Origin of the sequence: Parafannyhessea umbonata, assembly GCF_900111255.1 — a bacterium.
Lineage (GTDB): Bacteria > Actinomycetota > Coriobacteriia > Coriobacteriales > Atopobiaceae > Olsenella_J > Olsenella_J umbonata_A.
The window spans coordinates 155,372-270,714 of record NZ_FOGP01000001.1 but is presented as its reverse complement, the minus strand read 5'-3'; the positions used below and the strand labels follow the sequence as shown (position 1 = coordinate 270,714).

Below are 115,343 nucleotides of genomic sequence, written 5' to 3'. Positions count from 1 at the left end.
CCCGAGTTCATCCAGACGCCGGACGTCAACCCGTTCTTCCAGATGGTCCCCGAGAACCTGAGGGCCATGGCAGTCATCCTCTCCACCCTCGCGGCCATCATCGCCTCCCAGGCCCTGATCACCGGGTCCTTCTCGCTCGTTTCCGAGGCGACGCGCCTGAACCTCATGCCCCACCTGCAGGTGCGCTACCCCTCCGAGACCAAGGGGCAGCTCTACATCCCCATCGTCAACACCATCATGTGGATCGGCTGCGTCGTGGTCGTCCTGCTGTTCCAGACCTCCAGCCACATGGAGGCCGCCTACGGTCTGGCCATCACCGTCACCATGCTCATGACGACGGTGCTTCTGACCACCTACATCTCGCGCGTCCTCAAGGGCAAGGCGCTCGCAGTGCCCTTCGCGCTGTTCTTCCTCGCGCTCGAGTCGACGTTCTTCTTCTCGAGCCTCACGAAGTTCCTGCACGGCGGCTACTTCACCGTCTGCCTCGCGGCTGCGATCTTCTTCGTCATGTACGTCTGGCGCCGCGGCACGGCAATCGAGCACACCCAGTCGGTCTACCTTGACGTCAAGAGCTACATCGATCAGCTCTCTAAGCTCCGCGACGACGAGCGCTACCCCATTATGGCCGACAACCTGGTGTTCCTCACCAATGACTCGTCGCTGGACAAGCTCGACCGCGACATCCTGTACTCGATTCTGGACAAGGGCCCCAAGCGCGCCCATGCGTACTACTTCCTGAACGTCCAGGTGACCGACGAGCCCAACACGCACTCGTTCATGGTCAACGACTTCGGCACCGACTTCATCTTCAAGGTGCAGCTGCGCCTGGGCTTCAGGGTGAACCAGCGTGTCAACCAGTACCTCTACCAGATCGTCAGCAACCTGGTCGAGCAGAGGCGCCTTGCCGCACAGCCGCGCGACTACTCCATCTATCGCAAGAAGAGCCCCGTCGGCACCTTCCGCTTCTGCCTGATCCGCAAGGTCGTCACGCCCGAGACCGAGATCTCGGTCGCAGACTCCAACATCTTGGGCATCAAGTACGTCATCCGCCGCTTCTGCGGCTCGGCGGCGCGCTGGTACGGCCTCGAGAACTCGAAGATCATCTACGAGAGCGTCCCCCTGTTCGCCAACACCAAGCGCGAGCACAAGCTTGACTACATCGAGACCCCAGGCGACACCGGCTCGTTCCATCGTCCCGCCATCAGCTCCCACGCGCACAACGCAGTGGCCGGCCGCAAGCCCATGCGCCACGAGGCGGCCGTAACCTCGACGCTTCAGGTCACCGAGTCCGAGCAGGCCAGCACGCCCGTCCGTCTGCCCCAGGACGTCGTGCGCGAGGAAGAGGTCGACGTCTTCTCCGCACGTCTGGCAGACAAGCGCGAGGCCACGGTGGAGAAGGTCGAGAAGTCCGTCATCGGCGGGGACACCGCGAGCTTCGCGGCCATCACGATCGAGGCCGAGGAGGAGGACGCCGACCAGGAAGAGTCCATCGCGGCCGACGCGGCTCACGACTCCGCGAGCAAGGGTCCGAAGGAGTAGCGCCAAGGCCGATGCCCCAGCCAATCGCACGAGCATACACAGCGAACCCCGGTCGCACCGAGCGCGGCCGGGGTTCGCTTTTTCATGTGTCGCGACTGGAGGGGGGTGCGTCAGGACAGGGCGCCCGCGCGCCTCGCGCGAGGCCAAAGCGGCCAGAGCAGCTAGAGAAGTCCCCTCAGGTGGCGAGCGACGCCTGCGTGGTCGTTGTCGTACGCCGTGACGCGATCGGCGACTGCCTTGGCCTCGTCGTAGGCGTTCAGCATGGCTATGCCGCTGCCTGCGGCCCTGAGCATCGAGAGGTCGTTGGGAGAGTCGCCAAACGCTATTGCCTGTGCAGGGTCGATTCCCAGGTGCGCGCAGAGCCACTCGAGCCCCGCGCCCTTTGACGTGCGCACGTCCATCACCTCGAGGTTCCGGGCGCTCGAGTGCGTGTGGTGGAGGGTCTCGTCCGCATCGACGGCAGACAGGATGTCCGGGGTGAGCGCATCGTTGCCCCAGTACAGGCTCACGCGCTCGACGCCTCCCAGATGCTCCACGAGCTCGGGAACGAAGGCGTCAACGGGTGTGCGGTGGCGCAGAATGGCGCGCTTCTCGTCGGGACGGATGTCAAAGGTGGATATCAGGTCGTAGCGCCATCGCTCGACGAAGACGCGACCGCCCCAGAAGACGTCGAAGGTGCAGGGCACGCCCTCCAGGCGGTCATAGAGCGCGAGCGTGCGCTCCTTCCCCATCGCGCGCAAGCAGAGGCGTCGCGCCAGTACGGCGCTTCGGTCTTGCCCCACGCACTCGAGCTCGACGTCAACCTCGCCCGCCGCGTCGGGAGACGCGGCCTGCACGGCCACGTCTCTAAGCAGCTCCATCACCACGGCGCCATCGGACGTGACGGCATAGCGCGTCGCGGGATGCAGCAGCACCTCGGCCGGAAGGGCACGCCAGGTGCGCCCCGTGCAGGGCACAAACGGCACGCCCTTCTCGGCAAGCCTATCCAAGAGCTCGAGGTTCTCCCGGCACACCGTCTTGTCTGTCGAGAGGAACGTGTCGTCCATGTCTGCGAAGACGATGCGGGGCGCGGCCATGGCTAGCTCCTCTGGTCTATGGGAACGTACTCCCTATGCTCCATGTAGGAGTTGTACGCGGGGCGGATGATGCGAGCGGGACCGTAGAGCTCCTCCATGCGGTGGGCCGCCCAGCCCGACATGCGCGCGATGGCGAAGATCGGGGTGAAGAGGTCCTTGGGAATGCCCAGCATGCCATAGACAAAGCCGGTGTAGAGGTCGATGTTCGCGGAGATAGGCTTGGTGATGCCACGCTCTCGGCGCATGACCTCGGGGGCCAGGCGCTCGATGCGACTGATGAGTTCGAACTTCTGCGCGACGCGCTCCCCGCGACTCTGGGCAAGCTTCCGCGCGTAGCCCTTCACGACCTGGGCGCGCGGGTCGCTCTTGGTGTAGACGGCGTGGCCCATGCCGTAGATGAGCCCCTTGTGGTCGAAGGCGTCGCCAGACAGCACCCTGGCAAGGTAGTCGGCAATCTGGTCGTCGGAGGTCCAGTCATCGATGTGCTCGCAGGCGTCGTCCACCATCTGACCAGCCTTGGCGTTCGCGCCGCCGTGCTTCGGCCCCTTAAGGGAACCCAGCGCCGCCGCGTAGGCGGAATAGGCGTCCGTCCCCGAGGACGAGATGGTCCTGCAGGTGAAGGTCGAGTTGTTGCCGCCGCCGTGCTCGGCGTGGAGCATGAGCATGACGTCGAGCAGCATGGCCTCGTCGTGGCTGAAGCCCTGGTCGCCGCGGAGCACGTCCAGCACGGTCTCGGCCATGGTGAAGTCCTCCTGCGCAGGGGGGACCAGCAGGCGCTCGCCCGTCTGGGCCGCCATGAAGGCCTGGTGCGCGACGCTGGCCACGCGCGGCCAGCGGCCCAGCATCGAGAGGGCCACGTCGACCTCGTGCACCGGCGCGGTATCGTCGGGCTTCTCGTCGAACGCGTACAGGAGGAGCGTCGCGCGCTGCAGGACGTTCATGATGGAGGGGCTGTACGTGGCGCGCGGGAAGATGCTCAGGTAACCCTCGGGCAGCTGCCTGCGGCTGCCGATGCGCGCCTGGAAGTCCGAGAGCTGCTCTGAGGTGGGAAGGGTACCGGTCAGGAGCAGGTAGGAGACCTCCTCGTAGCCAAAGCGATCCTCCGCCTGAGCAGCACGAACCAGGTCCGCGACGTGGTAGCCACGGTAGGTCAGGTCCCCCTCGTCGGGAACGATGGCACCGTCCTCCTTCTTGTAGCCGTGCACGTTCGAGATGGTCGTGAGGCCCACCAGGACGCCGGAGCCGTCTGCGTTGCGCAGACCGCGCTTGACGTCGTACTTCTTGTACAGCTCGGGCGGGACGACGTCAACGTTGCGGCCGCCCTCGTAGAGAAGTGCCGAGGTTTCGGTAAGCCCCAGGCCCACCGAGGGCATGGGGTACTCGTCCGAGGCATGTACCAGAGCCGATGAGTTGGCTCGGGTGATAAAACTCTTGGGGCGCGCGATGCGCGTCCTTCTCGCGTCAGCCATATGTAACTCCCAAATCTGCCGCCCGGGTCGGACGGCGAAGCGACGAGCGCCTTAGAGGCGATACATGAAGTTGAAGACCTCTTCGCGCTGCATGGTGATCTGAACGCCCAGCTTGTCGGAGATCTCCTGGAGCTGGTCCTGAATCTGCGCAAAGTCCACGTCGCTGTCGGCCAGGTCGACGAGCATGGTCATCGTGAACGTGCCTTGCAGAATCGTCTGCGAGATGTCGAGGATGTTGGCATCGTGGTCCGCAAGCGCGCCCGTGACCGCGGCGACGATACCCGGACGGTCGCCACCTAGGACAGAGATGATTGCGCGTGCCTTGGATTCGTCGTTTGCGGTAGCCATGTGTCTCCTGTCTGTTTCAATAGCGAACCATTTCGAATCATTGTAGCCAACGCGCGGCTCATATATAGCCACCCTGTTACCATTGAGCCCGTATTGAAACGTATGGCGCGCGCAGGCGCGACAGACACAGAGGGAGCCATCATGAACGATTTCGAATGGACCTCGCCAACGCAGTTCGTCTTCGGGCACTCGGCAGAGGAGAAGGTCGGCCCCTGGGCCTCCAAGCAGGGACTTCGCAAGGCCATCGTCATCTACGGACAGGGCCACGTGATACGCAGCGGCCTGCTCGAGCGCATCTGCTCCAGCCTCGACGCGGCGGGCATCGCACGCGTCGAGCTCGGCGGCGTGCGCCCCAACCCCGAGATCGAGAAGGTCCGCGAGGGCATCGAGCTCGCAAAAGCCGAAGGCGTGGACCTGGTCGTGCCCGTGGGCGGAGGCTCGACCATCGACACCGGCAAGGCCATCGCGGCCGGCTCCCTCTACGACGGCGACGCCTGGGACTTCTTCCGCAGGCCCGACCCCGTGACGCCCACGGCAGCACTCCCCATCGCGGCCGTCCCCACGCTGCCCGCGGCAGGCTCCGAGTCTTCCGACTCCGTCGTCATCCAGAACGACCAGACGCGTACGAAGTCGTCCTTCCACGGCGACTTCGTACGCCCGCGCGTGGCCTTTATGAACCCCGAGCTCACGCTGAGCCTTCCCGCATGGCAGACGTTCTCGGGCATCACCGACATGTGCGCGCACATTTTCGAGCGCTTCTTCTCGGCAACGAAGGACGTACCGGTAAGCGACGGCATTGCCCTGAGCCTCCTGCGTTCCATCCGCTCCGAGGCAAACAAGCTTCTTGCCAACCCTGCCGACTACGATGCCCGCGCATCCATCATGTGGGCCTCCACGCTCGCACACAACGGCATCTGCGCAATCGGACGCAGCGAGGACTGGGCCTCCCACGGCCTCGAGCACGAGCTCTCCGCCGCCAAGCCGACGGTCACCCACGGCGCCGGTCTGGCCGTGATCTTCCCCGCGTGGATGCGCTACGTCCGCAAGCAGAACCCAGCGCGCTTCGCGCTCCTGGGCCGGGAGGTCTTCGGCCTCGCGCCCACTGGCGACGCTGACTCCGACGCCCTGGCCGCCATCGACCAGGTCCAGCTCTTCTTCACCTCGCTGGGCATGCCTCGCTACCTCGACGAGTTCGGCTTCACGAGGGAGGATGTCGACGGTCTGGTGGAGTCCGTCGCCAAGACCAAGGGCCGGCGCTTCGGCGACTTCCAGAAGATCACGCCCGAAGACGCCCGCGCCATCTACCTTTCGGCCTTCGCGCCCCAAGACTAGGGCGGTGCCGCGAGCCCTACCGCAACGCACTTCTCCTCTGCCCTTGCGCCCTGAATGTAAGGCAACTGCCCCCATCGCCGCTCGAATTGGTGATGGGGGTAGCACTGTTGCGGTCCAGGTGCGTCGACAGGGCGGCACCGGCGCCCAACACGTGCCGGCTAGTCCTCGAACGACTCTCCGTACTTTTGCTCGAACAGTGCCTGGACGTCGTCGGTCGTGGAGTTGAGCGCCACTGCGAGCTCCTGGAGGGAGCGCTCGCGGGCGAGCTTGAGGATGCGGTCGTACACCACGGGTGGCTTCTTGTTGGTCGCGCGGACCTCGGCGATACGCTTGCGGAAGGTCTTCACGATGCGAACCGAGTCGCGGCAGGTGCCGCGGCGAATCTCGTTCCTGAAGCGCTCCTCCTCGAGGGCGTTGCTCTTGGCCGAGACCTCCTCGACGTCCAGGTTGGGGTAGTCTTGAATCAGGTCCTTGGCCTGCTGCTCCGTAAGGACGGGACGCAGCCTGTCCTCGCTTGCGACGGGGAAGCTGATCTTCATGGGATGACGGCCGCCAATGGGGAGCAGCATGTACGTCGCGGCCGGCGCGTCGACAATCTCTTCTACCCTGCAGACGCCCTGGCCGGGGTGAACAATATACTCGCCAACTTCGTACATACAAAAGCTCCCTTCGTACCGTTTGCATTGCATCTTAGCACGAAGGGAGAAAAGCTTTTCAATTTTTACTGATTCTCTATTGCATAGCGACAGTCGCTTGTGTATCGTTTAAAAATTTGACTTGTTCCAAACAAATAGTACCAGAGCTCATAGTGCGACATACGGGCAGGTAGACGCGCCAGCGCGTGACCAGAGAATCGCCTCGACAGGAAGCGAGCCGCCTCCCTACTCGCCAGACTCCTCCGGAGCGGGGCAGCACGAGACGACCCACGACACGAAATTCGATTGGGCGTCGCCCTCGCGCTCGGCAAGCTCGTAGCCCTTGCCCCAGACCTCGTTGAAGTCGACGTCCTGGACGCCGTCGTAGTGCCGGAGCGCCAGGGCCAGGTTCGCCTCGGCCGTTAGGGGCGTCGTCGCCTGGAACAGGCCCGAGTTTATGCGCCAGTGCGGAGCGACCGTCGCCGTACCAAAGCCCGCGTAGTGTCCGCTCAGGTGATACAGGGGATTCATCGCATTGACGCGCGTGGACATGTCCTGATCAAGGTCGTCCTTCTTGGTGATGTCCTCCGCCCACTCGGTCACGTACTTGGCATCCCAGCCGGCAGCCGTCGCATATCTGTCCTGGTTTGCCGAGACCAGACTCGAGACCGTCGCGTCGAAGTGAAGCGTCGACTCGTCGCCGATGCCGAACAGCTGGTTTGACGTGGACGAGCGGTCGACCGCGTCATACGCGCTCACCGCCCTGTTGGCAGGCCTGCAGTGGACCACGAAGTCCCAAAGGCTGCTCACGCGCGCGGCCTTGCGGCCCGAGCTGTAGGTGACCCAGCGGTAGTCGCCGTTGAGCGCCGCAAGATAGCTGCCCAGCGAGTCGTACACGGTCGCCTGGACCTGTGCCACGCCACTCGTGGAGTCGGGCTGGACGGTCTCCGTCGTCGTCGAACTGCCCGTCACCTCGTCCAGGGCGTCGGCACCCGAGGCGGAGAGGTTCGGGTCGCCGGGGAACGCCGGGTCGACCATGCGGGACTTGGCCTCGGTGTACGGGAACTGCGTCCTGCCGAAGAAGTCCGCCGCCGCGCTCTGAACGAGCCCGAGGATGTACTCGTAGTAGCTGCCGTCCAGATATGCGCCGTCCTCGACGGCGTCAAGGGTCAGCTGCTTGTCCTTAGCGTCGCGCAGGTCCATCTGGTTCACGTAGTCGCCGTACGACAGCGCGAGGTCGTTCGAGAGCATCTTGGTCCAGGTGCCGTCGGCACGCGTGCCGTCGGACGAGAACTGCCCCATCATCCACTCGTAGGCCGCATCGGCGCTGTCGTAGGACATCATCGGGCACCACGAGGCCGATCCGCAGATCGCATCCGAGAGGCTGTTGCCCTTGGCATCGTGCGTTGCCGCACCGATGGACTCGAGGTACTTGGTGAAGAGCGCGCTGTCTCCCGAGGCGCCCAGGATCGCCGACGCGCCGCCGCCGTCACCATAGCCGAACGCAAAGATGCGGTCAGCCGAGAAGGGCAAGGCCTCCGCGTTGTAGCGAAGGTACCTGATGGCGGCCTTGAGGTCGACCACGGGCCAGGGCGCACCGCCGGGGAACATCTTGGTCGTGCCGCTGTCATAGCCGGCGGAGCGTCCGCGGAATCCCGCGTAGACGTACACGAGCCCCTGCGACAGGTAGGTACCGAGTCCCCCATAGTCATATGCCGTGGGGCAGCCTTGGGCCGAGAGGCGCGCCGAGTTGATGGGCATGACGACAGGCGCGGTCTTGGGCGTGAAGCTTCCGACGGTCGCGCTCTCGTTGATCGTGCACTTGTACTTGTCCCCGCTCTTCTCGGCGTTGAAGTATTTGCCGGGGACGAAGATCGCCAGCGACTCGTAGGCCTTGCTCGCGGGCTTGAGGCAGTACGCGAGGCCCAGCTGGTAGTAGCAGTCGTTCTTCGAGTCGTAGTTCCATGCGGACATGTCGAGGTCCAGGTCCGCGAACTCCTTGAGGTCGACCTGAGGCCTGTTGCCGTCGTCATCGCCGCTGCCGTCGGTCTTCTGCTTGCCGCAGGCGGCAAGGCCAAGGGCCGAGCCCAGACCCGCAAACTTCAGGAAGTTCCTTCTGGTTACGTTCATCATTCCTCCTTGGGCGACCGACGGCCGCCTCGTCACTCATTCACATGCATGGGCCACATGATCCCACGGCTCGTTCGCCGCGCCATCCTAGGCCTGGCGTACTCCCCTGACCTTGCTCGCAAGGGCGTTCTTCTTGTCGCGCCGATCGTCTCCCCAGAAGCAGCACGAGAGCATGCCGGGACCCACGTGCGAGCCGATGGTAGGACCGATGGTGGAGGGCAGAAGGCGAATCGTGTCGTCGACGTCGCACAGCATCGAGCCAAGGCGGAGGCCGTCATGCTCGCAGTCCGCGTTGCCGACGGCGGCGACGGCCGGATACTCGCTGTTGGAGTGCTTCTTGGCGTAGTAGTCGACCATCTTGCGCATGGCCTTCTTGCGGCCACGGGTCACGCCCAGGAAGGCCAGGGACCCGTCGACGTTGAAGGTAAGCAGCGGCTTGGCGTCAAGCGCGCCGGAAACCAGCGCGACCGACTTCGGCACGCGTCCGCCATGGCGAAGCGTGTCCAGGCTGTCGACCATAAAGATGACGTGAACGTGAAAGCGCGCGCCCTCGACCCACTTGACGAAGTCCTCGGCCGAGATGCCCTTGTCCCTCTGGCGGGCGGCCTCCTCAATCAGCAGGTACTGGGCGGTCGATCCCAGCAGCGAATCGACGATGTAAATCGGAAGCTCGCGGCCAAGCTCTTCCTGGACGCGGTGGAGCGCCGTCACGGCGCCGTTGTAGGCACCCGAGATGCCGCTCGAGAGGGTGACCAGCACCGTGGGCTTGTCGAGCTCCGCCGCCTTGCGGAACGCCTCTTCGTAGACCATCTGAGACGGCTGCGAGGTAAGCGGCGCGGCGCCCCAGCGAATCTGGTCGTAGAAGTCATGCGCACTGCGGCTCTGGAACAGGTCGTCCACGCCCGAAAGGCCACCGTCGGGCTTGTCAGCCTCGGTATAGGTGAAGGGCAGGTAGCTGATGTTTGCGCTCTCGATATCCTGGGCCGAAAAGTCGCAACACGAGTCGGTCATCAAGTTGAATTTCGCTGACATGCAAGGCTCCGCTCAAGCTTTCGCTCTGGGTCTACTCATATATAGGTGCTATTGTACGGCTCAGGCAAGTGCATTGCAGCAGCCAGGAGGCGCCATGAGTCCATTTGGCAGGAAATGCGCAGACGAGCAAGAGATGCGCAGGCTCCGAATCATCTTTAGAGGAGAAGTGCAAGGCGTCGGGTTCCGATGGACCTCCCGCAGGGTCGCCCTCGAGGCTGGCTGCACGGGCTGGGTCAGAAACGAGTCAGACGGCAGCGTGACCCTCGAGCTTCAGGGAACCGACGAGCAGATCGCGAACTACTTTGGCGCCTTTGGGCGCGCCTATGCGGGCTACCCCATCGACTACGTGATGGACCAGAAGGACGAAATCGAGCCCAACCCAGACGACACGTCCTTCTCGGTCAAGTTCTAGAGCAAGGCGCGCGAGGACACGTGCCCTCGTTCCTTACGCGCCCCGTCTTGTCTGCCCGTCTTTTGTCGGGCGCGGTAGCGCACTGAAAAGCAATCGGCCCACCGTGCAGCAGACGGGTTGGCCGCTCCAAGTTAACGAAAGTGGTCGCTTCGCCACGTTACGGAGTGGCCATTTCCCTAAGCTTAAGACAACCATGAACCCGCATAAGAAAGCAGGCCAGAGACGTAGCCTCTGACCTGCTGTTTTTTATGGTGGCGGGGAAGGGAATCGAACCCCTGACACGGGGATTTTCAGTCCCCTGCTCTACCAACTGAGCTACCCAGCCGAAATGCTCTCTTCGAGCTCGTTTAATATAGCAAAGATTGGAGCCAGGTCAACGAACTTCTTCGACATTAATGAAAATAGTTTGGAGAGGATTGTAAAATCGCAGGTACAAGACACGACAAGAGAGACGCGCCATTGTCTTAGAAGGCGCCACCGCCTCCACCGCCGCCGAATCCTCCTCCGCCACCACCGGAGAAGCCGCCGCCGAACCCTCCGCCGGAACTCGACGAGGACGACGCCAAGGCCGCACTCGAGACGTGATGGGCAGACGCGGCCAGACTGTCAAAGGAGTGCATGGGAGAGCCAAGCACGCTGTGCGCGTAGTACCAGCCGTAGACGGGCATGATGTCGGGATCCTCAAGGACCTGCGGAGCCGCCATCCTCAGCTGCTCGATGACCTCCTCGGATACGCCCAGAACCACGGCCATGACCAGAAGTTTGTTCCAGAGGACGACGTCGTTGGGAACAGCCTCCTCGAGGCGTGTGAAGTCCTCGAGCCACCTCTTAAGAGCCTCAAGCTTCGCCTTGACCTCAATGGCCTCACGGGAGAGGTCATCCATCGACCCGATGGTCCAGCATCCAATAACGAAGCTGACGATGTTCCCGGCAAGGACAGGCACGGCGACGGACCAGTTGACGAGCTCGAAGACGAGCCCAAAGACGCATGCGATCGCGCCGAGAATGTTGAGGGTGAGCATGGCGCCAAGGGCACCCTTGCCCGTGGGCGTCTCGTCCACGAAGAAGCCACGCCCCTCCGCGACGCCCTCGACCGTCCCCTTCCAGCTGTCATAGCCATTCGAATACGTGCTGGGATGCTTCTTGGCGATGCTTTCAAGCTCGGAGAAGTACAGCGCGCTCTTCACCCCATCGTCGGACTTTCGTTTGCCCAGCGGAGCGAGACTCCCAAAGATGAAGTGGAGCGTCCGGTCGTCAATCTCATACGAGCCGTCATGCTCTCTGTCGTTCGACAGGTCCTTCTGCTTTACGACGCGATAGTCCTCGTCGACCTTGTCGGTGCCCAGGAAGCCCTTTCGGCGGCTCTTGATGAGGTCGAGCCTAATCACGCCAAGGTCCGTCAAGCGCATGAGCGATGCCGTCAGGTCCGACTCCTTGGCAGAGCCGTCGTTGTAGAGGACGCCCAGAACGGCAGGGTGGTCGTTCGTCGGGACGTCGCGGAAGTACTTGTCATCAAAGAGCGGCCTGTGACTCGCCTTGTAGGCGCGGCGCTTCACGACGCACAGGATAATGGTGAGGACGCAGACAGCCGCACCGATGCCCGCAAAGACGTTCTGGATGAGTCTTGCCCTCTCGCGGCGCGCGTTGGCCTCGTCGGCCCACTTCTGCTCTTCGCTAAGGATAGTGTCGAGCCTGTTTGAGCTGTACTCGGGCGTCAGCGAGAGCCACTCGGACGGAAACACGATCCTGCACTCAGCAAACTCATCCGTCCCAACGCCAGGAACGTTATAGACGATGTCGTTGCCGTCAAAGTTGACCGTCGCGTCAAGGGGACCGTGGCCCCAAGCACGCACGTTGTCACCCGGATTCACCGTCTCCCCCGCGGGAACCGGCAGGTGGACCGTACACGTCACGTTTTCGGAGGGACGGTCCCAACCGTCAGAGACGAACTTCCAGTAGAGCTCGGAGGTGTCCGCATACCTGGTCGCGAGGTAGCTGTAGGAGTAGTTGATGGCGAAGCGAACCGACTCGTCGGAGTGCGCGGAGTAGATCTTGACCTTCACGTAGTTGGGATACTCGGTGATCGTGTAGGTGCCGTCCTGCCCCGAGTCACTCTCGGAGAAGCTCTGGAAGTTGCCGTTGCGGTCGAAAGCCCCCACCTCATCGACAAGCGCAGAGACCTCGTTTCCGTTGAGCTCCCCCGTCGGAATCTTCCAATACACGCCATGGAAGTCTCCGTCGAAGTCGTACTCGCGCATCTCCTTGACGGAAACCGTTCCGGTATTGTCGACGGTCGCGTCAATGTCAACGCGATCAATGGAGTAGTCGTCACTAGCGCGAGCCGCCCGAGGGGCCGCTGCAAGGACGAGCGTCGCAAGAAGGGTGGTCGCCGCAAGCAGCCAGGCAAGGAGTCGTCTGGTTGGCATCGCTTTTCCTGTGGTCATCATTCCTCTTCTCAGCAATGGCCTATATTTGCAGGTTACACAGCAATATAGCAGAGCTGGAGAAGTCGGTTTTCGCACTCAGCTAAGTGCGGGCATCAGCCCAGAAAGGTCAGCAAGACGCCGCAGACGCTCACGGTATCGCCCCTTTTCATGATGATCGAGTCCCGAATTGGCCTTCCCTCGAACAATGCTGGGTTGGTGCTCCCGAGGTCGTCTACGCGAAGGCCCGACGAAACCTTTGCCAGAACAAGGTGCCTGCGAGAGACGGCGTTGGAGTGGAGCACCAGGTCGCAGCTCTCATCTCTCCCGACAAAGAGCGGGGTCTCTCCAACGGAAAGGATGACGTCCATCTCGGAACCCCGCACCCAGATACCCAGAGTGTCCCAACGCGAACTGGGGAGTTTCGCCCCGGCAAGGGACCTCGTCGACTCCAGCTCTGTCTCACAGGTAAGGCCGTCAGGCTCCTCGAGGTCCGCAAAGGTGTCGCCCAGCAATGACGCCCGCGGATCACGCCCGAAGTCATAGAGACACCCGTAGCAGACGTCCATGTCGTCGAACAGCACCTCCCCGCAGCGCGGGCACGTTTTCGTTCCCGGCCTGCCCGAGGTCGCATCCCACACCTCGCCCATTGCCTCCTCGCTCATCACTTGCATTCTGGACCACCCACCTTCACTCGCTCCGTTACTATCCGCTCGTCCGGCGATGGCCACGGAAGCACGCTCGCCGGACGCTCGAGCACATACGCCGTCCCGCGACGCCCCAGGACGCGCCATGCCGGAAGCGCACGGGCGACCCTGACGACGAGTCCATCGGCGCGCACCAGCGCCACGTCAATGGGAAACGCCATGCCAAACGTATGAATGGAACGGCACCTGGCCAGTAGGACCGGCCGTGCACCCTCGAATGGCCCCAGGAGCCCCCGAAGCCTTGGCCACCAGCCTTCCAGCACCTGGAACGACCCATACACCAGTCCTTCTCGCTCGGAACAGACGCGCACCTCACCCATCAGGCGACCACCCCCGGTCTGAACCTGTCGACGACGATCGTTCGCTCGTGGACCAAAAAAGGCGGCGGAGAGAACAAGACGCCCGCAAGGGAGAAGGACGAGGGCCACGGCCGAAAGCGCAGCTTGCAGTGGTAGGTCGTCAAAAGAGGAGAGACGGGAAACGTGACACCCTCCCCTCGCGCGCCTTCCGAGGAGCGCTCGGCCGTGACCTCTATCTCGCACTGTCTGGAGTCAACCGCCGCCTCGATGGCGGAGCGCACGGCATCGACGGAAGTCGACGTGGCCTGGTCCCCCGACGGCGCCACCCCCTGCGACAGGACGGCATCCTTCGAGACGCGGTCGAAGACGGCGCACATCTCGCAGAATTTCGTGAGATTGAACACGACGAGCGCCACGACAATCACGACGGGCATGAGAACGGCGAACTCGACGGTCATCTGGCCACGGTTCTCCCGACTCATGCCACCGCCCCCATCAGGTCCCCCAAGTTGATCGTCAAGGGAATGCTCGTGCCTTCCAGGCCGGGGACGGGAATCTCCGCAACCGTGACGTCGACCTCGCCCAGCTCCTCCCCCAGCTTCGAGAGGCACGCGTCGACCACCTCTCCCGGATCATCGGGAAGTGTCGAAATGAATGCCCTGACCTCGGCAATCTTCGAGCCTCCGTTTTTGTCGAGGATATACTGGCTGTTTGTGAGAACTGGCTTCCTAAGGCGCATGTCAGCGGGCTCGATACCGGCCGCCGAGATGGTTCCCAGAATCTTGTCGCGCAGCCACTGGCCCGTCTTCTCGCCGAGCACGTTTTCCGCCCCGTCGATGAAGTTGCCCATGGATTCCTTGACGTTCCCGTAAGCCGACCCATAGCCAACGAGGAGATCGCCCCACAGTCCGCAGATGCCGTCGAGGGCACCCGGCAGAAGCTCCCCCGTCTCGCTTGAGATTCCGTCGAAGACGCTCGAGAGGACGTTGTGGCTGTCTGTCGCGTCGTCGGGTGCGAGGGTCGCGGCCGAGACGGCCGCGCCGGCAGGTATCTCCCCCGACTCCAGGAACGAGCCCACAAGCGACGAGGGTGGGGCACTCGGGTTCGCGCGCATGACGAATGCTATACATCCATGCGCGCCCGGGGGGCACAGTTTGGGCCTGGGCGCCGAAAGGTAGGCCATGACCCGTTCGAAGGCACTTCCGCTCTTCTCGGCCGCCTCCCTCATTCGCTCCTCGGCCTGTGCCTCCTCGGCCTTCGCCTGCTGGTAGTCGCGAGACGCCTCGACGACGATGCGCCAGTAGTGCTCGAAGCCGTTGTCGATGTTCGTGGATGCGTTCGCAACGTTGCCCATGGCAAGCGCGTCCATCTGGCAGACGTCGCAGCGCTCGGCCCCGCCGTGGTCTACGTCGGAAAGCGAGGCGTAGGCAGATGACGCACCCGTCGCGCCCGGACACGACGAGGAGCAGTGGAGGACCCTCCTGCTCCCCTCGATAGTGCAAGGCCAGATTCGCTCGGTATAGAGCTCGGTCGCACGAACCGTATCCCTGCTATGGGGAAGCTCGGGAAGGTCAATGGATACGACGTCGGCCTCGATGCACGTCGCCGCACAGATTTTCTGGTACGCATACGAATAGAATCTCGCCCTCGCGCAGGAGCGCGTGAGCTCCGCCGCCGAACCGGTGACAGGAGCCTCCTCCCTCATGCGCGTCAGGTAGTAGTTGCACGCCCTGATGCGCGCGTAGTCGAAGCGCCAGGACTCCGGCGTGGCGTAATAGGGGTTGAGGCCCGCGGTGAGCCCCGCCAGCGTCTGGGCGCGGCTCCTCATGCAGAGCGGGTCATCGATGTTGTCCGCGCGCCAGGCGCGATCTCGCGCTGCACGCGCCCGCTCGGCTGCCTCGCGCTTCTCCTCGCTTGCCTGCCTCAGCTCCTCGGCGGCCTGCTCCATCTCGGCAGGATCGAGGTCATCGGCCAGGCTCGAGAAGTCCGACTGGCTCTCCGTGGGAAACGCCACCGCGAGGCCGGAGTACGAGACCCCAAGCCGCGCGTTGGCCGCGACCGTCGAGGCGGAGTTCGCCGACACGATCGCCGGGAGGGCGGCCTCAAGGCGCCGAAGTCCCTCGGCCGCGCTCTTGGCGAAGTCGCGACGGGCGGCCAGAATCTTCTTTCCCGCATCGATCACGGGCGGAGAGGCGCCCGCAAGCAGGGGGACAGCCGCCATGATGAGCCCGACCGCAAACACGACGACGCCCAGCAGGCCCATGCTGAGCACGCAGGCGTCCAGCACCTGCGCGATGGTCGAGTAGGCGGCGACAACGTTCGACCCCGACAAGGCTGCAGCATCAGCGACCGTCTGGACGTCCGCGGCCCTGGCGACGCTCCACCCTATCGTCGCTGTCGCGAAGACCAGCACGAGGCTCATGAGTAGAGCGACCGCGACGGCGACGGTCGTGTAGCCTCCGTCCTCTCGAACGAACGTCCCGATTCCTATTGGAGCGCACGCCTCCTCGCATGGGCCCTCACCCCCATATCTGCTGCCATGACTCATATGAACCACCCAGCCAATCCGGTCTGACCTTCTCGCTTACCTCGACCCTAAGCACGACGCCTTCCCCGTCGGACTCTCCAAGCGCAGAGGCGACGACGCCCATCAGGGGAAGTGGCCTCGCATGGCCCCTGATCGCCACCTTGACCTCGTGCTCGCCTCGTTCGATGTCGACCTGCCAGTCGGCCTTTCCTCCCACGTGAAAGAGTGGGACCTCGGGCACCGCCGCCAGGCGCCGGAGGGCAAAGCCCTTGCAATCGTCCAGGTCACCGTCGTAGTCCGTTGCCGCGACCCGTGCCGTCTCGCACGCCGTGGCCCGCATGATGGTCCGCGTGTACGAGAGGCACGCAGGCTCGAGCAGAATCGCAAAGAGCAGCATGACCGAGGGGAGAAGGACTGCCGCCTCTATCGTCGCCTGCCCCCGACACCGCCAAGGTCCGTCAGTACAGCAAGACGTCTTGGAGCGCAGGGGCAAGCCCTTCTCCGACAAGATGCGACGACGCGCGGATCGAGTAGCCAAGCAGAGACCCCTCGCTCCCCGCCCTCCAAACCGACGCAAGTGCGACGGCAAGCGCAATGAAGGCAACGAAGACCAGCAGGTATTCAATTGTGGACTGTCCCCTCGAGAATCGTCCTTGTTCATGGCGCACCAGCTCCCACATCTTCAGAGCCCCTCTCCCATTCGTTGCGGTCCAGATGCGTCACCTTGACCTCGGACCCCTCGCCGACGGAGCGCACCACGCAGATGTCGACCCAGCCGTCCCCCTGCACGATGCAGGACCACACGTTCCCCAAAAGGTCGAGGTATCCCGCCTCGGCCAGGGCACAGTCGCCTCGGCCCCTGTAGGAGGTAAGGACGTCGGCGGCCTCCTCCTGCAGGCTGCGGCCGCTCTGCCTGGTTTCCCCCTTGGCTCCCGCATCCACGCGGCCTCCCTCGCCCTGTGAGGGAGCGAAGCCATGCGGGGCCTCTTCCGTCGGCCCTTTCGAAGCGCCGCCGGGAGAGGAGAGCACCGTTCCCAACGAGAGGAATCCACCGAGGAAGGCGGCCAGAAGAGCGATCGAGACGAGCAAGCACCCCCTGCGCCTGCCGCGTGGCCCCCTCACAGGGACCCGATGCCGGAGGAGATTGCCTCCCACAGCTCCTGAACCTTTCCCCTGAAGCTCACGATGGCGAGGATCGCGATGACCACGAGGACGCCAACGAGAATCGCGTACTCGGTCGTCCCCTGGCCAGATTCGTCCCTCAACAGCGCAATGAACTTTGTCTTCTCGCTTAGCTGCATGTCCATCAGTCCCTTCCTCAAAAGCTGCCAGCAGTTTTCCTTCCTCACCCGACGGCGAGCGACGAGCCGACCAGAGGCCCCAAAATCGAGAGCAGCATCGCGGGCACGATGAGGGTTCCCAAGGGAACGAGCATCTTGACGGGGACCTTCTCGATCGCCTCCTCCACCTGCGAGCGCCGCTCGTCGCGAATCTCCTGCGACTGCCTCTCCAGCGCCTCGGCAAGAGGCGAGCCGAACTCGAGCGCCTGCGTGACGGTCGTAGCGAACGAGCGGACCGCAGACACCCCCGTCTCGTCGGCAAGCGACCACAACGCTTCCTGCCTCGATGCCATACCAAGCCGCCAAGAAACGAGAGCCGCACGAAACGCATGCGAGAGCTCGTTGTCGTAGCGATCGCAGTAAAGCTCGAGGGAGGCGTCGAAGGAGAGCCCCGAGCTCAGGCCCAGTCCCAACACGTCGAGAAGGGCGGGCATCTGCCTCAGGCAGGCCGCCCTCTGCTCCGAAAGGCGCTCGTGCCTTTCGAGCTTGCTCACCAGGGGGAGCCGACGCGCCAGGCTGACGAGGAGCCCAAGGCCCGCACCTGCGACGGGCTGCGGCCTCCCGATGACTCCTCCCAACCTCCCTCTGCCGCCTAGCGTCACGAACAATAAGGTGAAGGTGACAAGAGACAGAGACGCTTCGACGACAACAAAGACGGCATCCATCACAGCACCCCCTTCATGAGTCGCCTGATGATCACGAGTGCCGTGGCGTCCATCACGGCAGCCACCACCACGCACGCAATGCCAATGGGTGTCGCGAGTCCCTGGCGAAAGTCAGGCGATATGAGCGAGAGCGTGACCAGCATCACCACGGGCAGAGAGCTCACCATACGCACGGACATCCTCACCTGAGCCGTCTTGACGGCAAGCAGCCTCTCAAGTTCGCCCTGCCGTTCCACCAGAGTCGCCGCCCGCCCGAGCATCTCCTTCAGGGGACTGCCCGTACGTTGGGCAATGGTCAGGACCGTCGCAAGAAGCCCCACCCCAGGCGCGTCGAGGTCGTCGGGCAGGTCTCCCAGCGCCTCACCCGCAGACTGGCCGCACCTCAGGCGAAGCGACGCCCGGCAGAAGGCCTTCCCCACAGCACCGCCCTGATGAGAGCCCACGTACGCAATTGCCTGGGACAGCGTCTCCCCAGAACCCATCGCAACCGCAAGGGTGCGAAACGCCTGGGGCATGGCGCGGGTCAGCTCCGCGCGCCGCCTCCTTTCGCAACCCGCGTCGAACGCAGGCACGAGGGCAAACGCTGCCAGCGGCACGAGCGCAAGCCCCAAGGGCGACTGGGCAAGCAGCGACAGGAGAAGCCCGGCCGCAAGGGACAGCACGACAACGAGTGCAATGCCCTTCTCGGCTGAAGCGACCTCCTCCCCGGCACGTTCTGACACGGAAAGGCCGACACGTGACCAAGAGGCGAGCCTCGACAGCCATCTGACGAGCACTGTCCTACCAACCAAAGCGAGCAGCCTTCGGAGCAGCCGCATGGTCTCCGATCGGTGGAGGACGGCCGGGCGAGCCCTCCTCCTCAGCTCGAGCAGGCACCAGACACCCGCAATCAGGCCGACTGCACAGGCACCAAGCGTCTCCACTGCTCGACCTCCTTTCGCGGCAGGGCTCCAGACTTCAGCGACTCCTCTACGAAGCGCGGCTCCTCCACGAACCGCCAGGTGCGCGTCCCCTTGTCGAACGCGACACATTCCGTCAGACCGACGCCTCCTCCCGGCGCGTGCGAGACCTCGCTGAGCGTCGTGATGCGCCTCTCACCGTCCGGGAACCTGTTCGACATCACCAGGACGTCCAACGCCGTCGCGATCTGCTCCTCGATGATGTCGGTGGGCAGGTCCATGCCAAAGCGGGCCATGAGCACCAGCCTCATGATGGCCTCGTCCGGCGTCCCCGCATGAAGCGTCGTGAGAGAGCCGTCATGTCCGGTGTTCATCGCGGTCAGCATGTCGATGGCCTCGGACGAGCGGACCTCTCCGACCACGATGCGGTCGGGTCGCATGCGCAGCGCGTTCTTGACGAGGTCGCGGATGGTTATCTCGCCCGTACCCTCGATCGACGCGTCTCGGGCCTCGAGTCTCACCACGTCAGGATGGGTATTGAAGCGCAGCTCGGCGGAGTCCTCTATCGTCACGATGCGCTCGTCCAGGCCGATCTCGCAGGAGAGCGCGTTGAGCAGCGTCGTCTTGCCCGATCCGGTGCCGCCCGCGACCGCCACGTCCCTTCGGGTCCTGACCGCCCACGTCAGGAGCTGCGCATACCATTGCGGCAGGGCGCCGAGTCGCACGAGCTCCGAGAGCGACGTAATCCTGTTCGAGAACTTCCTTATGGTCACGGCTGGACCGCCTATCGCGATGGGGTCAGCAACTGCGTTGACGCGGTCACCGTTCGCAAGACGCGCGTTGACGATGGGGCTCGCGCGGTCGAGCCTTCGACCGAGTGGCGCCAAGATCCTGTCGATGATCGTCAAGACCTGCTCGGAGGACTCGAACGAGGCCTCCGACTGGCAGAGCCTGCCACCGCGCTCGTAGAAGATGCGTTCGGGCCCGTTCACGATGACTTCGCTCACGTCGTCGTCATCCAGAAGGGACTGGATTGGGCCGAGCCCGCAGACGTCGTCGAGGACCTCGCGGACGATCTGATCTCGCTCGGATTCCAAGAGGTTGTCATACGCCTCGTCGTTCAGCAGCGAACGACACGTTACCGCAAGCTCGTCTCGAACCCTCCTGCCGCCGTCACCGTCGACCATACCGGCTATCACCTCTAAGCCGAGGCAGTCCACGAGCTGCTCGCGCAGCTTCTTGCCGAGCTCCCTCGACTTCCTCCTGGTAGACGAGACCTCCTGGGAGCCCTCACGTTGGACGACGCGTTCGAGGACACTCATCAGTTGGCCGCCTTCCTCAACGAGAAGAGCGAGAACCGGGGTTTGTGGCCGCTGGGCTCGAGTGCGAAGCGTGCGGACTCGGGAAGCGCGCCCAAATCGTTGAGCAGCGTCGCCAGGAGGAGTGAGACGGAGTCGACGAACTCGCCGGGCTCGGACGCAAGCTCTACGGCATGGCCTGACGAAAGGCACTCACTCACCTCTCCTCCTCCATCCATAACGCGAAAGAGCCGCGCGCCCTCTAGCCCCACCTCGGCACGTCCGAGGTTTGGCTCGCCCCTGCTCCTTGGGTCGGCGAAGTTCTCGACGCGAACGATGCGCGTGCGCGCCACGCCCAGTCTCACGGCCAGGCCGCTCGCGCGGGAGACGGGCCCTATCGCGCCGACCGCGCCATCGTGCACGAGCACGAGGCGGTCGGCCGCCTGCACCGCCTGGGCCACGGCATCGGTAAAGGTCGTCGAGGTGTCGACCAGAACGAGGTCGAAGCGCTCGCGCAGGTATCCCAGCAGCCGCGTGACATGCGGCATCACGAGCTCCGCCATCTCGGGCCGCTCGCAAGGTCCCCAAAGGTAGACGTTGTCGCGGCAGCGGGCGCAGCTCCTCCCCAACAGCTCGTTGCTCGGCGAGCCGTCTCCCGAGATGCGCGTGATATCAACGGGCTGGCGGATTCCAAAGCACGCAAAGAGATTTCCACACGAGAGGTCAAGGTCCACCAGGGCCACCCTCATCCCCCATGACCCAGCCAATGCGGCGCAGACGGCAACGAGCGCCGTCTTGCCGACCCCACCACGTCCCGATGCGAACGCGAGGACGGGGGCAGACCCGTCCCCTGCCGAGATGTCGCTTGGCGCCGCGACGGCAGCTTCCCGCTCCCCCTCCGCTCGCGAGGGCGCCTCCCCAGGGCGACCCCCATCGCTCTCGGATACTGGAGCGCCCTGGCTTGCGGAGGGAGAGCTAGTTGCCTGAGGTGCGGCAAAGCGCGCGGGAGCACGCCCCGACTCGTCTTTCTGATTGTCCAGCCTGTCGAGGTCGACCACAAGGCTGACGCCTGCCTGGCGGGCACGTGAGCGGAACGAGCCGGATGCGGAGGAGGTGACCAGGACAACCCTCGCCGCCCTGCCGTCATGGGCAATCGCGGCCGCCAGGTTGAGGTCGGAGACGCCCTCGTCGCTCAGGCCCACTATCGCCCCGACATCACCCGGAACCTCATCGGCGAAGCGGTTCCTCATTCCCATCGCATCGTGAACGACGACCAGCGTCGAGGAAGGTTCGACCGAGCGCAGCGCCCGAGCAAGGTCACGCCCCCTGCCCCTTCCGCAGCAGCCGATCCACATCTCCGTCATCAGCCCTCACCTCCAAATAGACAATTCTTCGAAACGTGAAAAGCGCCTTGGCCCCAACGCCGTGGAGAGCCGCTACGGCTCGGGCTCCGCAGCCTTGGCCTTCTCCTCTTCCATCGGCCTCAGCTCCTCGGGAGCCGCGGCGGAGCCCTTCGGGACCTCCCGGGCGTCGTCAGCCGGCAAGACGAGGCGCAGGTCACCCGAGGCCGCAGCAGACAGCAGTGCGGGAACGTCTTCGGGGGCGGCCGCAAGCGAGACCTGCCCGGCAGAGCCGATGCCCTGCGCGGCGGACGGCGTGGACAACACCGTTGCCTCCGAGGCAATGAGTCGGGCGCCCTCCTGGCCGACCTGGTAGGCGGAGACGACCGCGCCCTGTCGGACGCCGCGAGGCAGGCCAAGCTTGTCGCTGACCGCCAGGCTCACGGCAACCTTTCCCGACGGCACCTCGGCAACCTCTGACGAGTCTCGGAAGGCAAGTTCGGTTATGGGGGCATTGCCCGAAACGGGCACGGTCACCTCGCGTCCCACGGCGCCGTCGACGCTCGTTATGGAACCCTCTGGCACGAGGTCGGCAATCCAGTCGCGCGTTTGGACATCAGACGGAGAGACGACGTCGCCGGGCTCGAGGGAACGCGTGGCCACCACCAGGCTCACAACCTCGCCCCCATAGCGCGCTATTGCATCGCTGCGCACCTGCTCCGCCTCTGCCCTCACGTGGTTGCCATAGGCAAGAAAGACCAGGGCGACAAGTACGGCGCACGCTGCCGAGAAGGCTATGCGGAACCTGAGTGACATGGGACCTCCCGCAATCGAGACGAGCCTCGTTCGAGGCGTGTGATAATTCTCGATTCGCAAGAGAGGGATGGCGCGCTCAAAGAAAACTGAGCTGGCTTCCCACTGACCCACTTGACAGTGAAAGCTGCCGGCATAAGCGTCGAGGATAAGAAGGAGCGTGACCAAGCTGGTGCCAAACTGCACCGTCCGGTCACGCCCAAGCAATAGTTAATGTCTTGGCCTGCGCTACAAAACCACGTCCGGGTCGAGCGAGCCCGCGCTCTCACGCATCTCTGACGCAAGGTCCACGTAGGCCTTCACGCGCACGGAGTCGAAGTCCTTCGCGGCAAGCCGGGCGAGGACCTCGCACCCCGGCTCGTGCGTATGCGTACAGTCGCGGAACCGACAGCTCGCCGCCGCGGCAGCAATCTCGGGGAACACCTTGGCAAGGCCGCGCTCGTGCCCAACTATGGGCAGGCTCCTTAGGCCAGGCTCGTCTACTATGACGCCCGCGCCAGGAAGGCTGACCATGCGCCGGGCGACCGTGGTGTGTCGACCGGCGTCATCTGAGCCGCGAACCGCGCCAGTTTCGAGGGCCTCGTGTCCCAGGAGCGCGTTGAGCAGCGTGGACTTGCCCGCACCAGACTCGCCGAGGACGATGGCCTTGACTCCCCCGGGAACCAGGGAGCGAACGCCCTCGACGCCCCAGAGCGCACCGCAGTCCCTCGCCATTCGCTCGAGCCTCTCAACCTGCGTGGGATACGTCGACGCCTCCTTGCCGACGACGGTCACCACGACCTTGACCTCGTCGCCCACGACGTCGCGCACAAGCGAAAGGTCCCTTCGGAGGACCTCCGGATCCGTGCGGTCAACCTTGGTGAGCACGACCGCGACGTCAGTCCCGCAGTCACGGGCGATGACCGCAGAGCGCACGATGCGCTCGCAGTCGAGCGTCTGACGGCCGAGCGGCTGCACGACCAGGACGACGTCGACGTTGGCTGCAAGCGTCTGCTTCTCGCCACGCGCCCTGCCCTTCCAGCGCGCGACGTCGCTCTCACGCTCGAGTATCTTGCACAGCAGGCCCATGTCGTGTCCCTCGGGCAGGCGTGCGACGACCCAGTCGCCCACCGCGACACTCGAGTTGCCACGCCCCTTGGTGAGCGCGGCGGAGAACTCGCAGCGCTCGAGCCCGCGGTCGCTCATGACCGCGGGGAAGCCGCGGTCGAGTCTCACGACGCACCCCAGGTGAAGCTCCTGGGGGTCAATCTCCATCTCGCGCGAGATGCGATCGCGCTCGGACGAGAACTGGGAGCGCTGCCGCTCGCTCGGCACGAGCTCTTCCATTCTCGGCACGTCTACCAAAGAAGAGAGCGCCGGCAGGACCGGAGAGGCCCCGCCGACGCCCGTGCGCTTGTCCAGTCGACGACGTGCTGACTTGTTCGCGCGTTTTGCCATATGGCCTACTTGTTCTTCTCGATGGTTCGCATGATTGCCTTGTAGACCTCGACAATCGGGATGATCAGGAAGGCGAGGCCCATGGCGATAGCGTACTCCTGAAGCCCAATCTCGGCAAAGTCAAACGCCTGAGCAAGCGGCGTCTCGATGACAACGAAGGTCAGGATGAGCGACGCCGCGAGCGAGAGCCAGAGCCAGACGTTCTGGGTGGGCAGCTTGAAGACGGACTGACGGCGCGAGCGCATGTTGAACGAGTGGAACATCTCGACCATAGAGAGCGTGAGGAACGCCATGGTCATGCCGTCGAGACCCTTGTTCGCCCCGGAGAGGACGTCGGCGAGGGCAACGCCCTCGTAGCTGAGCCCGACGAAGTACGAGACGAGCGTCAGGACGCCGATGAAGACGCCCTGGACGAGACAGTCGACCCCCATGCCACCGGCGAAGATGCCGTCCGTGGCCTCTCGGGGCCTGCGGCGCATGATACCGGGCTCCGCCTCCTCCATGGCCATGGCCAGCGCGGGGAAGCAGTCGGTGATGAGGTTGAGCCACAGCAGGTGCGTGGGCTCGAGAATGGTGAAGCCGATGAGAGACGCGACGAAGACGGAGATGACCTCGGCGAGATTCGAGGACAGCAGGAACGCGATGGCCTTCCTGATGTTGTCGTAGATGCGACGGCCCTCCTCGCAGGCGTTGATGATCGTCGCGAAGTTGTCGTCGGCCAGGACCATGTCGGCGACGCCCTTGGTGACGTCGGTGCCCGTGATGCCCATGCCCACGCCGATGTCGGCGCGCTTGATGGACGGCGCATCGTTCACGCCGTCGCCGGTCATGGCGACGATCTTGTTCTTGCGCTTCCAGGTGTCGACGATACGCGTCTTGTGCTCGGGCTGGACGCGCGCGTAGACGTGGTATCTCTCGACCGCACTGGCAAAGTCCTCGTCGGAGATCTTGTCGAGCTCGGCCCCGGTGATGGCCTCTTCGGCGCCCTGAACGACGCCCAGCTCCTTGCCGATCGCAACGGCCGTGTCGATATGATCGCCCGTAATCATGACGACATCGATGCCCGCGCTGTGCGCCTCGGCGACGGCGTCCGCAACCTCGGGACGAACCGGATCGATCATGCCGCAGAGACCGAGGAAGGTCATGTCCTTCTCGAGAGCCTCGGCGGAGTAGTCCGAAGGGGCCGTCTTGCCATAGTTGACGCGAGCCGCCGCGAGGACGCGGAGGGCGCCATCAGCCATCTCCTTGTTGGCGTCCTGGATGCGCCTGCGCCACCCGTCGGTCATGGGGACGTCGCCATGCTCTGTCCTGACCTTGGTACAGCGGTCAAGTACAACGTCCGGACCGCCCTTGGTGTGCTGGATGTAGTTGCCGTCGGGCGAGACGTTGACGACCGACATCATCTTGCGGCCGGAGTCGAACGGCGCCTCGCCGGCACGGGGGTTGGCCGCGTCAAGGTCGGCGGTGGTGAACCCCAGGCGTGCGGCGTCGGCGACGAGCGCGGCCTCGGTAGGCTCGCCCACGGCCTCCCCCTTGGTCGCATCCCACTTGGCGTCGGAGCAGAGAGCCATGCAGCGCACCAGGCGACCCTGGTCCTCGCTGAAATGGCGGACGACCGTCATCTTGTTCTGCGTCAGGGTACCGGTCTTGTCCGAGCAGATGATCTGAGTGCAACCCAGCGTCTCGACCGCGGAGAGCTTGCGGATGATGGCGTTGTGCCTTGCCATCTTCGTCACGCCAATGGAGAGGACGATGGTGACGACGGCCGCAAGGCCCTCGGGAATCGCAGCAACCGCCAGCGCTACGGCGACCATGAAGGTCTTGAGCACGAGCGTCATGTCATCGAAGAACCCCATGCCGTGCTTGAACCACGTCGCCAGGAAGACCACGACGCAGATGGCAATGCAGACGATGGAGAGCACCTTGGAGAGCTCGTCGAGCTTCTTCTGGAGCGGCGTCTCCTCGTCGGCGGACTGGGAGAGGGCGTCGGCAATCTTGCCCATCTCGGTGCCCATGCCCGTCGCGACGACGACTGCGCGACCACGGCCGTAGACCACGGTCGAGCCCATGTAGCACATGTTCTTGCGGTCACCCAGGGGAACGTCGTCGACGCCTTCGGCGAGCTCGAGCGTCTCGCTGACCTTGTCGGTGGGAACCGACTCGCCGGTGAGGGCGGCCTCCTCTATCTTCATGGAGGCGCTCTCGAGAATGCGGCAGTCGGCCGGGACGGCGTCTCCAGCCTCAAGCAGTATGACGTCGCCCCTGACGAGCTCGTGCGAGGGCACGCCGACCAGCTTGCCGTCACGGACAACCTTGCTCTGGGACGCGGACATCTCCTGCAGCGCCGCAAGGGCCTCCTCGGCCTTGGACTCCTGCACGACGCCCAGGACGGCGTTGACGATGACGACGAAGCTGATGATGACGACGTCCGCGAAGTCGGCCTCGCCCTGTGCGATGCTCGTGAGCGCCGAGATGAGCGCGGCGACGATCAGCATGACAATCATGGGGTCGGCCATCTGCTGGAAGAAGCGGATCCAAAGCGGGGTCTTTTTGGCTTCCTTCAGCTTGTTGAGGCCGTCGCGCTCGAGGCGACTTGCGGCCTCGACGTTCGTGATGCCCGCAGTCCCATCCGACGCAAGGTCGGCGAGGACTTGCGCGGAATTGGACAGGTATTCCCTCATATATCCCTCCTGGAATGTAATACGTCCGGCAGATTGATGCCCGATCGTAATTCCCCAGGAGGGGCAAGGGCTCACCAAGGCTGCCATGCCGGACAACCGGAAATAACAGCTTCAATACTACCAAACGCCACCGGGCCATACACCATTTCCAGCAGTTGCGCACGTTCTTCTCGCCCGTTGCGCGATTGTGCCCTGAAGCGTGTGCAACCTATAGGGTCGCCAGACGCGAAATCACGACAGGAGGAAGCCCGAAAAACGGAAAAGCGCTAGTCGTCGGCGGGCGGGAGCCTGAACGCGATCGGGAAGTTGACCCCCCTCGCATATACAAGCTCTACGAGGCCGCCACAGATGCAAATACACAGCTCATTGCCATATTGGCTGCGTTACTATTTTTATTTGGAACCATTAGTAACACTGCTGCAAGCGCGGCGGAGAACTCGTCGAAAGGACATGGAATGAAGGTTCTCTTCTACGGCACCAAGAGCTACGATCGTCAATCCTTCGAGAAGGAGCTTGTCGACTATCCCGACGTCCAAGTTGAGTTCATCGATTCCAACCTCACCCCGGTCACCGCAGCGCTCGCTCAGGGCTACGACGCCGTCTGCGCGTTCGTCAACGCTGACATCTCGCCGATGACCCTCGAGATCCTCCGTGGTCTCGGCGTCGGGCTCGTCCTCATGCGCTGTGCCGGCTTCGACGCGGTCAACGTCGACTACGCCAAGCAGGTCGGCATGAAGGTCACCCGCGTTCCCGCCTACTCCCCCGAGGCAATCGCCGAGCACGCCATGGCACTCGCCCTGGCCGCCAACCGTCGCATCTGCAAGGGCTACAACCGCGTTCGCGACAACAACTTCGACCTCACTGGCCTGGTTGGCTCCACGCTCCACGGCAAAACCGCCGGCATCATCGGCACCGGCCGCATCGGCGCTGCCCTCTGCCGCATCTGCAAGGGCTTCGGCATGAAGGTCCTCGGCGCTGACCTCTACCCCAACCAGTCCCTCGTTGACCAGGGCATCGTCGACGAGTACGTGGACTACGACACCATCTACGCCAAGTCCGACATGATCTCGCTGCACGCCTTCCTCAACGAGGAGAGCCACCACATGATCAACGACGAGTCCATCGCCAAGATGAAGGACGGCATGATCTTCATCAACACCGGCCGTGGCGGCCTCGTTGACACCCAGGCCCTCATCCGCGGTATCATCTCCGGCAAGATCGGTGCCGCCGGCCTCGACGTCTACGAGGAGGAGAACGCGAACGTCTACCAGAACCGCGAGGGCGAGGTCATCGACTCCGTCACCGCGCGCCTCTGCTCCTTCCCCAACGTCGTCATGACCAGCCACCAGGCCTTCTTCACCCACGAGGCCCTCGGCCAGATCGCCCGCGTCACCCTGGACAACGCCCAGGCCTTCGCAACCGGCACCGACTTCGTCGAGCGCAGCGTCGTCTGCTAACAATTCTGCGCGCCACGGCGCGCTGGAATACCTATCGCGCCAAGCCCCAAGCGGGGGCGAGGCAACCCGAAGAGAGGAAAAAGAGAAATGACCGAGAAAAGGACGAAGATCGTCTGCACCATGGGTCCGGCGACCGAGAGCGATGAGGTCCTGCGAGAGCTCATCAAGGCCGGCATGAACGTCGCCCGCTTCAACTTCAGCCACGGCTCCCACGCATATCACCGCAACAACATCGACCGCGTTCGCCGCATCTCCGAGGAGCTCGGCAAGCCCGTCGCCATCCTTCTTGACACCAAGGGCCCCGAGATCCGCACCGGCGAGCTCGAGAACCACCAGAAGGTGACCCTCGAGACCGGCAAGCAGGTTGTCGTTACCACCGACGACGGCGTCATCGGCACCTCCGAGCGCTTCTCGCTCGACTACAAGCAGCTCCCCAAGGAGGTCGAGAAGGGCTCCACCATCCTCATCGACGATGGCCTGATCGAGCTCACCGTTGACCACGTCGAGGGCAACGACATGTTCTGCATGGTCGACAACGGCGGCGAGCTCGGCGAGCGCAAGGGCGTCAACGTCCCCAACGTCGAGGTTGGCCTGCCTTCCGTCACCGAGCAGGACAAGGCCGACATCATGTTCGGCTGCGAGCTCGGCATCGACGCCATCGCCGCTTCCTTCATCCGCAACGGCGCTGCCGTCGAGGAGATCCGTCAGATCTGCGCTGATAACGGCATGCGCAACGTCTACATCTTCCCGAAGATCGAGAGCGCCCAGGGCGTCAAGAACTTCGACGAGATCCTCTCCGTCTCCGACGGCATCATGGTTGCCCGTGGCGACCTCGGCGTCGAGATCCCGCCCGCAGAGGTTCCCCACATCCAGAAGGAGATCATCAAGAAGTGCGGCGACGCTTACAAGCCCGTCATCACCGCCACCCAGATGCTCGACTCGATGATCCGCAACCCGCGTCCGACCCGTGCAGAGGTCAACGACGTCGCCAACGCCGTCTACGATGGCACCGACTGCGTCATGCTCTCCGGTGAGACCGCTGCCGGCTCCTATCCCGTCGAAGCCGTCAAGATGATGGCTTCCATCTGCCGTGAGACCGAGGCTCACCTCGCCGAGCGTCACGCCTTCCACGACCGTGGTGGCCTGCGCAACGTCAACGCCGCCATCGGCCTTGCCGCCGTCGAGGTCGCCGACCGCTCCGATGCCAAGTGCATCATCTGCCCGACGCACTCCGGCCGCACCGCTCGCCTGATCTCCAACTTCCGTCCTCACCTGCCGATCTACGCCATGTCGCCTTCCAACCACGCCATGCGCAAGACCTGCTTCTTCTGGGGCGTCGAGGCTTTCAAGACCTCTGAGCAGGCTTCTCTCTCCGCGACCTGCTACAACGCGCTGACCGTCGCCAAGGAGAAGGAGGTCGTCAAGACCGGCGACCTCGTCGTCATCACCGCCGGCGACCCGCAGACCTCGCCTTCCCAGGGTGACTACATCACCTCTACGAACATGACGATGGTCTCCCAGATCCAGTAAACCTGGCTGCATATTCTCATGGGCCCCGCCTCGCATCTTGCGAAGCGGGGCTTTTTTCATGGGCTGCAAGATCATCCCAAACGGCACCGTACCTGTAGCCAACGCGATTTGAACAACAAATTTCACGATGCGGGCAACGCGGTCCCGCCCTGTGCCCATGGCCTATGATGGGCCTGCGAAACATACGAGACACTTCGAAGCGAGGTCATTACGAACACCTTCTCCACCTGGATCTGCGCATGGGCGCAGGAAACGAACGCATCACTTGCCGGCGCACGGGTCTACATCTCACCCGACTCACTGGCGAAGGCGGACCCGACGCTGCCGCTGCGCATGGCCGAATGGGGCCTGGTGCCCACTGACAAGAGAGAGGCCGCTGACTTCTTGTACCCCGAGCTTCCCGCGCACGAGAACCTCACGGGCGCCCAAATGCTCGCACGTGCCGAGAAGGGCATGTCTGTCTCGGCCGCACTCGCCAACCAGATTGCCAAGTCAGGCAAGCTCAGGGGCATGAGCATCGCCCTCAGCCTCATCGTCGAGCCAAAGACTGCCGTCCTGGTGGAGCGTCTGGCGGCTGCCGGCGCAAACGTCGGAGTCTACTGCCACGCTCACGAGTGCGACCAGCGCGTAGCCGACGAGCTCGCCGCACGCGGCCACATCATCGAGGCCAACAGCACGTGGACCCCTGCGCAGGAGCACGAGGGGGCGCTTCGCCTCATGGACAGGCTCAAGCCCGACCTGATAATCGACGATGGTGCGAACTTCGCGCGACTCCTGGTGATGGAGCGGCCCGAGCTCGTCGCCAACGTCAGGGGCATCGCCGAGGAGACGACCTCCGGGGTGCGCGCATTTCAGGCCATGGCCGATGAGGGCGAGCTCCCCTTCCCCGTCATAGCGGTGAACGACTCTGCACTCAAGACCTGCTTCGACAACCGCCACGGCACGGGAGAGACCTGCGTCAGCACGACGATGGAGCTCCTGGGCCCCGACGCCCTCAGCTCACCAGACGTGAGCGTGTGCGTCATCGGCTACGGCCCCGTGGGCGAGGGCTTCGCGCGGCGCGTCCGCACGCTGGGTGCGCGCGTCGCCATTGTCGAGACGGACCCCGTCAAGGCGCTCGAGGCGCGCTTCGCGGGCTTCGAGGTGGCCACCCAGTCTGACGTCCTGCACGACGCAGACGTGGTCGTGTCCGCGACAGGAGTGCGCCACACGCTCGCCCTCGACGCGCTTCAGACCCTTCGAGAGGGCGCGGCCGTCGTCGTCATAGGCGGCATCCAGAACGAGATCGCCCTCGACGAGGTCATCCAGACGGGCGGGTCCCTACGTCCGGAGAAGGACAAGAGGATCTTCTCGCTCGCCCTTCCCAACGGGCGCCGCCTTCGACTGCTCGCGGCCGGCGACGGTGTGAACTACGCAGCCGGACCCGGCAACCCCATCCAGATCATGGACCTCAGCTTCGCGGTCCAGCTGTGCGCGGTCGACCGCATCGTCAGCGGCGATAAGCTGCCGGTCGGCGTGCACCGCCTGGGACCCGATACCGACAGGCGCATCGCGAGCCTGGCGCTTGCCGCGCGCGGCATCTCGATCGACGTCGAGCAGCAGGAGAAGCCCCTCGTCCCCGACTGGCGCGTAACGCACTACTCGGACGCCATCACGCAGGAGTAGCGCCTCCCGCATCCCAATACGCAACACCGCCCTCGCGGCACCTTGGAGCAAGCAATGAACGACAAAGCAACGGTAACCCTGTACACTGCGCCCCTCGTCATTCCCGTAACCGGGCCCGTCATCTGCGACGGAGCCGTGGCGGTGCGTGACGGTCGCGTTCTCCACGTGGGAACGCGCGACTGGGTCGAGCAGAAGCTGCGCGACGACCGTAAGGACGCGGGTGACGTCGAGACCAGGAACTGGCACGGCCTTGTCACTCCAGGCCTCGTCAACGCGCACACGCACCTCCAGTACACCGGCATGGCCTCGGTCGGCCAATCGACCTACCCGAGCTTCCGCGACTGGGAGCTGGCCTTCAACAAGATATACGACAGCCCCGAGCGCAAGCCCTGGCGCGAGTGGGCACACGAGGGCGCGCGCATGATGGTCGAGGCCGGCACCACGGCGGCGGCAGACATCGCCTCTGACCTCGAGGCAGCCGACGCCCTGACCTCCCAGGGCATGCATGGCATCACGTATTGGGAGGTAATGGACTGGAACAACGAGGACTGGCAGCGCAAGGGCGTCCAGGACCTGCTGGCCCAGATCGAGGTCATCAGGTCCATGGGGGTCACCGAGATCGGCATCAGCCCCCATGCCCCCTACTCGCTCGGATCTGGTCCGCTGCTCGACCTGCCCGACATCGCACGTCGACTGGGCATGAGGCTCCACGTCCACCTTGGCGAGACTCCTGCCGAGGCGGGAAAGCTCCCCTCCAAGCTGACCAACCAGACATCCTGGGCGTGGAACCGCACGGAGTGGAGCGGCTTCAACGACCTCAAGCGCGCGGGCGCCGGCGCAAGCGCCATCCAGTTCCTGGACCAGCTTGCGGTACTCGGGCCCGACGTGCACATAGCCCATGGCGTCCACGCGTCACGCGAGGACCGCAGGATCCTGCGCCAGCGCGGCGTCTCCGTCGCCCTGTGCCCGCGCTCGAACAGAATCACCTGCACCCAGAAGAACGCGCCCATCGCACGCTACCTCGAGGAGGGCAACCCCCTCTCCGTCGGCACCGACTCCCTCTCGTCGTGTCCGAGCCTCGACGTGCTGGACGACGTCTCCGTCCTGTATGACCTCGCCATCGCGCAGGGCTACGAGGGAGCGGACCTCTCGCACAGGCTCATCCGCATGATGACCCTGGGCGGCGCCGAATCGATGGGACTCAACTGCGGCCCCAAGCGCATCGGCCAGATCAACGTGGGCGCCTCCGCGGACCTGGCGTTCTTCGACATCCCGGTGAACGTCTCTTCTCCGCAGGCGCTCGAGGACACGCTCGAGGAGTTCGTGCGCCATGGGTCCGGCAGCTGCAAGGCAACAATCATCGAGGGAAGTGTCGTGTATGACCGCATCTGGAATTAGCCCGTACGCCCAGCACCTGGTCGACTCGCTGGGACTCGCGAAGCACCCGGAGGGAGGATGGTACCGCCGAACCTGGCAGTCAAGCGCCGCCGCGACGGGCGATGCCACCAACATGGGAGAGGACTCCACCGAGGGGCGTCCCCTGGCGTCTCTCATCTACTTCCTCCTGCCCGCAGGCGACGCGAGCGCCTGGCACGTCGTGGACGCCGACGAGGCCTGGCTCTGGCACGGACCCGGCGCCGTCACACTCGAGATCGCCGGCTCGGGAAGCGAGCCCGACGAGAGCCAGGTTGAGCGGATTGTCCTTTCCCTGGACGAGAAGGGCGCACGGACTCAGTTCGTGGTGCCTGCCGGCGTCTGGCAGCGCACCGTGCCCGCAGACGAGGACGCGCTGGTCTCGTGCATGGTGAGCCCCGGCTTCATGTACGCGGGCTTTACCCTTGCCTCTGGGCAGGCATCCTGCGAATAACGCCCAGAGCCACCTGGGCCGCGAGGCGTGCCGTCGTGGCAAGGTCATCGTCACGTCCGTCGAGCTCCTCATAGGCCTCTCCGCACACATTGCTGATGGAGCGCACGGCCAGGAAGGGGATGCCCGCTCGGGCGGCGACCTGCGCCGCGGCGACGCCCTCCATCTCCTCGCAGTCCGCCGCGTAGCGGCTACGGACCTTGCGAAGCACGTCAGGCTCGGTCGAAAACAGGTCGCTCGTCGCTATGGCGCCCGTCACGAAGCGCGGCTCGTGCTGCTCGAGCGTGCCATACGCCGCATCAAGCACCTCCCCACCCATCTGCTCGACCGACGGCACGCGCTCGAAGCCACGCGACTCGAGCTCGGCCTGGGCCAGGCTCACGAGTCCCTCGTCTGAGGGGAAGCTTGTCAGGTTGGGCTCGGACTCCGCGATGATCTGCATGTCGGAGTCGAGGCACTCCAGGCGCGCGCCCACGACCACGTCGCCTTGGCCGATGCGGGGATTGAGGCTTCCGGCGATTCCGCAGAACAGGAGGGCATCCGGACCGAAGCGGTCAATGAGGAACTGGGCTGACGCCGCGCTGTTTATGGTCCCCATGCCCCCGTTCGCGGCGACCACCCTGACGCCCGAAACATCGCGCTCCGCATACTCCACGCCGCAATGGCGCAAGCTCTTCTCGCCCGGAAGCTCGAAGAAGGCCAGCGACTCCTTTTGCAGGGCACTCAGAACCGCAACGGTATGCATCATGTGTCTCCCCTCCGTAATTTTGCTCCTGCCAGTATAGACAAGACCCGGGCGAGACGCGGGAGAGCTCGCCTCGCAACATGTCTGAGCTGGGCTATCGAAGCGCGAGATAACTAGTTGTAACTATCACCTAACAATCGCGAGGCAGCGCCTCTGCTATGCTCACGACAGTGCGAAAATAGCAGGTCGCACACATACACCCACCACAGCAAGCACCCGTCCGCCAAGGCGAGCGCGAAAGGGAGAAACCATGCACTTCTCGACCAACCCCAACCTCAACAGGCGCCAGGCCATCGCCGTCTGCGCCTCTACACTCGCCACGCTCGGCCTTGCGGCCTGCGGTGGTTCGTCGAGCGACAGCAGCGCTGCAGCAGACTCGAAAGACCCCAAGCAGCTGACCTTCGAGCAGGGCAAGCTCACCATCGCGACGGGCGACCCCGCATGGGAGCCCTGGGTCATCGGCGACGACCCCAACTCCGGCAAGGGATTCGAGGCCGCGCTCGCATATGCGCTGGCCGACAAGATGGGCTTCTCCAAGGACGAGGTCGTGTGGACCCGCACGTCCTTCGACGAGGCCTGTGCCCCCGGCGACCACAACTGGGACCTCAACATCCAGCAGGTCTCCATCAGCGACGATCGCAAGAAGGCCGTCGACTTCTCGCCCGCGTACTTCCGCGCGACCCAGTCCGTCGTCGTGCCCAAGGACGGAAAGTATGCAGGCGCGAAGTCGTGCAAGGACCTCGCCTCTGCAAACATCGCCGTCATGGTGGGCTCGACCGCCGGCGACTACGTCAAGGACGCGATCAAGGACGGGAGCGACGAGGGCATCAGCATCTTCGACGACAACTCCATCGCGGCTCAGGCCGTAACGTCCGGCCAGTGCGACGCGCTCGTCACCGACACGCCCGAGGCCGTCTACATGGTCGAGTCCGGCCAGGTAGATAACGCCATCGTCGTTGGTCAGATCCCTGGCACCGAGGATCCTGAGGGCACCGGCGTCACCCTGAAAAAGGACTCTCCCCTCACCCCATTCGTCACCGACGCGATGAACGCGCTGATCGACGACGGCACCGTCAAGAAGCTCCAGGACGAGTGGCTGGCGGACTACACCTCGAACGTCCCGATGCTTGAAAAATAAGTGTTTCCAATTCACTTAGGGGGCCGGGGCATACGCTCCGGCCTTTTATTGTGTATGCGCACGGTTTTACACGCTCACGAGAAAGAGTCTTCCCACATGAATGACTGCACCACCGTCACCACGAGTGACATCGAGCTAGAGCGGCAGGCATACCGCAAGAAGCAGAGCATACGCTCTGTCCTGACGAGCATCGCCTCGTCGCTCATCTTCGTAGGGCTCGTCGCCTTCGGACTCTCCAACTCCCCTGGCTGGCCCAGGGTCCAGGAGTCGTTCTTCTCGGCTGAGTACTTTGCCCAGGCCTGGCCTCAGGTCCTCGACGGCCTCATGCTCAACCTCCGCGTGCTCGTGGTCGCAGTGATTGGCGTCGCTGTTCTGGGCGGCGCGCTCGCGCTCATCCGCATCACCACCTCGGCGGTCATGTTCCCGCTGCGCGTCGTCGCGAGGTTCTACACCACGGTCATGCGCGGCATCCCCATGCTGGTCGTGCTCTACCTCATCGGATTCGGCATACCCGGCCTCGGCCTCTTTGGCCGCGTCGACCCGGCAATCCTGGGCACGGTGGCCGTCGTGATGTCCTACTCCGCCTACATCGCCGAGGTTCTGCGCGCGGGATTCCAGGACGTGCACCCCTCGCAGCGCGCCTCCGCAAGGTCGCTCGGCCTGACCTCAGGCCAGACCATGCGCCTGGTCATCATCCCGCAGGCGCTCCGCAAGATCGCACCTGCCCTGATGAACGACTTCATCTCGATGCAGAAGGACGTTGGCCTGATTTCGACCCTGGGTGCCGTGGACGCGGTTCGCGCAGCCCAGATTGCCGTCGCCAAGACCTACAACTTCACGCCCTACGTCGTGGCGAGCATCCTGTTTATCCTGCTCAGCGTCCCCTTCATCCTTCTTAACGACTGGTACACCGCAAAGCTTCGCTCTCGAGAGCGTACGGGAGGTCTTGTCTAATGTCCGAGTCCGCATCCGCCGAAACCGTCCTGCGCCTGGATGGCGTCTGCAAGCGCTTCGGCAGCAACACCGTTTTGGACCATGTGTCCTTCGACATCAAGCAGCACGAGGTCGTCGCGCTGCTTGGTCCCTCGGGCTCCGGCAAGTCCACGCTCATGAAGTGCGTCAACCTCCTGGAGCAGGTCGACGACGGCCAGATCTGGCTGAGCGACACCGACATCACCGACCCTCGCATCAACATGGACAGGGCCCGCGCACGCATCGGCGTCGTGTTCCAGCAGTTCAACCTGTTCCCCCACATGACCGTCCTGAACAACGTCACCCTCGCGGCACGCAAGGTATTCAAGTGGGACCGCGCCCAGGCGGAGAAGAAGGCCATGAGCCTGCTCAAACGCATCGGCATGGACCACAAGGCCAACGAGTACCCGGACCGCCTGTCTGGCGGCCAGCAGCAGCGCGTCGCCATCTGCCGCGCCCTCATGACCGAGCCGGAGCTGCTCCTGCTAGACGAGATCACCTCCGCCCTCGACCCGCTGCTCGTCGGCGAGGTCCTCGACATGGTTGCCGAGCTGAAGGACCAGGGTGCCACAATTCTCATGGCGACCCACGAGATGAGTTTCGCCCACAAGGCGGCCGACCGCATCGTGCTGCTGCGCCACGGCACGATTGCCGAGAACGGCACGCCCGAGGACGTCATGGACAACAGTTCCGACCCCGAGACGCAGGCCTTCTTCCGCAGCTACCACTCGTAGCCGTCAGGGCCCAGCAACTCGCCCGCAGCCTCACCCGATAACGCAAGCGCCCGACACGACCATCAGGCTCGTGCCGGGCGCCTTCTTTGGTGCCGTGTCCTTCTCCCCTATGTCCTTCGTTCTGCGCTAGCGCTCGCAGAGCCAATAGTGGCAGGAGAAGGGCTCGACCTCGGAGCCGCCGCCGAAGTCGTGCTCGGAGCCGTCAATGACGTCGACCGCTCTGCCGCAGCCGGCGTCGAAGTGGAATACGTAGGGTTCATTGGCCATGTTGATGGCCACCAGAAGGCGCTCGTGCTGGCTCTTGCGCTGGAACAGGAGCTGACGCGGCTGCACCTCGATCTGAGCATAGTCGCCCCAGCAGAGAGCCTCTGAGCCTGCAGCCCCGCTCGCACGCCTCGCCGAGAGCGCCGCGATCCAATCGGTCAGCTCGTTCCATTCGGGAGCGTCGAGCGCGGGACGTATCTCGTGGTCGCCAAAGCTCTGCTCGCCCTCGATTCCCCACTCGCTACCGTAGTAGACGTTGGGCACGCCAACCATGCCGAACAGCAGGCCATAGAGAGGGCGCAGGTGTCGGACATCGTCGAGCTTCGTCGCGATGCGCGGCACGTCGTGGTTGTCGAGGAAGTTCAGGAGGTGCTTTCCCGTGTAGAGGTCCCAGGGGTCGCTGCCGCTCTGTCGCGCGAGCGCATAGGCGATCTCGTGCATGTTCGCGGAGTTGGCCGACGACCACAGTCCCTTGTACGCCTCGTAGTTGGTCACCGAGTCGCAGGCGCGGTCTCCCATCCACTGGTTGTAGTCGCCGAACATGGTCTCGCCCACGAGCACGAACTTGCCGTCGCGCTCGCCAAGGCGCTCGCTGCGCATTTCGGTCAGCTCGTTGGCGATGTCACGCAAGTATCCCAGGAAGCCCGCATCTAGGCAGTACGCCACGTCCAGCCTGATGCCATCGACGTCGAACTCGCTCTCCCACCCGCGGATGACGTCGGCGAGGTAGGCGTTGAGCTCGTGGTTGTTGTGGTTGAGCTTCGCAAGGTACGGCACGCCCTCCCAGCATTCGTAGGAGAGGCCGTCGTTCCACTGGTTGTTTCCGCCCCAGTCGATGTTGAACCAACCGGCGTAGGGGCTCCCCTCACGATGCTCAAGAACGTCCCTGAAGGCCCAGAAGCCTCGGCCGACATGGTTGAACACGCCGTCAAGCAGCACCTTGATGCCCGCCTCGTGACAGGCGTCGACCACGTCACGCAAGTCCTGGTTGGTGCCAAGGCGCCGGTCGACCACCTTATAGTCGCTTGTGTCGTAGCCGTGCGAGAGGCTCTCGAACACGGGGTTCAGCAGCAGGCACGTCGCCCCAAGCTTGGCCATGTGCTCGATCCAACCGTTGTCTACGAGCTGGCCGAGCCGAGAAACGGGCTCGGACGATCCATCGTTCTCATACGGAGCCCCCGTCAGGCCCAGGGGGTAGATTTGGTAGACGACCGCTTCCTCGTACCAGCTCATACGCGCTCCTCTGATTGGGTTTTACGCAATTGTAGTTCAGTCAACATATGCGGCCGCAACGCTTTCGACCACCGTAACCCGCGCGTTATGCGCTTTTGCGGTAGCCGACAGGAATTGGCGACGGATTCTTGAAGGGTGGTTGATTGCAAGCGGCATTTGACAAGAGTAGCGGCGCGCGTGCCCCTTCTGCGCAGGGCCCACCAAGGAATCTCGCGGCCTTGCGAAAGGAGAGCTTCGCGCGGCACATCGAACGGTTGCCCTCTTCGGTCACCCAAATCGGCTCGCGGAAGCTCTTTGGGCTTGGTTTTGCTGGGCAAACGTGGAGGAGAGAGCTTCCTCCGGGCGATTTTGGTGACCGAGAGCTTCCTGCGGCCGATTGTAGTGAGCGCCCACACCGCTCGGAGGGAATTACACGACGGTGTGGGCGGAATAGGTTCGGCTAAAGGCCGATGTGGCTATGCGCGACGAGTCTCGTTGGAGATGACGCAGCGGTTGGCGGGAAGCCAGACGCTACCCCACTCGAACGGCGTTCCGTCGTCGAGTCTCACCAACTGGTCAAGCTCAAGGACGGGAGCATGCTCGTCGCACTCGAGGTAGCCGCCGCGGACCTTGCCCGCGGTGCGGGCGGTGTAGACCATCTCGGAGCGACCGATCTTGTGGCGGCTTGTGCGCTCGACGGCGGCGAAGAGCGACTCGTGCTCGAAGTCGACTTTCTCGAGCCCGGGACATGCGAGCAGGTTGAGGTGGCTCTCGATGAACATGACGGCACGACGGCGCACGTAGCGCACGCGGCACAGATACAGAAAGAGACTGCCAAGCTCAATCTGGAGGTTCTCGGAGCACAGGGGCTCAGAGGGCCTGACCTCGCACTTGACGACCTTCGTGGTGTACTTGACGCCCTGCTTGCTCATGGACTCGCCAAACGAGAGTAGGTTGTTCGAGGTAGGCCGGGCCATCACGGGCTGAACGACAAAGGTGCCACGACCACGCTGCTGAACCAGCAAGCCCTCGTCCACCAGCTGGCGGATGCCCTTCTGGACGGTTCCACGCGAGAGTTGGAGCATTTCCATCAGCTCGTGCTCGGAGGGAATAGGCTCGTCGACGCCCCAATCCTTGGAGTAGATCTTCTCGCGCACAAAGTCGGAGACCTGCACGTATAGGAGCTCGCCATCAGACTTGTCGAACTTAGGAGGCATGTGGTGATCCTTCTTCTTGTCCTATTTAGGTCTGTCGAATATCGCTTATGTCTATCTAATCAGGTTAGCATTTCACCATTGGCATATTTCATTAGGTATGAAAGTACCAGAGCATTTACTTCATCAAAGGTCTGTAAGAAAAACGCGGGCGTGAGCATGTCGTAGCCCGGCTCCCACCCGATATGCCCCTCGATGTTGGCGTCTACGATGCGAGAGGCAGCCTCGACGGCACGTCCGACATCCTCCTTCTCGATGCTGTACTGGGAAAACGTCGAGCACTGCACCAGAAGCTCGCTCGTGACGGCCGGTTTGAGCGATATGTCGAGGGTCTTGCCGAACAGGTCGAAGTCTCCCTGTTTGCGAATGCGCGTGCGCTCGCCCGTCTCGATGCCCGCACGGCGGATGAACTCGTTCGTGTGATCGTTGTACACGCAGTCCGCGATGAGGTGGCAGAACGCACCCAGACAGACGTCGCTCACGCGACCCTCGGCCTCATAGTCGCTCTGGCAGTAGCGCTTCCAGAAGAGTCGGTAGTCCGGCAGGGGTATGAAGTCGGCGTCCGCAAGGTGCGTGAAGTTGTAGGACAGAACCTTGCTGATGGGGCTGACCATATAGCCCACGTAGACGTCAGGGGCAAGGTTGCCGAACAAGAACGCATTGGGGTCGAGAATGCCCAGGTGCGAGGGCTTTCCAAGTCCCAAGACGTATTCGACGTGCGCGGTGTGTATGTTCCAACTCGGCATAGCGCTTCCATCCAAGAAAAGCGGGGCGCGACCGCGCCCCGCAAGGGTAATCGAGCAAATTAGCTGCGAACTTCTCCGCCCGTGGACTTCATGACCTTCGTCACGAGCTTGTTATGGGCCTTGTCGACCTCCTCGGAGGTGAGGGTGTGGTCGGCGGCTCGATAGGTGAGCGAGAAGGCCATGGACTTCTTGCCCTTGCCCACACGAACCGGGTCGCGATAGACGTCGAAGAGCTGGACGTCAGAGAGGAGCTTGCCGCCTGCGCTCTTGATGCGCTGCGTGACCTGCTCAAACGACATGTCCTCGCCGACGACGAGCGCGAGGTCGATCGAGACACCCGGCAGCGTCGGAACGTCCTCGTAGGGAAGCTCGCGCTTGGCCAGGCGCAGGAGCGCCTTGACGGAGAGCTCGAAGGCGATGACGGGAACGTCGATGTCGAAGTTCTTGAGGCTCATCGGGTGGATGTTGCCGACCCATCCCAACAGCTCGCCCTGGGCGATGACCTCGGCGGCACGGCCAGGCTGCAGCCAACCGTACTTCCCAGGATCAGCCACCTTGAAGCGGACCTTAGTAATGCGCAGCGCCTCGAGCAGGTTCTCGACGATGCCCTTGGCATCAAAGAAGTCCAGATTGGGGTACTTCCTGTTCCACTGGTCGTCGTTCCACGCACCGCACATGACGCCGGCGACGAAGCTGGGCTCCTCGGGCTGGCTCTTATGCTCGGAGCCAAAGAAGACGCGGCCGATCTCGTAGAGGTGAACGTTGCTCACACCATGGTCCAGGTTGTAGGCGACCGAGCGGAGAAGGCCGGGAATCATGTCGCGGCGCATCTCGGACTGGTCGGCAACAAGCGGGCGCATGATCTTGACGGGGACGCCACGCCCCTCCTCGCTCATGCCAAGCATCTCGAGGTCGCGCGGGTCGGCGAAGTTGTACGTCGAGGTCTCGGAGAGGCCGCTGGAGCGAAGGACGCGACCGATCTTGCGCAGGCGCTGCTGCTCGACGGTGAGGCCGCCGGCGTGGTTGCGGGCAGCGGGAAGCGTGGGCTCAACGTCACCCTCGCCCCAAAGGCGCAGGACCTCCTCGACCAGGTCGATCTCGCGCGTGAGGTCGGGACGGTTGGTGGGAGCGACGACCTGCATCGCAGAATGCTCATCCGCGCCGCGCATGACCGTGCAGCCGAGGCGCTCGAGGCGACGTGCCATGAACCCGGTCTCGATGGGCGCGCCGCAGAGCGTGCGGACGCGATCAGGACGCAGCTCAATCTGGGGCGCGGCGACGGGAGCGGGATACTCGTCGACCATGCCCTCACAGACCTGGGCACCGCAGCACTGCTCGAAGAGGGCGGCAGCGATGTCCGAGACGAGCGCGCACTTCTCGCCGTCAACCTGGCGCTCGAAGCGAATAGAGGCCTCGCTCATGAGGTCGAGGTTGCGGCTCGCGCGCGAGACGTGGCCGCTGTCGAAGACGGCGCTCTCCAGGAGAACGTCAACGGTGTCCTCGTCGATGTCGGAGTTCAGGCCGCCCATGACGCCGGCGAGCGCCACGGGGGCGTTGCCGTCGTCGGTGATGACGACCATGTCGGACGTGAGCTCGCGCTCCTGCTCGTCCAGGGTGGTGAGCCTTTCGCCGTCCTTGGCCGCGCGAACGACGATGTGGCGCTTGCCGTCGCGCTCGGCAAGCTTGCCCAGGTCAAAGGCGTGCAGCGGCTGGCCGGTCAGGAACATGACGTAGTTGGTCACGTCCACGACGTTGTTGATGGGACGTGCACCGGCGGCGATCACACGACGGGCGAGCCACTCGGGGCTGGGACCGATCTTGACGTTGCGGACGACGCGTGCGGTGTAGCGCCCGCAGAGCTCGGGGTCGTCGATCTTGACATCCACGAGGTCGGCCGTGCGACCGAAGTCAGCGCTCTCGTTCTGGATGGAGGGCAGGTCCATGTGGGTGTCCTCGTCGAGCATAGCCGAGACCTCGACCGCCATGCCGCACATCGAGAGGCAGTCTGGGCGGTTGGGCGTGATCTCGCAGTCGATGACCGTGTCGCTCATGCCCTTCCACTCGATGAAGTCCAGGCCGACGGGCGTGTCGGCGGGGAGAATCATGATGCCGGAGTGGTCGGAGTCCATGCCCAGCTCGCGGGAGGAGCAGTTCATGCCATAGGACTCGACGCCGCGGAGCTTGCCCTTCTTGATCTTGACATCACCGGGCAGCGTGGCACCGACCAGGGCCGTGACCGTCTTGTCGCCCTTCTCGAAGTTCTGGGCGCCACAGACGACCTGCACGGGGACAGGGTTGCCGTTCTCGTCCACGTTACGCATGCCCACGTCCATTTTGCAGACGAACATGTGGTCGGAGTCGGGATGGGGGACCTTCTCGACGACCTGGGAGGTAACGACGTTGGTGATGTCTGCGCCCACGCGCTCGACAGCCTCGACCTCGGTGCCGGTGCGGACGAACTCTCTCACGAGGTCCTGGGGATCCTCGGGCACGTCGACCATGGACTTGAGCCATTCATAGGAGACTCGCATTGTTCTTGCCTTTCTCGGCGGACGCCCCTCTGGGCGAGAAGTGCCGCGCTCTCGTTGGTGGATTCGCCTGGGACGCGCCTTAGAACTGCTTGAGGAAGCGCATGTCGCCCGTCATGAGCATGCGGAGGTCGGGCAGGTCGTAGCGGAGTGCCGCGACGCGCTCGACGCCGATGCCAAAGGCGAAGCCGGAGTACTTCTCGGGATCGATGCCCACGTACTTGAAGACGTTGGGGTCGACCATGCCGCAGCCCAGGATCTCGAGCCAGCCGGTGTTCTTGCAGAAGCGGCAGCCCTTGCCGTGGCAGACGCCGCATGAGACGTCGACTTCGCAGGAGGGCTCGGTAAACGGGAAGAAGTGCGGGCGGTATCGCGTCGCACGGTCCTTGCCGAAGATCTCGCGGCAGAAGTAGTCGAGGGTGCCCTTCAGGTCGCCGAAGGTGATGCCCTCGTCGACGACGAGGCCCTCGACCTGCGTGAACTGGGGAAGGTGGTTGGCGTCGGCCGTGTCGGGACGGAACACGGTGCCCGGGCAGATCATGTAGATGGGGGGCTTCTTCTCCTCCATCACGTGAACCTGGACGCCGGAGGTCTGCGTGCGCAGCAGGACGTCGGACTCGCCCAGGACGTGGCTCTCCTTACCCTCGGGCGCGTTGTCGACGACGTAGAAGGTGTCCTTGGCAGAGCGGCTGGGGTGATCCTCAGGAGCGTTAAGCGCCGTGAAGTTGTAGTAGGTGGTCTCGACGTAGGGACCGTCCTCGACGGTGTAGCCCATGCCGGCGAAGATGTCCTCGATCTCCTCGCGGATGGAGTTGATCAGGTGCTCGGTGCCCGGGGTCAGGCGGCGGCCCGGCAGGGTGATGTCCGCGGCCTCCGCGGAGATGCGCGCGTCCATGGCCTTCTTCGCAAGCTCGACCTTGGCCTTCTTGATGGCACTGTCCACGTTGGCGCGGACCGTGTTGGCCAGCTGGCCCATGGCGGGGCGCTCCTCGGGGGGAACCTTGCCCATCATGTGCATGATCGCGGTGAGCGAGCCCTTCTTGCCCAGCGCGGCGACGCGGATCTTCTCCAGGTCGTCAAGAGAGTGCGCATCGGCCAGGGCCTTCTGCACCTGTTCCTGAATGGCATTCAGGTCATCGGACATTGCCATTGATAAACCCCTTTCAAAAACAAAAAACGCCCTCGAGCACATTGCCCAAGGACGGATTATCCGCGGTACCACCTTGCTTGGTGTTCACGTTGTCTCTCGCGAGCACCCACTCGTTAATCCCCGTTCCGTGGGGCATACGGCTTCCCTACTGGCCCCGAGGGACGTTAAGGTCGCGGCTGCTGGAGTGAACTCTGGCCGTCAGCCTTCGCAGGAGCCTCTCAGCCGGTGGGCTCCCTCTCTGTTCAAAGGCGACGCGACGTCCAGACCTCTCCGTCATTGCCTGGTTGCAAAGGATAGCACAGCCCACTTTCGCAGGCGAGAAGAACGTGCGCGCGCACGCCGAGCCCATAACCAGAAGCGCAAGACCCTCTCGCCCAGGCACTACTCGTTGAAGGGCCACTCTTCCCTGGCAAGCGCCTCGATCGCGTCCGCGACGCTGTCCTCCTCGCAGGGCCCGATGTGCCAGCGAGCCGCACGGGCCGCCTCCGGGGTCGCGTTGGCCACCGCAACGGAGTTCTCGACGAGCTCGAACATGCTCAGGTCGTTGCCCGCGTCGCCGAAGACCACCACCTCGTCGAGGCCGATGCCCAGCTCCCGGGCGAGCAGCTCGACGCCCGAGGCCTTGTTCCAGCCGGCGGGCATCACGTTCAGGAAACCCGGCTGCGGGACGTCGAAGTCGAGGCCAGGCACCTCGCGGCCAAGGCGCTCAGCCAGCGCGGAGGTGTCCTCCAAGGGCGCTGGGGCCAGCGCCCCGTCCTTTCCCTCACAGGCCAGAAAGACGTTCGCCTTGCCCACGAGCCGGTCCAAAAGGCCAAGGGCACCTCCGTCGCCCGCACGCTCGCAGACCGCGGCATAGGCCGGATACGAAGCCGTCAGGTCCTCGATGCACCCCTCGGCCAGCACGGGCGTCGAGCCCTCGAAGCGCAGAAGGCCAGCATGCGCACAGCCGCGCACGACGTCGACAACGGGGGCAAGAAGCGCCGACATATCGGCTTGCCTCAGCTTGCGCCCATCAAGAAACACCTGGTTGCCGTTGGTGGCGACGCAGGTCCTGATACAGACCTCGTCACCCGCGAAGAAAGGCGGAATCCACTCGACTCCGCGACCAGAGGCCACGCCGCAGGCGATGCCGGCCTCCTGAGCCAGGTGAAACGCGCGAACCGTGCGCTCGGACACGCGCTTGTCGCCCCAGGGTAGGATCGTCCTGTCAATGTCGCTCAGGATGAGCCTCACGCCCATTGCCCCACTCCCCTTTCGGTCCAGCGCTAGCGAACGAGCCTGCCATCCAGGTAGGTCTCCTGGACGCTCAGGTCCTGCGTCAACACGTTAAAGTCGGCGGCACGGCCGGGCAGCATCTGTCCGCACACGTCGTCGATGCCGGCGGAGCGTGCGGGCACCTCGGTAGCCATGCGGATGGCCTGCTCCGGGGTCACGATGCCCCACTCGACCAGGTTGCGAACCTCCTGCGCGAGGGTCGCCGAGGAACCGGCGATGTTGCCCAGCGAGCCGTCCTTCTGCACCAGGCGCGCAATGCCGCCCTGCAGGCGCACGGGAAAGTCGCCCAGCGTGTAGTCGCCGTCGGGCATGCCGCCGCACCTGAGGCAGTCGGAGATGACGCACACGTGCTCCCAGCCCTTGGCGCGAACGAGCGCGTCGATGGCGGCCGGCGTCACGTGCATGCCGTCGCAGATGAGCTCGGCGTAGGTCCCCCTGCTGATCATCGCGGCGGTCACCAGACCGGGCTCGCGATGGTGGTGTCCGCTCATGCCGTTGTAGACGTGGACGAACAGAGAGGCGCCCGCGGCGACGGCCGCGAGACCCTCTTCACAGGTGGCGGAGGAATGGCCCAGGGCGACCGCGACGCCCATGGCCTTGAGCGAGGCGCAGTAGCGCTCGGAGCCCGCGCGCTCGGGGGCGATGGCGCTCTTGCAGATCAGACCGTGCGCCGCCTCCTGCCAGGAGCAAAGCAGTTCGACCGAGGGGTCGCACATGTTGTCGGGGTTCTGTGCGCCGGCATGCTCGGCGGTAAAGAACGGCCCCTCGAGGTAGATGCCCTCGATGCGAGCGCCCGGAAAGTCCTCCCCGCGGCGCTCGGCGGCCTCAGACACGCTCGCGCAAGCGGACTCGATCTGCCCCGCCGGCTGCGTGAGCGTAGTGGGAACCCAGGACGTGGTGCCCTTCTTCGCGAGCGCGAGCGACGCCTCGTCGATGCCGTCGGGGTCGCAGTCCATCACGTCGCGGTCAACGAAGCCGTGGATGTGCGTGTCCACGTAGCCGGGTGCGACCCACGAGCCCGTGCGGTCGACGATCTCGTAGCCAGCCGGCGCCTCGGCCGTCCAGGCACCAAAGGTCCCGTCGTGAACGCTAAGGTAGCCGGCGCCGCGCAGCACGCCGGGAAGAACGAACCTGTCCGCCTTGATGGCAAAGTCTGACATGAGAGCCCCTTTCGCTTTTTTCTCCAGTGTAGGCCAAGGGCAGGGCGCGACCGCGTGCAGGCACGCATCGGGCGACCACGCGGCCAAAAAAGGAGCCTGGCACCAAACTGGCGCCAGGCTCCACGAGCACGTCATATGACGCTCGACTACTTCTCGAAGCCAGCGTTGATGACATCGGCGATGGTCGCCTCGTCGGAAGCATCGAGAACGGAGCTGCGGAAGCCCTCGTCCATCAGCATGACTGCGACCTTGGAGAGCAGCTGCAGGTGCGTAGCTGCGCCCTCGGCGTTGGGGACGAGGAGCGCGATGGCGACCTTGATGGGCTTCTTGTCCATGGTCTCCCACTCGACGTCGCCGGCGAACTTGACGACCATGACGGCAACCTTGCTGAAGTTGTCGAGCTTGGCGTGAGGAATGGCGAAGCCCTCCATCATGCCCGTGGTGCCCTCGTTCTCACGAGCCTTGAGTGCGTCGAGCACTGCCTGCGCGTCACTGGCAAAGCCCAGCTCGACGGCCTTCTGGGAGATGAACTCCAGGGCCTCGTCGACGGTCTTTGCGGGGTTGTCCAGATAAACGTGGGATGCCTCGAGAATCTCGCTCATTCGCACTCCTTGATTGAATTGCACTACCAAACGCCCTCTATTTTATCGAGGTCACCAACTGCGGCAATACGAGATAGAAAAACAACAACGCTTGAAACACTGATGTGCACGCATCAGTGGTCATTTGCATGCGAGAAGTGCATTCCCCCGCGAGCCGGCGACAGCGCCGTGGTCCCTTGCGCTACTCGGTCGCCTCCTGAAGGGCGGCGTAGGCCACGCCGTACATGCCAGCCTCGTTGCCCAGCTTGCAGGCCACAATAGGAGTCTGGGCACACGGGGCGATGCAGTACTTCTTGTATGCCTCGTGAAGGTCATCGCAGAACAGGTCGAAGCCTCCGGCCACGCCACCGCCAATCAGGTAGCAGGAGGGGTCGACGATGCTGCTGATCTGGGCGAGGGCAAAGCCCAGCCTGTCGCTCATGGTCTTGATCGCGGCCGCAGCGGCCTCGTCTCCCTCGCGGCATGCCTTGAACACGGTAAGCGTGTCCGTCGCGTGCTCGACCTTGGCGCCCTCGACGCCGCGGGCCGCACACTCCCTCTGGTACAGCCTGACGATGCCCGTCGCGGAGGCATACTGCTCCAGGCAGCCGCGGCGACCGCAGCCGCAGACGAGCTCCTCGTCCTCGCAGACGGTGATGTGGCCGATCTCGCCACCGGCTCCGACCGAGCCAGACACGAGCTTTCCACCCGCAACGACGCCGCCGCCCACGCCCGTGCCGAGCGTGACCATGACGAAGCTGTCCTTCCCCATCGCCGAGCCTCGCCAAAGCTCGCCCAAGGCCGCGGCGTTCGCGTCGTTCACGAAGGCGAGCGCGGCGTTGGTGAAGGTGGACCTGATTGCGTCCTGAAGCCCGTCGGCGTCGAGCGAGATGTTGACCAGCATGCCGACCTTGCCTTGGTCGTCCACGGGACCGGGCACGTCAAGGCCCACGGCGATGACGTCCTCGCAGGCAAAGCCGCGAGACTGGATGAGTTCCGTAAGCCCGTCGTTCACCCGGGCAAACGTCTTGGGGTCCGCAAGGTCGCCCGTCGGAATCTTCTTGACGTCTAGCAGCTCTCCCTCAGTCGTGAACACGCCAGCCTTGATGCTCGTGCCGCCAACGTCGATGCCCAACACGCAACCCATGAGATCCCCTTCCATCCAAAACGACTGTAACGCTCAAGCCGTTACAGTATCGCTCAATCGTCAGGGTTGCGGGACACGCTTATCGCAATTGGTCGGACTTGAAACAAAGTCGGTCATCCCCGTGGCCAGGCGTCACAAGCGAGCGGTTCCAGCAAGAAGTGCCAACGGCGGCCAATTGTGCCGTACGTCTGGATGCCCGCGCGCCTGGGGGCCAAGCGTGCGATGGTCGGCTCAAACACCGCTAGACTAGGTCGTGAATGATAACCCGCGACACAACGAGGAGTCTTACATGGCCGAAGACAACGTCACCCCCGAGGGCACGACGGGCGCCGCAGGCGCCGTCCCCTCTTTTCTTGCCCAGGCAGCTGGTCAGCAGCAGCTTCCCGGCACGCCTTCTCGTCCCGCGCCCGCTGCGCTCGGCAATCCCAGACAGGACATCGCAGCCCTCGACAACCTGGAGCGCCACCTGTTCGCCCACCGCTACGCCGAGATCGGCCTCTCGTGCTACGGTCCCTCGATCGACCCCGAGGCGGCGACCCCCGACCGCGGAGAGGCCATGGCGATCCTCGAGGAGGAGGACAAGGCGCTTCTCTGCTCCGAGGAGACCGGCAACCTGCTCGAGCGTCTCTCGACGATGGACGACCTCCTGACGGACACACAAATCGCCCAGGTCAAGATCCTCAAGCGCGACCGCTCGCAGCTGGTCGACGTGCCTGCCGAGATGACGAGCGAGTTCACGCGCCTCACCACCGAGTCCGACGCCGTCTGGCGCAAGGCCAAGGCCGATAACGACTGGAAGAGCTTCGAGCCCTACCTCGACCGCATCGTCAGCCAGATGACCAAGATCGCCAACTTCAGGAACCCGCACGCAGACCCCTACGACGTGTGGCTCGACGACTTCGAGCACGGCACCGATCGCGCGTTCTACAACAACTTCTTCAATCAGGTTAAGGACACCGTCGTCCCCCTGCTCGCCAAGATCCAGCAGAAGGGCTGGCAGCCCGACCACTCCGTCGTCGAGGGCCGCTTCGACGTCGCCCGCCAGTGGGAGCTCGCCCATGACCTGATGGACCTCGAGGGGCTCGACCGCAAGACCATGTTCCTCACCAGCACCGAGCACCCCTACTCCGACGCCCTCACCACCAACTACGCCATCATCGCGGCCCATGTGTTCGAGGACGACGTGACCTCAAACGTGTTCACCATGCTCCACGAGGGCGGCCATGCCCTCTACGAGCTCGGCGTCGACCCCAGCTTCAACTACACCTCGCTCAAGGGTGGCACCTCCTCGGGCATGCACGAGGCGCAGTCGCGCTTCTTCGAGAACTACGTCGGCCGCAGTCGCGCATTCGCCCCGCACCTGCTGGGCGCCATGGCCAACCACTTCCGCGGTCAGCTCGGTCGCGTCACCGCCAACCAGTTCTACCAGGCCATCAACCGCGTCGAGGGGTCGCTCGTCCGCGTCGACGCCGACGAGCTCACCTACCCGCTGCACATCCTCATCCGCTACGAGATCGAGCAGATGCTCTTCTCGGGTCAGTGCAAGGCGGCCGACGTTCCCCAGATCTGGAACGAGAAGTACGAGTCCTACCTGGGCGTGAAGGTTCCCGACGACGCGCACGGCGCCCTGCAGGACACCCACTGGGCAGACGGCCTGTTCGGCTACTTCCCCACCTACGCGCTCGGCGGCGCCTTCGGCGCGCAGCTCAGGCACCAGATGATCGCCGAGGGCATGGACTGGGACGCAACGCTGGCCTCCGGCGACCTCTCCCCCATCCGCGAGTGGCTGCGCAGCCGCATCTGGCACTACGGTCGCTCCCTTGACGCGCCCGAGCTGATGGAGAAGGCCTGCGGCGAGCCCTTCTCGCCCTCCTACTACACCGAGTACCTGACGCAGAAGTTCTCTGCACTCTACAACCTGTAGGAGGCAGGTCCATGCGAGCCTGCATACAGCGCGTGTCAGACGCGAAGGTGACCATAGGCGGCAAAGTCGCAGGCAGCTGCGGCCAAGGCTTCGTCGTGCTTCTGGGGGTCGGCCCGCAGGACACGTCCGAACTCGCTCAGCTCCTGTGGAGCAAGATCTTCGGCCTACGCGTCTTCGACGACGGTGAGGGCAAGATGAACCTCTCGCTCGGTCAGGTCGACGGAGAGGTGCTGGTCATCAGCCAGTTCACGCTCTACGCAGACTGTCGCCGCGGACGTCGCCCCTCCTTCGTGGATGCCGCGGGACCCGAGCTTGGCAACGAGCTCTACGAGCGGTTCTGCAGCCTCGCCGAGAAGGACGTGCGCCACGTGGGTCGTGGCCGCTTCGGTGCAGACATGCAGGTCTCTCTCACGAACGACGGCCCCGTCACCATCTGGCTCGATACCGACGAACTCACGAGGCCCCGCCACCAGAGCTCCTAGTCACCGGCACCGGGCCCAAGATAGCACGCATACCGCCCCGTCGCTGACGATTGTCATACGTCGTCAGCGACGGGGCGTCGTTTTGCGATAGCATCACGGTGTGCCAAGTGCGTCTGAAGGGAGCCTGCCTTGAAAAAGTTCGCATCTGAGTTCAAAGAGTTCGTCCTGCGCGGCAACGTGATGGACATGGCCGTCGGCGTCATCATCGGCGGTGCCTTCACAGCCATAGTCACCTCGCTGACCGACAACATCATCAACCCGTTCATCACCCTGATCACGGGCGGCGGCACCGAGGTCTCGGGTCTGGTCGTTCCGGGAACCTCCATCGACTTCGGTGCCTTCATCAGCGCGATCATTAACTTCCTGATTGTCGCCCTCATCGTGTTCATGCTGGTCAAGAGCGTCAACAAACTTGAGGAGACCACGGCGAAGCTGACCGGCCACCAGCAGGAGGAGGCTGCTCCCGTGCCCATCTGCCCGCACTGCCTTGAGGTCGTGAAGGAGGGCGCTACCCGTTGCCCCCACTGCGGCGGCGAGATTCCCGGAGGCGCAAAGGGCTCCAAGTAGAGGCCCGTCGCGGGGTCGCGCATGCGACCGTGACGCAAGAAGATGCGGGCGGCCCGAGACCACGGTCTCGGGCCGCCCGCTCATGTTATCTGCCGCGCAAGGTCGGACGTGGGGGGGCAAGGCGAACCCCGCCGGCGCGAGAGGCTATAGCATCCCCCAGCGCTTCTTGCGACCGGGTTCGTCCACGGTCCCCTGGGTCGGCCTCAGGAAGCGTTTGCAGATGTTGTCGGTCCTCAGGTACTCGGCCCCGTACGGATCGACCACCGGGACGAGCTTGGAGGGGTGGTCGGCAAAGCGCCTTTCGGGATCCTTGGTCAAGTGCGGGTCGGCAAGCGTGTAGCCTCGGCTGCAGGACCCCTGGTACTTGCCATACTCCTCGTTGAACGAGAACGAACCGTACAGGCAATCGGTGCAGTGAAGTCCCATATCGCGTCCTCTCCGTGGCAGCGCCACTGTACTCGGCAGGCAACGTCCGGGGCCCATTCTAGGGCCGCGCAAGGCGCGGGGCGATCGGGCCCCGCGCGTCCATATTCGCACGCAGGGGCGGCCCACGGCCGCACAATGCCGCAGGAAGCTTGCCTTTTTTCGCGAGCGGGGCGCAGGCCGGGGCCCTTAAGCACAGGACGCCACGCGCACGAGCGGGCCGACGCCCCGGCGTTCGGATACGATAGTCCCACGTACGAAAGAAGGAGAGAAGGACATGCCCATCGCGCTCGAGTGGCTCTTTTCGTGGCTACGCCGCTGCGAATCCCCCAAGAGCGAGGTGCTCTGCGAGCGCCCCGCGTTGTTCGGGACCGTCCGCGTGCTGGCGACGCAGGACCCCGACGGGCTGCCCCTGCGCGTCCTGGACGTCGACGGAACCTGGCAGAGCGCGACCTATCTCGACGAGGGATGGAGCGAACTGGCCTTCCCCTACCACCGCGCCTACGAATGCGCCTTCATGCAGAGGCCACAGGCGTCCAGGATCCTGGTACTGGGCGGCGGGGGCTATGCCTACCCCAAGCACCTCCTCACGCACCACGGCGGCCTTTCGGTCGACGTGGTGGAGATCGATCCCAGGATGACCGAACTCGCGCGCGAGTGGTTCTTCCTCGACCGAGCCGAGCGCCTGGCCGCCCAGGACCCCGATGCGTCCCTTCGCATCCATCACCTGGACGCGCGGGCATTTCTCGACAGCCCCAAGAAAAAAGATCGCTACGACCTCATCTTCAACGACTGCTTCGCTCACGAGAAGCCGCTCATGACCCTCACCACGGTCGAGGGCGCGCGGGAGCTGCGGGCGAACCTGACCGACGACGGCATCTACCTGACGAACGTCGTCTCGGCCCTCAGCGGCTCGCACTCCCAGCTCATTCGGGACGTCTGCGCCGCGCTCCGGACCCAGTTCGAGAACGTGCTCGTGCTCCCCATGGCCCCGGACGAGCCGCACGCCATCGACAACAACGTGGTAATCGCCTCGGACGGCCCGCTTTCGGCTGAGGGGGCCACGCCCCTCTCGCCCACCCCAAGAGGAAGGGCCCTCACGGACGTGCAGGTCCTCTAGGCGGGCGTGGCGTAGCTTGGCGGGCGTGTCATAGGCGAACCACCGATGCAGGCAAACACCGTCGCGGGTGAGCAGGGCGCACAAGGCCTCGCCGTACGGCGAATCATAGGAGCGGCTCGCCAAATGCGCCGCGGGCACGGGTTCGCGACCGCATATACTACGTAAACTGTAGCAACCTCACGCGACGAAACGCACCCCAAATGCAGGAGGATCTTGCCATGCCCCAGGACAACTACGGCGAACCGCAGCGCTTCGGCCTGAAGTACGACTCGGCAGACGGAAGCTCCACCATCCGAGGGTCCATTTGGTGGACGGAGGACCCCCTCAAGACCACGGTGGCCCCAAGGGCCGTGGTCCAGCTGGTGCACGGCATGTGCGAGCACATAGAGCGCTACGACGACTTCGCACGATTCCTGGTGGGTAGAGGCTTTCTCGTCTGCGGCCACAACCACATCGGCCACGGCTCGAGTGTCGCACGCGAGCGCAGGGGCTGCATCCCTCCCTACGGTCGTCAGGCCATCGTCGAGGACGTCGAGCGCCTGCGCCGGCTCGTCACGCCGCATGTCCAGAACGGCACGCCCTACTTTGTGTTCGGCCACTCCATGGGAAGCTACGTCGTTCGCAACTACATCGCCGACTACGGCAGGGGCCTCGCGGGAGCGATCCTGTGTGGCACGGGATTCGTGCCCGTGGCCACCTCCGCCGCCGGCCGCACCCTCGCGCGCGCCATCTGCCGCACCCGCGGCGCAGACCACAAGAGCGCGCTGCTGCATGGTCTTGTCGACGGGGCGTTCTCGAAGGCGGTCAAGGACGCTAAGACCCCCTACGACTGGATCTCGTACAACCGCGAGAACATCGAGCGCTACCTTGCCGACGAGGACTGCGGGTTCATGTTTTCCGCGGGCGGCTACGCCATGATGCTCGACCTCACGGCGACCACCTGCTCGCCCGCCTGCGCCCAGCGTGTCCCGCACGAGCTGCCCCTGCTGTTCGTCTCGGGTGCCGAGGACCCCGTAGGCGACAACGGAGACGGCGTGACGGCCGCCGCCGACCTCGCAAAGAGCGCCGGGTCGACAGACGTCAGCTGCAAGCTCTACCCCGGCATGCGACACGAGATTCTGAACGAGAAGAGCAACGACGTGGTCTACGAGGACATCCTCGAGTGGGTCGAGTCCCGCATCGGAAAGGACTAGCATGGCCGAGCGCTACGTCATCGCCCTCGACCAGGGAACCACCTCGTCGAGGGCGGTCCTCATCGACAGGACGGGCGCCATGGTCGACTGCGTCCAGAGGACGTTCGAGCAAATCTATCCTCAGCCGGGATGGGTCGAGCACAACCCGCACGAGATCCTGCTCTCCCAGCTGGGCGCGTTGACCGAGCTCATTAACAGGCACGGTCTCTCTCGAGAGAACGTGGCCGCCATCGGAATCGACAACCAGCGCGAGACGACCATCGTGTGGGACCCCGCCACCGGAGAGCCTATCGCAAACGCCATCGTGTGGCAGTGCCGCCGAACGGCCCAGATGGTCGACGAGCTCTGCGGCTCCGAGGACGTCAGACGCATGGTCCGGCAGAAGACCGGGCTCCTGCCTGACGCGTACTTCTCGGCTAGCAAAATAAAGTGGCTGCTGGACAACGTCGAGGGCGCCCGCGAGCGCGCCGAGGCGGGAGAGCTGCTCTTTGGCACCGTCGACACCTGGCTGGTATGGGTGCTCACAGGCGGACTTGTCCACGCGACCGACCGCACCAACGCTAGTCGCACGATGCTCTACGACATCCATGAGTGCCGCTGGGACCCGGAGCTTCTGGAGCTCTTCGGCGTGCCGACGGAGATGCTGCCCGAGGTACGGCCCTCGGCTTCGCCCTTTGGCGAGACGAGCTACCCCGGCATTCCCGCAGGCATTCCCATCTGCGGCGTGGCCGGAGACCAGCAGGCCGCCCTCTTCGGGCAGTGCTGCTTCGAGGCCGGCCAGGCCAAGAGCACCTACGGCACGGGCTGCTTCCTGCTCATGCACACGGGGGCGACCGCCGCCACCTCGCGCAACAACCTCGTGACCACGATCGTCGCCTCCCCACCCTCGGTGAGTGAGGTAGAGTACGCCTTCGAGGGGAGCGTCTTCGTCGCGGGCGCCCTCATACAGTGGCTGCGCGACGAGCTCCACCTAATTCGCAGCGTCCAGGAGACGGAGTTTCTGGCGAAGAGCGTGCCGGACACGGGTGGCGTCTACATCGTCCCCGCGTTCACCGGGCTGGGCGCGCCCTGGTGGCAGCCGGACGCGCGCGGGCTCATCTGCGGTCTCACGCGCGGCACCACCCCCGCCCACATAGCGCGCGCTGCGCTCGAAGCGCTCGCCTACCAGACCTGCGACTTGGCGCGCGCCATGGAGTACGACGCCGGGGTTGCCCTGAAGACGCTCAACGTGGACGGCGGCGCATCGCAGAACGACTTCCTCATGCAGTTCCAGGCAGACGTCCTCCAAACGCGCATACGGCGCCCGCAGAACATCGAGACGACGTCGCTGGGCGCGGCCTACCTGGCGGGACTCGCGAGCGGGTTCTGGTCCGGAACGGACGAGCTTCGCTCTCTGCGGTCGACAGACGACGTGTTCGGGCCGAACATGGACCAGGCACGAGCCGACGAGCTCCTGGCGGGCTGGAGGACGGCGGTCGGGCGCGCCCTCTAGCCGCACTCTCCGCGAGGTCACAGACATGCCGGTCGGCAAACGAGTAGGCTGTCTGTGGGCAATCTCGTGGAGGGAAACATGGACAGCACGATAACAGAGACAATACGAACGTACGCACGCGCCGCACAGCAGGGCGAGAAGGACCTCCTTCGCACGCTCGCGACCATTCCGGCGCCATCGGGACACGAGCAGGAAAGGGCGAGCCTCGTCGCAAGCTGGCTTCGCGAGGAGGGAGCGCGCGAGGTCGAGATAGACCATGCGAGCAACGTGATCTGCCACCTCGCGCCCAAGGGCGCGACGCCGGACCTACGACCGCTCGTGGTGTTTGCCGCCCACATGGACGTAGTCTTTCCCGACGTCGACGCGCTGCCCGTGCGCGAGGAAGGCGGACGCATGTACGCCCCGGGCGTCGGCGACGACACCGCCAACCTTGCGGGACTTCTTATGGCGACCAAGCTGCTGCTTCAGGACGAGGCAGCCCTCGAGCGCGCCACCAAGGGTCACGACCTCCTGATAGTCGCGAACTCCTGCGAGGAGGGCCTCGGGAACCTCGCCGGGACGCGCGCGCTCTTCGAGCGCTACGCCGAACGCATCGAGCGCTTCTACTCCTTCGACCTGTACCTTCCGCAGTGCATCAGCGAGGCGGTGGGTTCGGAGCGCTACGAGGTCGAGGCCCACTGCCAGGGCGGCCACTCCTACCACGACTTCGGCCGACCCAACGCCATCGTCGAGCTCAGCGGACTCGTTCAGGAGCTCTACGAGACCATGCCGCGCGAGGGCTCCGACGGCACCCCCATCACGATCAACGCGGGAACCATCGAGGGCGGGACGAGCGTGAACTCCATCGCCTCAAGGGCACGGTTGCGCTTCGAGTTCCGCTCGACGTCAGCCCTCGCCCTCAAGGAGGCGCGCTCCCACTTCGCAGGCGTGGTGTCGCGCAGAGGCGAGGCCCTGTCCCACGCAGACGACGCCCCCGAGGCGGGGCTGCGCGTAAGCACCCTGGGCATCCGCCCCGGCACCGGCGATGTCGACCAGGAGGAGCTCGGTCGCATGAGCGAGGCGACCGAGCGCATCATCCGCGAGGTCACCGGCGAGGAGCCCGACCCCTCGCCCGCCTCGACCGACGCGAACATCCCACTGTCCCTGGGTATCCCCGCAAACACCGTCGGCACGGTTCGCGGAGCCCTTCTACATACGCGCGACGAATGGGTGGACCTGGCCAGCCTCGAGGATGGGCTGCGGGTCATCCTGGGCCTTATGCTGCAATAACGGAAGCGAATTAGGCTTTTATCGACAGTTAGCGTATTATTCTGCGTTGTTGTGCAATATGCGCGCGAATCTGCAGGACGAGGAAAGGACGCATCCGTGGCGAACGATCGCGAGAGGAGGGGCCTAGAGAACCTTCCGGAGGTCATCTCTCCGCAACACGACGTACCCGCGTCCGACTCCCCTCTTTCTGACGATGCCACCTTCGCGACCCCTGCCACCCCCACGGACTCCACCGCGCCCGCGGCCAGCGCCACGCCACGCGCCGACGCCGTGCCTGACCCCCTTGCAAGCACCCTTCCTGACCCGCAGGTCAATGCCGAGCCCGAGGACCCCGCTGAACCGTCGGACGACGACTCGACCGGAGCGGTCCTCGCAGCGGACTTCGAGACGCCCTACGTTCCCCAGACGGACTACAAGCTGCCTCCGAAGACCCCCTCGAAGACCACCAAGGCAGGCCTCCCGCACTGGGCCGTGGCCCTGTTGGGGGCACTTCTCGCCGGAATCCTCATTGCCTCCGCCATCATCACGGGCGGCTTTGGCCTGCTCACGCGCAAGCAGGTTCCTAACGTCGTGGGCTATGCCGAGCAGGACGCGCGCGACCTGCTCGAGGCAGAGGGCCTCAAGGTGAGCGTGCAGGAGCAGGACACCCAGAGCATCAACGACAACGGGAGGGTCCTCGCCACCACGCCGTCTTCCGGCGAGGAGACGATGGGGACCGTGACGATCATGGTGGGCAAGGTCTCCAGCGAGACCCAGCGCGTCCCCATGCTCGTCGGCCTGAGCGAGCAGGACGCGCTCGACCAGATCACGGCCACGTCGTTCTTCGTGAAGGACGACATCACGTACGCGTACTCCGACACAATCGCCAAGGGCGTCGTCATCAGCCAGGGTCCCATCGCGGGCAGCCAGAAGACCAAGGGCACCAAGATCGACCTGGTCATCTCGGCGGGTCCCGAGCCCGCCGGCAGCAGCTCGTCGAGGCCCTCGGGCGACGCGGCGACCATAACGATCCCCGACCTGCAGGGCATGGCGTTCGAGGACGCCAAGACGCTCCTGACCGGCATGGGCCTCGTGGTCGAGCGAGGAAACGACGTGACGAGTTCCGATAACCCCGTCGGGACCGTCGACTCGGTCGAGCCGGCCATGGGCACAACCGCCTCGGTGGGAAGCACCGTCGTGGTCCACGTGGTCGCGGCGCCCGAGGAGTAGCGCAGGCGCGCGGGACGGCACCGAACATGCAACGTCCCAAGGGCAAAATTGCACGTCCACGCAGTGTCAACTGCAAGAAGGCGACTTTTTGCCGTATAGTGTGCTTGCTTGCAAACGATACACAAAGCTATAAGCAACCTCATCGGAGAGCATATGTCACTCAAGTATTGCCCCCAGTGCGGCGCCCCCCTGAAGGAGGGCCAAGTCTTCTGCGTAGAGTGCGGCGCACGCCTTGAGGCGTGGCTTGAAGATGACCCGACCGCCTCGACGAAGGCCCCTGGCGAGGTCACGCAAATCATGGACCGCATCAACCAGGCCGTCGACGCAGACGACGAGCATGCGAAGGGCGACGCGGAAGGCCCAAATGGCGACAACCACGATTCCGGCGAGTTCGAGGGCGAGAAGGACCCAACCCTCGCGAACGAAGCAGCCAAGGACGACGAGGTCGGCAGGCTCGTAGACGCCGCGACCGTGATCGACGCCGGAGAGGACCCCAGCGCCCCCACAATCATCTCTCCTCTGGCCATCGACCCCCACAAGGGCAAGCACTACCAGGTCGAGGAGGAGTGGGACGGTGACGGGCACCGCTACCTCAAGATCTTCGGCGCCGTCACCCTCGCGATCCTGGTGGTCGTGTTCATCCTGATTCACTCGTGCACTTCTCAGAACACCGACTCGCAGAAGGGCAACCTCAGCAACATCGTCAACGGCCAGACGCAGAGCAAGGACGAATCCAACGCCTCGGACCAGAATGACCAGAATGACCAGAGCGACCAAAAGAATGGCGAAGCCGAGACCAAGGAGGAAAGCGAGTCCGACAAGGAGGCCGACGAGGCCGAGGGCAAGGGCGGGGACTACAAGACGGTCAAGGGCTACTACGATACGCTGACCAACGACGCGAAGAGGGTCAACGAGGCCGTCGAGACCTACCGAGGCACCCACGAGGACGACAGGAGCTTGCGCGAGAAGAACGCGGCGGATGCCGTGGCGCTCACCCAGGAGCTGACGGCCGCGCAGGAGGCGGTCAACTCCACCGAACTACCTGTCGACTCCAAGTACCATGCGGACTGGCAGAACATCAGCAGCTGCTACACGAGCCTGCTCGAGGCCATGGACAAGGTCAACTACTACTGGCGCTATGACCTGGGCTACAACTACCCCAGCTACTATCCGCAGCTGCTGACCGACCCGTTCGAGAACGACTGTGCCGAAGGCGGCGCGATCAGCAACGCACTCGACGACTACAAGACCTCCTACGACAAGATTAGGCTCTAGGTTCCAGCGCCGCTTTCCAGTAGCGCTCGCGCTCCGCCTCGCCCAGCGAGACGTAGTCCTCCCCTGCCGCATCGGGATTCTCAACGAGCGCCAGCTTCTGCGCACGCCGGGCGCGGTGCAGGCGGTACTCGAGCTTTGACGCCAAGGACCGGCCGCTCGTACGCCACAGGGCGACGAGCGCGACGGGCCTGTGCGCCCTGGTGTACTTGGCGCCCGGCGCCTCCTGCGAGAGATGCTCGGCCATGCGACGCTCGACGTCCACCGTTATGCCCGAGTACAGGGACCCGTCCTCGCATTCAAGCACATAGACGTAGTAGTCGGGAAGGCCACCGGCACGCCCGGCGCCGTCAACCTCCCTAGTCGTCACAATTGCTCCTTGAACACGGAAAGGTCAAACCCCTGGGGAAGCTGGGGGTCCTCGGAGCCCGACGCCGAATCCCCCTGGTCCCCGATGCGACGCTCGACGAGCTCGTCCCAGGAGCAGCTGGCGTGAGGGCCATCGTCGTCGCACCAGCAAACGGGAATCCCCAGGGTCCCAAGGGTCGCGATCAGACGCTCGAGCGACGCGGGCCAGCCGTTGTGCCCGAAGCCCGAGCACCCCATCCCCGCGCCGATGACCTGCATAGACCAGCCCCAGCCGTCGAGCGCGGGGGCGAGCCCGCCACCGTCGCGCCATGCAGGCAGGTCAAAGGAGGAGAGCGCCCCCTCCAGAGCAACGCGCTCCACCTCGCCCCAACGGGCGATGAGGACTGGGGTCTTGGGGCCGATCGACATCATCACGTCCAGGTCGGCGTCCTCGCGCCTACCCACATACAGATGGAGGCTGCGGTCGAATTCAAAGCCGTGGTTGATGCGCAGGTGGAGAAGGACAAGCTCCCGTGCGACGCGGCCCATGTCCTCAAGGCCGGCGTCTTCGACCGCGACGAGCGTGCTTGCGGGAACCGTGAGCGAGTAGTCATCAGCCCTGGGGTCGATAAGGCCGACCTCGCACAGGCCCTCGTCCGTCTGCTCGAAGACGCTGGCGTAGCAACCTGCCGCGCTCACATATACAAGGTCGTCCGTCTTCATGCAAAACCTCCACCATCTGCACGCCCAGGCGCCCAAGGCTTCCATACGGCCAGCTTCGGCACCACGAGCCACAAGACCAATCGCGTCGTAGAGCCAAATTCTATCGCGGGACTTCGACGTCGGACAAGCAAGTGCGAAATCGGAATCGAGAGCAAATGCCGAGCCGCATCGTCAGGGCGTCCGGCGCACACGAAACAGGATGAAACAACGTGCCGCAATAGCCCCTTCGATTGGTACCAATTTGCATTTCCGTCAACAATTTGCGTCCCTATGCCCAACTAGCTGCTAGAATCATGCAAGGCCATTCTTGACAGTTCGGCCTAGCTTGTCAGCACGAGATCTAGGGGATTGGTTCACATGAAGCGCGAACAGTACCAGAATCACAGCACCGTTCTCAACCAAGACATGTCTATGATCGCCTACGGCGAGGGCGGGATCCCCGTCATCGCATTCCAGACGGAGGGCGCATCCTGCAACGAATTCGAGAGCGTCGGCATGGTCGACGCCCTCGCTGACCTTATCGAAGGCGGCCAAATCCAGCTCTTCTGCGTCGACGGCGTCGACACCCAGTCCTGGTCGGCATACGACATCGACCCCGAGGCCCGCGCGCAGCGCCAGGAGGAGTACTTCTCCTACGTGACCAGCGAGCTGCTCGAGGAGGTGCAGAAGGTCAACGGGAGCACGAGGCGCCCCCTGACCATCGGCTGCTCCCTGGGCGCGAACCAGGCGGCCCTCGCCGTCCTGCGTCGTCCGGACCTGTTCCAGGGCTGCATCGCCCTTTCAGGACTCTACCGCGCAAGCCGGTTCTTCGGAAGCTGGATGAGCCCCACGCTCTACGACAACGACATCACTACCTTCCTGCCGAACATGCCCGAGGACCACGAGTACGTCGACCTCTACAGCAAGCGTCAGCTGGTCTTCTGCGTCGGCCAGGGCGAGCACGAGGACGTCGTCGACGACCTTCGCCAAATCGACTCCCAACTGAGCCGACTCTGCGCGAGCCACTGGTGCGACTTCTGGGGCTTCGACGTCACCCATGACTGGTACTGGTGGAAGAAGCAGATCGCCTACTTCATGCCCCAGGTCATCGATGAGGTGACGAAGGTCACCACAGCCGAGAAGAGCGCGGCGCCCGCGTCCGCGGCAATGCCCGCAACGGCCAAGGCGACGAAGAAGGACGCCCCCAAGAAGGCCGCGGCAAAGACTGCCACCAAGAAGGTCGAGCTCAAGCCCGCGTCTAAGGCAAAGGCCACCACGGCCACCAAGCCCGCGTCGAAGGCAAAGGCCACCACGGCCGCCAAGCCTGCCGCCAAGCCCGAAGCCAAGCCCGCGTCTAAGGCAAAGGCCACCACGGCCGCCAAGCCTGCCGCCGCCGCAAAGCCTGCCGCCGCTGCCACAAAGCCCGCCGCCGCAAAGCCTGCTGCCAAGCATGCGGCGAAGGCTGCCGCACCGGCTGCAAAGCCCGCCACCACGGCCGCCAAGCCCGCCGCCGCAAAGCCTGCCGCCGCTGCCACAAAGCCCGCCGCCGCAAAGCCTGCTGCCAAGCATGCGGCGAAGGCTGCCGCACCGGCTGCAAAGGCTGCCGCACCGGCTGCAAAGCCCGCCGCAAAGCCCGCTGCCGCCGCAAAGCCTGCTGCCAAGCACGCGGCAAAGGCTGCCGCACCGGCTGCAAAGCCCGCTGCGAAGCCTACAGCGGCATCCAAGCCGACGTCCGTCAAGTCCGCCAAGAAGGGCGGCTCCAAAAAGCGCAAGTAACGCGAGAACGTCAGGCAAGAAGGCGCGAAATAAGGGCTAATCTGGTCGGTGGTGCGATTGGTTCGCACCACCGACTTTTTTGAAAGGACGCAGTCATGGACATCCGACGCGCACGCAAGAGCGACATCCCGCAGATCGAAGAACTTCTCCTCCAGGTGCTAAACGTACACGCTCAGGGCCGTCCGGACCTCTTCGTCCCGAACACGCGCAAATACACCTCGGCTGAGCTCGAGGAGATAATCGGCGACGAGAGACGCCCCGTCTTCGTCGCTGTCGAGGGAGAGCTGGTGGTAGGCTATGCGTTCTGCGTCTACCAGCAGCACGTGAACAGCAACAACATGACGGACGTCAGGACCCTCTACATAGACGACCTCTGCGTCAGGGAGGGCTACCGCGGCAAGCACATAGGCTCGACGCTCTACAACTACGTGATCGACTTCGCGCGCGGGCAGGGCTTCTACAACGTCACGCTCAACGTATGGAGCTGCAACCCGAGCGCCCAAAGCTTCTACGAGAAGATGGGCCTCGTGCCCTATAAGGTCGGAATGGAGAAGATTCTCTAGTTCGGCCTTCGCTTATCGCCTGCTTCGATAAACTAAAGGCTCGTGTAGGTTAATCATCCGAGGCATCGGAGCAAGCATGCAGCTACAACAGTTGAGATACGTTATCGCCATCGCCGAAAACGGGTCCATGAACTCGGTCGCCAAGACCCTCTTCGTCTCGCAGTCGAGCCTTTCGGTCTCGGTGCGCGAGCTCGAAAAGGAGCTGGGCATCAGGATCTTCAACCGCTCCAGCCGCGGCATCACGCTCACCAGCGAGGGCGTCGAGTTCCTAGGCTACGCGCGTCAGGTGGTCGAGCAGGCCGACCTGCTCGAGCGACACTACTCCAAGGCGGGACAGGTCGAGCACCAGCGCCTCTCCGTCTCGTCCCAGCACTACGCCTTTGCCGTGAGAGCCTTCATCAGCTTCGTGAGCGGAAGGCAGGATGACTCTTGCGAGTTCTCGCTCAGAGAGACGCGCACGAGGGACGTCATCGAGGACGTGAGCTCGTTCAGGAGCGACATCGGCATCATCTACCTCTGCAACTACAACGAGCACGTGCTCAAGCGCCAACTTGACGACGCTGACCTCTCGTTCTCCTCGCTCTTCCGGGCAAGGCCGCACGTCTTCGTCCGCAAGGGACATCCCCTCGCCAAGCTCGACCTGGTGAGGCTCGACGACCTGGCGCAGTGGCCGCGCTGCACATTCGAGCAGGGCCCCAAGAGCTCGCTCTACCTGTCCGAGGAGCCCCTCAGCAACCTGCCGCACACGCGCAGGATAGTTGCAAGCGACCGCGGGACCATGACCAGCCTGCTCACCAACTACGACGGCTTCCTCATCTCGACCGGCGTGAGGTCGGACGAGATGTTCCAGGGAATCGTCTCGATACCACTAGAGACCGACGAGGTGATGAACGTGGGCTACATCACGCATGCGCTCAGGCGTCTGAGCCCCCTAGCATGCGAGTACCTCAACGAGCTAAAGAAGACGATCGTTGGGTTCAACGAGCCCAGCGTGCTGTCGCCCAGCCGCTCCGTTCTGCGAGACGCCGGAGGGGCCGAATAGTGTATCCACACGTCCACACTCCCCTCTCGCTCGGCAAGATCACACTCAGGAACCGCATTGTCATGGCGCCCATGGCCTCAGCCAAGTCGGAGCGCGACGGCAGCGTCACCCAGGCCCTGTGTGACCACTACGCCGAGCGCGCGCAGGGCGGCCTCCTCGGCCTGGTGGAGACCGAGCACCACTATGTGAGCAACGAGGGCCGCGCGGCGGCAAGACAGGCCTCAATCAGCCGCGACTCCGATGTCGACGGACTTGCACGCGAGGCGGAAGCCGTTCACGCCTGCGAGACCCCCGTGTTCGTGCAGATAAGCCATGCGGGATCGGCCGCGCCGCAAAGCGTGATACGCCAGGTGGCCGTGGCACCCTCGCCCGTGACCTGCCCTGGAGCCAAGGTGGGCCATCCCCTCCCGCGCGAGCTCACACGCGACGAAATCCGTCGAATCGTCGAGTGCTTCGCACGCGCGGCCGCACGCGCGCGGCTCGCGGGATTTGACGGCGTAGAGGTCCATGCCGCCCACGGCTATCTGCTCGACCAGTTCTTCTCGCCCATGACCAACAGGAGGGACGACGAGTACGGTGGCCCCCTGCGAAACAGGATGCGCATCATCCTGCAGGTCGTCGATGCAATCCGCTCCGAGGTCGGGCACGACCTAGCCCTGAGCGTACGTCTGGGCGGCTGCGACTACCGAGAGGGCGGCTCTACGATTGAGGACGCGACCAAGGCGGCGGTCCTTCTCCAGGGCGCGGGCGTCGACCTGATCAGCCTCTCGGGCGGAATGAACTACTACTCGCGCCTGCACACGCTGGAACCCGGATGGTTCAAGGACATGTCACGGCCCGTCAGAGACGCGCTTGTGGGCGACGCCGACGAACGCGGCGCGCAGCCGACCCCTGTGCTCCTCACCGGCGGCATCAAGCTGCCGTCCCAGGCCGACGCGCTGCTCGCAGAGGGCTCGTGCGACCTGGCGGGCGTCGGCCGAGCCATCCTCAACAACGAGCGCTGGGCCAGAAAGCTCTAACGCGGCACGGTGCAAGGTCCGACCCGCACGCGGCGCGTATCATGTATTCCCGCGCCATCGGCGCAGACACTTCGAAGTCAAAGGCAGTTCATGGTAGACAACACACAAAGCAGCAGCGCCGTCGAGCGCGAGGAAGTTGACGAGGGAGCCAACGGCGAGGCCTCGCTGGGCAGGCTCATCCCCTGGCCGGACGACGACAGCTATGCGGACATCCCCGCTGACGAGGCGCTTGACCTGTTCCTGGAATGGTGCGAGTCAAGGGGAATCGAGCTCTGGGACCACCAGGAGGAGGCGCTCCTGGACCTCGCGTCGGGAAGCCACGTGATCCTGGGCACCCCCACGGGCTCGGGCAAGTCGCTCGTCGCGCTGGGCCTGTGCTTCATTTCGGTCTGCACCAATCGCCGCGCCTACTACACGGCCCCCATCAAGGCGCTCGTGAGCGAGAAGTTCTTCGACCTGGTAAGGCTGCTTGGCCGCGATAACGTTGGTATGATCACGGGAGACGTGACCGTCAACTCGGGCGCGCCCATCATCTGCTGCACCGCAGAGATCCTCGCCAACGACGCCCTGCGCGGTGGCGAGGATGCCGACATCGGCTGCGTCGCCATGGACGAGTTCCACTACTTCGGCGACCATGGCCGCGGCTGGGCCTGGCAGGTCCCGCTGCTGACGCTTCCGCACACGCAATTCCTGCTGATGAGCGCAACCCTGGGAGACACGAGCGGCATTGCCTCGTCGCTCGAGGCACACAGCGACCGCAGCGTCGAGCTCGTGGCCGGCGCCGAGCGACCGGTGCCCCTGAGCTACCGCTACGTCGACACGCCCCTCGAGGCCACCGTCGAGCTCGCGCTCAAGTCGGGCGAGGCGCCCCTGTACATTGTGCACTTCTCGCAGGAGGCGGCCGTCAAGAGCGCGACGTCGCTCTCGAGCTATGGCGTCTCGACCAAGGAGCAGAGGGAGAAGATCAAAGAGGCGATCGCAGGCACCCGCTTCACCACGACCTTCGGCAAGACCCTGAGGCGCCTGCTCATCACCGGCGTGGGCGTGCACCATGCGGGCATGCTGCCGCGCTACCGACTTCTTGTGGAGCGTCTGGCGCAGCAGGGCCTACTCCCCGTCATCTGCGGAACCGACACCCTGGGCGTGGGCATCAACGTGCCCATCCACACCGTCTTGCTGACCGCGCTCAGCAAGTTCGACGGCAGACGCATGCGCCACCTGAATGCGCGAGAGTTCCACCAGATCGCCGGCAGGGCAGGTCGTTCGGGCTTCGACACCGAGGGCCTCGTCATCGCAGAGGCGACCGAGTACGACATCGAGAACGCCCGAGCGCTCGCGAAGGCCGGCGGTGACCCCAAAAAGGCCCGCAAGATCAAGACAAAACAGCCTCCCAAGGGCTTCGTCGGCTGGAAGGAGGCGACCTTCGACAAGCTCATCGCATCCGAGCCGGAGGCCCTCAAGCCGCACATGCGAATCTCGCACTCGCTCGTCCTTTCCGAGGTCGAGCAGGGCGGCGACGCCTATGCGCGAACCCATAAGCTCATAGACGACTCCGCACAGGGCGCAGAGGAGAAGGACAGGCTTCACACCCGAGCCGATGAGATCTTCGCCACCCTCATCGACGCCGGCGTCGTGAGAAAGGAAGAGGAGGGCGGCCAGGCGAGCTACGTCCTGACCGTGGACCTCCCCGACAACTTTGCGCTTGACCAGCCACTCTCGCCCTTCCTGCTCGCCTCCCTCGAGCTGCTTGACCCCGAGAACGACGACTATGACATGGACCTCATCTCCATGGTCGAAGCCACGCTCGAGGACCCTCCCCAGATTCTTCGCGCCCTTCAGAGGCGGGCGCGCAACAAGGCCATGGACGAGATGAAGGCCGACGGAGTCGACTACAACGAGCGCATGGCGCTCATTCAGGACGTCACCTACCCCAAGCCCCTCGAGGATCTGCTGGACGCAGCATTCGAGCGCTACAGCGAGGAGGTCCCCTGGGCAGGCGACTACGAGCTCAGCCCGAAGTCCGTCCTGCGAGACATGATCGAAACCGCCTCGGACTTCAAGGGATACGTCCAGCGCTGTGGAATCGCCCGCTCCGAGGGCACGCTGCTGCGCTACCTCTCGGACGCGTACCACGTCCTGGACAGAACCGTCCCCCAAGACAAGATGACCGACCGCCTGTACGACATCGTGGCATGGCTTCGCCTGGTCGTCCGCTCTGTCGACTCCAGCCTCATAGACGAGTGGGAGCAGGGTGGCTCCAGCATCGACGAGGCGGGAACCGCGCCGCAGGACCCCGACGAGGTCGTACGCGATCGGCGAGCTCTCACGCTGCTGGTCAGGAACGCCCTCTTCGCGCGCGTTCGCGACGCCGCCTTCGGAAACACCGACCGCCTGGGCGACATGGACGGCGACTGGGGTTGGCGCAGTCCACGCTGGTCCAAGGCGCTCCACGACTACCACGAGGCGCACGAGGAGATCCTGCTCACGGCAGACGCCCACTCGAGCGAGCTCCTTCTCGTCGACGAGTCGCTGGAGCACGGTGACGCCGAGGGCAGGCATGTCTGGCGCGTTCGCCAGATGTTCCTGGACGAGGACGGTGAACGGGACTTCGGCATCTCGGGAGACGTCGACCTCGATGCCACCCAGGAGGAGGGCGAGGCCATCTTCAGTCGCTTCCAGGTCGGCTTCATCGAAGACCTCCTCGAGAGCGAGGGCAAGTAGAGCAAGAGGGTTCGCTCACACGGAGCGAACCCTCTTCTTTAGCCATATGCAACCCGCCGGGAGCACCCTGGCTGGGCTCACCAGAAACCCTACAGCGCGCGCTGGGCACCCTTGTAGACAAGAAATCCACCAATGAGCAGCACGGTGAGGGGCCAGGCAACAAAGCCGAAGACGAGGAGCACCGGGACGCAGAGGGCGGCAAGAAGGAATCCCACCAGGCGCAGGCCGAAGCCCACGAGCTTGATGCAGAGCCAGGCGATGCCGACAAGAATGAGAGCGGTCAGAATCGTGACCATGTTCCCCACCTCAACGTAAGACGAGGGCGGCCGGACGCCGCCCCATTGCCACAGTTTTACCCAACCGTAGGTCAGCTGGGCGCAACCTCAAGAACAAGCCACCTGCGCTCCACACTTCCTTGATAATGGCGCCCCAAAGTGAGCCCCGCGGGAGGCACGCGCCCACTCCGCCGCCGCAATCCACTAGCATTGGTTGCGACAGAACGCACGAGGCACGAGGAGGTCCACCATGGATCAAAGCGACGAGCGGCTCATCAACCAGCTCAAGGACGATCTTCGCAAGCAGGGCTATGCAACGGCATTCGACGCCGAGAAGGACGCGGGCTCCCAGACGGACGCCGCTCCCGCAGCTGACGACGAGAGCGGGGAGTTGGACTTCATGAAGGCCGTGAACGCCTTCAGGGCAGCCAAGCGCTGCGGCGACCCCTCCAAGGTCGCCGCAGCCGAGCGTGCCCTCCAGGACTTCGTGCGCAACGAGATGCGCGCTAACGAGGGCTGCGAGTCATAGGCGCAAGCCACGTCGCAGGGTATATCTATCGCAGGTCGCGATAGTGGAACTGCCTTCTGCCCTCTGCAAAGTCGGCAACGATGTCTCCGTGGCCGACGATGCGGTACTTGTAGGTCACAAGACCCTCAAGTCCGACGGGGCCACGTGCGTGGAGCTTGCCCGTGCTGATGCCGACCTCGGCACCGAAGCCATAGCGGAACCCGTCGGCAAAGCGCGTCGAGCAATTGCGGTAGACGCCCGCCGAGTCGACCATCTGCATGAAGTAATCCGCCGCCGCATCGCTCGCGGTGACGATCGCATCGGTGTGGTGCGAACCGTAACGATTGATGTGGTCCACCGCCTCACACACGTCCTCGACGACCTTGCAGCTCATGACGTAGTCTCCGTACTCGGTGCTGAACTCGTCGTCGCCCATGAGCTCGACCTCGGGGGCCTCCCCCGCTTCCCAGGCGGGACGGCACAGGTCGACGGCCTCCTGGGTGCCGCGGAGGCGCGCGCCCTTCTCGGCCAGCGCACGCGAGGCTTTGGGCAGGAACTCGGCCGCTATGGCACGGTCGACCAGCAGGGTCTCGGCCGCATTGCACACGGCGGGATACTGCGTCTTGGCATCCACCAGGACGCGCAGGGCCATGTCCTGGTCAGCATCGCGGTCCACGAAAACGTGGCAGACACCGGAGGAGTGGCCCATGACGGGAATGCGCGTATGGTCCATGATGTAGCGCACGAACTTGTTGGATCCGCGGGGAATGAGGAGGTCGACGTCCTCATCGCACTCGAGGAGCTCGTCAATCTCGCTGTGCAGCTCCGCCTGGAGGAGCGCGCCCTCGGGCAGACCCGCCCTCGTCGCCGCATCGTGGATGATGCCGAAGAGCACGCGGTTGGTGTTCGCGGTCTCCTTTCCACCCTTCAGGACGGCGCAGTTGCCGCTCTTGATGCACAGGGAGGAAATCTGGACCAGCGCGTCGGGCCTTGCCTCGAAGATGACGCCGATGACGCCAATTGGGCAGGTCACGCGCTTCATCAGCAGACCCTCGTCCAGCTCGCGCTCCAGAAGGACCTTCCCCACGGGATCGTCGAGACCTGCCAGCTGCCTCAGTCCCTCGATTCCGTCGCGGAGCTTGCCCTCGTCGTAGCGGAGGCGCTTCTGAACGGTCGCGGGGACGCCCGAGGCGACGGCGGTTTCCATGTCCTTGCGGTTGGCCGCAAAGATCTCGTCCTGTCCCTCCTCAAGTGCGCGGGCAATGAGGCCGAGGGCGGCGTTGCGCACCTCGATGTCACTCGCGGCCATCAGGGGTGCGTCGAGCTTCATCTGATGGATCTGCTGGCGGATGTCCATGTTCGTCCCCCTCGTCGTCGTTTGCTGAAATGGAGTGTACCCCGTTTGCGGCAAATGCGCCGACGTTGGCCTCAGGTACAATCGGGAATTGTAATGTCCCCCTCACTGCCAGGAGGTCCGATGGCCAAGCTCAAATACGAGACCGCTCGCTTCGAATCTTCCTATGGAACCATCGAGCAGCTCCCGGAGCCCACCACGCCTGAGGTCTCGTTCGTGGGTCGCTCTAACGTGGGAAAGTCTTCGCTTCTCAACAAGCTCATCGGCCGCAAGTCCCTGGCAAAGGTATCAAGCCAGCCCGGAAAGACAGCCAACATCAACTTCTTCGACGTGGACGGCGTCCGCTTCGTCGACCTTCCCGGCTATGGCTTCGCGAAGGTCTCCCGCGCCGAGAAGCAGCGCTGGGCCGACCTCATCGGCGGCTACTTCGACAGCAAGAGGAGCTTCAACCTGGTCGTCTCGCTCGTGGACATCCGCCACGACGCGCAGCAGCTCGACCGTGACATGCTCGGCTTTCTAGTCGAGAGCGAGCTTCCCTTCGTGGTCGCGCTCACCAAGGCCGACAAGCTCAGCCGCAGCAAGCAGAACCAGCAGAGGGCATCACTCGCCAGACAGTTTGGGCTCGACCCCCAGCAGATGCTCGTCACCTCGTCCGAAACCGGACAAGGCATCGCAGAGCTGCGCAGCCTAATCGAGGATGCTTGCCTCTAGGACACGCTTCGCCACAAGGAAGACATCCCGGGACCTCGCCATGCGGGGTCCCTTCTTTGAGGACAAAGCCATCCCCTATGCAGATGGGGCTCGACCGCAGCAGGCGGCCGGGCCCCATCTAGTACCACATGTGATGCATGCACGTGCTGATGGACATGCTCCGCAGGCGCGACGTAGCGTGGCACGGCATCCGCCGTGCCAGCCACAGGGCCCACTCCAACACCCGCCAGCGCAATTTAGACTGCATCCCTATTCACCAGTTCCCCCGGGTCAGGCGCCGATATCTCGAAAGGAAAGGTACCGGCGCGGTTGAAGGCCGCGATGAACATACGTATGGCGTTCGAGGGTGTGGTGCCGATTTGTTCCGTTGCCTCGAAGAACCTGTCTTTCTCGCCAGGCATGACTTTGGCAACTATTGGGGTCATCTTCTCTTTCACAAGGTCCCCCACTACTACGTTTAAGGTATGACTTGGTATGTTTTTGTTATACCCTCGGGAGACAAATTAAAGCAATGAATCGCTCCGATGACGATGAAGTCCGCGCAAACTCACAAACGGCGCACATTTATCTGCGGACGGTGGGTAGCATTTCTCCCCTAGGCGCTGCGACGGCAGAGGGACGCCACGCACGAAAAAGCGGACGCTCCAAGGCGTCCGCCAACCTAACGTATATTTGTGTGATGAGAAGTGCGGGGCGCCCTACTCCGAGCTCCCCCTGCCGACCTTCTCGCGAGCAGCGGCCAGCGCCACGTCAACCAGCTCGTTAACGGTCGCCGCCTCGTCCTCGAGCGCCACGCCATAGCGCGCCGTCACGGTGCAGTCGTGTCCCTGCGCCTCATGGATCTCCGAGATGTCCTTGCACAGCGCCCGCGCCAGGACGTCGACCTCTCGGGCGCGTCCGTAGCGGACGATCACGACGAACTCCGCGTTGGACAGTCGCGCGACCGTCCCGCTCACCCCGACTCGTCCCACGATTCTTCTTGCAATGGTGGCCAGAAGCGCATCGGACACCACGCGCCCATACTCGTCCAGCTCGCGAAGGTACTCGGGCACGACCAGCGCAATCACCGCAAAGCGCGTCGCATGGAGATAGTAGTCCTCGGTGTAGTCGATGGCCGCCTCCCACAGGCCGCGGGCGTTCGTCACGCCCGTCACGCGGTCGGTGATGGTGGCCTCGTCGTTCCCGCCGATCTCGAATCCTGATGTGTCGAGGTCCACGAAGTAGCCCAGCAGGCCGACAATCTTCCCGTTCTTGTAGATGGGTGCCTTGCTCGCACGGATGTTGTGCACAACGCCTCGGATGATGCACTTTCCCGGCGCAAAGAAGATGTGCTTCCCCTCGTTCAGAACCGCAAGCTCGTCCGAGCGGTAGGGGTCGTTGTCCACGTGCCAGCCCATGTCCTCGTCAGTCTTGCCCAGGATCTCGTCGACGGACAGGAATCCGTAGTAGTCCAAAAAGGCCCTGCTCGCCCCAAGGAAGCGACGCTTGCGGTCCTTCCAGAAGTAGTTCACGCGAGAGTTGAGCAGCAGGTTGTTCCAAAGGAGCTCGGGAGTCAGCACCGAAGGGTCGTCGGACACCAGGCTTCCTTCTCTCAGGCCGTAGCCGTTGAGCAGCACCGACAGCGCTTCCTTGTTGTTGATGGTCGCATCCTCGATGCACAGCATGAACCGACTCCCCTCCGGCCCAAGCTCGTGCAGGGCAAGAATCGTGTACGACTTCCAGGCGTAGCTTCCGTAGCGGCCACGCGTGCGGAAGTAGGCCATGACCTTTCCGTCCACGGCCTCCTGGCAGCGCTCCTGCATGGTCTCGGGGTCGGTAAACGAGAGATAGCGCGAACGGTCCTCGGGAAAGACCTTCTCGAGCGCGTAGCGCGTCCTCACGGCGTCGATCCCCGACACGGTCCTGTCTCCGGACTCTGCCGCGCTCATTCCCGAGAGCAGCGACGTCACAGTGTCGTCCTGACGATCAACCAAAAGCACGGAGTCGTACAGCAGATAGAGGTTCCTGAGCGTCTCGTCCAGGTCACCGCGTACGCGGGCCTCCTCGCTGTCCGAAACGTCGCGCCACGAGTTGACGAAGGCGCGCAGTTCCTTGTTGTCCGCGACGAGCGAGAACGTCGCCGAGAAGTACCTGCCCCTGTCGATGAAGGTGATGAACTCAGTGCGCCCCGTACGTGCCTGCCGCTCGACGGCCTCCCTGAACCTTCGGTAGACCGGGTTGTCGGGCATGTTCAAGATGCTCTCGACCTTGTGCGCGCTCTTCGAGCGGCCACGGAGCGCCAGGGCGTAGAACCCCTCGTTGCCGAAAAGTACCCTGAACGACTCCCCATCGTACTCGAGCAGGCTCAGCGGCTGGTCGGTCATGAAGTCCACCTGGCCAATCGCGTCATAGTAGTGCCTCCAGGAGCGCGACTCGACCTCGAGCCCTAGCTCCTCGCAGCGCGCCATGCACCGCTCGTAGGGCATAGGCTTGCCAAAGAGGTAGCCCTGGACCTTCTCGCAGCCGATGTCTCGGAGGAAGCAGAACTCCTCTTGGGTCTCCACGCCCTCCGCGAGCGTCTGCACGCCAAGTCTCTTGGCCATGGCCACCACCGACTCGATGATGCCCCTCGACTTGTCGTTGAAGTTCGAGAGGAACTCCATGTCGATCTTCATGGCATCGAAGTCATTGTCCTTCATAAGGTTGAGCGACGAGTAGCCGCTGCCGAAGTCGTCCATCCAGACCTGATAGCCCGCCGCGCGGAAGCGCTCCATCTGGCCCCGTACGCGCTCGGCGTCGGTCGCGAGCATGCTCTCGGTGATCTCGACGCGAATCATGTCGCGCGGGACGTCGTATCTCATGACGGCGTCTTCCACCTCTTGAAACACATCGCAGAGGATGAAATCGAGCCTCGAGAGGTTGAACGACACGGGAACGGTCGCGGCGCCCGAGTCGACGACCCTGCGATAGTTGCGGCAGATCTCGCGCACGACGAAGCAGTCGAGCTTGTGAATCTGCTTGCTCGTCTCGAGGGCCGGTATGAACGACGCGGGCGAGAGCAGCTCGTGGTCGGGGTCGTCCCAGCGAACCAGAGCCTCGAGGCCGCAAAGGTTTCCGGTGATGGACCGGATGACCGGTTGGTAGTACACCTTTATGTCGCCGGCGGCCAGGGCCTCGTCCAGGCTGTTGGCCGCAAACGCCCCCGCAAGGAACACCGCGCTCATGGAGGGGTCGTACCAACGCTGGTACACGTCGACGGCATGGGCGATGCTGTCGCAGGCGAGCTTCGCCCTGTCACAGGAAACGCTGGGGTCGACAGTCAGGTCGCGTGGATAGATGCCTGCCTTGAGCTCGATGTCGACGCTGGGATGCAGGAGCGTCACCGCATCGTGCACGTGCGCCACGCGCTTCTCGACGTCTTCGCAAAACGTGAGGACGGCAAAGTGGTCATCGGCAAAGCGCGCGACGAAGTCACTGGGGAACGTCTCGCGCAGGAGCTCGGCCAACTTGACCAGGAGCTCGTCTCCGCTCGCGACACCGAGGGCCGCATTGACGAGCTTGAAGTTGTGGATGTCGAAAAACACGTAGCATCCGCCGGACTCGCGCGCCGAGCGACTCGCCTCGTCCATCGACCTCTTCGCGCGAGACAGGAAGCTCCTCATGCCGGAAAGCCCCGTGAGGGGGTCGTCGTCTTGGGGGAGGAAGGCAACGACGTCGGTGTCGAAGGTGACGATCGCCACCAGGCCGAGCTCCGAGTCCTGGACAGTGAGGCCCGAGAGCCCGACCGCCACGCGTCTTCCCGTCTTGGTGATGATGTGCGTCGTAACGGCAAAATGGCGGTGTCCCTCGGCGACCTGCTCCCCCACCCCCGAGAACATGCGATTGACCTCGTAGGGGTCACCAAGGCCGCTGATCCTTCCCGTCGAGAACCGCATGAAGTCATCTTGGTCGTCGCAGTCGAAAAGCGCGACCAAGCTGTCGCTGGCATACAGGATGAGGTCCTCCGCCTCCTTTGAGGCAAGGCAGACCATGAAGCCACCAGGCGCGTCTTCGACGGATCTGGCGACGAGCCGCTCTATAGAGTGGGCATCCAAGGACATGTCCGCTCCGATCATGGTCAGAGGAACTGCTAGGCGTTGGATAAACAACCACGACCATTGTACGTTACCAACCCAAGAGACGTGACAGCACCCCCTTCCGGCGCAGATTATGGCCCGCTACCGTCTTGCAGTGCCCATTCGTCGACAATTTGATGCATGTCTGCTGGCGTTCGGCTAAAAATCGAATGTGGAGGATTTGTGGACGTACTTCTTTTCTTTGTAGCAAGAAAATGGCTTACGCATTTCTTGCATTTAGCAAGAGCCGCATCACCTTGGTCCACGAAAGTAATACCACCGAAAGAAAACGCAATTCTCCTCACATCGCTTTGATTTAGGTATGCGCAGGTAAACAGCCATTTTCTCTCACATGCGCTTCACAATATCTCTAAACTGACAAGCAATGTAAGGAAGGGCACGGCAAGAAAAGACAAGGGGGAAGCACAATGAGTTATGACATCGTTGCCGCGACTGGGTGTCCCACGGGAATCGCCCACACCTTCATGGCCAAAGAGGCGCTGATACAGGCGGCCAAGGAGAAGGGCCTGACCATCAAGGTCGAGACGCACGGCCAGGTTGGCGTCGAGGACGAGCTCAGCGCCGCAGAGATCAGGGCGGCAAAGGCCGTCGTGATCGCGGCGGACAAGGACGTGCAGGCGGAGCGCTTCGCGGGCAAGCCCATGGTTTCCGTCGGCGTGTCAAAGTGCCTCTCGCAGGAGGCCGCGGCGGCGCTCATCGACCGTGCGCTCGCTGCCAAGCCGCAGGGCGAGCTTTCCGACGAGGTTGCGAACGCCTCTGACGCAGCGGGCACCAGCGAGAAGGAGTCCGTGGGACACGTCATCTACAAGCACCTGATGAATGGCGTCTCGCACATGCTCCCGTTCGTCGTCGCAGGCGGCGTCCTCACGGCGGTCTCGTTCCTCTGGGGCATCTTCTCGTTCGACTCCACCAACGCCCAGTACAACACCTTCGCCGCAATGCTCAAGTACATCGGCGGAATCGGCATGAACCTGATGGTCCCGATCCTCGCGGCCTACATCGCCGAGTCCATCGCCAAGCGTCCCGGCCTGGTCCCCGGCTTCATCGCCGGCATGATTGCCATCCAGGGCCTGCCCGTGCTTGCCGAGACGGGCATGATCGACCCCTCCGGAACGGGCACCGGCTTCGGATTCCTCGGCGGCATCGTTGGCGGCTTCCTCGCCGGCTACTGCGTCCTTCTCCTCGAGAAGGTCTTCGCAAAGCTTCCCGAGAACCTCAACGGCCTCAAGGCAATCTTCCTCTACCCGCTCTGCTCCACCTTCATCGTCGGCCTGGCCATGCTGGCAATCTCCGGTCCCATGGTCTCGATCAACGAGGCAATGATGGGCTTCCTGGGCGGCCTCGCACAGGGCAACAACGCCATCCTGCTGGGCATCGCCATCGGCTGCATGTGCGCCTTTGACATGGGCGGCCCCGTCAACAAGGCTGCCTACGTCACCGGCACCGCCCTCATGGGCGCAGACGTCGCCGCAGGCATCACTGACGGCTCCGGCACCGCAATCATGGCAGCCGTCTCCGCCGCCTGCATCGTCCCTCCCCTGGTGACCACCGTCGCCGGCGTGATCGGCAAGAAGTACTTCACGAACGACGACTACAACGCTTGCCTGGTCAACTTCATCCTGGGTTGCACGCACATCACCGAGGGCACCATCCCCTTCGTGGCGAAGAACATCTGGCCCGTCATGCCCATCATGATGCTCTCCTCCTCCATCGGCGCCGTCGGCTCGCTGCTCCTTGGCGTGCATGACCCCGCCCCCCACGGCGGCTTCCTGGTGCTCCCCGTAGTCACCAACCCGATCCAGTGGGTCCTCGCCATCCTTGCCGGCGCGGTCGTGGGTGGAATACTTCTGATGCTCTTCAAGAAGCACGAGTACGAGAAGAACGGCAACAAGGCCGTATAGCTTCGCCCCCATTGCTTGAAGGCTGGCCCGACGCGTCCCGTGTCGAGCCAGCTTTTTCTACCAACGACAAGCCGAAAGGAAGCACCACCATGGAGAGCTTCGTCAGGAAAGAGCACGTCTCCCTCGAGAACCCCGCAGCCACCACGGCCGAGGCGCTCGCCTTCTTGGCGCACAGGGCGGTCGAGCTGGGCGTGGCGCAGGACGAGGACGCCGTCCTGAAGGCGTTCCAGGCGCGCGAGGCGCTGGGCACGACCGGTATGACCGAGGGCTTCTCGATCCCCCACGCCAAGTCGGACGCCATCCAGGACGCCGCAGTCCTGGTAACCAAGTACGCAGAGCCGATTGCCGACTGGGAGTCACTGGACGGGAAGCCCATCAAGGCGAGCATCGCCCTTCTCGTCCCCGACGGCGAGGCGGGAACCACCCACATCAAGCTGCTGTCGAAAGTCGCCGTCCTGCTCATGAGGGAGGACTTCCGCACCAAGGTGCTCACGTCTACCTCTCCCGAGGAGATTGCCTCCCTGGTCTGCGCGGGCATCGAGGACTAGGCCCGCAAGAGGCAATCGCCGACCAAACGTACGCAACGCATACCAAGCAAGCGAGGAGTCGCAATGATCTACACCCTTACCCCTAACCCAGCCGTTGACGTGGTCGTTAGCTGCGATGAATTGACACCCAACCGCGTCACCCGCACCCGCGACGCCTCGTACTCACCAAACGGGAAGGGGCTCAACGTCTCGTTCGTGCTCGAGCACTATGGAGTGCCCAGCACGATTCTCGGCTTCTTCGGCGGCTTCACGGGAACGTGGATCGCGGAGGAGGCGGCCAGGACCTGTCCCGTAAAGCCGGTCTGGATCGACGGTATCACCCGCGTGAACATGTTTGTGAACGCCGGCGAGGACGAGTACACCATGCCCAATGCGGGCGCCCCCGTGGAGCGTCCTCAGCAGCAGGAGATGCTCGACCTGATCGCGGGCCTCGAAGACCTCGACACGCTCGTCGTCTCCGGCTCGCTGTCGCCCCTGATGGAGCCCCACTACTACGAGGAGCTCACCGACATCTGCCACAAGAAGGGTGCCGAGATCGTCCTGGACATGTCGCACAAGAGCCTTGCCGAGCTCGTCAAGAAGGAGCCGCTGCTCATCAAGCCGAACGACGAGGAGATCGAGGCCATCTTCGGCGTCGACACCAAGTCGGACTCCGACATCGTGAGCGCGCTTCACCACATCCACGAGCTGGGCGCCAAGAACATCCTGTGCACGCTGGGCGGACGTGGGGCGTTCTTCCTGGACGACAGGCACATCTACCGTGCCAGCGCGGCCAAGATCAAGATTCTCTCGACCGCGTGCGCCGGCGACGCCACGCTCGCGGCGTTCCTCTCGATCTGGCACGACGACCGAGATGCCGTGGTACCCGCCCTCACCCGTGCCATGGCCACGGGAGCTGACGTCGCGTCGAGCGCGGGCCTGGGAGACCTCGCGCGCGTCGATGAGCTCGCGAATCAGATAGAGGTCAAGGTCGTAGAGTAGGGTCCTTCTAAGACGCCAACGGGAGGGTGCGGAGCTTCGGTCCCGCACCCTCCTGCGTTCTTTGTGGGAGGGACTCTTTGTCACGTTAGGGACCGCACGCGGGGAAGTCTCGATACACTATCCTATAGACGCATTGTACGAATCGTTAAGTCTCATCAGACGAAAGGCATCGCATGTGCGACTACATCCTAAGCTGCTGTTCGACCGCAGACCTCACCGAGGGCATGCTGAAGGCCATAGACGTCGAGTGCGTCTACTTCAACTACGAGATCGACGGCATCGCCTGCAAGGATGACTTCGGCAGGACCCACACCTCGAGCGACCTCTTCTCGCGCATGCTCGCCGGATCAGACGTCAAGACCTCCCAGGTCTCCATGGGCGACTACATCGAGTTCTGGAGGCCCTTCCTCGAGCAGGGCAAGAGCGTCCTCCACGTCACGCTCTCGTCGGGCATCTCGGGAACCTACCAGTCGGCATGCATGGCCGCCGAGCGGTGCATGAAGGACTACCCCGGCCTGAAGGTCGTCGTGGTTGACTCGCTCGCGGCCTCCTCCGGCTACGGTCTGCTCGTCGACAAGATGGCAGAGCTTCGCAACGGCGGCATGGGCATCGACGAGCTCGCTGCCTGGGCAGAGGAGCACCGTCTCGAGGTGCAGCACTGGTTCTTCTCGACCGACCTGACGTTCTTCATCCGTGGGGGCCGCATCTCGAAGACCGCGGGCTTCTTTGGCAACATGCTCAAGATCTGCCCCCTCATGAGCGTCGAGGCCGACGGCTCGCTAGCGGTCAAGGAGAAGATCCGCACCAAGAAGAAGGCCGCCGCGCGCGTCGTCGAGCTCATGGAGCAACTTGCCGACGGAAGGCTTGACTACGACAAGAAGGTCTTCATCTCGAACTCCGCCTGCCTGAGCGACGCCGAGGTCGTCTCGGAGCTGCTCGAGAAGAAGTTCGCGAAGATAGATGGCAGCGTGCAGCACTTCGACATCGGCGCGACCATCGGCTGCCACACCGGCCCGGGAACCGTAGCCGTCTTCTTCTGGGGAGACAGGCGCACGGCGTAGGCCAGACGCGGGCAAACCAAGCCAATGAAAAGAGACCCTCGATGGGGTCTCTTTTTTTGTCCGATATGGTGAGGCGGGCGAGAAGCGCCTTTTTCCCATGGCCGCTAGATCTCCTGCTGGAAGAGCCACTGATAGAAGTCGAGCTCTCCCTCCGCCTTCTTGCTCGAGCGGAAGGTTACCGTACCGGCGCGGTCGGAGTCGTTCAGAAGCCCGCCGTGCTCCAGGAGGTGGCGCAGCTGGCGAGACGTGCCCTCAGCCCCATCAAAGAAGGGAACGTCGCCCAGGACCTCGCGAATCTGGCTCTTCACGAAGGGATAGTGGGTGCAGCCGAGGACGACGGAGTCGACCTCGCCCCTGTAGCGCCCCACGAGGCTCTCGATGAGCTCGACCAGATCGGGATCGTCGAGCCTGCCCTGCTCGATGCGTGCGGCAAGGCCAGGACAGGGAGCGGGAATGACCTCGGAGCCCACGCCCCACTTCTGCGCGAGGCGGTGGAACTTCTCGAGGCGAAGCGTGACGGGCGTGGCCATCACGAGGATTCGGTCGCTCTTGGGGGCAAGGGTGGCGGGCTTGAGGGCCGGCTCGACGCCCACTATGGGAACCTGCGGGTATTCCTCGCGCAGCGTGGGTGCGGCCGCGGACGTCGCCGTATTGCAGGCGATGACGATGGCCTTGGCACCCTTCGACACGAAGTCGTCGACGATTGCGCGAGATAGCTCGATGACCTGCTCGGTGTCCTTCTCGCCATAGGGGGCGTTCGCAGAGTCGCCAAAGAAAACGAAGTCCTCGCATGGCAGTTCGCGCACCAGGCTCTTCAAGACGCTGATACCACCGACACCCGAGTCGAACACACCCGTGAATCCCCGCTTGTCCACTTCTTCCTCCCCATCGCGCGGGAAGACGTCCCGCCCGAAACACCACGAGGGCCGGTGCCAGCCAAAAGCCGGGCCGAGCCTCGAAACCGCAACTGAGCGCTCTAGTGTATACGTCCGCCGTCAAGCTTGTATGAAGCGTCCGCCAGGCGCTCGAGGCGATCGGTCCTCGAGACGAAGAGCACGCTGCGACTTCCCTTGAGCGCAACGATGGACCTGAGCAGCTCGGCCTCCTGAATGGGACCGAGGTCGCCGGTCGGGTCGTTCATGACGATGAGCTTCGCGGGACTCAGGATGGCTCGGGCGAGCCCCAGGCGCTGGCGCATAAGCCCGTCCTCGCTCAGGCGGCTCGCGGCAGGCTCGTCGACGCCCGTCCCCAGGCCGTCCTCGAGCTCCAGCACGAAGTCGAGGCCGACCTTGCGAAGGACCCCCTCGAGCTCGTCGTCGAAGGCGCTAGGCTTGCCCAGGCGAAGGTTCTGCCGGATGCTCCCGGGGAAGAGCGCCGTCTCGCGCATGACCGGAACAATCGTGGAGCGCAGCTCGTCCTCCGACACGCTCGCCAGGCGCGTGCCCGAGAGCGCGATGATGCCGCGGTCAGGCTCGGCGTGCCTCAGGAGCAGCGCGCAGAGCACGTCCCTTTCGGCCTCGTCGTCGCACTGGACGCTCACGAACTCGCCCGGGGCGATCGCGAGGTCGATGCCCTGGAGGCCGCGGCCGTCGTCGATCGAGCAGCACACGTCGTGGAGAAGGACGCCGGCAAACGTCGTCGGGTCCGCGCTCGCGGAAGCACGGTCCACCTGCTCGGAGGCATTCTCGGAAGAGCCGTCGGAATCGAGGCCTTCTCCACCGCCGTCGACACCGCCACCATCGACGACCTCCATCGAGAGCATGGCCTCGGCGTCGAGCGCGTCGGCAACGTCGTCGGCGTCGGCCATCAGGATGGCATCGATTCGCTTGACCGCCTGGAGGGCGACGGGAAGCTCCATGATGGTACGAGGGCGGTAGTTGACTATGAGCAGCGTCGCCGCCCCGGCAGCAGCCAGGAGTGCCGAGAAGGCGGGCATCTGGCCGGCGGCGACGTCGGAGGCGAGCCTGACGTAGAGCAGGACCGCCATCGCGAGCAGCACGGCAAGGTCGACCGCAAGGGCGATGCCGACGGTGACGGTGGCGCTCAGCGCGGCACGGCTTCGTGCGGCCGCATCCGCGATCACCCGTGCGTTGCGCTGCGGGCCGGCACCATACTGCTCGACCTCACCCGCGCAGCGCAGGTTGTCGTTCACCAGGACCGTGAGCGAGCGCGTGAGAGAGTGCTCGGTGAGTTGGACGTCATTCGCGCGCAGCTTGACGACGATCGCGATGCCCGCGGTCGATGCGACGACGCAGGCGAGGGTGACGAAGCCGCAGAGCGGCGAGGCGATGGCCAGGATCAGGCAGGCGACGACTGAGGCGGCCAGGGTCGAGATGGTCTCGACCACGGGCAGCATCTCGCTCACCAGGCGTTGCGCGACGCTTGCGGGGGCCTTGATCGAGCCGTCACCCGCGAGGCGTGAGCCCGGCCTGACGGCGTCGAGCAGAATGGAGGCACGAACCTGTCGGGCGACGTCGTGAAGGTAGACCCTGCGCGTCCATCGGCAGACGAAGAAGAAGACCGAGGCGGCCAGGCAGAAGCCGATCATGAGCTCGAGCCAGTAATTCGCAAGGATGCCGACGTCGGGAAGCGCGACGCGCATGACACTCGAGACGCCGACGGAAAGGACGTGCGTGGCAAGCAGCCACAACCCCAGCTCGCACAGGGTCGCCACGACGAGCTTCGAGAAGGACTTGCGCGCCAGGAGCGCGACTCGCCAGATTGACAGAAGGCTACTCATGGCCCTCGACCCCCTCTCCCCAACGAGGCTCACCGGTTCTGACCACGCCCTCGGGATGAGGCATCACAAGCACGTTGGTCGCATCGGGATCCTGGTCGCCCGCGGCGTCGTGCTCGGCTCCGTCGACGGCCTCCGACTGGGGAGGCTCCAGGGCAAGCAGGCGCTCCTGCTGCTCGCACGCGCTTCTGTAGGGCTCGTAGCTCGCCATGAGCTCCTCGTGGGAGCCAGACGCGATGATGGTCCCCTCTGAGAGCAGGTACACGACCTTCGCAAACTGGGCCTGGACCGGATAGCGCGTCAGCACGACGACCGCCTTGAAGCGGGCTATGCCGCGCAGCGCAAGCATGGCCTTGCGCTGGTCGACGGGGTTGATCTCGTCCATCAGGCCATCGATGATGATGATCGGCGTGTTGTGCAGCACGGCGCGGGCCAGTGCCAGGCGCAGGCGCTCGCTGCGCGAGACGTTCGTGCCGCCAGCGACGAGCTCGAAGTCGAGCCCGCCGCGCCTGCGGCACTCACTGTCGAGGCCAACGGCCGAAAGGACGCTCCACATCTCGCCCTCGGTGGCCGCAGGGTCGCCCATGAGCAGGTTCTCGCGGACGGTCGAGCTCAAAAGCTCGCTGTCGATGCCCACGTAGGTGATGTAGCGCAGGCGAGAAGTGCGCAGCACGTCGCGCAGCTGCTTTCCGCCCAGCAGAACGTTGCCGCGGTAGTCGCGCAGGTGCCCGGCGAGGACGCCCGCCAGGGTCGACTTGCCGCTTCCCTCGACCCCCACGACGGCGGTGAGCCCCACCGCGGGGACGTCGATCGTCACGGACTTGAGAACGAACTTCTCGCCGTCATAGCTGTAGGCGAGGCGGTTTGCCGAAAGGTGATCGCCGGCGACGGTCGCAAGCGAGCCGTTCTCGTCAGGAACGCGCAGCGACAGCAGATCGGCCATGAGCAGCGCGGCCTCTTCGGCCTCGGCGACCTCGCCGGACTTGAAGGCCATGATCGAGACGCGCAGGAGTCCGTAGCAGGTGTAGAGGATCATCGAGGTGGCGTGCACGATGTTCGCGCTCGCAAACGACGCGTCGAACGCCGTCGTGTAGACGATTGTCACCAGGCCCACGGCCGAGGCAATCAGGGTGGCGAGCAGCGGGTAGCGACGGCGTCTCTCGCCCATCAGGGTCTCGTCCGAGTCGCGGCTGTTCCTCTCTGCGGCAAGGCCCGCGAAGTCCTCTCCCACGCGATAGTCGCGAAGCAGGTCGGCCTCCTTCACGACCAGGTCGAAGTACGCGCCGGAGTCATCCCCCGCCTCGATGAGCCCCTTTTCGCGCAGCTCGCGCTTGACCAGGAAATACGCGGCGCCGCTCAGCGCGACGACGGCGACGACGAAGGCAAGCAGGGTGGCGGGCATGCGCCAGCCCAGGTACAGGCCGCCTATCAGGATGACGATGACCAGGCCCAAGGTCCCCACCGCCACGGGGACGACGTTGCCCAGGAGGTCACCGATGCACGTGGCGCCCTTTCGCGCGCACCACACGAACTCGCGCTCGCGGCGCTCGGCCACGCGCGTCCAAGAGAGGCGGGTGAGCTTCTCGGTGATGCGTTCCGATAGCTCGAGCTCGACCATGGAGCTCACCTTGGAGCACTGGCTCAGCGAGAGCATGCGCAGGGCGCAGCGGACGGCCACGACCAGCAGGATGGGCGCAATCACCCACAGAACCGGCTGCTGCGGATAGATGATGGTGGTCAGCGCATAGGCAACGCACGTGATGAGTACGACGTCCGCCAGATAGCACGCGAAGAACAGAGCGGCGGCCGCCCACATGTGTGGTCGGCAACGGCGCACGATCTCCCTGATACTCTTGTCGATCATGTCATTCGCCTTCAATATGTGAACCCGCCGTGGCGGGATAGGGTACGCACGGTATGGCTACCATCCATTATTAGGTAAAGTGACACAGTACGCACGCGACAAACGACAGGAGCACACGTGAGCAACGAAGGAAAGAAGGTCAAGGTCCACTACGTCGGAACCCTTGACGACGGCACCAAGTTTGACTCGTCCCGTGACCGCAACGAGCCGCTGGGCTTCACCTGCATGGCAGGCCAGATGATCGCCGGCTTCGACAAGGCCGTCAGGGACATGGAGGTCGGCCAGACCGCCAACGTGCACCTCGAGCCCGAGGAGGCCTATGGCGAGCGCCGTGAGGACCTCATCCAGGAGTTCCCCATGTCCCAGGTTCCCGAGCAGATGCGCGGCATCAAGGTGGGCGAGAAGGTCATGCTCCAGTCCCCACAGGGCTTGCCCGTTCCCGCGACGGTCTGCAAGGTGACGCCCGAGGCAATCTCCCTCGACCTGAACCACGAGATGGCCGGCAAGGCGCTCAACTTCGAGATCGAGCTTCTTGAGGTCGAGGACTAGCATGGGAGTCTCGTCCTACAAGGCAAAGCAGATGATCGTGATGCGTCGCGACCTGAAGATGCGCAAGGGCAAGATTGCCGCCCAGGCAGGCCACGCCTGCGTCGAGGCGACGCTTCTGGCCCTCGCCAGGGAGGGCCGCCTCGACGAGGTCCGCGCAACCGAGGACTACGGCTGGGTCTACCTCGAGGACAAAGGCGAGCCCCGCACCCCCCTGTTCGACTGGTTCGATGCCGGTGTCGCTAAGGTCTGTGTCTACGTTGACTCCGAGGAGGAGCTGCTCGAGATTGCCGCAAGGGGCCGCGAGAAGGGCTTCGTGGTATCGCTGGTCCGCGACGCCGGGCTGACGGAGTTCCACGGTGAGGCGACCTTCACCTGTCTGGCATTCGAACCCCTGTCGGCAGATGAGATAGACCCCATCACGGGAGGGCTTCCCCTCTATTAGCCCCTCGCACATAGGCCAAACATAGAGGCCCAACCGCCCGCGCGTGACGTGCGGGCTTTTTTGTATCGAAGGCAAGCGGGCGACCGTGACGCCAAGGGATATAGACAGGAGCGATAACCCGTTCAGCTATATTCGAAAGGCAGCCCCAAGCCACCTTTCACCTCATCAAACGCGACACGAGCGCGAACAATCGGCAAGCGACAGGTTTCGTATCGGCACGTACCACGCAGATGCGACCATACAAGAAGTAGGATACCCATATCACCAATCGTTATGACCGAATCGCTCGGCACGGCCTGCCAGCAACCGAAGGGGCGATCCATGAGAATCGACAGCATCCTCAGAAGCAAGCAGAGCTTCTCGTTCGAGATATTCCCGCCGAGGGGCGACCTCTCGGTCGAACAGGCACGCAGCATCGCCAACGAGATGGAGAAGTGCCGGCCTGACTGGATCTCCGTCACGTTCTCTGCGGGAGGCTCGGGCAACTCGCAGAACACCGTGGAGATCGCACGTGACATACAGGAGGCGGGCAAGACCACCGCACTCGCCCACCTGACCTGCCTGGGCTCGACCAAGGCGGACGTCGACTCGATCGTGGACAGGCTCGAGTCGCACGGCGTCGAGAACATCCTCGCCCTGCGCGGCGACCGCGCCCCCGGTCGCGAGGCGAGCGACTTCCACCACGCCTCGGACCTCATCGCGTACCTCAGACAGCGCGGCTTGTGCGTGGGTGGCGCCTGCTACCCCGAGGGCCATGTCGAGTGCGAGAGCCTCAAGACCGACATCGAGAACCTCAAGCTCAAGCAGGACGCAGGCGTCGACTTCCTGGTCACGCAGCTGTTCTTCCGGAACGAGGACTTCTACCGCTTCCGCGAGAAGTGCACGCGTGCGCGCATCAAGGTGCCCATCATCTGCGGCATCATGCCCTTCACCAGCGTCAACCAGATCCAGCGCATGGCCTTCAACTGCGGCGCGTCCATCCCCGCGGCGGTCGTGAAGCGTCTGGTCAGAGCCGGTGACAGCCCCGAAGCCCAGCGCGTGGCGGGAGTCGAGTACGCCTGCGAGCAGCTCGAGGACCTCGCACGCAACGGAGTCGACGGCATCCACGTCTACAGCATGAACAAGCCCGAGATTGCCCGCGCGGCGCACGAGTGCCTCGTCGCGGCAGGATACTTGGAGGCCTAGTGCTCGAGAGCTACGAAATCGATTTGGTAGACCGCACCGAGGTTCTTCGCTACCTCGGCTACATGGGACAGGATGTCACGCCCGAGCTTGACGCCCGCCTCGACGAAGAGATCGACCATTGCATTCGGACGTCAAGGCCGCAGGCATCGCTTCGCGTGTTCGACGTCGAGAGCCGCTCCCAGCGAGAGGACGGCACGCACGTCGTCCACCTCGCGGGGTCGCCGCTCGAGCTTGCGGGCGAATCCATGCGCGAGCATCTGGACTCGGCCGTCAAGGTGGGCGCGTTCGCCGTCACCATAGGCATGGGAGTCGAGCGCGAGCTAAGGCGGCTGTCCCTCACCAACCACCTCGATCAGCTCCTCTTCGACGCGGCGGCGACCGCCCTGGTCGAGCGCGCGGCGGACGCCGCGGAGGCAAGCCTGATCGCCCGGGCGCACGAGTTCGGGCTCTTCACCAACTATCGCTTCTCGCCCGGCTACGGAGACCTGCCCATGGAGACCCAGCCTCCCCTGCTCCGAGAACTTGGGGGCGAGCGCCTGGGCATCACGCTCTCGCCGACGCTGCTGATGACGCCCACCAAGAGCGTGACCGCCGTGGTGGGCATGTTTGAGCAGCGCCAGAGCTCGACGCGGGCAAGCTGTGCGCACTGTCCCTGCCACGACTTCTGCAAGATACGACCGACGGGAAGGACCTGCCGTGGATAGCAGCAAACAGACGAACGCGAGGCGCCACTTTGGCGCCTACGACGAGCGCAGGCTCCGCATAAAGGACGACCACCTCGCCCGTGTGCTGGCCGGATTGGACTTCCTGCTCTTCGACGGCGCCATGGGCACGCAGCTCCAGGAACGCGGCCTCGCCGCCGGCGAGCTGCCGGAGCTCCTCTGCCTGACCCATCCCGACGAGATCGTCCAGATCCACCAGGCCTATGTCGATGCGGGCTCCGAGGTGGTCACGGCCAACACCTTCGGTGCGAGCGCGCTCAAGCTGGGTGACGCCGCCTCGGTCGAAGACGTCTTCCAGGCCGCCATCGCCTGCGCCCGCAAGAGCGGCGCACGCTACGTCGCGGCAGACATCGGCCCCACGGGCACCCTCCTCGAGCCGATGGGAACGCTCCCCTTCGACGAGGCCTACGAGCTCTTTGCACAGCAGGTCCGCGCAGCCGACGCCGCAGGCGCGGACCTCTTCATCATCGAGACCATGGCCGACCTCGCCGAGGCAAAGGCCGCGCTTCTCGCCGCCAAGGAGAACTCAGACCTGCCCGTGTTCGTGACCATGACCTTCGCCGAAGACGGGCGCACCTTCCTGGGCACCACTCCCGAGGTCGCGGCGGCCACCCTGAGCTCGGCGGGCGCCGACGCGGTGGGAATCAACTGCTCGCTCGGTCCCAAGGAGGTCGCGCCGCTGGTCGAGCGCATGCTCCCCTGGGCCAGCTGCCCGGTGATGGCCCAGGCGAACGCCGGGCTTCCCCGCATGGAGAACGGCGCCACGCTGTTCGACGTCAAGCCCGCAGAGTTCTGCGAGGCCGTGGCCGGCATGCTCGACGCCGGCGTCACGATCGTCGGCGGCTGCTGCGGCACCTCCCCCGCCTACATCGCGGGCCTGGGGGACCGCCTGCTCGGCCGCACGCCCTCCCCACGCGAGATGCGCGACGACCTTGCCGTCGCAAGCCCGCAGAGGCTCTTCTCGCTTCCCATGGGCCACGTCGGCGTGATCGGCGAGCGCATCAACCCCACTGGCAAGAAGAAGATGAGGGAAGCCCTGGTATCGGGCAACTACGACGCCATCATGGCCGAAGCCATCGCACAGGAGAAGGCGGGTGCGCAGGTGCTCGACGTCAACGCGGGACTACCCGAGATCGACGAGCGGGCGACCCTCCTCAAGCTCATGGCGGACCTCCAGGGAATCTCGGGCCTGCCGCTCCAGGTGGACTCCGCCGTCCCCGAAACCATCGAGGCGGCCGTCCGTTCCTACCCCGGCAAGCCCATCATCAACTCGACCAACGGCAAGCGCGAGACGATGGAGGCGGTCATCCCCCTCGCGGCCCACTATGGATGCGCGATCATCGGCCTCACGATTGACGAGAAGGGAATTCCCTCCACGGCCGAGGGACGCCTCGAGATAGCGCGCAAGATCGTTGAGCAGACCGATGCCTACCACATAGCGCGCCACGACGTGATCATCGACTGCCTCGCCATGGCCGCCTCGACCGACCAGCGCGCCCCACGCGAGATCCTCGACGGCATAGCCCTGGTAAAGCGAGAGCTGCCCGGCGTGCGCTGCGTCCTGGGAGTGTCGAACATCAGCTTCGGGCTCCCCTTCAGGCCGCTCGTAAACGCGACCTTCCTCGCCGGCGCATTCGCGGCCGGGCTGGACCTCTGCATCATCAACCCGCTGCAGCAGCGCATGTCCGACGTCGTCAACACCTGGCGCGTGCTCAGCGGGGAGGACGAGAGCGCCCAGTCCTACGTGGCGGGCTACGCCGGTCGAAGCGACAAGCCCTCCAACAGGGCATCCGACGCCCCGTGTCGGGACCCAGCGGCCCCCGACGCAGCCGGAAGCCAGTCCAGCCCGGAGGGCGAGACCGACCCCGTGGCAAAGGCCAAGGGGCTCGTCATCGCGGGACGCAAGGGCCCCATGCCCCAGGTCATCGCAGACATCCTCGCGGGCCACGACGCCCTCTTCGCAATCAACGAGGTCCTGATTCCCGCCCTCGACGAGGTGGGCCTCCGCTTCGAGAGGGGCAGCTTCTTCCTGCCCCAGCTAATGGCCTCGGCAGAGGCCGCCAAAGCGGGTTTCGACACGATCAAGGCGCAAGCGTCCGATGCGGGCGCGCCCTCGGCTCGAAAGGGCAGGGTCGCCATCTGCACGGTCAAGGGCGACATACACGACATCGGGAAAAACATCGTCAAGATGCTGCTCGAGAACTACGGCTACGACGTAGTCGACCTCGGTCGCGACGTAGACCCCCAGGACTTCTGCGACGCCGTCGTCGACCAGCACATCAAGGTGGCAGGCCTCTCCGCCCTCATGACCGCCACCGTGCCCGCCATGGCCGACACCATCGAGCTCCTGCACGACCAGGCTCCCTGGTGCAAGGTCATCGTCGGCGGGGCCGTCCTGAACCCCGAATACGCGAAGATGGTAGGGGCCGACTACTACGCCAAGGACGCGACCGAGACTGCCAAGATCGCCGGAGAGGTCTTCGCGGCAGACGCGCAAGACGCGTAGGGCACTAGCGAAACCACGCGCAAAAGCACGCGGGCCACCCTCCGCAAGGAGGGCGGCCCGCATTCGCTCGCGTGGCTGCACACGCCGGTTTCAGAGCCGTCGGAAGGCTATAGCCAGCCCTCCTCCTCTTCTCTCTTGGTACGGCTGAACGAGGAGGAGTGAAACATCAGGTTGAGGTCGTCGAGCTCGTGCCCATGCTCGTTGCGCTCACCGAGCTCCTCAAGCCAGGTCTGCGCCTTCTCGATGGGAACAACCTGTGCCTCGTCATCGTCTATCCACTGCAGGCGCTGCTCTCTTCTGGTCTCAACGGGTTTGGCAATGCCGGCACTGTCACTCATGGCGTCATCCTTTCCGTCGTGGTCTGCAATCGTTGTCAGCAATGAAGATACCGCGACCTCAACGGAGCCAAACCTCTGCCGCATAGGTTGATGCAAAAGGGTGATTGACTCAAAACAGAATCGTAATCTGACCTCCGCCTGCATTCGTTTTTATACCGTTTACCAGCTCCTTTATGCCTTATTGCATAAGCGAGGAGGGCGTGGCGTCCAAGGCGTTGACGCCCTTCTCGCATGCGTGGAAAGCGGTAGGCCCCTACGTCTGGGGAGCCTCTCCCGTCTCGAGGATGCGATCGAGTTCGCCCTCGTCTAACACGGGCACGCCCAGCTGCTGCGCCTTGGTGAGCTTGGATCCCGCGGCCTCGCCCGCGACCACGAAGCTGGTCTTCTTGCTGACCGAACCGGACACCTTGGCGCCGAGCTCCTTCAGCCGGGCGCCGGCCTCGGTGCGGCTGTACTTCTGGAGCGAGCCCGTGAGAACGAAGGTCAGGCCGGCAAGCGTCTGGGGACGCTCGGGCTCCTGGCCGAAGCCCTCCTGCTCGAGCTTCACCCCCGCCTCGCGCAGACGCTCGACGACGGCGACGTTCTTCTGGACCGAGAAGAACTCGCGCACGCTGTGGGCGATCTTGGGGCCGACGCCCTCGATCTGCGCGATGTCCTCCTCGCTCGCAAGCATGAGGGCCTGCATCGAGCCGAAGTGGTCGGCCAGAAGGTTCGCCACGTTGGTGCCGACCAGGCGGATGCCCAGGCCAAACAGGACGCGACCGAGGCCGCGACCCTTGGACTCCTCCACCTGTGCCATGATCTTACGCGCGATGGTGGCGCCGACGACGATGTCGTCGCCCTCAAGGTGGTCCTTGGTGCTGGTCTCGTACACGCGCCCCGTGCCCACGCCCGCAAGCGTGTCGACGTCGAGCCTGTCGTAGTAGTCGGCCGCGTCGGTCAGGATGCCCTGCTCGACCATGCGGGTCACTATCTCGTCGCCAAGACCGTCGATGTCCAGGGCGTTGCGGCTCCCCCAGTGGATGAGACGCTCGGTCGCCTGGGCGGGACAGTCGATGGACACGCAGCGGAAGGCGACTTCGCCCTCCTCACGAACGACGGGGCTGCCGCAGCTGGGGCAGGTGGCCGGCATGTTCCAGAGCGGACGCAGCAGGTGCTCCTCGTCCTTGGAGTCGACGGGCCCAACGACCTCGGGAATGACGTCGCCCGCCTTGTGGACGACGATGGTGTCTCCCACGCGGACGTCCTTGCGGCGTACCTCGTCGATGTTGTGCAGAGTGGCGCGTGCGATGGTCGACCCCGCGACGACGACCGGGTCGAACTCCGCGACCGGGGTCAGCACGCCCGTGCGTCCCACCTGGACGCGAATCTCGCGAAGGACCGTGCTCTTCTCCTCCGGCGGGAACTTGAACGCGATGGACCAGCGCGGCGCACGAGCGGTGAAGCCCAACGAGTCCTGCCCCGCAAAGCTGTCGACCTTCACGACGACGCCGTCGATGTCGTAGTCGAGCTCCTCGCGATGCGCGAGCGCGTCGGCGCAGTACTGGTGCACCTCTGCCGAGCTGTCCACGCGGCGCGCGTGCGGGTTCACGCTGAAGCCGCAGTCGCGCAGCCAGTCGAGGAAGTCGTGCTGGGTGTCGACGGCAAGCGGGCCCTCGTCGGCCACCGCATAGATAAAGGTCTCGAGGTCGCGGGCGCGTGTGATGCTGGCGTCCTTCTGGCGCAGGCTGCCGGCGGCGGCGTTGCGCGGGTTGGCGAAGGGCGCGCGTCCGGCGGCGTCGTTCTGCTCGTTAAGGCGCACGAACGAGTGCTTGGGCATGTATACCTCGCCGCGGACCTCGATGCTCTGGCCAAAGCCGCCGTTCGCCACGCGCTCGAGCCCCTTGGGGAGAAGCGCGCGCGGAATGTCCTTGATGGTCAACGCGTTGGCCGTGACGTTTTCTCCCGTGGTGCCGTCGCCGCGCGTGGCCGCGCGCAGGAGCTGCCCGTCGCGGTAGGTGAGCGCGATGCCCAGGCCGTCGATCTTCAGCTCGCAGGTGTAGGCGACGGGATGCTCGGTAGTAGAGCCCAGGGCCTCGTCTGTGCGCGCCAGCCACTCGTCCAGCTCGTCCAGGTTCATGGCGTCGTCGATGGAGTACATGCGCTGGGCGTGACGGACCGGCTCGAACTGGTCGCTCACGTAGCCGCCGACGCGCTGGGTGTAGCTCTCGGGCGTAGCCAGCTCGGGGTGCACGGACTCGATGGCAAGAAGCTCCTGCAGCGTGCGATCGAACTCCGCGTCGGTCATCTCGGGGTCGTCGAGCGCGTAGTAGGCGTACGCGGCATGCGACAGGATGCGGTTGAGCTCCGCCGCGCGGACCGCGGGCGCCATGCGCTCGGGCGCGGCGTGCGAGGAAGAGGACGCGTCCTTCTCCCCTGCGGAATCGCTCGATCCGGAATCGCCGAACAGGGACATCTGGGGCATATCGTCTGCCATGGAGAACCTCTCGCTCATGCCGCGCGGGCTCGAGGCCTGCCCCCGCCCGCGCGGCTCGTTTTGACGGCTGCCATTATCTCACGGATGGCGCAGGCCGAGCCAAGCTGCACGCAAGCAACGCCCGTCCCAGGGCGCTGGCCGCGTCTACGGCCAGAGCTCGAACAGGCGCCTGGCCGCGGCCGCATAGAGCTCGCGGGACCGGGCGAGCGCCTCGGGAAGCGGCATCCCCTCGGGCGCGCTCACCTCGATGCCCGAAAGCCCGGGCACGAGCTCCGCCTGGGGGTCGCGCGAGCCGACCAGCGCGACGCAGGGCACGTGCGCCCGCGCGCAAGCCGCAGCCACGCCGCTGACGACCTTGCCTCGCGCCGTCTGCCCGTCGTAGCGACCCTCGCCGGTAACGCAGAGCGAGGCGCCTTCGAGCAGCCGATCGAGGCCCACGAGCTCGAGCACCGCGTCAACTCCCGACACCAGCCGCGCGCCCAGAAGCGCCAGGCAGGCCGCGCCCAGACCACCGGCAGCGCCCGCGCCGGGCACGTCGACCGCGCGGTCAGAGCAGGCCTCGAGGCGTCGGGCGTAGTTGCGCATGCCCCACTCGAGCTCCTCGACGACCTGTGGAGACGCGCCCTTCTGGGGCGCGAACACCCGTGTGGCGCCACATGGCCCGCACAGGGGATTGTCGACGTCGCACATCACGCGCAGGCGAATGCGGCCCACGCGCCTGTCGAGGCCGCTCGCATCGATTTCGGTGACGCGAGCGAGGTCCGCGCCCACACCCCGAAGCTCGATCCCCTCCGCATCCAGAAAGCGGACGCCCAGGGCGCGAAGGCACCCCATGCCGCCATCATTGGTTGCCGAGCCGCCGATGGCCAGCGTGACGTCCGCACAGCCCGCGTCGAGGGCGTCCAACAGCAGCTGCCCGGTACCGAACGTCGAAGTACGGCGCGGATCGCGCTCGCCCTTGTCCACCAGAGGCAGCCCTGAGGCAGCCGCCATCTCTATCACGGCCCGACCCTCTCCCAGGAGCCCGTAGCGCGCCGTCACGCTGCGGCCCACGGGATCGCTCACGACGAGGTCGCGATAGGTTCCGCCGCATGCCGAGACCAGCGCGTCGACAGTCCCCTCTCCCCCATCGGCCATCGGAACGAAGACGCACGAGCAGCCGGGATGGGCCCGACGCGCTGCGACCTCGAGCAGCCGGGCGGTGTCGGCCGAGCTCAAGGTCCCCTTGAACGAATCGGACGCAAATACGAAGCGCAGAGGCATGCCGTTGGCCATACGCCCTCCCTCGAATTGAGCTTTTGCCGGCTATTGTTGCACAATGGAGCCGAGAAACCCGAGCGGCCTCGGCCGCACTACGAAACGGAGCCGCCATGGAGCCTCTGCTCAAACTGACGAACACGTCCGCCGACGGCCATCTAGCCGAATGGGTCGATCTTCTTCCCCAAGAGACCCTGGACCTCATCGAGCGCATCGGCGCAAGCGACGCGCTCGCCGTTGACGAGTCATTCTATCCCGCGCGCGAGGACATCTTCAGCGCACTCAAGGCATGTGCCCCCTCCGACGTGCGCGTGATCGTGCTGGGGCAGGACCCCTACCACGAGCCGGGCCAGGCCATGGGCATGTCGTTCAGCGTGCGCGAGGGCACCAAGTACCCACCCTCGCTGCGCAACATCTTCAAGGAGCTCAAGAGCGACCTGGGTGCAGACGCCACGACCGGCGACCTGACCCCCTGGGCCAGGCAGGGCGTGCTTCTGCTCAACACCGTGCTGACGGTGCCGCGCGGGCAGGCGAACGGCCACGCGAAGCTCGGATGGCTCGACGTGACCAGCCAGATACTGCAGAGCGTCATGACGCTGGGCAACCAGCTGGTGGTGCTGTGTTGGGGCAAGCAGGCTCTCAGCTACACGGAGCACGTCCCGGCCTCGACCCTGCCCAACGTGCACGTCATCGCCTCGACGCACCCCTCGCCGCTTTCGGCCAGCCGCAGCACCAAGGACCTTCGATCGTTCCTGGGCAGCAGGCCCTTCTCACGCGCCAACGAGGTGCTCCAGAACAACGGAGCACGCCCCGTCGACTGGGACGTGCTCGCAGGATAGGTCTCTGTTCGCCGCAACGCTACGCGAGCGAGATCACCCTATAGCCCGCATCCTCGACCGCCTTCGTGAGGTCGGCATCCTTCACCAGAAGGCCCGCCTCGAACGTGGCCGTGCCGGCCTCGAGATCGATGTCCACGTTCTTGACGCCCGTGACGCCCTCGAGCGCCTCGCGCACGTGGCGAACGCAGTTCTGGCACATCATGCCCTCGACGGCCATGGTCTTGCTCTTCATTGGTTGTTCCTCCTCACCGTGTCCCTCGCCTGTGGGGACACGCTCGTCTGATTCTTTCACGCTCGCGGCGACCGAGCGCGACACTTTGGCGGACGGTTCGGCCAAGCCCGTGCCCGAGGGCCTCCAGCGGAACAGGCGCAGCGCGTTGCTCACGACGAACACCGAACTGAATCCCATGGCCGCCGCCCCCACCATGGGATTGAGCGTGACACCCAGGGGCGTGAGGACGCCCATCGCGACGGGGATGCAGATGGCGTTGTAGAACAGCGCCCAGAACAGGTTCTGCTTGATGTTGCGCATGGTTGCGCGACTCAGCTCTACGGACGTGACCACATCCATGGGGTCCGAGCGCATGAGCACGATGTCGGCCGAGCCGATGGCAACGTCCGTCCCGGCGCCGATGGCGATGCCGATGTCGGCGCGCGCGAGGGCGGGGGCGTCGTTGATGCCGTCGCCGACCATGGCGACATGGAGTCCCTCGTCCTGTAGTTGCCTGACCTTATTCTCCTTTTGGTCGGGGAGCACGCCGGCCACGACCTCGTCGACGCCGACCTCGGAAGCGATGGCGGCGGCGCTCTTGGGCTGGTCCCCCGTCAGCATGACGGTATGCAGTCCCAGGCTCCTGAGCTGGGCGACGGCAGAGGCCGAGCCGGCCTTTACCTCGTCTGCGACGCCCAAGACTCCCAGGCACGCCCCATCCGCCGCCACGAAGAGCGGGGTCGCCGCCCTTTGGGCCATGGCCGCTGCCGCACCGGCCTGTGCGCTCACGTCCACGTCAGCCTCGCCCATCAGGCGCTCGTTTCCTACGAGCACGTCGTAGCCAGCGACGCTACCGCGCAGGCCGCCCCCGACGACCTGCCTGAACTCCAAGACGTCGGCCTCGAACGCGATGTTTCTGCCCCTTGCGTACGACACGACGGCCGTTGCCAGCGGGTGCTCGCTCTTCCGCTCGAGGGCGGCGGCGAGGCCCACCATCTCGTCTTCCCCTACGCCATCGGCCAGCGCGACGTCCGTCACCGAGGGAGCCCCCTCGGTGATCGTGCCCGTCTTGTCCAGCACGACCACGTCCAGGGCGCACGCCCCCTCGAGGGCCTCCGCGCTCTTCACCATGATGCCGTTTGCCGCGGCGCGCTCCGTTCCCACCATGACGGCGGTGGGCGTCGCCAGGCCGAGCGCGCAGGGGCAGCTGATGACCAGTACGCTCACCGCATGGTTGAATGCGGCCGAGAAGTCACCCGGGGCCAGAGCGAGCCACGCCAGCAGCGTCACGGCCGCCACGACGAGCACCGCGGGAACGAACACGCCTGCAATGCGGTCGGCGACGCGCTCGATGGGCGCCTTGGTGCTCGTGGCCTCGTCAACCAGGCGGATGATGCCCGCCAGTGCGGTGTCCTCGCCCACCGCGGTGACCCTCATCGTGAACCAGCCCGTCATGCTGACGGTGGCCCCCGTCACCAGGGAGTCCGCGCACTTCTCCACAGGAAGCGGCTCGCCTGTGAGCGCCGACTCGTCGACGGAGGCCGTCCCCTCGAGCACGACGCCGTCGGCTGGGACGGACTCGCCAGCTCGAACGACCACCACGTCGCCCACGCGCAGCCGAGCGGTGGGAACCCTGGACTCGATGCCGTCGCGCAGGACCGTGGCCTCTCGGGGCGCAAGGTCCATCAGCGCGCCGATGGCGCTCGTCGTCTTCCCCTTGGCGCGTGCCTCGAAGAACTTTCCCAGCGTGATGAGCACGAGGATGGTCCCCGCGGAGTCGAAGTACAGCCCGTGCATCATGGCCTGGTGCGCAGCGTCGAGGTCGAGCGAACCCAGCGCCAAGGCCATCCGGTACACCCCAGTGAGGCTGTAGGCGTAGCTTGACGCCGAGCCGATCGCGATGAGCGAGTCCATGTTTGGCGAGAAGTGCGCGAGCGTCCTGAAGCCCGTCGTGAAGTAGCTCCTGTTCACGAACAGCACGGCCGTCGCCAGGAGCAGCTGCGTTATGGCGAAGGCCATCATGCCCTTGTGGCCAGACAGTACAGCAGGCACCGGCCAGCCGAGCATGGGACCCATGGCGAAGTAGAACAGGGGGATGCCGAACACGAGCGACCAGCGCAACTGGATGCGCTTTGCCTGGATCGCCTTGTCCGCGTTAACCCTAGGGTCGTCGGGTCGCGCGGCCAAGAAGGACCCTGCCCCCTCGGCGGGGCCCGCGGCGCCCGCTGGCCGTGCAGCCCTGGGCGTCGCAGCGTAGCCGGCCCGCTCGACGGCCGAGACGACGCGCGCGATGGTCGCCGGGTCGCCGTCGTACTCCAGCTCCATCGTGTTCTTCAGAAGATTGACGCTTGCCGACTCGACGCCCTCGACGCCGCCCGCGGCGCGCTCGACCCTCGCCGAGCAGGCGGCGCAGGTCATGCCCGTGACGTCGAACGCCTCTCGTGTGTTTTGCCGTGTCACGCTTCCCCCTACATGAACTTCTTGAAGAGTGCCATGACCTCGTCTACCGCCTCGACGTCACCCGCCTGGACGCGCTCCACCACGCAGGTCTCAAGGTGGTCCTTCATGACCTCGCGGCTGATTGCCTTCACGGCCGACTGGACCGCCGCGAGCTGCGTGAGGACGTCGCCGCAATAGCGGTCGTCCTCGATCATCTGCCTGATGCCGTTGAGCTGCCCCACCGCACGGTTGATGCGGCTGCCCAGGTCACGCTTGAGCTTCTCGTCGCGTGGCATGTGCTTCTGGTGGCAGCGGCACGCCTCTTCCTTCGCGTCAGTCTCCACGTCAGACCCCTCTTTCCCAAACCTTCCCACGGAGATGCCACCGAGGTGGCATATACCCCCAATGGCATGTCATCAATGGCAATAATATACCCCCATAGGGTATCCGTCAAACACAAAGGGGCCGGCCCCCTATCGAGGGCCGGCCCGCTCCGCGCCAGGCGCGAGTCGCCGTCGCCAGGCGCCTATGCGGCGTTGTCCACGCTCGCCCCATCGGACTCGTAGGAGCCGCCGCGGTTGTTGTTCAGGTAGTCGTAGATCTCACGCATCACGTCGTCGTCAGAAGAGCCGTCGGAGTCCCTCTTCTGCCTCTGCTGGGAGTTCGAATCCGACTGTTCCTTCTGCAGGTTCTCATCGGAACCAAGCGTGACGGTGACGGTCTTCTCCTCGTCTCCGCGCATGAGGGTCACGGTCACGGTCTCGCCGATCTTGTGCGAGCGCACGTTCAGAATCATGCCGTCGGCAGACTGGATGTCCTCGCCGTTCACCTTAGTGATGACGTCACCAACTTGGATGCCGGCGGCCGCGGCAGGTCCGCCGTCGGTCACCTTGGCGACGTATGCGCCGGAGGTCACCGAAAGATCGTTCGCCTTGGCGTTCTGGGCGGTCACGGTCGACATCGAGAGGCCGATGTAGGCGTGGGTAACGGTCTCGCCCGCAATGATCTTGTCGGCGACGTCCTTCGCGTAATTGCTGGGGATGGCGAAGCCGATGCCTGCAAAGGACTCGGTGTCAGACGAGAAGAGCGTGCAGATGCCGACCAGCTTGCCCTCGCTGTTGACCAGGGCGCCACCAGAGTTGCCGGGGTTGATGGCCGCATCGGTCTGGATGAGGTTGGTGTAGAGCGTGTTGCCCGAGGCGGACTTCATCATCTGGTTGCGGGCAAGCGAGCTGACGATGCCCGCCGAGACGGACTGGTCAAGCCCGAATGGGCTACCAACCGTCATGACCCAGTCGCCCACAACCAGCTTGTCGGAATCGGCGATCTCCATCGGCGTCACCTGCGTGTCGCCCCAGTCGACGTGGATGACGGCCAGGTCGCTCGAGGCGTCCGTGCCCACGACGCTCGCGTCGTAGCTCTTTCCGTCATAGGTGACCGAGACGCTCGTCGCGCCATCAATTACATGGTTGTTCGTGATGATGTTGCCGTCGGTGTCGTAGATGACGCCCGAGCCAAGCCCCGTGGCGGACGAGGACGACACGTTCACGACAACGACCGAGGGAAGCGCCTTGGCGGCAGCTGCCTGGGCGACGGTCGCGTCCTCACCGCTTGCAGTGATGTTGATGGTCTGACCGGCCGAGCTGTTGGTCGTCTCGATGACCTGCGTGCCGCCGATGATGCCGAGGCCCATGAGAGCGAACACGACGGCAAGCGCCCCCACGATGCCACCGCCCAGGCCCAAGAGAACCATGCGGAGCCTGCGGGAGCCCTTCTTTGGGGCACCCGCTGCGCCCGGAGCACTCGGCACCATTCTCGGCTGCGCGGGTGGCTGGGAAGGACTCGGCTGCTGGGTCGGCTGCGCCTGCCACTGCGACGCCCCCTGCGCTGGAGGCACCGGCTGCGGGGGAACTTGACCTGACCCCTGTCCGGGTACCGGAGGACGACCGTTATCGCTAATGCTCATGAGCTATCCTTCCGACTTCGGGCGTCGCCCGATCCAACAGTTCTTTCTGCATTCACTGTACCCACACATATAAAAAACCTTGCCCTCCTGAGCGCCAAACACGCTAGTAGAACAAGGCTTTTAGTTTCCTGAAAAAGACTATTCCTTACCGACGGGAATGCCGCCGAGAAGAGCCTGCGCCTAGAGCTTGAACAGGTAGCCGACGCCGCGGACTGTCACGATGTGAGAGGCGACCTGTGGGCCCACCTTCGAGCGGACTCGACGGATGTGGACGTCGACGGTACGCGTGCCGCCACAGTACTCGAAGCCCCACACGCGATGGAGCAGGGTCTCGCGCGAGTACGCGCGCGAGGGGTGCGTCGCAAGGAACGAGAGGAGCGAGTACTCCATAAGCGTAAGGTCGACGGGAACGTCATCGATGTAGACCTGATAGGTCGCAAGGTTAATCGTCATGTTGTCGACGGAAACGATGTCGGAGGGGGCGCTCTCCTCGCCCGGCCACAGCAGCAGCGCGCAGCGAACCTCGAACTCGAGCTCGCCTGCCGTCGAGAGGATGAAGTCGCTCCTCCCCTGCGCCGGAAGGTGAAGGTTGTTGAGCTTGCTCTCGTCCTGGATGACGAGGGTAGGGATGAAGCCGTTCTCGCTCACGTAGGCGTCGACGGCGTTCAGCGCCTCCTGGTCCAGGCCGCCGGAATCGATGATCACAAGGTCGAACTCGTGGCCGGAGTCAATCGCCTGAGAGAACGTCTCGGGAGTGGTCGGTAGAATCGACACGTCGAGGGCATGCTTGAGTTCGCGCATGCGCTCAATAAAGCGAGACGTCCGTGCCAGAAGCAGGATGTTCTTGTGATGCATCCGATGACCCCCTGAGTCGAATTGCCACTCTATGAGAAATCGAGAAACGCCCTAGAACGCTTCTCGGTAAGACTAGCATAACGATTTCTGTAACATGCCCGAAACGTTTTGCACGGTCGCAAATCAGGCGTTAATGTTTTGCCGTCTTTTTTGAATTTAGATTAGCGCTTTATTGCAACAATTCAGGTTCAAAGGCAAGAGTGGACATATCTGTTAACGAATGCTACCCAAGAACTCCTTTGTTCTCTCCTGCTGCGGGTGGTCGAAGACCTCGTCGGGCAGGCCCTGTTCAACAACGACGCCGCCTTCCATGAACACGACGCGGTCGGCGACGTCGCGCGCAAAGCCCATCTCGTGCGTGACGACGATCATCGTCATGTCGCCGTTGAGGGCAAGATCACGCATGACGGCAAGGACATCGCGCACGAGCTCGGGGTCGAGCGCGGAGGTCGGCTCGTCGAAGAGCAGGACCTTGGGGTGCATCGCGACGGCACGCGCGATGGCGACGCGCTGCTGCTGTCCACCGGAGAGCTGGGGCGGCTTGAAGTCCGCTCGGTCGGCCATGCCGACGGCCTCAAGCTGCTTCATGGCCTCGACGCGAGCCTCCTCCTTGGACTTCTTGAGCACCTTCACCTGGCCGACCATGACGTTCTCGAGCGCAGTCATGTGTGGGAAAAGGTTGAAGCCCTGGAACACCATGCCCAGGTTCTTGCGCAGCTCGTTGACGTTGGTCTTGCTCGCGCCGGTGATCTCCTCGTCGTCGATGAGGATGTGGCCGGCCGTGGGCGTCTCGAGCAGGTTGATGCAGCGCAGCATCGTGGACTTTCCCGAGCCCGAGGGACCCAGGACGACGACGATCTCGCCGTTCCACACGTTCAGGTTGACGTCCCTGAGGACGGGGGTGTCGGTAAAGGTCTTGTTGAGGTGCTCGATGCGCACGACGGGGTGCTCGCCCGGCACGAAGTGGTGCTTCGAGCGACTGACGTCCTGGTCGTAGGCGATCTTTGCGGCCTCGGCGGCATCCATGGCAGGCGGGACGTCAAACGCCGGGGCGTGATTCTTCTTGGAACGCATGGCTTATGCCTCCTTGCTGGAATGGGCGCGGAACGGAGCCGAGAGGGCACCTAGCACGCTTGCCGTGTCCTTCTCCTCCGCGTGATAGCCCATGGACGCGGGCTCGGGAGTCTGGGCCTTGGAGCTTGCGCCCGCAGACTTCGCACCGGCCTTGGGACGCGGGCCACCGCCGTTCTCGGCCGCAGCCATGCGACCCTCGACGACACCGACGGCCTTGATCAGGGGGATGGTCACGATGAGGTAGTAGATGGCCGCCGCCATGTACGGGGTGATGTTGCCAGAAACCGTCGTGAGGTTCTTGGAGAACATCATGAGCTCCATGACGCCGACGGAGGACAGCAGCGAGGTGTCCTTGTACGAGGTGATGAAGTCGCTTGTGACGGTCGGGATGACGCGACGGACCATCTGGGGAAGGATGACCGTGAACATGGTCTGCGCACGGTTCATGCCCAGAGACGCCGCGGCCTCGTACTGCCCGTTCGGGATGGACTGGATGCCCGCACGGAAGATCTCGGCCTGGTAGGCGGACGAGTTGATCGCGATGACAATGACGCCCAGGACGTTGTTGTCGATGTTGATGCCCATCATCGGCAGACCGAAGAACATGATGTAGATCTGCAGGAACAGAGGCGTTCCGCGCAGGACGTTGATGTAGATGGCGGCGATGACGCGGGCGATCCTGAAGTTGGAGATCTTCATGATCGCGAACAGAAGACCGAGCGCGATGGCGAACGGGTAGGCAATGACGACCAGCAGCAGGCAGAGCAGCCAGCCGTTGAACAGCGACACGAACGAGGTCACCAGGAGCTGGGGCTTGAAGAACATGTTGAGGAACGGAACGGAGTTCCACGCCTCGACCCAGGTCTGGCCATCGAGGTAGTTGACGATTGCCTGAACGGGGGTGTTCGCGATGATCGAGATCGAGGGAGAGTCGTCGAGGGCGCCCTGTGTGCCGGCACCCGTGACGTAGCTACCCGACACGACGAAGTCGCCGCCCTCTGCGGGGAACTGCATGTCGGTGATCTCGAGGCGCAGCAGCGAGCCGGAGGGCACGGGGGTCTTGAACTTGATGGTGACGCTCGAGCCGTCAGTAGACGTCTCGCTGTCAACGTTTATACGGTTCAGGCCGTCGAGGACAGTCACGCGGGTGGTGGAGCCGTCAAAGGTGGAGCCCTCGGGCAGCGAGAGCGTGACGGAGGAGACGCCGTCGTCTACGTTGACAGTTCCCTCCCAGGTGAGCCTGGTGTTCATGCCACCGATGACGCCGTCTCCACCGGACTCGTTAGGACGCGCAGTCGCCTTGTTGACGTCGATGCTGCCGGCGTTGCCGGAGGCCGTCGTAGCCTGGGTCGCGGTAGCGGCGGCACCGGAGCCCTCAGACTCGTAGTCCTCGCCGAACCACTTGGTCTCGAGCTGGGAGAGCGTACCGTCCTCGCGACACTCCTGAAGGGCCTTGTTGAGCGCCTTGGTCAGTCCGGGGTTGTCCTTGCTCACGACAAGGCCGTACTGCTCGCCCGTGGGAATCTCCATGGCGACGGAGAGGCCGGTGTAGGCGCTCTTCACCTCGTACTGCATGACGGGAAGATCGGCAACCGCTGCCTTGTAAAGACCGGTCTGCACGCCCGTGAGCGCCTGAATGGGGTCGTCCAGGGAGACCACCGTGGCGCTCGGAAGGTTCTCCTTGACCCAGGACTCCCCCGTCGTGCCCGCCTGGACCGCAACCTGGGTTGAGGGGGTGTTGAGCGAGGACACGTCAGACGAGACCGCTTGCGAGATGTCGGCAGAGGTCACGAGTCCCTGGTTGGAGTCGATGTAGGCGTCCGTGAAGTCGATGGACTGTAGGCGCTCCTCGGTAATGGTGAAGTTAGAGGCACCGACGTCGGCCTTTCCACCCTGCTGGATCGTGGGGACGATGGAGTCGAACTTGAGCGGCGAGAGATACTCGACCTCGAGGCCCATCTTGCTCGCAAGGGCATTCATAAGGTCGACCTCGAAGCCAGTGGGCATGTCGCCGTCCATGTAGTCGAACGGCGGGTTGGCCAGGTCGGACACCACGGTCAACTTGCCCGGCGTGACGGTGCTGTAGCTCTCGTCAGACGAAGGCGTCCCACTGGTGTCGCCGCCCGGCTGGGCGCACCCCGCGACAACCAGGGTCATGACGAGTGCGAGGCTCACCGCAAACGCGGCCCTCGCGGCCCGTCCAATCGACTTTGCGTTCATAAACTCACTCCTCAGCGGTCGTGCGTTCGAGCAACGAAAACATCTGTGTACTTTACTATTAATAACGGTACCCCACTTTAGTAATATTTCGTGCATAAGCGATTCATCATCCTCATATTGGATTATTTTCGTAACCTATTTGATACTAATCATCCGTAAGATGTGAGTGAATCTATTCCAGTGTCATATGGGGATATATGCAATGAGCAACACGCGTGTAACAGCCTTCGAACGCGCATGCTAACACTCAAAAAAGTTATGCCGTACCTTTCTTACATGCAGAAATTCGTTTTGTGAAAAAACTGCCCGCCTTGGAACGCTCCAAGGCGGGCAGCAGACTTTGTGTATGTAATGACGCTTTCGAAGCAGTGGAACTACATGCCTACGTAGTACTTGCGGCACTCCCAATCGGTGACGACGGAGCAGTACTCGTCCCACTCCCTGCGCTTCTCGGCGATGAGGTAGTCACAGATGTGGTCACCGAGGACCTCGCGCGCGAAGTCGCTCGCCTCGAAGGCCTCGATGGACTCGCCCAGCGTGCGGGGAAGGCGCATCATGCCGAGCTTCTCGCGCTCGGCCGCGGAGAGCATGTTGGGATCCTGCTCGACCTCGGGCGGAAGGACGAGCCCCTCCTCGATGCCGCGGACGCCGGCGGCAAGGGAGAGCGCAAGCGTGAGGTAGGGGTTGGCAGTCGGGTCCGGGTTGCGGAGCTCGATGCGTGTGGACTGGTGCTTGCCCGGCTTGTGCGTGGGGATGCGGACGAGCGCAGAGCGGTTCTTGCGGCCCCAGGTGGTGTAGATGGGGACCTCGCCGTTGTCGACCAGGCGCTTGTAGGAGTTGACCGTAGGGTTGGTAACGAGCATGGTCTCAGGAGCGTACTTGAGGATGCCGGCGACATAGTGCTGCGCGAGCTCAGAGAGGTGAGCGGGGTGCTGGGTCTTCGGGGCCCAGAAGAGGTTCGTGCCTTCGCGGTCGAACAGCGACTGGTACAGGAACATGCCAGAGCCCGAGACGTCGGTCAGCGGCTTGGGCATGAACGAAGCGAACATGCCGTTCTCGAATGCCTTCTGGCGAATGACAAGGCGCGCCGTCATGATGTTGTCGGCGCAGCTCTTCGCCTCGGTGAAGCGCAGCTCGATTGCGTTCTGAGAGGGCGCGTTGGAGTGGTAGGAGTACTCGACGGGAATGGACATCTTCTCGAGCATGAGCGTGGTCTCGCGACGAAGGTCTGTGGCCGCGTCGCTCGAGGTGAGGTCGAAGTAGCCGGCCCTGTCCAGCGGGACGGGGTTGATGTTGTCGCCAAAGTAGAAGTACTCCATCTTGGGGCCGACGTTCATGACGTAGCCCTTGCCCTCGGCCATGCGGAAGACGCGCTCGAGGCAGGAACGGGGATCACCCTCAAACGGCTCGCGCGAGGGGGTCTTTATGTCGCAGAAGATGCGGGCAACGCCCTTCTCGGCGGGACGCCACGGGAGAATCTGGAACGTGGTGGGGTCGGGGAAGGCCAGCATGTCCGACTCTTCCTGGGGAACGAATCCCTCGACCGAAGAACCGTCGAATCCAATGCCCTCCTCGAAGGCCTCCTCGAGGTCCTCGGAAGAAATAGAGAAGGACTTGAGCTCACCCAGAACGTCGGTAAACCACAGACGAATAAAGCGGATTCCGCGCTTCTCTACCGTCCTAAGAACAAAATCGATGTTCCTATCGCTCATGTGCAAACTACCTCCACCGCCTTGCAAGCGCGGACACCTCCGAACCTGCGCCAACGTATCGTTATACGACAATCTCACACGGACGTTTCGCGCCTGTTACCCAAAGCCCAAAAGCACAAAGTAAAAGGCGGACGGCAGCCGAGCGAGAAGACCAAGCAAATCCAGCAAAAACCAACATCCAAGGAGTGGTTTCGGCCGGGCTCGAACAAACGCATAGATTTTAGTACAGCAGCTTGGGGCGCGCGAACACCTCACGGAAACGTCGGCTACTTGCCGTCGTGCGAGTCCGGGCGACCCGACAGCGCCGCGTCGGCGCGTGTCACCATGTCAGCGGCAACCTTGCAGCTGCCCCTTCCGGTCTTTCTGGCCGTGCAGGACGCGCCGGAGGCACAGTCGGAACAGCCTCCCGCCTCTCCCTTGAGCAAGCGTCGGACGCACAGCGCGACGATGGCGGCAACCGCCAGAATGATGACGACGTCCACAGGACTCATGACAACTCCTATCGAAGGGCCCCGCCCTCTTAACGGGGACGTAGTTAGCTATGGCTTACTATAACCTGCCGGAACGAGAGCGCCTCCCCGCAACGGAGACAGGCGCTTCTCCCCAACACAAGAACACATCAAAGGGCCGAGCACCCCTCGTAGGAACAGAAGAAGACCCCATCGGTGAGGAAGGGGCACCGATGGGGTCGAGGGCCCACGTGTAAGCGGGGAGAGGGTCCGCTCTGCGAGGGCAGGAGTAAACGCATTCGAACGCGCCCGCGAATCGTCAACCATGCAAAAACGCCCGCTTCGCGCTCGACGCTTATTAAAGTAATCCTTTTCTTACTTTTTGTAAACCGTGGTTAACTGTTTCTTCTGAAATGACTATATTCCCTATTGAGAGACACCATGGAAAGGAGATTCAATGGCAGACAAGACCATGAAGCTCGTAATCGTCCGACACGGCGAATCAGAGTGGAACCTGAAGAACCTCTTCACCGGCTGGACCGACGTCGACCTCACGGACACGGGCCGCGCCGAGGCCACCGCCGGCGGAAGGGCGCTCAAAGAGCAGGGGTACGACTTCGACGTGTGCTACACCTCGATGCTCAAGCGCGCCATCCACACGCTCGACATCATTCTTGACCAGATGGATCGCGCATGGCTTCCGGTCCACAAGTCGTGGTGCCTGAACGAGCGACACTACGGCGCGCTCCAGGGGCTGAACAAGGCGGACGCTGCCGCAGAGCACGGCGAGGACCAGGTGCTCATCTGGAGGCGCTCCTTTGACGTGAGGCCTCCCGCGCTCGAACCCGGCGACGAGCGCGACCCGCACGTGCAGGAGCAGTTCCGCGACGTCAACCCCGACAACCTTCCCCTGGCCGAGTGCCTGGCCGACACCATCGACCGCGCCTGGCCCTACTTCCAGCACACCATCGCCCCGCAGCTCGAGCGCGGCCGTCGCGTGCTGATCGCGGCGCACGGCAACAGCCTCCGTGCGCTGGTGATGAAGATCGAGGGCCTCTCCCCCGACGAGATCTTGAAGGTCAACATCCCCACGGGCGTGCCCCTGAGCTACACCTTCGACAAGGACTGGAACATCCTCGACAAGCACTACATCGGAGACCCCGACACCATCAAGAGAAAGATCGACGCAGTCGCCAATCAGGGCAAGGCCAAGTAGGGAGGGTCAGCCTCAACCAAGCCAGAGCCCCCCGGGCGCACCAGTGCGCCCGGGGGCTCTTTGCCGACAGTGCGTCGCGATACCAAAGCCTCGGCACGAAGGGCGCCGGCCGGCGATGGCGCGACCGACGCGGGGAGAAGGGCCTACTCGGCGAGCTTGGCGCCCATTGCCCTGAGCGCCTCGAGGGCCTCGTCGTCGGGGTCGAGGTTGGCGATGATGTCTCCGACGACGTTGACGCCCGCATCCTCGGCCGCGGCCTTCCACGTCTCCATCCACTCGCCCGTGCCCCAGTCATAGGAGCCGAACAGCGCGACGGGCTTGTCACCAAAGGCACCCACGCAGGCGTCCCAGACCTCCTCGAAGTCCGAATCGAGCTCCTCAGCGCCCATGGCAGGGCAGCCGAACGCGAAGGCGTCGTAGTCATCCACCATGTCCGCCGAGAAGGACGAGACCTCTACCGCCTGGGTGCCCGCCGCCTCCGCGAGGGCGTTGGCCATCGCCTCCGTGTTGCCCGATTGAGACCAGTACACAACCGCTACCTTGCTCATAATTACCTCCTCATTCACTATTGATCCCCCGGTCCGGACCGAGGGTACCATCGGCACCTCCATGCGACGCCCGAGGCGCGACTACGCGCTCTCCAGAAGCGCGCCCAGCGTCGCACCCGCGCGGTACCTGCCCCTGCACTCACGCTCGATGCGGGAGAGCGCCTCGAATCGCCTGCGCGACTTCGCGACGTCGCCGTACGAGATCCAGGCGCCCCTGCAGGTGGCCTTGCCCCCGCTGATGAACCCCCTCACGTCCTCCAGGGGATATCCGAACAGAAGCCCCATCTCATGCGGAAAGCCCTGCTCCGAGCTCGCGGGAAAGCCGTGGGCAGCCGCCTTCGAGCACGTGCACGCGTCCTTCTCCCTTGTCTGATAGAAGGCAAGCAGGCGCAGCCTCATAGAGCGCACGAGCCCCTCCGCACCATCGACGCAGTAGCCCGAACGCGCAAGAAACGCGCGGTTTCGCGGATCGGAGAGGACGTCTTCGACCAGCCGCGGGCGATACGCCATCGTCATCACGCGGGAGCGCGAGAAGTGCAGGGGCTCGATCTCGAGGCCGTGGTCCCTGAGGGCAGCGCGATAGACCTCGAACAGCTCGCCGAGCTTTGCCTCGAGGACGCTTTCCGGCCACATCTCGCGCGCGTCGCGGACGCACCACGAGTAGAGGGCGACGGGCTTTGCCCCACAGATGACCGCCGAGGCGCGGCGGACCAGGGTTTCGGCAAACTCGCGGCAGAGCTCGCTTTCGGCCTCGTCGCAACCCTCAAGCACGCCGAACGTGCGACGCACCTCCAAGGCATCGTTTCCGCTCACGCATCCTCCCTTTCGGACTCCGCTCCCACGTATGAAAAAGGCGCCGCCAGCTAGTGAGAGGGGGAGCTGGCAGCGCCTCGAGACCTGTCATTTCGCAGGGAGAGGGTCCACGAAACTCAGGTTGGGGCAAGCAATCGATGGCCTGCCTGCTTCACGAGGAGCAGACTTTGTTAGCCACGACTAACTTCAAGTAACAGAGTACACCATATCTAACTTTATGCAAGCGAGTTTTAGAACTTTCTCCCCCTGCGGGAGAGAAAGGCCCCCGACGCGAGCGTCGGGGGCCAGGTGCTAGTCCTTGACCTTCATGGCCTCGACCAGCGAGACCCTCTTAATCTTGATGACGTGGATCGCCGCGACGACCAGGTAGGTCAGCATGACGATACCCACGACCTCAAGCAGAAGGCTCGGAGGGGCCCAGATGGCGAGGTTTCCGGCATACTGGGACATGGTCACCTTCATGATTCGGCCGACCGTGAGCAGAACAACGGGGATAGAGAGCATCGCCGAGGCCGCAACGGTGACCGTAATGGGGCGCACGTAGAGGCTCGCTATCTCCCCGTAGCGGTATCCGAACGCCTTCATGTAGGAGATGTAGCGTGCCGAGCGGTCGATTACCGTCTTGGTAAGCAGATAGATCAAGGTGATGGTGATGGGGATCGCCGCCCACAGCATCATCGAGAGGGAATCGCCCAGCGAGTCGCTCGTCTGGCTCGCAACGGCAGACACCTGCTCCGGCGTAACCTCGCTCACGACGTAGCGCTCGTTAAGGTCGAGTGGCTTGTCCGAAACGTACCCGCAGAACCAATCCGGGTCGGTGCCGAACACCTCGGCGTAAGTCGACCTGCTCATGTAGACGTTCATGTCCGCTTCGTTCCCGACGACGTCGTCGGGCGCAATCAGGTAGGTGTCGCCGGTGAACTTGTCGGTAAACGTGCACTGCCTTCCGGCCTCGATACCGCACTTCTGGGCCAAGCCGGCTCCGACGGCAATCTTTCCGCCAGAGACGTCGACCTTCCAGTACTTGGAGTGCGGCTCTACGCCGTAGACCGTAACCTCCTCGCTCTCGTCCGACTCAAGGCGCGGCACCGTGAGGCTCGTCGCACAGAACTTTTCGGCGTCGTCTATGGTCTCGTGCGAGTTGACCTTGGTGTTAAGGGGATGCCCCGCCACGACGCGCGGGTCGTTTGTGATGGCGCTCGCGCTGACAAGAAGGTCGCGCAGCTCCTGGGGCGCAAGCTCGCTCTGCGGGTCCTTGCAGTCCATCAGGCGGTCAGCGGACTCGGCCGATGCGGCCTCTTCGCCCGTGACGTCTATCTCGAGCGGGGCCTTGAGCGTGTACGTGTGCTCTGCAGGAGAGATCTGCTGCATCTGGTCGACGTAGTGGTCAATCATGGGCATGAAGCACAGCCCGAACATGAGCAGCAGGCTCGAGAGGGCTATGCCGACGAACAAGATGGCAAAGTGCGAGGCGTTACGCAAGATGACGCGTGTGCGGAAACGGGTCGTAAATCCCCAGCGCTCAGGAAGCACGATCGAAGACCTGAACGACTTGGACGCAATCTCCTGACGGAGGAACGCCAGGGGCGTGTGATTCAGCTTGCGCAGCGCCCCCAACAAGGTGATGAGCACCAGAAGGACAAGGGGGAGCACCGTCGTCCAAACGAAGACCCACGGCTGGAAGACCACCTGAAACGGCGGCACGCTGTAGGAGCGGCAGTACAGGAACGCCACCTTTCTCATCACGATGGTGTAACCGAGAACATTGCCCACCACGGCACCGAGGATGCCGACGACCAGCGGGGCGGCAAGGTAGTGCCGCATGATCTCGCCCTTGCGGTAACCCGAAGCAAGGAGCGTGCCTATCACGGTGCTCTCCTGCTCAATCGCAGCGTCAGTAAGGACGACGAACACGAAAGCGGAAATGAGGACGAGAAGGAAGGACATGGTCACATAGGCACCCTGATCTCCCTGGATGTCATCATCGGCGTAGGTGGCAGCCTTGTTGCTATCCCAATCGACAAGGTCCTCGACGGTCGCACCGTGCTCGGAGAGCGCCTTCGCCACGTCCTTCTCGTAGCTGGTCCTGTCAACCAGGCTCATGTCCCGGTCGTTCAGGATGACGCTGTAGCGATAGTTGACACTGGGCGCAAGCCGGTCGAACGCCCCCTGGGTCACCTGCGCGACCGTGAACGTGTGCGTATTGTAGGCGAGGTCGCTGTTCTTGACCATGAGGGCCTCGTAGTCAGAGAGCACCATGATTCCGGTGACGCTAAGCTCCTGACCAGCAACCGTGATCTTGTCTCCGACCGAGATGCCGTGCGAGTTGGCGAAGCACTTGTCGAGCGCTATCTGGTCGTCCTTCTGGGGTGCCGAGCCCTCGAAGTAGATCGCCTTGTTGACCTCGTCGCGGTTGACGAACAGTCGCGCGGAGCTGTCCGCCTCGACGCCCGAGCCCTCAATGCTCACGTCGGACCAATAGTCCTTGTAGACGCTGCAGCCGTCCCCCACCTCGCGGACGGCGTCAAGGGCGTCGTCCGAGGCCTCGAACTGCGTCGTAAACGAGAAGTTCTCGACGCTTGCATGCGAGCGGGCATCGGCGACGTTCGCCTGGATGGACCGCGCCGCGGCCAGGGAGCCCGAGACCACGGAGATGGCCATGGTCAGCAGAACGAACAGGCCGAGGTACTTGCCGATGTTGTGCCTCAGTTCGCGAGGCAGGCGCTTGTAGAGTGGTGACATGGCGGCACCTACCATTCGATCTCGAACGCGGGGATGACGCTGTCGTTCATTTCGTCCTCGACCAGGACGCCATCGCGGAGCCGCAGGATGTGGTTGGACATGTGCTTGATGGCGTCATTGTGGGTGACGATGACCATGGTGCAGCCGTAGCACTTGTTGACCCGCTCCATGAGGGCGAGGATCTCCTTGGAGGTCTTGTAGTCGAGCGCGCCCGTAGGCTCGTCGCACAGGAGCAGGCCGGGGTTCTTGACCAGGGCACGACCGATGGAGCAACGCTGCTGCTGGCCTCCGGAGACCTGGTTGGGGAACTTCTTTCGCTGCTCCCAGAGGCCCAGAGAGTTGAGGAGGTCGTCAACGGGCAGCGGGTCCTTCGCCAAGTGCCTGCACACCTCGATGTTCTCGCGAATCGTCAGGTCGGGAACGAGGTTGTAGAACTGGAAGATGAAACCGAGCTCGCGACGGCGATACTCGACCAAATCACGACCCGAGAGCGTGGTTATGTCCTGGCCGTTGACGACGATGGAGCCGTCGTCGACGGTCTCGAGGCCGCCCACCAGGTTGAGGAAGGTCGACTTTCCCGAACCCGAGGGGCCAAACAACACGCAGACTTCCCCCTTCGAGATGCTCGCGTCGATTCCCTTGAGGACCTGAGTCCGAATGTCTCCGCTCCCGTAGCTCTTGGTCAAGCCCGAGATCTCAAGATAAGGATTTGCGGTCATGCGCCACCAACTTTCCTACATTAGTTAGATTGGGTTAACTGTTGAGATAGTACACCTTGTCTAACAGTTTTTCGCCAAACGATGCCATTGTTTTCTCGAGCGTTTTCCTCAGCCCGTTTCAAGGCAGAAAGGGCGGGCCGCCCGCAGGCAGCCCGCCCGAAAGAAGAACCGATTTGAGGCTAACGAGCACGTGGCGCGTTCCCGCCTAGATGCTCCACCCAGCAGAGAGCGTCTGCAGCTCCGTCACGTGACGGAAGAAGCCGCTGCCTTGCTGCAGCAGGTCGGACGGCCTGCCTTCCTCGGCGACGCGGCCGTCCTCGAGGACGACGACCTTGTCGGCGTTTTCGATGGTCCTCATGCGGTGCGCGATGACCAGCACGGTCTTGCCTACCAGCAGGCGAGACAGGGCCTCCTGGACCTGCGTCTCGCTCTCGACGTCCAGCGAGGCCGTGGCCTCGTCCATAAGCAGGATCGGAGCGTCCTTGAGCAGAGCGCGCGCGATGGAGATGCGCTGGCGCTCGCCGCCCGAGAGTCTGCTGCCGTTCTCGCCGATCATCGTGTCGTAGCCCTGGGGCAGGTCTCGCACGAACTCGTCGCAGTTGGCCGCCTTTGCCGCCGCGAGGACCTCCTCGTCCGTGGCGTCCCTGCGACCCAGGCGGATGTTGCCCATGACCGTGTCGTCGAACAGGATGACGTCCTGGAACACCATTGCGTAGTCGCCCAGGAGCACCTCGGGGTCGACGGTCGAGACGTCAACGCCTCCGACGCGCACGCTGCCCGAATCGGCGTCCCACAGGCGAGCCGCCAGGCGGGAGCATGTGGTCTTGCCAGAGCCAGACGGCCCCACGAGGGCCGTGACCTCGCCCTCGCGCGCAACGAAGCTCGCGCCCCTGAGGACGGGGGCGCCATCGTACGAGAACCCGACGTTGTCGAAGACGATGTCGTGGCCCTTGGGCGAGAAGGACTCGGCCCCACCGGCCGTGGGCTCGTCGTAGATCGCCTGGAGGCGCTTGGCCGAGACCTCGGAGAAGAACACCTCGGCGATGAGCGCCAGGGACTGGTCGAAGGGTGAGTAGATGCGCGAGACGCAGAGCAGGAACGCGAAGAAGACCATGAAGTCGATCTGTCCGGCGACGATGAGGTTCGCGCCAACCATGATCGTGGTCGCGATGCCCAGACGCATGATGACCGACGCCGCGTTGATGACGATGCCGTTGCCCAGCTCGACCATCGTCTGGCTAGCCTCCGCCTTGTCCATGGCGGCAAACAAACCGGAAAGGTAGCGCTCCTCCTGGTTGATGGCGCGAATCTCCCTCACGTTGTCGAGCGTCTCCTGAACGTCTTCGGAGACCCCAAGGGCTGCAGCCTTGGCCTCCGCCTGGCTCTTGACCGTCATCTTGCGCGAGCCAAAGAGCAGCGCGAACGCGACGGGCACGCTCCAGAGTGCCGCAATCGCCAGGCGCCAGTCGTACGTCAGCAGGACCACGGCGACGACGGCCGTGAAGATGTACGAGCCGTACAGGTAGCCCAAGACGTGGGACCATACGTGCTCGAGCGTCTTGACGTCGCTCATGATGGTCTCGGAGAGGTCCGCAAGGTCACGCCCCATAAAGAACGAGAGCGGCAACTTGCGCATGCGCTCGGCCAATCCCTTCCTGAGCGTGCCCACCTCCTCGTAGACCGTTCCGTACGTATTCTGGTACTGCATGCGGTGCACCAGAAACGAAAGGGCGAAGTAAGCGAGCAGCCCCAGGACGTACGGCAGCACGCCGGGCAGTTCCGCCCCGGTCGTCATGGCGTCCGTCAGCTGCTTCACAAACAGGAACAGGAAGCCGATGCCAGCAAAGGACGTGAGGTTGGCGGCGACGGTCCAGTACGCGCCGAGCCTTGCGTTTCTCACGCCCTGGTCGGTAAGGGCGAACTTCCTCTTGAACTTCTCGCCAAACACTAGGCCACCTCCCTGGTGATCTTCCACGCAACGGCCGTCTGGTAGTCAGCCCACATATGAGCGTAGAGGCCATTGCCTGCCACGAGCTCGTCATGCGTGCCCGACTCGGCAACCCTGCCGTGGTCGAGCACCACGATTTTGTCGGCGTTGACAACGGTGGTCAGTCGATGGGCAATCATGATTACCGTGCGACCCTTTGTGAGGCGCTTGAGGGCCGCCTGGATGAGGGCCTCGTTCTCGGGGTCGGCAAAGGCCGTGGCCTCGTCGAGGACCACAATGGGCGCGTCCTTGAGGATCGCGCGGGCCAGGGAGACGCGCTGACGCTCTCCCCCCGAAAGATACGTTCCCTTAGTGCCGATCACGGTGTCCATGCCGTTTGGAAGCTTCGCCAGGATGTCGTCGCACTGCGCCGCAGAGAGCGCGGCGAGGACCTCCTCGCACGAGGCGTTGGGGCGCGCGGCGCGCACGTTCTCCAGAATCGAGGTCTTGAACAGGCGGTTGTCCTGGAAGACGAAGGCGACCCTGTCCATCAGCACGTGCGGGTCGACGTCGCGCACATCCACGCCGCCGACGAGGACGGAGCCCTTGTCGACGTCCCAGAAGCGCGGGATGAGGCTTGCCGCCGTGGACTTGCCGCCGCCGGAGGGACCGACCAGCGCGATGGTGGAGCCGGCCTCGGCCACGAAGGAGACGTCGTCGAGGGCGGGCTTGGCTGCGCCCTCGTAGGTGAAGCTCACGCCGCGGAACTCGACGCGGTTGCCCTCGGGGACCTTGGGGTTGGCAGACCTGACGATCTGCGGGGCCTGCACGACCTCCTCGATGCGCCTCAGCGCGTCGTCAGCCTGCATCATGCCACCCGCGGCAAACATGACGCGAGAGAGCGCGGTCGAGATGATGGCCGAGAAGATCGCGTAGAACGCAAAGTCGCTCACGAACTGGGCGAAGTTGCCCGACGCAAGGGCGGACGGGGCAAGAAGAGCGGTGACGGGCAGCAGGAACACGAACGCCGCCTCGATGAAGCTCAGGTTGATGCTTTGGGGCACCTCGCACGCGTCAGACTGGTAGCGGTTCGCATACATGCTGTAGTTGTCGATCGACTTCTTGAGCGCCGCGATCGAGTAGACCGTCTGCTGGAACACCTTCACGACGGGGATGCCACGCACGTACTCGGTCGTCGCCTTGCTGATGTCGTCCAGAGCGCTCTGGTAGCTCTCGAGCAGACTCTTCTTCGAGGGCCCCATCATGGTCGTCAGGCAGGCGAACGACGCGAAGACGACCACGATGCAGGAGGCGCCCATGCGCCAGTCAAACACGAACAGCAGGACGACGGTCGAGACGAGCATCACCACGCTACCCGAAAGGTCTGCCATGTTGTGGGCAAAGAGCTGCTCGATCTCCCCGCTCGTCTTGTCGATGCGACGACGCAGCAGACCCGTTGCGTGCGTGTCGAAGAAGCCCAGCGGGGCATTCATCAGGCGCTTGACGCACTCCTTGCGCACGTTGGTCTGAATGCGGAACGCCGCGAGGTGCGTGCACATCAGGCCGACGAAGTAGACGACGATCCCCGCCACCGAGAACCAGAACGCCAGCCAGCCATACGTGACGACGCCGGTTGCCCGTTCCCACTCCGGCGCGACGGCAATAAGGTCTCGAACCACGAGCCAGATGGTGACGTAGGGCACCATCGACAGCAGCATGGCGAGACCGGTCAGAAAGCAGCCCAGGAACGTGAGCGCCCTCCTCTTGCCGGCGAAGTCGAGAATGCGCGCAAACGCATTTCTCTCTTTCTTTGTTTCAGTCATACCTCAACTCCCAGTCATAGTTGCCATTACTGTTAGGTAAGGTTAACTTTATTTGTAGAACAGTTAGATTAATCGAACTCAATCCAAACAAATGGCTAAAAGGCAATACGAAAGGCAAAGTGGTATTTGTGGACCCAGAGTTAGCAGGTGCCTTCTCGGGGCTTTCGGAAAAGTTCAGCAGTCTCGTCTACCCCCAGCTCGAGCAGTTTGGCGCCCGTCCCCTTTCGGCGAAGACCGGCGTTGCGGCCTACATTGACAACGAGCTTGGTCGCGGGTGGTTTTGGGCGACCCAGCTGGGCGAGACCGCAATGCTCTCCCAGCTTCGTATACAGTGCAATCGCCCCATGGAGCTCGTCGAGTCGCCGGGGACGCCCTATTCGGTTCTTGCGAGCATGGGACGCGGAGATGCCGAGCTCGCAGGCAAGGGCTACTCGAAGACGCAGCCCAACTCGATCTTCCCCATGCGACACCTGTTGGACGAGAACATCATGGGGCTGCACATCGAGCCCTCGACTTACGAGTACCAGCTTGAGGCGGGTTCGCTCCACTGCAGCTGCAGCCTCTACCTCCTTGATGGCTCCTTCGAGAAGATAGGTCTCGACAAGGAGCGCGTCAGGCTGCTCGACTCCTCCTTCGCGAGTGGTCTAAACCTCAACGCGGCGCTCGAGCTGCGCTCTACGATAAGGTCCATCACACCCTCGGGCACCTTGAGCGACGTCGGGAGGCTCCAGTACCGCGCAAAGGCGCTCGAGATGATCTACGACCTCGTGACCTTCCTCGAAGACAAGCACCGTAACGACCTGGAAAGTGACGAGAAGGTCTCCGACCGCGTGAGCACTATCCTGCTGGAGTCGCTTGCGGACCCGCCCAGCATCGACGACCTCGCCTCGAGGCTCTACCTGAGCCGCGCTGCGCTCTGCTCGCGCTTCAAGAGGGAAACGGGACTGGGCATCCACGAATACCTGGCCGTTCAAAGGCTCAGGCAGGCGGAGTCAATGCTCGAGCGATCGAACAGGCCCGTCGCGGAGATCGCCCGCATGGTGGGCTACCAGCACACCTCAAGCTTCACAAAGATGTTCAAGGAGAAGGTCGGGGTCTCCCCGCGCCAGTGGCGAAACGGACAGCACTAGGCCCATCTCCCGACCAGCAGCCAATCGACCAGGCGGCAAGTCCCTAGCCCAGCCCGACGTCGAGCGCCATCATGACGGTGAAGCCGAGCGAGAACGCGATGACGCCCACGTTGCTGTGGCGTCCCTCGCTCATCTCGGGAATGAGCTCCTCGACCACCACATACATCATGGCGCCCGCGGCGAAGCTCAAGAGATAGGGCATCAACGGCACGAGCTGGCTCGCC

At 64.0% G+C, this 115,343-nt stretch carries 97 protein-coding genes and 1 tRNA gene (2 of these 98 running past the window's edge); 39 read left to right on the top strand and 59 right to left on the bottom strand.

Annotation, left to right across the window (positions count from 1 at the left end):
• Window positions 1-1,539: the 3' portion of a KUP/HAK/KT family potassium transporter gene (locus BMY31_RS01230; protein WP_091007524.1), read on the top strand. 855 nt of this gene lie to the left of the window's left edge; 1,539 of the gene's 2,394 nt are visible here — the last part of the coding sequence; the start codon falls outside the window, past its left edge; it ends in the stop codon at window positions 1,537-1,539.
• 161 nt (window positions 1,540-1,700) lie between these two features.
• Here BMY31_RS01230 and BMY31_RS01225 read toward each other — a convergent pair whose 3' ends face one another.
• From BMY31_RS01225 to BMY31_RS01215, 3 genes are read right to left on the bottom strand one after another with little or no spacing between them, the layout of a single operon-like run.
• Window positions 1,701-2,615 (bottom strand): HAD family hydrolase, encoded by a 915-nt coding sequence (locus BMY31_RS01225; protein WP_091007521.1) that lies wholly within the window; start codon window positions 2,613-2,615, stop codon window positions 1,701-1,703.
• 2 nt (window positions 2,616-2,617) lie between these two features.
• Window positions 2,618-4,084, bottom strand: a complete 1,467-nt coding sequence (locus tag BMY31_RS01220; protein ID WP_257612314.1) for a citrate synthase — start codon at window positions 4,082-4,084, stop codon at window positions 2,618-2,620.
• Window positions 4,085-4,135: 51 nt separating this feature from the next.
• Window positions 4,136-4,432 (bottom strand): ACT domain-containing protein, encoded by a 297-nt coding sequence (locus tag BMY31_RS01215; protein ID WP_078686461.1) that lies wholly within the window; start codon window positions 4,430-4,432, stop codon window positions 4,136-4,138.
• Between the two features lie 141 nt (window positions 4,433-4,573).
• Here BMY31_RS01215 and BMY31_RS01210 point away from each other — a divergent pair, with 141 nt between their 5' ends.
• Entirely contained in the window at window positions 4,574-5,764 is a 1,191-nt protein-coding gene (locus BMY31_RS01210) for an iron-containing alcohol dehydrogenase (RefSeq protein WP_091007518.1), read from the top strand.
• Window positions 5,765-5,922: 158 nt separating this feature from the next.
• Here the strand turns inward: BMY31_RS01210 and BMY31_RS01205 are convergent, their stop codons facing one another.
• The 3 genes from BMY31_RS01205 to BMY31_RS01195 all read right to left on the bottom strand — a co-directional run bounded on the left by BMY31_RS01205 (window position 5,923) and on the right by BMY31_RS01195 (window position 9,561).
• A complete protein-coding gene (locus BMY31_RS01205) occupies window positions 5,923-6,420 on the bottom strand; it encodes a CarD family transcriptional regulator (RefSeq protein ID WP_078686459.1) in 498 nt (165 codons plus the stop codon).
• A gap of 225 nt (window positions 6,421-6,645) precedes the next feature.
• Window positions 6,646-8,529 (bottom strand): subtype A tannase, encoded by a 1,884-nt coding sequence (locus BMY31_RS01200; RefSeq protein WP_091007515.1) that lies wholly within the window; start codon window positions 8,527-8,529, stop codon window positions 6,646-6,648.
• A gap of 87 nt (window positions 8,530-8,616) precedes the next feature.
• The gene (locus tag BMY31_RS01195; protein ID WP_078686457.1) at window positions 8,617-9,561 is read right to left on the bottom strand and encodes a DegV family protein; all 945 of its coding nucleotides are present in this window, start codon (window positions 9,559-9,561) and stop codon (window positions 8,617-8,619) included.
• A 94-nt stretch (window positions 9,562-9,655) separates the two neighbouring features.
• Here BMY31_RS01195 and BMY31_RS01190 point away from each other — a divergent pair, with 94 nt between their 5' ends.
• Complete coding sequence (locus BMY31_RS01190; RefSeq protein WP_200802589.1) at window positions 9,656-9,973, top strand: acylphosphatase; 318 nt, start codon at window positions 9,656-9,658, stop codon at window positions 9,971-9,973.
• A 249-nt stretch (window positions 9,974-10,222) separates the two neighbouring features.
• Here the strand turns inward: BMY31_RS01190 and BMY31_RS01185 are convergent.
• The 15 genes from BMY31_RS01185 to BMY31_RS01110 all read right to left on the bottom strand — a co-directional run bounded on the left by BMY31_RS01185 (window position 10,223) and on the right by BMY31_RS01110 (window position 26,402).
• Window positions 10,223-10,298 (bottom strand) — tRNA-Phe (locus tag BMY31_RS01185).
• Window positions 10,299-10,437: 139 nt separating this feature from the next.
• Window positions 10,438-12,399: a DUF2207 domain-containing protein gene (locus tag BMY31_RS01180; RefSeq protein WP_091007512.1), complete on the bottom strand. Its 1,962-nt coding sequence runs from the start codon at window positions 12,397-12,399 to the stop codon at window positions 10,438-10,440.
• 113 nt (window positions 12,400-12,512) lie between these two features.
• Complete coding sequence (locus BMY31_RS01175; protein WP_180371319.1) at window positions 12,513-13,070, bottom strand: FHA domain-containing protein; 558 nt, start codon at window positions 13,068-13,070, stop codon at window positions 12,513-12,515.
• A gap of 352 nt (window positions 13,071-13,422) precedes the next feature.
• Complete coding sequence (locus BMY31_RS01165; protein WP_234970617.1) at window positions 13,423-13,884, bottom strand: hypothetical protein; 462 nt, start codon at window positions 13,882-13,884, stop codon at window positions 13,423-13,425.
• Window positions 13,881-15,824: a hypothetical protein gene (locus BMY31_RS01160; protein WP_078686455.1), complete on the bottom strand. Its 1,944-nt coding sequence runs from the start codon at window positions 15,822-15,824 to the stop codon at window positions 13,881-13,883. The genes BMY31_RS01165 and BMY31_RS01160 overlap by 4 nt, the downstream gene beginning before the upstream one ends.
• Window positions 15,825-15,921: 97 nt before the next feature.
• Window positions 15,922-16,467: a TadE/TadG family type IV pilus assembly protein gene (locus BMY31_RS01155; protein WP_257612312.1), complete on the bottom strand. Its 546-nt coding sequence runs from the start codon at window positions 16,465-16,467 to the stop codon at window positions 15,922-15,924.
• A 119-nt stretch (window positions 16,468-16,586) separates the two neighbouring features.
• Window positions 16,587-17,018 carry a hypothetical protein gene (locus BMY31_RS01150; RefSeq protein WP_078686453.1) on the bottom strand — a complete coding sequence of 144 codons (432 nt, stop codon included), beginning with the start codon at window positions 17,016-17,018 and terminating at the stop codon, window positions 16,587-16,589.
• Window positions 17,019-17,047: 29 nt separating this feature from the next.
• Entirely contained in the window at window positions 17,048-17,236 is a 189-nt protein-coding gene (locus BMY31_RS01145; RefSeq protein ID WP_078686452.1) for a Flp family type IVb pilin, read from the bottom strand.
• Between the two features lie 38 nt (window positions 17,237-17,274).
• Window positions 17,275-17,847: a type II secretion system F family protein gene (locus tag BMY31_RS01140; protein ID WP_257301241.1), complete on the bottom strand. Its 573-nt coding sequence runs from the start codon at window positions 17,845-17,847 to the stop codon at window positions 17,275-17,277.
• 86 nt (window positions 17,848-17,933) lie between these two features.
• Window positions 17,934-18,857, bottom strand: coding sequence for a type II secretion system F family protein (locus tag BMY31_RS01135; protein WP_078686450.1), 924 nt, complete (start codon window positions 18,855-18,857; stop codon window positions 17,934-17,936).
• Window positions 18,824-20,155 (bottom strand): CpaF family protein, encoded by a 1,332-nt coding sequence (locus BMY31_RS01130; protein ID WP_091007501.1) that lies wholly within the window; start codon window positions 20,153-20,155, stop codon window positions 18,824-18,826. The genes BMY31_RS01135 and BMY31_RS01130 overlap by 34 nt, the downstream gene beginning before the upstream one ends.
• Window positions 20,155-21,495 (bottom strand): nucleotide-binding protein, encoded by a 1,341-nt coding sequence (locus BMY31_RS01125; protein WP_091007498.1) that lies wholly within the window; start codon window positions 21,493-21,495, stop codon window positions 20,155-20,157. Before BMY31_RS01125 ends, BMY31_RS01130 begins: the two co-directional genes overlap by 1 nt.
• A 72-nt stretch (window positions 21,496-21,567) precedes the next feature.
• A complete protein-coding gene (gene cpaB, locus BMY31_RS01120; protein ID WP_091007495.1) occupies window positions 21,568-22,287 on the bottom strand; it encodes a Flp pilus assembly protein CpaB in 720 nt (239 codons plus the stop codon).
• A gap of 225 nt (window positions 22,288-22,512) precedes the next feature.
• Window positions 22,513-23,610 carry a ribosome small subunit-dependent GTPase A gene (gene rsgA, locus BMY31_RS01115; RefSeq protein ID WP_257612309.1) on the bottom strand — a complete coding sequence of 366 codons (1,098 nt, stop codon included), beginning with the start codon at window positions 23,608-23,610 and terminating at the stop codon, window positions 22,513-22,515.
• Between the two features lie 116 nt (window positions 23,611-23,726).
• The gene (locus BMY31_RS01110; RefSeq protein WP_078686445.1) at window positions 23,727-26,402 is read right to left on the bottom strand and encodes a cation-translocating P-type ATPase; all 2,676 of its coding nucleotides are present in this window, start codon (window positions 26,400-26,402) and stop codon (window positions 23,727-23,729) included.
• Window positions 26,403-26,857: 455 nt separating this feature from the next.
• On the opposite strand from BMY31_RS01110, the gene BMY31_RS01105 reads away from it, so the two are divergent.
• The 5 genes from BMY31_RS01105 (at window position 26,858) to BMY31_RS01085 (ending at window position 32,921) form a co-directional block, all read left to right on the top strand.
• A complete protein-coding gene (locus tag BMY31_RS01105) occupies window positions 26,858-27,859 on the top strand; it encodes a 2-hydroxyacid dehydrogenase (protein ID WP_078686444.1) in 1,002 nt (333 codons plus the stop codon).
• An 87-nt stretch (window positions 27,860-27,946) separates the two neighbouring features.
• Window positions 27,947-29,389 carry a pyruvate kinase gene (pyk, locus tag BMY31_RS01100; RefSeq protein WP_078686443.1) on the top strand — a complete coding sequence of 481 codons (1,443 nt, stop codon included), beginning with the start codon at window positions 27,947-27,949 and terminating at the stop codon, window positions 29,387-29,389.
• A 207-nt stretch (window positions 29,390-29,596) separates the two neighbouring features.
• Complete coding sequence (locus tag BMY31_RS01095) at window positions 29,597-31,054, top strand: adenosylhomocysteinase (RefSeq protein ID WP_091007489.1); 1,458 nt, start codon at window positions 29,597-29,599, stop codon at window positions 31,052-31,054.
• A gap of 54 nt (window positions 31,055-31,108) precedes the next feature.
• Complete coding sequence (locus BMY31_RS01090; protein ID WP_078686441.1) at window positions 31,109-32,452, top strand: amidohydrolase family protein; 1,344 nt, start codon at window positions 31,109-31,111, stop codon at window positions 32,450-32,452.
• Entirely contained in the window at window positions 32,433-32,921 is a 489-nt protein-coding gene (locus BMY31_RS01085; RefSeq protein WP_078686440.1) for a cupin domain-containing protein, read from the top strand. The genes BMY31_RS01090 and BMY31_RS01085 overlap by 20 nt, the downstream gene beginning before the upstream one ends.
• On the opposite strand, the gene BMY31_RS01080 is transcribed toward BMY31_RS01085, so the two are convergent.
• On the bottom strand, window positions 32,887-33,666 hold the full coding sequence (locus tag BMY31_RS01080) for a 5'-methylthioadenosine/S-adenosylhomocysteine nucleosidase (RefSeq protein WP_091007486.1): 780 nt from the start codon (window positions 33,664-33,666) through the stop codon (window positions 32,887-32,889). The genes BMY31_RS01085 and BMY31_RS01080 overlap by 35 nt on opposite strands.
• Window positions 33,667-33,913: 247 nt before the next feature.
• Between BMY31_RS01080 and BMY31_RS01075 the strand changes: the two genes are divergently transcribed.
• The 3 genes from BMY31_RS01075 (at window position 33,914) to BMY31_RS01065 (ending at window position 36,507) form a co-directional block, all read left to right on the top strand.
• On the top strand, window positions 33,914-34,801 hold the full coding sequence (locus BMY31_RS01075) for an ABC transporter substrate-binding protein (protein ID WP_091007483.1): 888 nt from the start codon (window positions 33,914-33,916) through the stop codon (window positions 34,799-34,801).
• Window positions 34,802-34,897: 96 nt separating this feature from the next.
• Window positions 34,898-35,755 carry an amino acid ABC transporter permease gene (locus BMY31_RS01070; RefSeq protein ID WP_200802588.1) on the top strand — a complete coding sequence of 286 codons (858 nt, stop codon included), beginning with the start codon at window positions 34,898-34,900 and terminating at the stop codon, window positions 35,753-35,755.
• Window positions 35,755-36,507 carry an amino acid ABC transporter ATP-binding protein gene (locus tag BMY31_RS01065; RefSeq protein WP_078686436.1) on the top strand — a complete coding sequence of 251 codons (753 nt, stop codon included), beginning with the start codon at window positions 35,755-35,757 and terminating at the stop codon, window positions 36,505-36,507. The genes BMY31_RS01070 and BMY31_RS01065 overlap by 1 nt, the downstream gene beginning before the upstream one ends.
• A 126-nt stretch (window positions 36,508-36,633) precedes the next feature.
• On the opposite strand, the gene BMY31_RS01060 is transcribed toward BMY31_RS01065, so the two are convergent.
• The 9 genes from BMY31_RS01060 to BMY31_RS01020 all read right to left on the bottom strand — a co-directional run bounded on the left by BMY31_RS01060 (window position 36,634) and on the right by BMY31_RS01020 (window position 47,784).
• Window positions 36,634-38,004, bottom strand: a complete 1,371-nt coding sequence (locus BMY31_RS01060; RefSeq protein ID WP_091007478.1) for an alpha-amylase family glycosyl hydrolase — start codon at window positions 38,002-38,004, stop codon at window positions 36,634-36,636.
• Window positions 38,005-38,459: 455 nt separating this feature from the next.
• Window positions 38,460-39,200, bottom strand: coding sequence for a GntR family transcriptional regulator (locus BMY31_RS01055; RefSeq protein WP_078686434.1), 741 nt, complete (start codon window positions 39,198-39,200; stop codon window positions 38,460-38,462).
• Window positions 39,201-39,259: 59 nt separating this feature from the next.
• Window positions 39,260-39,943: a zinc dependent phospholipase C family protein gene (locus BMY31_RS01050; protein WP_078686433.1), complete on the bottom strand. Its 684-nt coding sequence runs from the start codon at window positions 39,941-39,943 to the stop codon at window positions 39,260-39,262.
• Window positions 39,944-40,002: 59 nt separating this feature from the next.
• Complete coding sequence (gene pheT, locus BMY31_RS01045; protein WP_091007475.1) at window positions 40,003-42,474, bottom strand: phenylalanine--tRNA ligase subunit beta; 2,472 nt, start codon at window positions 42,472-42,474, stop codon at window positions 40,003-40,005.
• A 79-nt stretch (window positions 42,475-42,553) separates the two neighbouring features.
• The gene (pheS, locus tag BMY31_RS01040) at window positions 42,554-43,621 is read right to left on the bottom strand and encodes a phenylalanine--tRNA ligase subunit alpha (protein ID WP_078686431.1); all 1,068 of its coding nucleotides are present in this window, start codon (window positions 43,619-43,621) and stop codon (window positions 42,554-42,556) included.
• A 381-nt stretch (window positions 43,622-44,002) separates the two neighbouring features.
• Complete coding sequence (locus BMY31_RS01035) at window positions 44,003-44,860, bottom strand: HAD family hydrolase (RefSeq protein ID WP_091007471.1); 858 nt, start codon at window positions 44,858-44,860, stop codon at window positions 44,003-44,005.
• Between the two features lie 26 nt (window positions 44,861-44,886).
• Window positions 44,887-46,056, bottom strand: coding sequence for an N-acetylglucosamine-6-phosphate deacetylase (nagA, locus tag BMY31_RS01030; RefSeq protein ID WP_078686429.1), 1,170 nt, complete (start codon window positions 46,054-46,056; stop codon window positions 44,887-44,889).
• Between the two features lie 146 nt (window positions 46,057-46,202).
• Window positions 46,203-46,658, bottom strand: coding sequence for a PTS sugar transporter subunit IIA (locus tag BMY31_RS01025; RefSeq protein WP_078686428.1), 456 nt, complete (start codon window positions 46,656-46,658; stop codon window positions 46,203-46,205).
• A 181-nt stretch (window positions 46,659-46,839) separates the two neighbouring features.
• Window positions 46,840-47,784 (bottom strand): ROK family protein, encoded by a 945-nt coding sequence (locus BMY31_RS01020; RefSeq protein ID WP_078686427.1) that lies wholly within the window; start codon window positions 47,782-47,784, stop codon window positions 46,840-46,842.
• A gap of 289 nt (window positions 47,785-48,073) precedes the next feature.
• Between BMY31_RS01020 and BMY31_RS01015 the strand changes: the two genes are divergently transcribed.
• From BMY31_RS01015 to mscL, 3 genes are all read left to right on the top strand, one after another.
• Window positions 48,074-49,708: a carboxypeptidase M32 gene (locus BMY31_RS01015; protein ID WP_078686426.1), complete on the top strand. Its 1,635-nt coding sequence runs from the start codon at window positions 48,074-48,076 to the stop codon at window positions 49,706-49,708.
• A gap of 11 nt (window positions 49,709-49,719) precedes the next feature.
• On the top strand, window positions 49,720-50,190 hold the full coding sequence (gene dtd, locus BMY31_RS01010; protein WP_078686425.1) for a D-aminoacyl-tRNA deacylase: 471 nt from the start codon (window positions 49,720-49,722) through the stop codon (window positions 50,188-50,190).
• A gap of 129 nt (window positions 50,191-50,319) precedes the next feature.
• Complete coding sequence (mscL, locus tag BMY31_RS01005) at window positions 50,320-50,757, top strand: large conductance mechanosensitive channel protein MscL (protein ID WP_078686424.1); 438 nt, start codon at window positions 50,320-50,322, stop codon at window positions 50,755-50,757.
• A gap of 144 nt (window positions 50,758-50,901) precedes the next feature.
• On the opposite strand, the gene BMY31_RS01000 is transcribed toward mscL, so the two are convergent.
• Window positions 50,902-51,183 carry a hypothetical protein gene (locus BMY31_RS01000; RefSeq protein ID WP_078686423.1) on the bottom strand — a complete coding sequence of 94 codons (282 nt, stop codon included), beginning with the start codon at window positions 51,181-51,183 and terminating at the stop codon, window positions 50,902-50,904.
• A gap of 274 nt (window positions 51,184-51,457) precedes the next feature.
• Here BMY31_RS01000 and BMY31_RS00995 point away from each other — a divergent pair, with 274 nt between their 5' ends.
• The 6 genes from BMY31_RS00995 (at window position 51,458) to BMY31_RS00970 (ending at window position 58,738) form a co-directional block, all read left to right on the top strand.
• Window positions 51,458-52,300, top strand: a complete 843-nt coding sequence (locus tag BMY31_RS00995; protein WP_091007468.1) for a spermidine synthase — start codon at window positions 51,458-51,460, stop codon at window positions 52,298-52,300.
• A gap of 218 nt (window positions 52,301-52,518) precedes the next feature.
• Window positions 52,519-53,493, top strand: a complete 975-nt coding sequence (locus BMY31_RS00990) for an alpha/beta hydrolase (RefSeq protein WP_078686421.1) — start codon at window positions 52,519-52,521, stop codon at window positions 53,491-53,493.
• Between the two features lies 1 nt (window position 53,494).
• Window positions 53,495-54,985: a glycerol kinase GlpK gene (gene glpK / locus BMY31_RS00985; RefSeq protein WP_078686420.1), complete on the top strand. Its 1,491-nt coding sequence runs from the start codon at window positions 53,495-53,497 to the stop codon at window positions 54,983-54,985.
• Window positions 54,986-55,063: 78 nt separating this feature from the next.
• Window positions 55,064-56,254: a M20/M25/M40 family metallo-hydrolase gene (locus BMY31_RS00980; protein WP_078686419.1), complete on the top strand. Its 1,191-nt coding sequence runs from the start codon at window positions 55,064-55,066 to the stop codon at window positions 56,252-56,254.
• A 96-nt stretch (window positions 56,255-56,350) separates the two neighbouring features.
• The gene (locus BMY31_RS00975; protein ID WP_143802904.1) at window positions 56,351-57,463 is read left to right on the top strand and encodes a PASTA domain-containing protein; all 1,113 of its coding nucleotides are present in this window, start codon (window positions 56,351-56,353) and stop codon (window positions 57,461-57,463) included.
• Window positions 57,464-57,616: 153 nt separating this feature from the next.
• Entirely contained in the window at window positions 57,617-58,738 is a 1,122-nt protein-coding gene (locus BMY31_RS00970; protein WP_091007463.1) for a zinc ribbon domain-containing protein, read from the top strand.
• Here the strand turns inward: BMY31_RS00970 and BMY31_RS00965 are convergent.
• Window positions 58,728-59,105, bottom strand: coding sequence for a GIY-YIG nuclease family protein (locus BMY31_RS00965; protein WP_078686416.1), 378 nt, complete (start codon window positions 59,103-59,105; stop codon window positions 58,728-58,730). The genes BMY31_RS00970 and BMY31_RS00965 overlap by 11 nt on opposite strands.
• Complete coding sequence (locus BMY31_RS00960; protein WP_091007460.1) at window positions 59,102-59,806, bottom strand: hypothetical protein; 705 nt, start codon at window positions 59,804-59,806, stop codon at window positions 59,102-59,104. Before BMY31_RS00960 ends, BMY31_RS00965 begins: the two co-directional genes overlap by 4 nt.
• A 357-nt stretch (window positions 59,807-60,163) precedes the next feature.
• On the opposite strand from BMY31_RS00960, the gene BMY31_RS00955 reads away from it, so the two are divergent.
• The 5 genes from BMY31_RS00955 to BMY31_RS00935 all read left to right on the top strand — a co-directional run bounded on the left by BMY31_RS00955 (window position 60,164) and on the right by BMY31_RS00935 (window position 66,906).
• Complete coding sequence (locus tag BMY31_RS00955) at window positions 60,164-61,561, top strand: esterase family protein (protein WP_180371318.1); 1,398 nt, start codon at window positions 60,164-60,166, stop codon at window positions 61,559-61,561.
• Between the two features lie 95 nt (window positions 61,562-61,656).
• Complete coding sequence (locus BMY31_RS00950) at window positions 61,657-62,124, top strand: GNAT family N-acetyltransferase (protein ID WP_091007457.1); 468 nt, start codon at window positions 61,657-61,659, stop codon at window positions 62,122-62,124.
• Window positions 62,125-62,200: 76 nt separating this feature from the next.
• Entirely contained in the window at window positions 62,201-63,166 is a 966-nt protein-coding gene (locus tag BMY31_RS00945) for a LysR family transcriptional regulator (protein WP_078686412.1), read from the top strand.
• Window positions 63,166-64,185: an NADH:flavin oxidoreductase gene (locus tag BMY31_RS00940; RefSeq protein WP_180371317.1), complete on the top strand. Its 1,020-nt coding sequence runs from the start codon at window positions 63,166-63,168 to the stop codon at window positions 64,183-64,185. The genes BMY31_RS00945 and BMY31_RS00940 overlap by 1 nt, the downstream gene beginning before the upstream one ends.
• Window positions 64,186-64,275: 90 nt before the next feature.
• On the top strand, window positions 64,276-66,906 hold the full coding sequence (locus BMY31_RS00935; RefSeq protein ID WP_091007451.1) for a DEAD/DEAH box helicase: 2,631 nt from the start codon (window positions 64,276-64,278) through the stop codon (window positions 66,904-66,906).
• A gap of 89 nt (window positions 66,907-66,995) precedes the next feature.
• Here the strand turns inward: BMY31_RS00935 and BMY31_RS00930 are convergent, their stop codons facing one another.
• Window positions 66,996-67,202 carry a hypothetical protein gene (locus tag BMY31_RS00930; protein ID WP_078686409.1) on the bottom strand — a complete coding sequence of 69 codons (207 nt, stop codon included), beginning with the start codon at window positions 67,200-67,202 and terminating at the stop codon, window positions 66,996-66,998.
• 229 nt (window positions 67,203-67,431) lie between these two features.
• Here BMY31_RS00930 and BMY31_RS00925 point away from each other — a divergent pair, with 229 nt between their 5' ends.
• Window positions 67,432-67,710: a hypothetical protein gene (locus BMY31_RS00925; protein ID WP_078686408.1), complete on the top strand. Its 279-nt coding sequence runs from the start codon at window positions 67,432-67,434 to the stop codon at window positions 67,708-67,710.
• Window positions 67,711-67,735: 25 nt separating this feature from the next.
• Here the strand turns inward: BMY31_RS00925 and BMY31_RS00920 are convergent, their stop codons facing one another.
• Window positions 67,736-69,100, bottom strand: a complete 1,365-nt coding sequence (locus tag BMY31_RS00920; protein WP_257612302.1) for a glutamate-5-semialdehyde dehydrogenase — start codon at window positions 69,098-69,100, stop codon at window positions 67,736-67,738.
• Window positions 69,101-69,166: 66 nt separating this feature from the next.
• On the opposite strand from BMY31_RS00920, the gene yihA reads away from it, so the two are divergent.
• Entirely contained in the window at window positions 69,167-69,754 is a 588-nt protein-coding gene (gene yihA / locus BMY31_RS00915) for a ribosome biogenesis GTP-binding protein YihA/YsxC (RefSeq protein ID WP_091007448.1), read from the top strand.
• 236 nt (window positions 69,755-69,990) lie between these two features.
• Here the strand turns inward: yihA and BMY31_RS00910 are convergent, their stop codons facing one another.
• Both BMY31_RS00910 and BMY31_RS00905 read right to left on the bottom strand, forming a co-directional pair.
• The gene (locus tag BMY31_RS00910) at window positions 69,991-70,191 is read right to left on the bottom strand and encodes a type II toxin-antitoxin system RelB/DinJ family antitoxin (protein WP_078686405.1); all 201 of its coding nucleotides are present in this window, start codon (window positions 70,189-70,191) and stop codon (window positions 69,991-69,993) included.
• A 261-nt stretch (window positions 70,192-70,452) separates the two neighbouring features.
• Window positions 70,453-73,833 carry an EAL domain-containing protein gene (locus BMY31_RS00905; RefSeq protein WP_180371316.1) on the bottom strand — a complete coding sequence of 1,127 codons (3,381 nt, stop codon included), beginning with the start codon at window positions 73,831-73,833 and terminating at the stop codon, window positions 70,453-70,455.
• A gap of 443 nt (window positions 73,834-74,276) precedes the next feature.
• On the opposite strand from BMY31_RS00905, the gene BMY31_RS00900 reads away from it, so the two are divergent.
• The 4 genes from BMY31_RS00900 (at window position 74,277) to BMY31_RS00885 (ending at window position 78,360) form a co-directional block, all read left to right on the top strand.
• On the top strand, window positions 74,277-75,770 hold the full coding sequence (locus BMY31_RS00900) for a PTS fructose transporter subunit IIC (protein WP_078686403.1): 1,494 nt from the start codon (window positions 74,277-74,279) through the stop codon (window positions 75,768-75,770).
• A gap of 89 nt (window positions 75,771-75,859) precedes the next feature.
• Window positions 75,860-76,318, top strand: coding sequence for a fructose PTS transporter subunit IIA (locus BMY31_RS00895; protein ID WP_091007444.1), 459 nt, complete (start codon window positions 75,860-75,862; stop codon window positions 76,316-76,318).
• A gap of 63 nt (window positions 76,319-76,381) precedes the next feature.
• Window positions 76,382-77,299, top strand: a complete 918-nt coding sequence (locus tag BMY31_RS00890; protein WP_091007442.1) for a 1-phosphofructokinase family hexose kinase — start codon at window positions 76,382-76,384, stop codon at window positions 77,297-77,299.
• Between the two features lie 173 nt (window positions 77,300-77,472).
• Window positions 77,473-78,360 (top strand): DegV family protein, encoded by an 888-nt coding sequence (locus BMY31_RS00885; protein ID WP_091007440.1) that lies wholly within the window; start codon window positions 77,473-77,475, stop codon window positions 78,358-78,360.
• Window positions 78,361-78,464: 104 nt separating this feature from the next.
• Here the strand turns inward: BMY31_RS00885 and murI are convergent, their stop codons facing one another.
• The 3 genes from murI to BMY31_RS00870 form a co-directional block, all read right to left on the bottom strand.
• A complete protein-coding gene (gene murI / locus BMY31_RS00880; protein ID WP_091007437.1) occupies window positions 78,465-79,235 on the bottom strand; it encodes a glutamate racemase in 771 nt (256 codons plus the stop codon).
• Window positions 79,236-79,336: 101 nt separating this feature from the next.
• Window positions 79,337-81,100: an ATP-binding cassette domain-containing protein gene (locus BMY31_RS00875; protein WP_091007434.1), complete on the bottom strand. Its 1,764-nt coding sequence runs from the start codon at window positions 81,098-81,100 to the stop codon at window positions 79,337-79,339.
• Window positions 81,093-82,961 carry an ATP-binding cassette domain-containing protein gene (locus tag BMY31_RS00870; RefSeq protein WP_091007431.1) on the bottom strand — a complete coding sequence of 623 codons (1,869 nt, stop codon included), beginning with the start codon at window positions 82,959-82,961 and terminating at the stop codon, window positions 81,093-81,095. Before BMY31_RS00870 ends, BMY31_RS00875 begins: the two co-directional genes overlap by 8 nt.
• A gap of 117 nt (window positions 82,962-83,078) precedes the next feature.
• Between BMY31_RS00870 and BMY31_RS00865 the strand changes: the two genes are divergently transcribed.
• The 5 genes from BMY31_RS00865 to BMY31_RS00845 all read left to right on the top strand — a co-directional run bounded on the left by BMY31_RS00865 (window position 83,079) and on the right by BMY31_RS00845 (window position 88,365).
• Complete coding sequence (locus BMY31_RS00865) at window positions 83,079-83,510, top strand: FKBP-type peptidyl-prolyl cis-trans isomerase (RefSeq protein ID WP_091007428.1); 432 nt, start codon at window positions 83,079-83,081, stop codon at window positions 83,508-83,510.
• A gap of 1 nt (window position 83,511) precedes the next feature.
• Window positions 83,512-83,952, top strand: coding sequence for an aminoacyl-tRNA hydrolase (gene pth2 / locus BMY31_RS00860; RefSeq protein ID WP_078686395.1), 441 nt, complete (start codon window positions 83,512-83,514; stop codon window positions 83,950-83,952).
• Between the two features lie 321 nt (window positions 83,953-84,273).
• On the top strand, window positions 84,274-85,137 hold the full coding sequence (locus tag BMY31_RS00855; RefSeq protein WP_091007426.1) for a methylenetetrahydrofolate reductase: 864 nt from the start codon (window positions 84,274-84,276) through the stop codon (window positions 85,135-85,137).
• On the top strand, window positions 85,137-85,841 hold the full coding sequence (locus BMY31_RS00850; protein WP_091007424.1) for a vitamin B12 dependent-methionine synthase activation domain-containing protein: 705 nt from the start codon (window positions 85,137-85,139) through the stop codon (window positions 85,839-85,841). The genes BMY31_RS00855 and BMY31_RS00850 overlap by 1 nt, the downstream gene beginning before the upstream one ends.
• Window positions 85,834-88,365: a homocysteine S-methyltransferase family protein gene (locus tag BMY31_RS00845; RefSeq protein ID WP_257612300.1), complete on the top strand. Its 2,532-nt coding sequence runs from the start codon at window positions 85,834-85,836 to the stop codon at window positions 88,363-88,365. The genes BMY31_RS00850 and BMY31_RS00845 overlap by 8 nt, the downstream gene beginning before the upstream one ends.
• A gap of 107 nt (window positions 88,366-88,472) precedes the next feature.
• On the opposite strand, the gene BMY31_RS08745 is transcribed toward BMY31_RS00845, so the two are convergent.
• The 3 genes from BMY31_RS08745 to BMY31_RS00830 form a co-directional block, all read right to left on the bottom strand.
• On the bottom strand, window positions 88,473-88,703 hold the full coding sequence (locus BMY31_RS08745) for a hypothetical protein (RefSeq protein ID WP_078686392.1): 231 nt from the start codon (window positions 88,701-88,703) through the stop codon (window positions 88,473-88,475).
• A 253-nt stretch (window positions 88,704-88,956) separates the two neighbouring features.
• Window positions 88,957-91,179, bottom strand: coding sequence for an NAD-dependent DNA ligase LigA (gene ligA / locus BMY31_RS00835; protein WP_091008038.1), 2,223 nt, complete (start codon window positions 91,177-91,179; stop codon window positions 88,957-88,959).
• Between the two features lie 144 nt (window positions 91,180-91,323).
• Window positions 91,324-92,454 (bottom strand): glycerate kinase family protein, encoded by a 1,131-nt coding sequence (locus BMY31_RS00830; RefSeq protein ID WP_257612299.1) that lies wholly within the window; start codon window positions 92,452-92,454, stop codon window positions 91,324-91,326.
• 95 nt (window positions 92,455-92,549) lie between these two features.
• On the opposite strand from BMY31_RS00830, the gene BMY31_RS00825 reads away from it, so the two are divergent.
• Window positions 92,550-93,275, top strand: a complete 726-nt coding sequence (locus BMY31_RS00825) for a uracil-DNA glycosylase (RefSeq protein WP_078686391.1) — start codon at window positions 92,550-92,552, stop codon at window positions 93,273-93,275.
• A gap of 19 nt (window positions 93,276-93,294) precedes the next feature.
• On the opposite strand, the gene BMY31_RS00820 is transcribed toward BMY31_RS00825, so the two are convergent.
• From BMY31_RS00820 to BMY31_RS00785, 8 genes are all read right to left on the bottom strand, one after another.
• Window positions 93,295-95,946, bottom strand: coding sequence for a heavy metal translocating P-type ATPase (locus BMY31_RS00820; RefSeq protein WP_257612298.1), 2,652 nt, complete (start codon window positions 95,944-95,946; stop codon window positions 93,295-93,297).
• Window positions 95,947-95,954: 8 nt separating this feature from the next.
• On the bottom strand, window positions 95,955-96,269 hold the full coding sequence (locus tag BMY31_RS00815) for a metal-sensing transcriptional repressor (RefSeq protein ID WP_307777414.1): 315 nt from the start codon (window positions 96,267-96,269) through the stop codon (window positions 95,955-95,957).
• 182 nt (window positions 96,270-96,451) lie between these two features.
• On the bottom strand, window positions 96,452-97,678 hold the full coding sequence (locus BMY31_RS00810) for a S1C family serine protease (RefSeq protein WP_257612296.1): 1,227 nt from the start codon (window positions 97,676-97,678) through the stop codon (window positions 96,452-96,454).
• A gap of 393 nt (window positions 97,679-98,071) precedes the next feature.
• Window positions 98,072-98,746, bottom strand: coding sequence for a winged helix-turn-helix domain-containing protein (locus BMY31_RS00805; protein ID WP_078686388.1), 675 nt, complete (start codon window positions 98,744-98,746; stop codon window positions 98,072-98,074).
• Between the two features lie 213 nt (window positions 98,747-98,959).
• Window positions 98,960-99,820 (bottom strand): amino acid ABC transporter ATP-binding protein, encoded by an 861-nt coding sequence (locus tag BMY31_RS00800; RefSeq protein ID WP_078686387.1) that lies wholly within the window; start codon window positions 99,818-99,820, stop codon window positions 98,960-98,962.
• 3 nt (window positions 99,821-99,823) lie between these two features.
• Entirely contained in the window at window positions 99,824-102,040 is a 2,217-nt protein-coding gene (locus tag BMY31_RS00795) for an ABC transporter permease subunit (protein ID WP_091007416.1), read from the bottom strand.
• 374 nt (window positions 102,041-102,414) lie between these two features.
• Complete coding sequence (locus tag BMY31_RS00790) at window positions 102,415-103,752, bottom strand: glutamine synthetase family protein (protein ID WP_078686385.1); 1,338 nt, start codon at window positions 103,750-103,752, stop codon at window positions 102,415-102,417.
• A 266-nt stretch (window positions 103,753-104,018) separates the two neighbouring features.
• Window positions 104,019-104,243: a FeoB-associated Cys-rich membrane protein gene (locus BMY31_RS00785; RefSeq protein WP_091007413.1), complete on the bottom strand. Its 225-nt coding sequence runs from the start codon at window positions 104,241-104,243 to the stop codon at window positions 104,019-104,021.
• Window positions 104,244-104,658: 415 nt separating this feature from the next.
• Between BMY31_RS00785 and gpmA the strand changes: the two genes are divergently transcribed.
• Complete coding sequence (gene gpmA, locus BMY31_RS00780) at window positions 104,659-105,417, top strand: 2,3-diphosphoglycerate-dependent phosphoglycerate mutase (protein ID WP_091007408.1); 759 nt, start codon at window positions 104,659-104,661, stop codon at window positions 105,415-105,417.
• A gap of 143 nt (window positions 105,418-105,560) precedes the next feature.
• Here gpmA and BMY31_RS00775 read toward each other — a convergent pair whose 3' ends face one another.
• The 6 genes from BMY31_RS00775 to BMY31_RS00750 form a co-directional block, all read right to left on the bottom strand.
• Window positions 105,561-105,965, bottom strand: coding sequence for a flavodoxin domain-containing protein (locus tag BMY31_RS00775; protein ID WP_091007405.1), 405 nt, complete (start codon window positions 105,963-105,965; stop codon window positions 105,561-105,563).
• 81 nt (window positions 105,966-106,046) lie between these two features.
• Window positions 106,047-106,778: a DUF3793 family protein gene (locus tag BMY31_RS00770; RefSeq protein ID WP_159443953.1), complete on the bottom strand. Its 732-nt coding sequence runs from the start codon at window positions 106,776-106,778 to the stop codon at window positions 106,047-106,049.
• Window positions 106,779-107,069: 291 nt separating this feature from the next.
• On the bottom strand, window positions 107,070-109,520 hold the full coding sequence (locus BMY31_RS00765) for an ABC transporter permease (protein WP_091008030.1): 2,451 nt from the start codon (window positions 109,518-109,520) through the stop codon (window positions 107,070-107,072).
• Between the two features lie 8 nt (window positions 109,521-109,528).
• The gene (locus BMY31_RS00760; protein ID WP_091007402.1) at window positions 109,529-110,239 is read right to left on the bottom strand and encodes an ABC transporter ATP-binding protein; all 711 of its coding nucleotides are present in this window, start codon (window positions 110,237-110,239) and stop codon (window positions 109,529-109,531) included.
• Between the two features lie 205 nt (window positions 110,240-110,444).
• Window positions 110,445-112,187, bottom strand: a complete 1,743-nt coding sequence (locus BMY31_RS00755; protein WP_091007399.1) for an ABC transporter ATP-binding protein — start codon at window positions 112,185-112,187, stop codon at window positions 110,445-110,447.
• Window positions 112,187-113,989: an ABC transporter ATP-binding protein gene (locus BMY31_RS00750; protein ID WP_091007398.1), complete on the bottom strand. Its 1,803-nt coding sequence runs from the start codon at window positions 113,987-113,989 to the stop codon at window positions 112,187-112,189. The genes BMY31_RS00755 and BMY31_RS00750 overlap by 1 nt, the downstream gene beginning before the upstream one ends.
• Before the next feature lie 128 nt (window positions 113,990-114,117).
• On the opposite strand from BMY31_RS00750, the gene BMY31_RS00745 reads away from it, so the two are divergent.
• Complete coding sequence (locus BMY31_RS00745) at window positions 114,118-115,119, top strand: helix-turn-helix transcriptional regulator (protein WP_091007395.1); 1,002 nt, start codon at window positions 114,118-114,120, stop codon at window positions 115,117-115,119.
• 43 nt (window positions 115,120-115,162) lie between these two features.
• Here BMY31_RS00745 and BMY31_RS00740 read toward each other — a convergent pair whose 3' ends face one another.
• A protein-coding gene (locus tag BMY31_RS00740; RefSeq protein ID WP_078686376.1) for a ZIP family metal transporter crosses the window boundary here: on the bottom strand, window positions 115,163-115,343 show its 3' portion. The gene runs 617 nt beyond the window's last position; the window shows 181 of its 798 coding nt (coding positions 618-798); the start codon falls outside the window, past its right edge — the gene reads right to left on this strand; it ends in the stop codon at window positions 115,163-115,165.

What these genes read in the sequence shown, in the direction of transcription:
- BMY31_RS01215 (WP_078686461.1), bottom strand. Translation starts at nt 4,432, where the DNA reads ATGGCTACCGCAAACGACGAATCCAAGGCACGCGCAATCATCTCTGTC.
- BMY31_RS00895 (WP_091007444.1), top strand. Translation starts at nt 75,860, where the DNA reads ATGGAGAGCTTCGTCAGGAAAGAGCACGTCTCCCTCGAGAACCCCGCA.
- BMY31_RS01000 (WP_078686423.1), bottom strand. Translation starts at nt 51,183, where the DNA reads ATGGGACTTCACTGCACCGATTGCCTGTACGGTTCGTTCTCGTTCAAC.
- BMY31_RS00870 (WP_091007431.1), bottom strand. Translation starts at nt 82,961, where the DNA reads ATGATCGACAAGAGTATCAGGGAGATCGTGCGCCGTTGCCGACCACAC.
- nagA (WP_078686429.1), bottom strand. Translation starts at nt 46,056, where the DNA reads ATGTCAGACTTTGCCATCAAGGCGGACAGGTTCGTTCTTCCCGGCGTG.
- BMY31_RS00945 (WP_078686412.1), top strand. Translation starts at nt 62,201, where the DNA reads ATGCAGCTACAACAGTTGAGATACGTTATCGCCATCGCCGAAAACGGG.
- BMY31_RS00955 (WP_180371318.1), top strand. Translation starts at nt 60,164, where the DNA reads ATGAAGCGCGAACAGTACCAGAATCACAGCACCGTTCTCAACCAAGAC.
- pheS (WP_078686431.1), bottom strand. Translation starts at nt 43,621, where the DNA reads ATGGCAATGTCCGATGACCTGAATGCCATTCAGGAACAGGTGCAGAAG.
- BMY31_RS01175 (WP_180371319.1), bottom strand. Translation starts at nt 13,070, where the DNA reads ATGCAAGTGATGAGCGAGGAGGCAATGGGCGAGGTGTGGGATGCGACC.
- glpK (WP_078686420.1), top strand. Translation starts at nt 53,495, where the DNA reads ATGGCCGAGCGCTACGTCATCGCCCTCGACCAGGGAACCACCTCGTCG.
- BMY31_RS01080 (WP_091007486.1), bottom strand. Translation starts at nt 33,666, where the DNA reads ATGATGCATACCGTTGCGGTTCTGAGTGCCCTGCAAAAGGAGTCGCTG.
- BMY31_RS01190 (WP_200802589.1), top strand. Translation starts at nt 9,656, where the DNA reads ATGAGTCCATTTGGCAGGAAATGCGCAGACGAGCAAGAGATGCGCAGG.
- BMY31_RS00890 (WP_091007442.1), top strand. Translation starts at nt 76,382, where the DNA reads ATGATCTACACCCTTACCCCTAACCCAGCCGTTGACGTGGTCGTTAGC.
- BMY31_RS00855 (WP_091007426.1), top strand. Translation starts at nt 84,274, where the DNA reads ATGAGAATCGACAGCATCCTCAGAAGCAAGCAGAGCTTCTCGTTCGAG.
- pth2 (WP_078686395.1), top strand. Translation starts at nt 83,512, where the DNA reads ATGGGAGTCTCGTCCTACAAGGCAAAGCAGATGATCGTGATGCGTCGC.
- BMY31_RS01070 (WP_200802588.1), top strand. Translation starts at nt 34,898, where the DNA reads ATGAATGACTGCACCACCGTCACCACGAGTGACATCGAGCTAGAGCGG.
- BMY31_RS00775 (WP_091007405.1), bottom strand. Translation starts at nt 105,965, where the DNA reads ATGAGCAAGGTAGCGGTTGTGTACTGGTCTCAATCGGGCAACACGGAG.
- BMY31_RS01220 (WP_257612314.1), bottom strand. Translation starts at nt 4,084, where the DNA reads ATGGCTGACGCGAGAAGGACGCGCATCGCGCGCCCCAAGAGTTTTATC.
- BMY31_RS00760 (WP_091007402.1), bottom strand. Translation starts at nt 110,239, where the DNA reads ATGACCGCAAATCCTTATCTTGAGATCTCGGGCTTGACCAAGAGCTAC.
- BMY31_RS00935 (WP_091007451.1), top strand. Translation starts at nt 64,276, where the DNA reads ATGGTAGACAACACACAAAGCAGCAGCGCCGTCGAGCGCGAGGAAGTT.
- BMY31_RS01145 (WP_078686452.1), bottom strand. Translation starts at nt 17,236, where the DNA reads ATGGACATGCAGCTAAGCGAGAAGACAAAGTTCATTGCGCTGTTGAGG.
- BMY31_RS01060 (WP_091007478.1), bottom strand. Translation starts at nt 38,004, where the DNA reads ATGAGCTGGTACGAGGAAGCGGTCGTCTACCAAATCTACCCCCTGGGC.
- pheT (WP_091007475.1), bottom strand. Translation starts at nt 42,474, where the DNA reads ATGCGAGTCTCCTATGAATGGCTCAAGTCCATGGTCGACGTGCCCGAG.
- pyk (WP_078686443.1), top strand. Translation starts at nt 27,947, where the DNA reads ATGACCGAGAAAAGGACGAAGATCGTCTGCACCATGGGTCCGGCGACC.
- BMY31_RS00805 (WP_078686388.1), bottom strand. Translation starts at nt 98,746, where the DNA reads ATGCATCACAAGAACATCCTGCTTCTGGCACGGACGTCTCGCTTTATT.
- BMY31_RS01130 (WP_091007501.1), bottom strand. Translation starts at nt 20,155, where the DNA reads ATGAGTGTCCTCGAACGCGTCGTCCAACGTGAGGGCTCCCAGGAGGTC.
- BMY31_RS00830 (WP_257612299.1), bottom strand. Translation starts at nt 92,454, where the DNA reads ATGGCCAACGGCATGCCTCTGCGCTTCGTATTTGCGTCCGATTCGTTC.
- BMY31_RS01200 (WP_091007515.1), bottom strand. Translation starts at nt 8,529, where the DNA reads ATGAACGTAACCAGAAGGAACTTCCTGAAGTTTGCGGGTCTGGGCTCG.
- BMY31_RS01165 (WP_234970617.1), bottom strand. Translation starts at nt 13,884, where the DNA reads ATGAGTCGGGAGAACCGTGGCCAGATGACCGTCGAGTTCGCCGTTCTC.
- BMY31_RS01205 (WP_078686459.1), bottom strand. Translation starts at nt 6,420, where the DNA reads ATGTACGAAGTTGGCGAGTATATTGTTCACCCCGGCCAGGGCGTCTGC.
- BMY31_RS01110 (WP_078686445.1), bottom strand. Translation starts at nt 26,402, where the DNA reads ATGAGGGAATACCTGTCCAATTCCGCGCAAGTCCTCGCCGACCTTGCG.
- BMY31_RS01160 (WP_078686455.1), bottom strand. Translation starts at nt 15,824, where the DNA reads ATGAGCCTCGTGCTGGTCTTCGCGACAGCGACGATAGGGTGGAGCGTC.
- BMY31_RS00980 (WP_078686419.1), top strand. Translation starts at nt 55,064, where the DNA reads ATGGACAGCACGATAACAGAGACAATACGAACGTACGCACGCGCCGCA.
- BMY31_RS01195 (WP_078686457.1), bottom strand. Translation starts at nt 9,561, where the DNA reads ATGTCAGCGAAATTCAACTTGATGACCGACTCGTGTTGCGACTTTTCG.
- BMY31_RS01020 (WP_078686427.1), bottom strand. Translation starts at nt 47,784, where the DNA reads ATGGGTTGCGTGTTGGGCATCGACGTTGGCGGCACGAGCATCAAGGCT.
- BMY31_RS00765 (WP_091008030.1), bottom strand. Translation starts at nt 109,520, where the DNA reads ATGTCACCACTCTACAAGCGCCTGCCTCGCGAACTGAGGCACAACATC.
- BMY31_RS00885 (WP_091007440.1), top strand. Translation starts at nt 77,473, where the DNA reads ATGTGCGACTACATCCTAAGCTGCTGTTCGACCGCAGACCTCACCGAG.
- BMY31_RS00790 (WP_078686385.1), bottom strand. Translation starts at nt 103,752, where the DNA reads ATGAGCGATAGGAACATCGATTTTGTTCTTAGGACGGTAGAGAAGCGC.
- BMY31_RS00810 (WP_257612296.1), bottom strand. Translation starts at nt 97,678, where the DNA reads ATGGTTCTCTTGGGCCTGGGCGGTGGCATCGTGGGGGCGCTTGCCGTC.
- yihA (WP_091007448.1), top strand. Translation starts at nt 69,167, where the DNA reads ATGGCCAAGCTCAAATACGAGACCGCTCGCTTCGAATCTTCCTATGGA.
- BMY31_RS00905 (WP_180371316.1), bottom strand. Translation starts at nt 73,833, where the DNA reads ATGTCCTTGGATGCCCACTCTATAGAGCGGCTCGTCGCCAGATCCGTC.
- BMY31_RS01050 (WP_078686433.1), bottom strand. Translation starts at nt 39,943, where the DNA reads ATGCCGAGTTGGAACATACACACCGCGCACGTCGAATACGTCTTGGGA.
- BMY31_RS00900 (WP_078686403.1), top strand. Translation starts at nt 74,277, where the DNA reads ATGAGTTATGACATCGTTGCCGCGACTGGGTGTCCCACGGGAATCGCC.
- BMY31_RS00925 (WP_078686408.1), top strand. Translation starts at nt 67,432, where the DNA reads ATGGATCAAAGCGACGAGCGGCTCATCAACCAGCTCAAGGACGATCTT.
- BMY31_RS01090 (WP_078686441.1), top strand. Translation starts at nt 31,109, where the DNA reads ATGAACGACAAAGCAACGGTAACCCTGTACACTGCGCCCCTCGTCATT.
- BMY31_RS08745 (WP_078686392.1), bottom strand. Translation starts at nt 88,703, where the DNA reads ATGAGTGACAGTGCCGGCATTGCCAAACCCGTTGAGACCAGAAGAGAG.
- BMY31_RS01075 (WP_091007483.1), top strand. Translation starts at nt 33,914, where the DNA reads ATGCACTTCTCGACCAACCCCAACCTCAACAGGCGCCAGGCCATCGCC.
- BMY31_RS00930 (WP_078686409.1), bottom strand. Translation starts at nt 67,202, where the DNA reads ATGGTCACGATTCTGACCGCTCTCATTCTTGTCGGCATCGCCTGGCTC.
- BMY31_RS00875 (WP_091007434.1), bottom strand. Translation starts at nt 81,100, where the DNA reads ATGAGTAGCCTTCTGTCAATCTGGCGAGTCGCGCTCCTGGCGCGCAAG.
- BMY31_RS01085 (WP_078686440.1), top strand. Translation starts at nt 32,433, where the DNA reads ATGACCGCATCTGGAATTAGCCCGTACGCCCAGCACCTGGTCGACTCG.
- cpaB (WP_091007495.1), bottom strand. Translation starts at nt 22,287, where the DNA reads ATGTCACTCAGGTTCCGCATAGCCTTCTCGGCAGCGTGCGCCGTACTT.
- BMY31_RS01105 (WP_078686444.1), top strand. Translation starts at nt 26,858, where the DNA reads ATGAAGGTTCTCTTCTACGGCACCAAGAGCTACGATCGTCAATCCTTC.
- ligA (WP_091008038.1), bottom strand. Translation starts at nt 91,179, where the DNA reads ATGGCAGACGATATGCCCCAGATGTCCCTGTTCGGCGATTCCGGATCG.
- BMY31_RS01225 (WP_091007521.1), bottom strand. Translation starts at nt 2,615, where the DNA reads ATGGCCGCGCCCCGCATCGTCTTCGCAGACATGGACGACACGTTCCTC.
- BMY31_RS01035 (WP_091007471.1), bottom strand. Translation starts at nt 44,860, where the DNA reads ATGGGCGTGAGGCTCATCCTGAGCGACATTGACAGGACGATCCTACCC.
- BMY31_RS00995 (WP_091007468.1), top strand. Translation starts at nt 51,458, where the DNA reads ATGCCCATCGCGCTCGAGTGGCTCTTTTCGTGGCTACGCCGCTGCGAA.
- BMY31_RS00785 (WP_091007413.1), bottom strand. Translation starts at nt 104,243, where the DNA reads ATGAGTCCTGTGGACGTCGTCATCATTCTGGCGGTTGCCGCCATCGTC.
- BMY31_RS01055 (WP_078686434.1), bottom strand. Translation starts at nt 39,200, where the DNA reads ATGCCTCCTAAGTTCGACAAGTCTGATGGCGAGCTCCTATACGTGCAG.
- BMY31_RS01065 (WP_078686436.1), top strand. Translation starts at nt 35,755, where the DNA reads ATGTCCGAGTCCGCATCCGCCGAAACCGTCCTGCGCCTGGATGGCGTC.
- BMY31_RS01180 (WP_091007512.1), bottom strand. Translation starts at nt 12,399, where the DNA reads ATGCCAACCAGACGACTCCTTGCCTGGCTGCTTGCGGCGACCACCCTT.
- BMY31_RS01210 (WP_091007518.1), top strand. Translation starts at nt 4,574, where the DNA reads ATGAACGATTTCGAATGGACCTCGCCAACGCAGTTCGTCTTCGGGCAC.
- rsgA (WP_257612309.1), bottom strand. Translation starts at nt 23,610, where the DNA reads ATGGAAGAGCTCGTGCCGAGCGAGCGGCAGCGCTCCCAGTTCTCGTCC.
- BMY31_RS00750 (WP_091007398.1), bottom strand. Translation starts at nt 113,989, where the DNA reads ATGACTGAAACAAAGAAAGAGAGAAATGCGTTTGCGCGCATTCTCGAC.
- BMY31_RS01015 (WP_078686426.1), top strand. Translation starts at nt 48,074, where the DNA reads ATGGCCGAAGACAACGTCACCCCCGAGGGCACGACGGGCGCCGCAGGC.
- BMY31_RS01125 (WP_091007498.1), bottom strand. Translation starts at nt 21,495, where the DNA reads ATGACGGAGATGTGGATCGGCTGCTGCGGAAGGGGCAGGGGGCGTGAC.
- BMY31_RS00990 (WP_078686421.1), top strand. Translation starts at nt 52,519, where the DNA reads ATGCCCCAGGACAACTACGGCGAACCGCAGCGCTTCGGCCTGAAGTAC.
- BMY31_RS00950 (WP_091007457.1), top strand. Translation starts at nt 61,657, where the DNA reads ATGGACATCCGACGCGCACGCAAGAGCGACATCCCGCAGATCGAAGAA.
- gpmA (WP_091007408.1), top strand. Translation starts at nt 104,659, where the DNA reads ATGGCAGACAAGACCATGAAGCTCGTAATCGTCCGACACGGCGAATCA.
- BMY31_RS00960 (WP_091007460.1), bottom strand. Translation starts at nt 59,806, where the DNA reads ATGAAGACGGACGACCTTGTATATGTGAGCGCGGCAGGTTGCTACGCC.
- BMY31_RS00800 (WP_078686387.1), bottom strand. Translation starts at nt 99,820, where the DNA reads ATGCGTTCCAAGAAGAATCACGCCCCGGCGTTTGACGTCCCGCCTGCC.
- dtd (WP_078686425.1), top strand. Translation starts at nt 49,720, where the DNA reads ATGCGAGCCTGCATACAGCGCGTGTCAGACGCGAAGGTGACCATAGGC.
- BMY31_RS00970 (WP_091007463.1), top strand. Translation starts at nt 57,617, where the DNA reads ATGTCACTCAAGTATTGCCCCCAGTGCGGCGCCCCCCTGAAGGAGGGC.
- BMY31_RS00795 (WP_091007416.1), bottom strand. Translation starts at nt 102,040, where the DNA reads ATGAACGCAAAGTCGATTGGACGGGCCGCGAGGGCCGCGTTTGCGGTG.
- BMY31_RS00825 (WP_078686391.1), top strand. Translation starts at nt 92,550, where the DNA reads ATGGAGCCTCTGCTCAAACTGACGAACACGTCCGCCGACGGCCATCTA.
- BMY31_RS01025 (WP_078686428.1), bottom strand. Translation starts at nt 46,658, where the DNA reads ATGAGCGAGATTCTCGAGGCATCCCACGTTTATCTGGACAACCCCGCA.